Genomic DNA, 115343 nt, shown 5'->3' with positions numbered 1-115343 from the left:
TTTGTCTGATCAGAGAATGCTGGAAAATGAATCCCCCGAGGGCGAAACAGGCCTGGTGTCGACCGGCCGTTTTTATCTATTTGCGGGAATAGAACACACAAATATTGCAGCATGGAAGCGCGACACTGCAAACCAGAAAGCACTCCACCGCACCAAATCGTTTTAGGAGGAATATTTCGCGCTTTTGAAGTCGAACAACCACGAAAGCGATGAACGATAGGTTTGGGATTGCTGATCACAGCCGGCGGGTTTATTCTGCCCCTTCGGGGCTGGAAAACGAGGGTGTGGCGTTCGATCCAGGGCGTTGCCCTTCGCTATCACATTTCGCCCTTGCAGGGCTTAGGCCTCGGTGAGGAACCCCACATCGAGGGATTCCCGAGGGCGTGACTTGCCGAGACCTCTCCGCATTTTGATTTCGTTCAGGCAAGATAGAGGGAATGCGATCCGAACATCCCCACGGGGCGGCAGGTAGGTGCGAAGGGCAACGCCTTGGAAGCGGGATTCACCACAGCGGCAGCGTTGCGGCAGAGAGTCCAGTGCGGGACTGATTCTGCCACAGCCCTCACTGCCCCATGAATTTCGGCAGCCACCAGGCCAGTTGCGGCGCCAAGATCACTAGCAGCAGCATCAGAAGCTGGATGATGATGTACGGCACCACGCCGCGATAGATGTGCATCGTTGTCACTGTGATCGGCGCGACGCCCTTGAGATAGAACAGCGAGAAACCAAACGGCGGGGTGAGAAACGAAGTTTGCAGATTCAGCGCCAGCAGAATGCCCAGCCACAACAAATCCACCTGCATCTTCACGAAGATCGGCGCGACCACCGGCACGATGATGAAGATGATCTCGATGAAGTCGATGAAGAAGCCGGCAATGAACACCACCACCATCACCAGCGCCAGAAAGGCGTGCGGGCTGAGATGGGAGCTCAGAATCAGCTCGGTGAGATAGCGATCGCCGTGCATGCCGCGAAACACCAGCCCGAAAGCCGTGGCGCCGACGAGAATGATGAAGACCATACTGGTGAGATAAGTCGTTTCGCGCATCACCAGGCGCAAGGTGGCAAGGTTCAAACGCTTCTGCAGCAGGGTCAACACCGTGGCGCCCAAGGCGCCGACGGCCGCGGCCTCGGTGGGCGAGGCAATGCCGAAGAAGATCGATCCCAGTACCGCAATCATCAGGAAAACCGGCGGTAGGAAAGCCACCGTCACTTTGCGCGCCATGGCCGCGCCGCGAAAGCGCGCCAGCTCCTCCGCCGGCATGGCGGGCGCCGCCTGCGGTCTGATGCGCGTGACAATCACGATCCACAACAAGTAAAACACGACGAGCAGCAGGCCCGGCACAAACGCGCCGATGAACAAATCGCCGATCGGGACATTGAGAATGCTGCCCAGCAGCACCAGCACGATGCTCGGCGGAATGACCTGACCGAGCGTGCCGGCGGCCGCGATCGTGCCGGTGGTCAGCTCCGGACTGTAGCCGCGCTTGAGCATGGTCGGCAGGCTCAGCAAACCCATGGTGACCACAGTCGCGCCCACGATGCCGGTGGTGGCGGCCAGCAGCGCGCCGACGATGATGACGGAAATCGCCAAGCCGCCGCGCAAACGGCCAAAGAGCAAGGCCATGGTTTCCAGCAGGTCTTCCGCCAATCCGGATTTCTCCAGCATCACGCCCATGTAAACGAACAGCGGCACGGCGAGCAGCACGTAGTTGGTCATCACGCCCCAGATGCGCAGCGGCAGCAGATTGAAGAAGTCCAACCCGAAGGTGAGCACGCCGAAAATCAGCGACACCCCGCCCAGGGTGAACGCCACCGGATATCCGAGCAGCAGCAAGGCAAACAGCACCAGGAAGAGCAGCACCGCGGCGGCTTCATTCATTTCTTCTTCTCCCGCGGCTGAAGGGGCAGTTCCAGGATGACGAGCAGGGCTTCACCGGCCACCGCCAGGGCTTGCAGCAACAGGAGCGCGAAGCCGACCGGGATGGCCGCCTTGATTAAGAAGCGTGCCGGCAGCCCACCGGGATCCGGCGAGGTTTCGCTGATGAGAAAGGCATTCTTGACGAAGGTGAAGGACGTCCAAATGATCAACGCGGCAAACGGGAGGAGAAACAGCAGGCTGCCGAGCAGGTCGATCCAGGCGCGGCCCTTGGGCGTGAGGCGCGCATAGAAGAGATCGACGCGCACGTGACGGTTGTGCTTGAGGGTGAAACCTGCGCCGAGCAGGAAGATGACGGCGAAAAGATGCCATTCCAGCTCCTGCACGGCCACGCTGCTGCGCTTGAGCAGGTAGCGGGTGAACACGTCGAAACAGACCAACAGCATCATCACAGTGGTGAGCCAGGAGATAGCGGCGCCCACTTTCTCGTTCAGGCCGCTGATGAACGTCAGGCTCGTGCGCCACAGCTTCACGCTTGTCCTCCTTCCGGCAGGGTCAATGCCCGGGGCAGTGCGGCGGCCCCGGCTTCATTTGGAAAATTCCCGTAACAGCGCTGCGTTGGTGGGAAACATGGCCAGCAGCTTGAGCAGTTTTTGCAGGGCTTCTTTGGGGGGCAGATCATTGATGGCGCGCCGCAGTTTTTGATGGGCCACGGTGGCCTCGCCAAACAGCAGTTCCTCGCGCCGCGTGCTGCTCGAGCGCAGATTGATGGCGGGATAAAGGCGCTCTTCCGCCAAGCTGCGATCCAACACCAGCTCCATGTTGCCGGTGCCTTTGAATTCTTCGAAGATGAAATCATCCATGCGCGAGCCGGTGTCGGTGAGAATGGTGGCGATGATGGTGAGCGAGCCGCCGTGTTCGATCTTGCGCGCGGCGCCGAAAATCCGCTTGGGGACTTCGAGGGCGCGGGCATCGAGACCGCCGGTCATCAGGCGGCCGCTGCCCTGCTGGCCGGCATTGAAGGCGCGGCCGGTGCGGGTGAGTGAATCGATGAGCAACACCACGTCTTTGCCGGCTTCGGTCCGGCGCTTGACGAATTCCAGCACCAGCTTCGCCAGGCGCAGGTGGTTGCCAAGGTTGTCATCATAGCTGCTGGAGAAAACCTGGCCGCGAATGCTGCGCCGAAACTCGGTGACTTCCTCCGGCCTTTCATCGAGCAACAGCACGTAGAGTTGGTGTTCCGGCTGGTTGGCTGCGATGGCGGCGGCGATGTGTTGCAGCATCATGGTCTTGCCGGAGCGCGGCGGCGCGACGATCAAGGCGCGCTGGCCTTCGCCGAGCGGCGCAAAGAGATCAACCAGGCGCTGGCTGTGCCCCGTGGGTTCACGCTCGAGCCAAATCGGCTTTTGGGGCGAAATCGCAGGCAAGTCTTCCAGCCGCGGCACCGCCTGCCAAGCGGCCGGCGGCATGCCCTGAATAGCCTGCACGCTTTGGGCGCGCACCTTGCCGTCTTTTTCCTGCTGCGCCGTGACTTCCAACTCGACACCGGCCAGCAGGCCATGCTCTTGAATCATTGGCGGCGGAATGAAAACATCATTGGGCAACCGGTTGAGATTGCTCTTGATTTGCCGCAAAAAGCCGAAGCCTTTCGCCTCGATTTCCAAAATTCCAGTGGCGGTCAAAGTCGAACTCGTGGGTTGTAGGAATGAGAAACATGCTGCTGGGGGAATATCCGCCGGCCGCTCGCGCCGGCAGTGAAATGGGCACCCTCCTGCCGCGTGTCCTGCCCGTCTCTTGCGGGGAATAATAGTAAAAACTCCTTTAGACGCCAAGCCTTTTCTTTGCTTGCTTGCCGTTCAGCAGAAATGATTTGCATTTGCGCTGCGGGTTTGCGTTTATCTGCCGTTTTGCGCAGGCGGCTGCCGTCGGTGATTCCGCCTGGCGCGGATGGTCGGCTCGCCAGTGAGGAAGTGTCACGCAGACGGCTTCGCTGCGGGCGGACTGGGAGCTTGTGCTACAGCCTTTTTCGCGATCTCTTTTCAGAAAACGTGGCGCAGGCAGTTTATCTACGAGCAGACTGTCAGCTCAATGCCACTAACTTTTCGGCGAGGCTCTTTCCACGACCGCGCCGTGGAATGCCTCCGGTGAATCCGCGCCACACAAACGATCACAAAACCTTGGCTCAGCCAAGGTTGGAACGGATTCACCCTTGAAAGTTGGTGACATTGGGCTGTGAGCTTGCGCTACGATATCCGCGCGGCTGAATGCTTGCGCTGCAACGTTTTTCACGATCTCGCGTCAATAAGCACGGCGCAGACAGCTTGTCTGCCAGGCAGGCAGACTGGAAGCCGGCGCCCCGCCGTTTTTCGCGACGGTCGATTATCTTTTTGCGGCGGAAGCTCAAAGAAACGGTCGAAAAGATTTAATAGAAGGGCTGAAGTCCCGTGTGGGTGGGAAGAGGTCAACAGTGCGATGATCCACGCCCGCGCGGCAACTCGAGCATGAGACCCCGGCCCGGCGGTCAATTCTCGGAGCAATGACATCCCTCAACACAGTTCCATCAACCATCTCATCCATCAAAGGAGGCAAAACATGGCAGCAGCACCGGTGGTCCATTTCGAAATCATGGGCAAGGACGCCAAGAAGTTGCAGAGCTTCTACGGCAAGCTGTTTGGCTGGGAGATTCAAAACATCGAGGCCATGAACTACGGCCTGGTGCAGGCGATCACCAACGGCACGGAAGTCGGCAAGGGCAGCATCGGCGGCGGCATCGGCCAGACCGAGGGCGGCGCGCCCGGTTACGTTACCGTGTACATGCAAGTCGACGACACCGACGCCTACCTCAAGAAGGCCGAGAGCCTGGGCGCCAAGACCATCATGCCGACCACCGAGATTCCCAACATGGTGACCTTCGCGCTGTTCCAAGATCCCGAGGGCAACATCGTCGGTTTGGTGAAGGGTTGATTCCCGCCTGGGTATAACCTCTGCCTCGCAGCAAAGTGTACACGATGGAGAGCGGCCATCGCCGGGAGTTTGTGATGGCGCCTCTCCATTCTGTCCTCCTGCCGGCAAACCATCGCAGCACCAGGCGATGATTGCGCAGTCGTCTGCGGCACATAATGAAGGGCGCGCGAACGCATGCCATTCTCTGTCAACCAGCCAACCAGGCGCCGGCCCAAACGACCGCCGGCGCTGACCGCAATCCTGCTGCTCCTCGCGATTCTCAATCTTTTTGGCCTTTACCTGGGGCTGAGCAGGCGGGGGGATTTCTTCACGCAATATCCCAAGTTCACGCCTGCGCTCTGGCAGATCTACGCCACGAGTCCGCTGATCAGCCTCGCTGCCCTGATCGCGCTGTGGTTCTGGAGGAAGTGGGGATTTTGGTTGGTCTGCGTCAGCGCCGCGGTGGTGATGGCCATCGAGTTCTACACCGCGGCTTGGTCGGCCCACATTCTGCGCGTGCCGGCGGCGCTGGCATTGCTGGCATTGTTCCTTCGGCCGGTGTGGCCGGAGCTTGACTGACTAAATGGAGATGCCACGCCCACCGGCGGTGATTTCACTTGAACAACGCGCGTAAGGCCCCCTCCAAATCCGGATAGCGAAATTGATAGCCCGCGGCCAGCAGCTTGGCCGGCTCGACGCGCGCGCTGGCGAACAGCAGGCCTTCGGCCATTTCGCCGAGCAGCAGGCGCAGCGCAAACTTCGGCGCCGGCATGACCGTCGGCCGCGAAAGCGCGCGGCCCAACACTTTGGTGAATTCACGATTGGTCACCGGCTGCGGCGCGACGAGATTGAACGGGCCGCTGAGATTCTCGTTGTGCAGGGCATGCAGTAATCCGCCGATCACGTCATCGAAGGCAATCCAGCTCCAGTACTGCCTGCCGCTGCCGAGCACGCCGCCCACGCCCAGGCGAAACGGCAGCAACATTTCCTTCAACGCGCCGCCGGCGGTGGTGAGCAAAACGCCGGTGCGGGGATGGGCCACGCGAATGCCGGCTTGCGCGGCCGGTTGCGCTGCCTGTTCCCAAGCCACGCTGGTTTCCGGGAGGAATCCCGTGCCCGGGCCGCTGTCTTCCCGCAAGACCGTGTCGCCGCGATCGCCGTAGTAGCCGATGGCGGAAGCGCTGATCAGCGTTTTGGGTGGACGCTGCAGGCGGGCGAGCGTTTGCGCCAGCAGTCGCGTGCCCGCCACGCGGCTCTCACGGATGCTTCGCTTTCTCGCCGCGGTCCAGCGCCTGGCGATGGTTTCACCGGCGAGATGCACGACGGCGTCGAGACCTTCCAGGCCGGGCGTGTCAATGGTGCCGGCCGCAGGATCCCATTTTACCACAGGCTCGCTGCTGGCGAGCGGTGCGCGCACCAGCCTCACCACCTGATGCCCTTGCGCATGCAGGGCTTTGATGAACGCCGAGCCGATCAGCCCGGTCGAACCGGTGACCAGAACCTTCATTGACTCACCTCCTCTTTTTCAGCCAGATTGACCACGGCGAGAAAACGCATACTTCGATAAAGCCTGGGTGAGAACAACAGCGCAACCAGACCGGTATTGTTACCTGGCCAGCAGACGTTTGTAGGTCGCCTCATCGAAGCCAACGATGAGGGTGCGGCCCCGGCGCAGCACCGGCGCGCGCAGCTTGCCGGTGGGGCCGAGCAGCAAGCCCAGCAGCGTGGCCTCGTCAGGCTTGTCTTTTTTCAAATCAAGATGAACGACTTGCCGGCCCTTGGTGGCGTAAAGCTCGTCAGCCTGGCGGGCGAGCGCCAATGCTTCCCGACGCTGCAGCGTCACGGTTTTGGTGCTGACTTGCTCGACCGGCGTGAGTTTATGCTGCGCAAGAAACTCTTGCGTTTTGGCACAAGTCTTTCAACTCGGCCGCAAATAAGACCAATCGACTTTCGACATGAGATCATTCCTCCTGCAATTGGACAATTAGCTTTTCAACGTCAGAACAAAAAACCCAAGAGCCTTGACAGGATAAACAGGATCTACAGGATTCGCATGCTGTGAACTGGCGGGATTTGTTCTGTCTCCGCCACTCGATCATCGCGGCGGCAATATAGAATCCCGGCGCTGGAATAGCAAGCCGCCGCTGCGTGAGAGTACGGCAGGATGATTCGCTGCCGGCGCTTGTTTTTGGCCGGTGATTTGATTATCATCCCGGCCATGAGCACGACTTCCGGCTATAACCTCGCTGACCCCCCAACATTCAATCTGCCGGGGGATTCGCCCGCCCAAGCGCTCGCGGAATTGCTCTGGCGCGCCCATCAACACATGCGGGCGGAGGTGCGGCGGGCGCTGGCGCAGGACGCAGCGCATGAGCTTGCCGCAGTGGCAGCGCAAGCCGAAATGGACACTATCTTCGGCGTGGACACCATCGCCGAGCACAGCCTGCTGGCTTATCTCGATTCCCATCAAACTGAAGCGCCGGCCTTTGTGCTCGTCGGCGAGTTTGAATCGGGAGAGGAAATTTCCTTTGGCCGGGGCACGCCGCATTTTCGCGTGCTGTGCGATCCCATCGACGGCACGCGGCTGGTCATGTATGGCAAATCCAGCGGCTGGATTCTCTCCACCATCCTGCCCAACAAGGGCGCGGAATCACGACTGGCGGACGCGCTGTTCTCCCTGCAGACCGAGATTCCCACGCCGAAGTGCTGCTCAGCCGACACGCTCTGGGCCACGCCCGGCAGCGGCGCATTCCAACTGCGTGAAAATCTGCTGACGAAGGATTCTGCCATGGCCCCGCTGCAAGCCCGCCCCGTCTCCGATTTTCAGCATAGTTTTATCTCATTTGTCAATCTCTTTCCCCGCGGCAAAAAACAGGTGGCCGCGCTGGAAGAGGATTTTCTGTTTGCCGTGTTGGGCCGGGGCGCGGAAGCGCAAGCCGGTGCGTTTGAAGATCAGCATCTCTCGACCGGCGGCCAGTTGTATGCACTGATGCACGGCCAGGACCGGTTGGTGGTTGACATCCGGCCGCAGCTCAATCAGAAGTGGCGGGGGCGCGCGGAACCGACGGTGCTCTGCGCCCATCCCTACGACTTGGCGAGCTGGCTGATCGCGCACGAGGCCGGCGTGGTGATTCGCCAACCGAATGGCCAACCTTTCGACGGGCCAACGCATGCCACCGCGGAAATCGGCTGGGTCGGCTTCGCCCACCAAATGCTGGCGCAGCGCTACGATCAGCTTCTGCTCACGATATTGCGCCGGCACGGAATGATTTGACACAAGCCCTGATCGACGAGCACGGGAACAGCACCGCATGTCGAACCTTTCTGCGCCACCCACCCGCTCCTCTTTCACCGCTCTCGGCGGCCTGCTCGCGACCGCGTTGAGCTTCGCCGCCTATTGGCGCACGCTGGCGCCCACGGTTTCGTTTTGGGACTGCGGCGAGTTCATCGCGTGCGCTTATATTTTGGGTGTGCCCCATCCGCCGGGCGCGCCGCTCTACCTGCTGCTCGGCCGGCTGTTCACGCTGCTGCCGCTGGGCGGAGAAATCGCCTGGCGCGTCAATCTCATCTCCGCCCTGGCGAGCGCCGCCACGGTGCTGCTCACCTACTTGATCATCCTTCGCCTCATTCGCGCCGGCTCGCGCAAGGTTTCCGCCGGTCTGGAAGTCGCCGCCGCTCTCATCGGCAGCCTGGCGCTGGCTTTCAGCGACAGCTTTTGGTTCAACGCCGTGGAAGCAGAAGTGTATGCGCTTTCCACCTGCCTGACCGCACTGGTGATCTGGCTGGCGCTGCGCTGGGCCGATGCGCCAACCACTTTGCCCGCGCTGCGCCTGCTCGTGCTTGCCGTTTATCTCATCGCCCTGGCCGTGGGCGTGCATCTGCTCAATGTCTTGACCATGCCGGCGGTGCTGTTGCTGGTGTATTTTGAAACCAGGCCCTGGACCTGGGGCAAGTGGCTCGGCTTGATGCTGCTGCTGGGTGTGGCGATTTGGTTTCTGCTGCCCGGCAGTCTGCAGGGCATGCCGTTGCTCGCGCCCATGGCCAAACTGGGCGGCGCGCTGGCATTGGTGTGCGGCCTGGTCATGGTGCTGGTCGCTGCCGGCCGTCGTGAATTTCCCCTCGCGAAGCTGATTGTGCTCGGCCTGTTTTTGATCACGCTGGGTTATTCCACCTACTTGACCGTCTTCATTCGCTCGAATCTCGATCCGGCGATCGACGAGAACGATCCCCAAAACTGGACGCAGCTCGTGAGCTATCTCAATCGCGAGCAGTACGGCCGCGCAGACTTGTTCACGCAGGTGCTGGTTCGCAAGGCGCCATTGTGGGACTATCAAATCGAAGAGATGTACGTGCGCTACCTGGGCTGGCAGTTCTTTGGACGCAGCGGCAATCCCGCGCAGCAGCACCGCACGCTGCAGTGGCATGGGCTCTGGGGCCTGCCCTTTCTGCTGGGCCTGGCCGGCATGTTCTATCATTTCCGGCGCCACCCGCGCGGCGCCAGTCTGGTGGCCGTGCTGTTTGTGATGACCGGCCTCGCCATCGTCCTTTATCTCAATCAGCCGCTGGGCCAGCCACGCGAGCGCGACTATGCCTACGTCGGTTCCTATCTGGCCTTTGCGATTTGGATTGGAATGGGCGCGCAGGCGCTCTTTGAAAAGGCGGCCTCGGCGCAATACCGCTTGACCATCATTCAACTCGGGCTGGCTTCGTTGCTGGTGCTGGCGGTGCCAATCAATCTCTTTCAACACAATTTTCACCGCCAGGATCGCAAAGGCAACTACACCGCCGCGGACTATGCCCACAACGTGCTGAGCACCTGCGCGCCCAACGCCATTCTCTTCACCAACGGCGACAACGATACGTTTCCGCTGTGGTACCTGCAGCAGGTCGAGCGCTTTCGCCGCGACGTGAGCATCATCAATCTCAGCTTGTTGAACACGCCCTGGTATGTGCGGCAATTGCAGACGCGGCCGCCCCAAGTGCCGCTCCACCTGCGCTCCGGCGAGATCGACTCGCTCCGGCTGTGGCCCTGGCCCGAGCCGCAGATGATCCACATTCCCATCACCAACCTGGCCGCGTTGCGTGAGTTCTCCACAGGTGTTGCCGATGCGGCAGCGTCCGATTCTGCCCGGCAGCCCCACACCATGTCGATCGTGGTGAGTCCAACCTATCAGAGCCGGTTTATCCGGCCGCAAGATCGGCTGATTTTCGAAATCATTTCCGCCAATCAATTCCAACGGCCGGTGTATTTCGGCTTCAACGTTCCCAACAGCAACCTCCCTGGACTGCAGCCGTTTCTGCGCAACGAGGGCATGGCGCGCCGGCTGCTGCCGGTGGCCGGCAACACCGAAGCACCGGAGCTGCTGGCGAAAAATGTGCTCGCGGTCTACCGCTATCGCAATCTCGAAAATCCCAAAGTCTCTCTTGATGAATTGGAGCGCGGGTTGGCGGAGAGCTACCGCATTCACTTCCTCGCCCTGGCGCGGCACGCGCTGCAACGCGGCGAGTTGGAACCGGCGCGCGCGCTGCTGCAGCGACTCGAGCAACTCATGCCGGAATCGAAATTTCCGTTTCCAAACTTCGAGGCGGCGCTGCAAGTTACCCACTATTACTGGCAGGCGGGAGACACCAGCCGTGTCTATGCGCGGCTTGAACAGGCAGAGCGCCAGCGCCGTCTGCAGCCGGAGCAGGGAGTTGAAATTGCCAAATTCTATTGGCATCTTCTGCAAGACGGCCCGCGGGCGCAGGACCTGCTGGCCAGAATTCTGGCGCGGACGCCGCAGTATCAACCCGCGCGGACGCTGCAGGCTGAGATCCAACGCCAACCTTAACACGGTGAGAACAAATCTCTATGGACAAGAAACAAGTCATCGAGATTCTCGAAGAAATCGGTACCCTGCTCGAGCTCAAGGGTGAAAACCCTTTTAAGACGCGCGCCTACGGCAATGCGGCGCGCGCCCTGCGCGGCGTTTCCGAAGATTTGCACGAGCTGATCGCAGGCAACCGCTTGCGCGAAATCAAAGGCATCGGCGAGGCGATTTCCGAGAAGATCACCACACTGGTGACCACAGGCACACTCAAATACTACGAAGACCTGCGCCGCTCCTTTCCCCCGGGAATCATGGAGCTGATGCGCATTCCCGGCCTCGGCCCTAAAAAAGTCAAAAAACTGCTGGACGAACTGGGCGTGGCCTCGATCAACGATTTGGAGAAAGCCTGCCGGGAGAATCGCGTCGCCAAGCTGGAGGGCTTCAGCGCCAAGAGCCAGCAAAACTTGCTGGACGGGATCGAGCAGGTCCGGCGGTATGCGAGCCGGCATCTCTACCATCATGCGGAGCAATCGGCGCGGCCTTTGTTCGAAGCAGTGCAAAAGCACCCGAAAGTCATCCGCGCCGAGCTGGCCGGAAGCTTGCGCCGCCACCGGGAGACAGTGAAGGACATCGACATTGTCGCGAGCTGCAAAGAGGCCGACCGGCCGGCGATCATGGCGTTTTTCACGGCGCTGCCCGGCGTGCAAAGCGTCATTGCCCAGGGCGATACCAAAAGCACGGTGCTGCTGGCAAGCGGCATGCAGGCGGATTTGCGGCTGGCAAGCGACAAGGAATTTCCTTATCTTCTCCATCACTTGACCGGCTCGGCGGAGCACAACATCGCGATGCGGAGTCACGCTCTCAAGCTCGGCATCAAGGTGAGTGAATGGGGCTTGTTCAAGGGCGAGAAGTTGATTCGCTGCGAAGATGAAACCGCGATTTTCGCAGCGCTCGGCATGAGCTATGTGCCGCCCGAGCTGCGGGAAGACATGGGCGAAATCGCAGCGGCGCTGCGGCACGAGATTCCCGCATTGGTGGAGAAAAAAGATCTGCGCGGGGTGCTGCACTGCCATTCCACCTACAGCGACGGCGCGAATTCACTGGCCGAGATGGCGGAGGCGTGCCGGGCGCTGGGCTTCGAGTACCTCGGCATTTGCGATCACAGCATGTCGGTCGCTTATGCCCAGGGACTGTCGCCGGAGCGCGTCAAGCAGCAGCACAAGGAGATCGACCGCCTCAATGCCGAGCTGAAAGGCTTTCACATTTTCAAAGGCACGGAATGTGACATTCTGCCGGACGGCAGGCTGGACTATCCCGACAAAGTGCTGGCGAGTTTCGACTTTGTGGTCGCCTCCATTCACAGCAGCATGAACATGACCGAGGCGCAAGCGACACAGCGGTTGATCAAAGCCATGCAGCATCCCGCGGTGCGAATTCTCGGCCATCCCACCGGCCGGCTGCTGCTCGGGCGTGACGGTTATCCCATCAACCACCACCGCGTGATCGAAGCCGCTGCCGAGCTGGGCGTGAGCATCGAGATCAACGCCAGCCCGCACCGCTTCGATCTGGACTGGCGTCACGTCAAGTACGCGCGCGACCACGGCGTGCTGATCAGCGTCAATCCCGATGCCCATGACCGCGAGGGCATCGCGGACATTTTCTACGGCGTGGGCATTGCCCGCAAGGGCTGGCTGCGCCGGACCGATGTCTTGAACACGAAATCGACCAAAGAGATTGCCAAGTGGTTTCAGGCCAAACGATCATGATGGAATTGCTGTGGAGAGAGAGATGAGCGCAACTGAGAGTGCCGGCAGCCGGTTATTCTGGGGCGGCATGCTGATTTTGTTCGGATCGCTCATGCTGCTCGACCGGCTCGACCTGCTGAGTTTCCGGGAGACGATTCGGAATTTCTGGCCGCTGATTCTGGTGGCCATCGGCGCCAAGATGATTCTGTTTCCCAAAAGCCGGGAGGAGAGTGAGATCACGGTCACACCCACCGCCGAAGCGGAAAGCGCGAGTTTCATCGGGACCTCGGTGGTCAGCGACTACATCAACGAAAACCGCTTCATCGGCGACATTCACCTCAAGGTGCAGAGTGATGATTTCAAGGGCGGCGCCGTCTCCTCCTTCATCGGCGATCAGAAATTCGATCTGTCCGGCATTGCCATCAAGGGCGGCGAGCGCGCCTTCGTCGTGTCCGGTTTCATCGGCGACGCCACGCTGATTTTGCCCAAGACGATTCCCTACCTGGTGCAGGTGAGCGCCGGCATCGGCGACCTGGTGGTTTTCGGCAGGAAGGAAGGCGGGGTGGGCGTCAACAAGGTGTTCAAATCGCCGGATTATGACCATGCCGCCTCGCGCCTGACCGTGCGGATTTCCTTCATGATCGGAGATGTCACCATTCTATGAGCAAAACCACGGCGGCAGCGGAAACGGCGAGGCGGCAGCGGGTGTTGCGCACCTTGCGACGGCTGTATCCCGCGGCAGCTTGCGCGCTGGCGCATCGCAATCCCTACGAGCTGCTGGTCGCCACGATTCTGTCGGCGCAATCCACCGACAAGACCGTCAATGAGGTGACGCCGGCATTGTTTCGCGCCTATCCCACGCCGGCGGCGCTGGCGCAGGCCAAGCCTGCCGAACTGGAAAAGTTGATCCACGCCACCGGCTTCTTTCGCAACAAAGCGCGCAGCCTGCTCGGCTGTGCCCAGCGCCTGGTCAGCGAGCACGGCGGCGAGGTGCCAGCCAGCATGGCGGAACTGATCGCGCTGCCGGGCGTCGGCCGCAAAACCGCCAATGTCGTGCTCGGCAATGCCTTTGGCATCAATGATGGCGTGGTGGTGGATACGCACGTGCAGCGCCTCTCCCGGCGGCTGGGTTTTACCAAGGAAGAGACGCCCGAGAAAATCGAGCGTGATTTGATGGCAATTGTGCCAAGAAAGGAGTGGACTCTTTTTTCTCACCGCCTTATATTGCACGGTCGCCAGATTTGCAACGCCCGCAAACCCAAGTGCGGCACGTGTGCACTGGCGCCGGATTGCCCTGCAAGCGAGATATGAAAGGATTCTGCGATGCTGCTGAAACGACTATTCAAGCCGCCGATCATCCAAGAATGGACCGACCTGCTGCGCGAAAAAGGCCTGCGCGTTTTCATCCGCGAAAAGGGCTGGAAAATCGTGGCCGCGGTGTTCATGTTCTATCTGATTCGCGATTCCATTCTCTACATTCTCGTGCCGGTGTTGATCACGCAGGGATTCATGTGCAGCAATTGAAACAGGAAGTAGCCATGCAGAAGTATCTCAGGACCAACCTCATCCTTGCCTTGCTGGCGGCTGTCAGTTGTGTCGGCTGCGACCAGATCACCAAACGTCTGGCCAAGTCGATTCTCTTGGAAAGCGGGCCGCAATCCTATTTCGCCGATTTCCTGCGCTTTCATTACACCGAGAACCCGGGCGTAGCCTTCAGCCTGGGCTCGAACTGGCCGGAAGAAGTACGACTGGTGCTGTTCATCATCGGTCCGGCCTTGTGCCTGGCGGTTTTGCTGATCTACATGTTGCGCGCCGACAGCCGCGGCGTCGCGCATCTACTGGCCCTGGGGCTGGTGCTGGGCGGCGGCGTGGGCAATCTCCTGGATCGCGTCTTTCACGATGGCCGCGTGATTGACTTCCTCAACCTCGGCATCGGCGCTTTTCGCACCGCCATCTTCAACCTGGCGGACACGGCCATTTCGCTGGGCATGATCATTCTGTTGATCACTTCTTTTCTGCCGGAAGCGCGCCGGGTTGAATCCGCGCCCGATCGCCTCTCCGAGTGAGACGAATCTTGCCGGCGGTGCCATGCCGGGCCGTCTGCACCTAAAGGCTGGTGACCGCCTGCTTTCGTAATCATTAACCAATCCCTCTCCTGCTTGCCGGTGTCTGGCCTGCGCCGAAAATCACGAACTCCTGCCCTCACCCTTCCCGATTATCTTCGCCCGGGGCTGTCGCTGGTTTTTATTGGCCTCAATCCCGGCCGCTATTCCGCACAAATGGGAAAATATTTCGCCCGTTCCACCAATCGCTTCTGGCCGGCACTGTCAGCCTCGGGACTCACCGGCTCGGAAGTGCGCGCCGGAGATGAGCGTCTCTTGTTCGAGCGCGGCATCGGCTTCACCGACGTGGTGAAGCGCGCCACCGGCCAGATTGGGGAATTGACCCAGAATGAGATTGCGGCCGGCGCGCGCCGGTTGCGCCGCAAGCTCGAGAAGTATGCGCCGGCAGTGGCGTGTGTGATCGGAGTGAGCGGCTTGCGCTGGCTGTTTGGCCTGCCGCAAAAGGAGAGAATCGAACCCGGGCCGCAGCAATTGCGCATCGGAACGACGGTTTTCTACCTCTTGCCCTCCACCAGTGCTGCCAATGCGCACTATCGCCGTGAGCAAATCGAGGAAGAGTTCCGGCGCTTCGCAAGCTGGCTGTCCGCGCAAGGCATTCGCTTTTGTTGAATGCCACGGCAAAGCGCCGTTGCGAAAAAAACGGGCGCTCTCACCGCTGCGCGAGAGCGCCCGCCGGCAAGCTTTAACGGGAAGGCCGGCCGATGGAAAAATAGTCGATGCCGATTTTCTTCATGCGCTTGGGATCGTAGAGGTTGCGGCCGTCGAAAACCGCGGGGAACTTGAGGGTTTCTTTGATCAAGTGAAAATCGGGCTCGCGGAAGGCATTCCATTCCGTCATGATGATCAGCGCATCCGCGCCCTCCAGGGCGTCGTAGCGCTTCTCAAACAGAAACAAATCGCGATTGAGGCGGCTCTTGAAAATGCGTTCGGCTTCTTTGAGCGCTTCGGGATCGTGCCCTTGCACGGCCGCGCCTTCGGCGTTGAGCGCGTTGATCATCGCAATCGCCGGCGCCTCGCGCATGTCATCGGTTTTGGGCTTGAATGCCAAGCCCCACATGGCGAAGACTCGGCCGTGCAGATCACCCTCGAAATAGGATTTGATCCTGGCCAGCAGGATCGTTTTCTGGCGTTCATTGACTTCCTCGACCGCCTTCACGATGGCGAGCGGCAGGCCTTGGTCGTTCGCCGTGCGGACCAGCGCTTGCACGTCCTTGGGAAAGCAGGAACCGCCGTAGCCCGTGCCCGGGAAGATGAAGTACGGCCCGATGCGGCTGTCGGTGCCGATGCCCTTGCGCACCATGTCGACATCCGCGCCGACCTGCTCACACAGATTGGCGATTTCATTGATGAAGGAGATCTTGGTGGCGAGCAGCGCATTGGCGGCATACTTGGTCAACTCGGCGCTGCGCTCATCCATGACGATGATGGGATTGCCGGAGCGCACGAACGGTGCGTAGAGCGTACGCATGGTTTCGATGGCGCGCTCATCGGTCGTGCCGATCACCACGCGATCGGGGCGGGTGAAATCATCAATGGCAGCGCCCTCTTTGAGAAACTCGGGATTGGACACCACGGCAAAATCATGCTGGGTATGTTTCCTGATTTCCGCGCGCACCTTGTCGGCGGTGCCGATCGGAACCGTGCTTTTGTTGACGATGATCTTGTAGCCGTTCATGTTCTTGCCGATGTCGCGCGCCACCGCCAACACGTATTTCAAATCGGCCGAGCCGTCTTCATCCGGCGGCGTGCCGACCGCAATGAAGATGATCTGCGCCTGTTCCACCGCCGGTTTGATGTCGGTGGTGAAAAACAGCCGCTCTTCCCGCATGTTCTGTTTGACCATCTCCTCCAGGCCGGGCTCATAGATGGGAATTTCGCCGCGGCGCAGTTTGCCGATCTTTTCTTCATCGACATCAACGCAGACCACCTCATTGCCGGAATCGGCAAAGCATGTACCGGCCACCAGGCCAACGTATCCTGATCCCACGACTGCTACTTTCACGCGCTGCTCCTTTTGCTAACCAAGAGATTCGATTTTTTCCGCTCGCCGAGCGGGATTTCAATAAGCGTGGATTTGAACGACAAACCACGACAGCATCTTGCGAGTGCGTACTTCGTTCTGGCCGGCCTGGCTCGGCCCTGCAAGTCGATCCGGTACCCGACTCGGACGGCGCTTCTAGCCGCCGGCTCATGCCGGGCCGGCACGCTTGCTTCCGGCCAGCGGCGACAAAAATAACAACAATTGCTCCAAAGTCAAATAGCCGGAATCATGAAACTCACTTCTTCCCTGCCGCTTTTCGCATCCGCCGGCCGGCAGCACGAGCGCCTGGCGCTGGTCACCGCTGCAGGCCGCTTTTCCCATGGCGAAATGCTCTCATACTCCGCCGGCACGGCGGCGGTTTTGTTGAACGGCGCGGCTGATCTTGCCGAAGCCCGCGTGGCCTTGCTGGCGCCACCAGGGCTGGATTTTGTCGCGGCGCTGTTGGGCATTTGGCGCGCCGGCGGCATTGCCGTGCCGCTGGCCGTCACGCATCCCGCCGCTGAGTTGGAATATGTGCTGCACGATTGCGGCGCCTCGGTGCTGGTGGTGCATCCGGATTTCGCAGCACGCGTGCAGCCGCTCGATCTCATTTCGCGGCTGCGTCTGGTGCGCACCAATGACCTGCAGCCCGCCGGGGCCGTGGCCTTGCCGGCGATCGCCGACAGCCGGCGCGGCCTGATCATCTACACCAGCGGCACCACCAGCCGGCCCAAAGGCGTGGTGCTGACACACGCCAACATTGCCGCGCAAGTCACCGCATTGCTCACCGCTTGGGAATGGTCGCCGCGCGATTACATCCTCAACGTCCTGCCGTTGCATCACGTTCATGGTTTGATCAACGTCTTGATTTGCGCCTTGTGGGCGGGCGCAGCGTGCGAGCTGATGCCGGCGTTTGAGGCCGGCCAGGTTTGGCAAAGATTCCTGAGCGGCCACACGACTTTGTTCATGGCGGTGCCCACGATCTACAGCAAGCTGATCACTGCTTGGGAGGCGGCGCCACCGGAGTTGCAAGAGGCCATGTCCGCTGCGTGTGCCAGGATGCGGCTGATGGTTTCCGGTTCGGCCGCCCTGCCGGTGGCAGTGCTGGAGAAATGGCAGGCGCTGAGCGGACATGTTTTGCTCGAGCGCTACGGCATGACGGAAATCGGCATGGCGCTCTCCAATCCCCTGCATGGCCGGCGCAGGCCGGGCGGTGTGGGCACGCCGCTGCCCGGCGTGACGGTGCGGCTGGTGGATGAGAACGGCCGCGAAGTTGCGCCAGGCGCACAAGGTGAAATTCAGGTGAAGGGTGCGAGCGTCTTTCAGGAGTATTGGGGCAAGCCCGAGGCCACGCACCAGGCGTTTCGTGATGGCTGGTTTTGCACCGGCGACATTGCGCTGTGCGAGGAGGGCTCCTATCGCATTCTCGGTCGCGCGGCGACGGACATCATCAAAACCGGCGGGTACAAGGTCTCGGCGCTGGAAATTGAAGAGGTGTTGCGGCAGCATCCGGAGGTGACCGATTGCGCGGTCGCGGGCCTGCCGGATGCCGAATGGGGAGAACGAGTCGGTGCGCTGTTGTTGTTGCGGCCGGGCGCTGCCCTCACGGCGGCGGCGCTGCGCGACTGGGCGACTGCGTATTTGGCGCCCTACAAAATTCCCACCCTCCTGCGGTTCGCCGCCGAATTGCCGCGCAACGCAATGGGCAAGGTCATCAAGCCTGAAGTCGCCCGGCTGCTGCACTCTGCACGAAAAGAAGAAAGCCAGTGATTTCTTGCAACAAGTCACTGGCTTTGGTTTCCGCGACTGGCGCACAAGGCCGGCGAAGTGCGGCTACTCGTCGCCGAAGCTGGTGCCGACCGCGCGCGCGGCGGCGATCATGGGGTGATCGTGCGGCACGAGCTTCTGCTTGGCAATGGCCTCTTTGATCGACACACTGACGAAATCGCCGCCGCGCAGCGCCACCATGCGGCTGAATTTGCCCTCAGCGCAGAGTGCCACCGCCATTGCGCCGAAATTGGTGGCGAGAATACGGTCATGCGCCGTGGGGCTGCCGCCGCGCTGCAAATGGCCCAGCACCGTCACCCGCGTTTCCAGTTGCGTGCCCTCGGCAATGCGATCGGCCACGACTTCACCGACGCCGCCCAGGCGTTTGGCATCGGTACGCTTGACATCCATTTCCTTCACGATTTCACCGCCCTCGGGCAGTCTCGTGCCTTCGGCCACGCACACGATGCTGAAGCGTTTGCCCTTGACGCTGCGGTCCATCACCTTGCGAAAAACCACTTCCCAGGAGAAGGGAATCTCCGGGATCAGAATGATGTCGGCGCCGCCGGCCAGCCCGGCGCCGAGCGCAATCCAGCCGGCATAGCGGCCCATCACTTCGATCACCATCACACGATGATGAGAAGAGGCGGTGGTGTGCAGGCGGTCAATGGCTTCCGTGGCCACGGCGAGCGCGGAGTCATAGCCAAACGTCACATCGGTGGCGGAGAGATCGTTGTCGATTGTCTTGGGCACGCCGACGACGTTCAAGCCGTGCTGGCTGAGCTTGTTGCAGATTTGCATGGTGCCGTCGCCGCCGATGGCGATGAGCGCATCCAAGCCCCAGCGTTTGTAGTTCCGCAGCGCGCGCGACGAGGCATCGACAATCTCGATCTTGCCGTTTGCCATTTCGTCGGGATAATGCCAGGGGTCGCCCTTGTTGGAGGTGCCCAAAACGGTGCCGCCGAGATTGATGATACCGGAGACGTCGGCGTTGGAAAGCTCACGCATTCGCCCTTCCACCAAACCTTCGAAGCCGTCCTCGATGCCCAAAACCGTTGCGCCGTGCTCATTCATTGCCGGCTTGGCCACCGCGCGAATCACGGCGTTCAAGCCGGGGCAGTCACCGCCTCCGGTCAATATGCCGACCCGTTGCAGACTCGTAGATGCCATGCGAAAACTCCTCTTTCAAATCGATGATCAAATGGCCAAATGTGCCGCGCAGGGCGGCCAAAAGCAAGCAAAAATATCGCAATTTTCTCTTGGATAATCGCACCTGGCTTGTTACTTTGCGCCGTCGAAAAATGAGAACATGCTGATGCCAAACTGCCCGCGCGCGCTCATGACCAGGAAGAAAAAAAACTTCACCACGCAAGCGATCGAAGATTACCTCAAGACGATCCACGTGTTGCAGGCCAATGACACCAGGGTTTCCACCTCGGCGATTGCCGGGCGCATGGGCGTGGCGCAAGCCTCGGTAACCGGCATGCTGAAGAAACTCGATGAGATGAAGCTGGTCGAGTATTCGCCTTACCAGGGCGTGTCGTTGACGGCCACCGGCGAGAAGATCGCGCTGGAAGTCATTCGCCACCACCGCCTGCTCGAACTTTATCTCGCGCAGGCCATGGGCTATAGCTGGGACAAAGTGCACGACGAAGCCGAGCAGCTCGAACACTACATCTCCGAGGAATTCGAAGACAAGATGGATGAGGTGCTCGGGCAACCCACGGTCGATCCCCACGGTTCGCCCATTCCCTCCAAAGACGGGGTGCTGCCCCGGCTCAACTGTTTTGCCCTCTCGCAAAGCCGGCCCGAGGAGCGCGTGATCGTGCGCATGGTCTCCGACCGCGACCCGGAACGCCTGCGTTATTTGGCGCAAATCGGCATCTTTCCCAAAACCGAAATCCTGATTCTCGAGGTCGCCCCCTTCAATGGCCCGCTGCACATTCAGATCCAGGGCCAGAGCCACCATCTCGGCAAGGAGCTGGCGGACTCGATTCTGGTCGATCATCTCTAGCCCCTCTCCGGCTGCCAGCCCCGTCTCCCTCCTGTTTTGCCCGCCTCACAGATCTGCTTTTCATCGCACGCATTTTCAAACAAGTGTTGGTATTCTAAGCACGGATTCCAAATAACAGGCGTCCGCGTTCATCACTTCGAAACAGATTATCGGTTCATGGAGCGTGTTCGTATGAAAAAAGCGATCAGCTTGATCCTGCTGCCGGCATTAATATTGACAATGGTGTTACAAGATCTGGCGCTGGCCGTGACCGCAGGGGCCGGCGCGGACCTGGAGAATCGCGTTTATTCGCTTGCGGTGCTGGATCTCGAGCCCAGCGGCCGCATCTCCGTGGCGGATGCCGGCAAAATCACCGACCGGCTGCGCCAGGAGATGCAAGCCACCGGCATGTTCGAGATGGTGAGCAAAGACCAGGTGATGGCCGGGCTGGCGGGCACGACCCTGCTGGAAACCGGCTGCAGCACGGTGGAGTGCGCGGTCGAGGCCGGCAAGGCTCTGGGGGTCAAGCTGGTCGCCAATGGCACCATCAATCGCATCGGGCCGCTCTATTTCATTGAAGTGCAGTTAGTGCACGTGAAAAGCGGCCAGGTGGTGCAGAAGGTCAAGGATGAAGTCGATGGTGACTTCAAGAAACTCGAAGCCCGCATCCCGGCATTGACCAAGCGGCTGGTCGGCACCACGACTGCCAGCAGCGCAGCCGCGCGGCCCGCCAAATCAACTGAACCGCCACAAGAGATGACCGCGGTTGAGAACTCGGCGAGCACTGACACCTCCGATACCGAATCCGAGCCGGCCCAAGACACCGGCAAAGGCAAGTCGGGCAAAACGCTGTTGGTGGCTGGACTGGTGGCGATCGGCGTGGGCGCGGGCATTTTCGCGGCCACCGCCATGGGCAAAGAAGACAAGAATGGAAATGGCAACGGCGGCGGTATCGATCCCAGCACTTTGCCTGCCCCTCCAACTTTTCCATAAGCAGTGTTGTCGCCTGCCGGCGCAAACCCGGTGCTTCAGCGCTTGACAGTTGTTTCAAGCGCGCACATGGCAGCGCCGGCGAACAAGCGCACGCAGCGCAAACAAGCACGCTGCGGCAACTGCGCCGCGGCTTGGGCTCCTTGAAATCAAACGATATAGCTTTGCTGATTCCAACTGCCGCTGGGCAAGCGACCGCGCCGGCAGGAGGCGCGCGCCTGCCGGTCTGCCTGGCACCTGGTTTGCCGATTCCGGCCGCAGTCGTTGGGAAGCGACTGCCGTGATGAATCGCATCATCATTGCTCCCGCAGGGAGGCGCAGGCCTCTGACGTAAACAGGAATCAGCAAAATGAAGCGCGGTGCCAACCGGATAATCGTCCTCCTGTGTGCAGCTTGCTTGCTCAGCGCCGCCGGCGCAGTGGCACAGACCCCTGCGGCGCGGCCGCCCCGCCTGGCCGTGCTCGGCTTTGTCGCGGAGAATGACAACGAGGCAGCGGCGATGGCGCGCCTCAATGCGCGTTTGCACGCTGAACTCGAGCAACTCGCCCTGTTTCAATGCCTGCCGCTCGCCGCAGTAGCGGCAGCGAGCAACGCCTTCCCCGGCGACTCGATGGCGGTGGTGGACGAACAGCGCGTGCAAAAAATCGGGCGCGCGCTGGGGGCGCAGGTGATCGCCGTCGGCAGTTTGCAAAAGGTGGGCAACGCTTATGCCCTCGAGGTTCGCCTGGTGCATGCAGCCAGCGGCCGGACCGTGCAGAGTGTGCGCGAAGATTTCTTCGGCACGCTGGCGGAGCTGACGCAGCACCTGCCGGTGTTGGTGCACCGGCTGATTGGTGTCACCATTTCCGCGCCCGGCCCGCTCAATCTTGCCTGCGCCTGCCCAACCGCGCTGATTTGAGTTTTCAATATTCGGACACGCAGCACCGCATCATGCGATTCAACATCACGAACGAGGTCCACAACATGAAGCGATCGGTACTTTATCTCACCCTGGCGATGACGGCCTTGGGGAGCCTTTCCCTTTGGGCGCAAGAGAAGCCCCAGCTCATCCGGATGACGTTTCGCGTCAACAACCAACCGGTGACGTGCACGGGCAACGCCAAGGTCTCCATGACATTGACTTTCGATACGGCGATGGATAAAGCGACCTTCCCGCAGGTGAAGTTCGGCCTGCAGTCGCCCCCCTCACTCGAACTGCCCATGGTGGATCGCGAGTGGGTCGATACCATCACCTTCTTTGCCAGTTTCGATATCAATGAAGACGTGCCCTCTACCGGCGACGGCCGCTATACTTTCCTGATCTCCGGCGCCAAAGCCGCGGGCGAAGGCCCCACGATGGCAGAGACGTCGAGCGACACGATTACCAACGTCCGCGGCGATACCGCCACGCTGTTCATCGATCGTTCCGGCCTGCTCGCCACCACCAGCACCGACTCACTGGTGTTCGGCACGATCAAAGCCGGCGCCTTGCGCGACAGCGTGATCTATGTGGAAAACGAAGGCTGCGCCAACATCACCATCACCGGCTACACGGCGAACAACAGCCTGCGTCCCTTTGCCCTGATCCAGGCGCCGGTGAACGCGGTAGTCCCGGGCGGAGACCGACTCGCCCTCACCGTTCGCTTCAGTCCCGTGAACCGCCGGCTGGCGCAGAATCGTTTGTGGATTTACTTCACCAGTGCCACGCAGAAAAAAGACTCGCTCTCAGTCAAGCTCCGTGGTGAATCGACCGGGCCTCGCCTCGTCGTCCTGCCCGGCGACACTTTGCGTTTTGGCCGCGTGCAAGTGAACACTGCGGTGACGAGTACGGTGCAGGTAGTCAACGACACCGTGGGCGCCAAAAACTTCAGTGAGCCGCTGCAAATCAGCGCCCTGCAGACCAACGATGCCGAGGTTTTCCAACTCGATACCAAATCCCTGAACATTGCGCCGGGCGACACCAAACAAGTCAAAGTCACGTTCAAGCCCACGACTGTCAAACAGTATTTGGGCTTGCTCTTTTTCCAAACCAATGACCTGACCCTGCCGGAAGGCCGGCGCGCCTTGCCGTTGAAGGGTAGCGCCAACCCGACCCCGCAGCCGCCACCGCCGATCACCACGATCGAAGTGAATTGGAGCGCCTATGGCGGTTATCAGGGCTATCTCTCTGCCGATACCTTGCAGATCTGTTTGCCCGCCAACGTGGCCAATGTCGCGTTTGTGCGTTGGAAGATCATTCCCAATTTCATCGCACCGCAAAGTCCCACGGATTTTACCGGCAGCGCCGTCCCGGTGGTCAGTGGCGGCACGCTGTGCTTCAAGATTCCGCTGCGGAACGTCGTGGCCGCCGGCCGCAACTATTGCTGGATCTGGCTGGACGGCACCAACGGCACTTCGGGCTACAACAACAGCCCCTTCTACAGCCCGCTGTACTACTACGTCGGCACGCCGGTGGTGCGCAACCTGTACCTCAGCGGCGGCTACACCTGGCCCGGCGGCTATGCCTACTATACCAACGGCGGCAGCATCCCATTCTGCTGGCAGGTGCAAGACGGCCGCGATATTGCCGAGGTGCGCTGGCGATTCGTGCGCGATCCTAATACGCGCCCCACCTCTGCGGCAGACACGGCCAATGGCGGTTTCTATCGCTTGGCAACCAGTGACACCACCGCCTCGCTGACGTGTGTGAATCTAACGCTGAACAAACTGAGGCAAAAGGGTAAGGACGGGCAGGGCAATTGGTTCGTCTATGTCTGGGTGATCGACAAAGCCGGAAATTCGGGCCATGCCAATGCCTATCGCTGGCCGCCGGAACCGAACCGGACAATCAGGTTTGATACCACCAGCGCCGGACGCCCCACCAGCAATTCCAATGGCCCCTGGAAACGGCATATCAGCAATGGCGTGCTTTCAACTGAGATTCAATCTTCCACCTGGTTTGGTGCCGGCCAACTCATGCGATTCTCCTTCAGGCTGCCGGGCAATGCCCGTGATGCCGCCCGGGTCTTCTGGAAATTCAAAACTCCGCCCAAAAGCCAAATCGAGGCCCAGGGCGAGGCTGAACTGACTCGCGCGGCCGGCGACACGGCAAGGTTTTCCGTGCTGTTCAACTCCGAAGATCTTTGCGGCGATGACAGCCTCTATGTCTGGCTGGCGGATTCCGCCGGCAACATCAACCCGGCAAACTACTCGGCCGCGCACTATCGCTTCGACATGTGCCCGCCGGAGATCCGCCGCGTCAAATCACTCAGCAACAACATCGCACTGAGCGGCCAGGATTTCCTCGACCGGCTGGTGGTCACCGACAGCCTTTCTGGCGTGGACACGGTGTGGGTGCATTACCGCTTGGGCGGGGCCGCCACGGAAGCGCCGCCAGTGCCGGCCTTCCGCGTGAGCCGGACCGACACCTTCCGCTTCACGATTCCGATCGCCGGCGTCACACGCCGCGGCATTGAGTTCCGCGCCATGGCGCGCGACAACGTGCCTGCTGCTTTTAATGGCCCCAATATGGCCTACGGCCCGCTCAACAGTCCCACCTGTTACGGTGATGATGACAACAGCGGCGCGCTGGCGCTGGATCATGACGGCGAGTATTGGTATCCCCTCCGCACGCGCGTCACTGGCGAGGGCGATTTCCGCATCGATTCCGACGGCCGGCCCGTGCCGCTGGTTTCCGGAGATTCCACCACCAGCTATCAATTGATCTCGATTCCCTATGATCTGGATGACAGCAACGCGATCAACGTCTTGAAGGATGATCTCGGCGCGTATGATGCCAAGCAATGGCGCTTGTTCGACTACGTGCCGCAGAATCCGCAGGCCACGCGCTGGCAGGAAGGCACCAAAGCGCGGACGTTCACGCCGGGCCGGGCCTTCTTCGCGATCACGCGCAAGCAGGACACGGTGTTCGACAGCGGCCCGGGACAAACCCGGCGCACCGTATGCCCCGACACCCTGACGGTGCAGGAAGGCTGGAACCTGATTGCCACGCCCTTCAACTTCCCGGTGCACAAGCGCTCGCTGCGTTTGATCAATGCCGACAAGGATACCGTGAGTTTGTGGTCATTCGAGCGGCAATGGACCTTCTCCGACGTGATGGATCCCTGGCGCGGTTATGCCATCTATGTCGTGCGCGGTCAGGGCGTCTCGACCTCTGCGCCCTTGCGCTTGATCGTGCAGCCGGTGGCAGTGCCCGGCCGCATTGGCAAAGTCAATGCGCCGGCAATGGCGTGGCAGGCTGGTGAATGGGCAGTGCAGATCAGTGCGCGCGCCGGCGAGGCCCAGGATCAACTCAACTGGGCAGGCATTCGCCAGTCGGCTAGCGCAGACTACGATGCCACGGAAATGGCGGAGCCGCCGGTGATCGGTGACTATGTTTCAGTCTCCTTCCCACATCCGGAATGGCGGCAGCCGGCTGAGAATTTCTGCACGGATTTCCGCGCCAGCCACGAGGCGGATCAGGTGTGGGATTTCGAAGTGGCAACCAATCAAACCCAGCGTGAGGTGCGCGTGCGCTTCGCTTTGGTCGGCGACTTCCCCGCGAACGTCGAGGTGTATCTGATCGATGAAGCGCTGGGCCTCGCTCAAAACCTGCGCGCGAAAGCCGAATACGCCTTTCGCAGCGGCACACAGCCGGTGCAAAAGCGGCTGAAGCTGCTGGTCGGCAAGCCGGAGTTCGTCTCCAAACAAGCCGGCGCCATCGCGCTGGTGCCGGAGCAGTTCGAGCTGCTGCAGAACTTCCCCAATCCCTTCAATCCGGAAACCAGCATTCGCTACAACCTGCCTGAGGCCGCGGTGGTATCGCTGGTGATTTATGATCAGCTCGGCCGCAAGGTGCGCACGCTGGTGAATCAGGCGGCGCAACCGGCGGGTTATCACAGCGCGGTGTGGGATGGCCGCGATGAGGCCGGCCGGGCCGTGGCAACCGGCATCTATCTGTACAAAGTCACCGCCGGCCAGCACAGGCAGGTGCGCAAGATGGTTTTGCAAAAATAACGGCGGCGCGCTTTTCCCGAGGCCACAGCGTTGCCTCTCTTCATTACTTCTGCACAAGCGAAAGCCGGCACTGCCGGCTTTCGCTTTTCTGCAATGTTTCAGCCACATGAGGGCCGGCCATGCGGGTGATGCGGCAAGCATCCATTACCGCATCGGCGCGTGTGCCGCAAGCATCTTGTGCAACTCGAGCGTGCGCCTCCCGGCAAAAGCGCCACCTTCTTACTGAAGAGCATGCTTTGCAGCATGAGAAGCCAGCAGGCCGTGTTTGTTCCATCAATGACAGAAGCCCTGCGCTTCGGCTAAAGTATCGTTTGACATTCTTCTGCCGGTTAGATAATGTTCCCTCGCGCCGCCGGCAAGAGATTTGACCAAGCCGGAGCAGCGGGCTGAACCTGCTGGCAGGAAGATGGGAAGGGACAAGCGCACCGGCCACGGGCGGCCGGACAATGCCTCAGTCACGGAGGGAGATTGCCATCCTGGAGCGAATCTTCTTTCAACTCAGCATCGCCGTTGATTGTCACAAGATGCTTGCAGCGTGACAGCTCCCGTGACTGCAGGCATGCCGCCGCCGGCCTCATCCCTCTTGCATTTCCACCACCGGTTTTGTATTTTGCCCCCGCTTTTTCGCCTGCGCGCGAGCGCTCTTTCCCCAAAAAATCCGTTGCCTGTTTCGATCTCACCCAAGAGGAGCCGGCCATGCAAGCGACCGTCGTTGCCCCCACTGCTCAGGTCCATGCGCGTGAACCCAACCCCGGCGCCCAACCCGCCGAAACGGTTGCTTCCGAAAACGAATTGAGCCGCGACCAGGTTTTGGCCTTGCGGCGCGAGTATCTGCCGCCGGCGGTGTTCATGTACTATCGCGAGCCGATCAATCTGGTGCGCGGCCACATGCAATACCTCTACGACGACACCGGCCGGCAATATCTCGATGCGCTCGGCGGCATCGTCACCATCAGCGTCGGCCACTGCCATCCCGAGGTGATCGCCAGAACCAAGGCGCAGATCGACAAGCTGCAGCACGCCACCACCATCTATCTGCATCCCGCCATGCCGCTGCTCGCCAAAAAGCTCGCGGAAAAAATGCCCAGCCCGGACCTGAAGGTCACCTTCTTCACCAATTCCGGCAGTGAAACCAACGATCTCGCCCTCACCATGGCGCGGCTGTTCACCGGCAACCTCGACGTGCTGGCGTTGCGCAACTGCTATCACGGCGCCGGCCTCGCCACCATGAGCCTGGTCGGCCACAGCACCTGGAAGTATCCGATTCCGGCTGCCGGCAACATTCATCACGTCGCGCCGGGCTATTGCTACCGCTGTCCGTTCGGCAAGACCTATCCCGCCTGTGATCTGCACTGCGCCCGCGACGTGGAAAACGTGATCAAGCACAACACCAGCGGCAAAGTCGCGGCGTTCATCGGCGAGCCGATTCAGGGGGTGGGCGGCACGGTGACGCCGCCGCCGGAATACTTCAAGATCGTGTATGAGATTGTGAAAAAGTATGGCGGCCTGTTCATCGCCGATGAAGTGCAAACCGGCTTCGGCCGCACCGGCAGCCATTACTGGGGCATTCAAAACTGGGGCGTGACGCCGGATGCCATCGCGATGGCCAAGGGTATCGGCAACGGCATTCCGCTGAGCGCGCTCACTACCCGCCGCGAGATCGCCGCAGTGATGTCACAAAAAATCTGGTTCAACACCTTTGGCGGCAACCCGGTTTCGATGGTGCAGGGACTGGCGACGCTCGAGGTGATCGACAAAGAGGGCACCCAGGCGAACGCCGCGCAAGTCGGAAACTACTTGAAAGAGAAACTCACCGGCTTGATGGACAAACACCGGCTGATCGGCGAGGTGCGCGGCTTGGGCTTGATGCTGGGGGTGGAGCTGGTGAAAGACCGCAGCACCAAGGAACCCGCCACCGCTGAAACCGCCGAGGTGATGGAACGCACCAAGAACAACGGCCTGCTGATCGGCAAAGGCGGTTTGCACGGCAATGTGCTGCGCATCAAGCCGCCGATGTGCCTCACGCAAGGTGATGCGGATTTTCTCACCGACACGCTGGATCGCGTGCTGTCCGAAGTGGAAGCGGCGTAAGCGCGGCGAACGCTGCGACGTTGCCGCGGGAGGTGGTGTATGAACGGAAAATCTGCCCGTGTTTGCATCGCAGCGCTGCTTGCTGCAGCCGGCCTGTTCGAAACGGCGCCGGCACAAAGCAAGCATTGGGCCGGCAGCGCAACGAGCAGGATGATGCGGCCGCTCGAGGTGAGGCAGGAAAAACAGGGCCTGATTCAAAGCGACGGTCAGGGTGATCAGCAGGACGGCAAGACCGGGCCTCATGCTTTCTGGCTCCAGGGCGGGTTGGGCGTGGCTTCCGCGGATATCAGTGGCCGGTATTGGACTTCGTGGGAAGCTTTCCTTCATTTCAACGCCAGTGCACACTTTCGCCGCAAGCACCGCTTGGTGTCGATTGGCCTCGACCATCAGATGATCGAAGCTTGGGAGATCAAGTCATGGTGGGCGAGCTACGGCTTTGTACACTCCCTGCCGTATCTGGAAGCGTCGCTGAGCCTGGGCGCGGGGTTGACGCGCTGGTATTATGACTCGGAAAGCAGTCGCGGGCGGGTTCGTTCCGTCAAGGCGCCGAGCCTGCTGGCCAAAGCGCAAGTGATTACCCATGTGAAACAGATACTCGGTTTGGGTCTGGTATTGTCCGGCAACGTCAATAACGAAGCTGCCTACGTGGCGGGCAGTATCGTTTTGGCGCTGGGGGCGTGGAATCTTTAGGCCGGTTTGAGATTGTATCTTTGCGAGAATGGCAAAGATTCGAACCGCGAGGACGCCAAGCAGGCGAATAGTCCGGTCTCATCTCTGCTCTCTTCGCGCTCCGGTGGTTGATCTCGCCGCGACTAATTCTCGAAACGCGTACGGCTGTTCGGTTTGAAAATGTCATTCCGCCAAATCGGGTGCAGCATTCGGCGCAGCGCCCAAATTCTCACATGATCCTTGACAGGATGGCGGCGGAGAGAGGATAGACTTCCAAAGGCGTCAGTGCACTCGTGTTTTTTCAGAAATGGAGGAAAAAGAGCACAGCCCGTTCCTCCGTTTCCTCAGGCTGCTCACCTCGCAAACAGGTCTTCATGGAAACAGAAATCAAACAACCAGCCATCGACAATCGCTTACGGCGTTATGCCAATTGGGGAATCGTGCTCGGCACCGCCCTGTGGGCCTGCTATTTCGTCGGCTTCCTGGTCTATCATTCCCTGCGGTCCACCACATCGGACAATAGCTGGCTGCTGCAGATCATCGAAAAACACTATGCCGCGTCGGTTGGCGTGCCGTTGTCGGCAATTTCTGCATTTTGCATTGTGTTGTTGCTCCAGGTCGTGGTTTCCGGCCCGATCGAACTCGAGGCCCTGGGATTCAAATTTCGCGGGGCCGCGGGGCCGGTGGTATTATGGATCTTTTGTTTTCTGGCCATGGTCTTCGGCGTGTACTTGTTGTGGGGAAAATAGGGAAGGCATATGGTTTCTTAGAATAGGCAATGGCAAACCCTGCCAGCATCAGCAACGCGCAAACTTGAGCGGCAAAGGAGAACATCATGACAAAACTCCTCATTCGCGGCGGTGAAATCCTCACCGGCACCGACCGTTACCAGGCCGAGGTGTATTGCGAAGGCAGCATCATTCGCGCGATCGGCGCGAAACTCGCGGTGCCGGCGGGCACCGAAGTGATTGATGCCACCGGCTTGCTGGTCATGCCCGGCGGCCTCGATCCCCACGTGCACATGGCGCTGCCTTTCATGGGCACGGTGAGCGCAGATGACTTCGAATCCGGCACCGTGGCGGGCATCTGCGGCGGGGTCACCACCATCATCGACTTTTGCATTCCCAACGCCAATCAGTCGCTACTCGAGGCGCTGCGGCAATGGGATGAGAAGGCCAAAATCGCGGTGGCGGACTACTCCTACCACATGGCCATCACCTGGTGGAGCGAGCAAGTCGCGGAGGAGATGGCGGTCGTGGTGCGCGAGCGCGGCCTCACCAGCTTCAAGCATTTCATGGCCTACAAAGGCGCGCTCATGCTCAATGATGATCAGCTCTATCACAGCTTCTGCCGGGTAAAGGAGCTGAACGGCATTGCCACGGTGCATGCGGAAAACGGCGACTTGGTGTGGAACCTGCAGCGCAAACTCCTGGCCGAGGGCAAAACCGGGCCGCAGTCTCATGCCCTCTCACGGCCGCCGGAAGTCGAAGGCGAGGCCACCAACCGCGTGATTCGCATTGCGGAGGTGGTGGGCGTGCCGGTTTACATTGTGCATCTGTCGTGCAAAGCCGCGCTCGACGCGGTGATCGCCGCCCGCTTGCGCGGCCAGCGCCACGTGTATGCCGAGTCGCTGATCAATCACCTCGTGCTCGACGATGAAGTCTATCGCCAACCCGGCTTCGAAGCCGCGGCTTACGTCATGAGCCCGCCGTTCCGGCCCGCCGGCAATCCCGCCGCCTTGTGGGACGGCATCAAAGCCGGCATGATTCAAGCCACCGGCACCGATCATTGCCCCTTCACCATGCAGCAAAAGGCGATGGGCAAGGACAATTTCACCTTGATTCCCAACGGCTGCCCGGCGATTGAAGACCGCATGAGTCTGCTCTGGCATCATGGCGTGCACGGCGGCCGGCTTTCGCCGCAGGAATTCGTCAATCTCTTCACCACCACGGCCTGCCGCATTTTCGGACTCTACCCGCGCAAGGGCACGATCGCCGTGGGCTCGGATGCCGATCTCGTCGTTTTCGATCCTGAAAAAACGCGCACCATCAGCGCAAAGACGCAGCATCACCGGGTGGACCGCAGCATCTTCGAAGGCATGACGGTGAAAGGCAATCCCACTCACGTGATTGCAAGCGGCAAGCTGGTTTACAAAGAGGGCGATTTGCGGGTCGAGCGCGGTGCCGGGCGCTTCCTGCCGCGCAAGCCCTACGGCCTGTGATTCACTCAACGGCTTTGTCGACGTGATTTCGATCATCCCTTCACCAGACACGGAAAGGCGACTATGAGTCTGCAACCCACGCGCTTGAGCGCGGAACAACTCGCGCAGAACTTTGCCGATCTGGCGCCCCGCTACACTCCCAACGAAGCCCTGCTGGAAGCGGCACGCTGTCTGTTTTGCTACGATGCGCCCTGCATCCGCGCCTGCCCCACCGGCATCGACGTGCCGAAGTTCATTCGTCAAATCCTCGAGCGCGATGTCGCGGGCGCGGGCCGCACGATTTTGTCCGCGAATATCTTCGGCGGCACCTGTGCGCGCGCCTGCCCCACCGAGGTGCTGTGCGAAGGCGCTTGCGTGTTGCACGGCCTCAATGAGAAGCCGATTCAAATCGGGCGGCTGCAGCGCTACGCCACCGATCACGTGCTGGAGCGCAATCTGCAATTTTTCACTACCGGCCAGCCGCTCGGCAAAAAAGCTGCGGTCATTGGCGCGGGGCCGGCCGGCTTGTCCTGCGCGCACGAGCTGATCAAACTCGGCGTCGAGGCCATGGTTTATGAAGCCAAGGAATTTGCCGGCGGACTCAACACCTCCGGCATTGCGGCGTACAAGGTCAACACCGAATTTGCCCGTGCCGAGGTGGCTTACGTGCAGCAGATTGGCATTCCCATCCGTTTCAACACGCCGGTCGGCAAAGACTTGCCGGTGAGTCGGTTGCTGCAGGAGTACGATGCCGTATTTCTGGGCACGGGCTTGGGCAAAACCGCCAGCTTGGGCATCGCGGGCGAAGAGTTGACCGGCGCGTTCGAAGCGTTGGATTTCATCATGCCGACGCGGCTGGGCGCCCTCGCGGAATGTGTCGTGGGTGAAAACGTGGTGGTGATCGGCGCGGGCAACACCGCGATCGACGTGGCCACGGCCGCGCGCCGGTTGGGCGCGGAAAAGGTCACGATCGTCTATCGCCGCGGCGCAGCCGAGATGCCCGCCTTTGCCTACGAATACGCGCTGGCAAAATCCGATGGCGTGCAATTCCTGTGGCATACGCTGCCCAAACGGATCGTGGGCGCGCACGGCAAAGTGGTTGGCTTGGAATGCGTCCAGGTTCAGCCCGGCGCCAAAGGCCAGCGCTTGCAGGAAATCCCCGATTCGTTTCACACCATTGCTTGTGACATGGTCGTGGCGGCGCTCGGCCAGGACGCTCTCTACGAACTCTACCAAACGATTCCCGAACTCAAAATGGAGGGCAAGCGGGTGGTTGTTGATCCCGCCACCGGCGCGACTTCCGTGCCGGGCTTTTTTGCCGGCGGTGACTGCGTCAACGGCGGCAGCGAAGTCGTGGATGCAGTGGAAATGGGCAAAATTGCCGCCCGCGGCATCCTGCAGTATTTGAATTCCAACCGGGCCGCGCGCTGATTGCCGGCGCGGCATCCTTGCATAGCCGGCGCAGACCGCGTTCCGCATGTGCGCCGGCGCTGAGATTTCCATGGCCCTTGAGCAAAAGAGGTGCACTCATGCCTGATCTTTCCATTGATTTCTGCGGCATCAAATCACCCAATCCGTTTTGGCTGGCCTCGGCGCCGCCCACCAACAGCGCCTATCAAGTGGCGCGCGCTTTCGAGGCGGGCTGGGGCGGCGCGGTGTGGAAAACCATCGGCGAGCCGATCGTCAACGTCAGCAGCCGCTATTCCGCGGTGCATTATGCCAACCAGCGGGTGCTGGGACTCAACAACATCGAGTTGATCACCGACCGGCCGCTGGCGGACAATCTGCGCGAGATTGCCGACATCAAAAAGCGCTATCCGAAAAATGCCCTGCTGGTGTCGCTCATGGTCGATTCCACGCGCGCGGCCTGGCATGACATCGTCAAGCGCACGGAGGACACCGGCTGCGACGGGCTGGAACTGAATTTCGGCTGTCCGCACGGCATGAGTGAGCGCGGCATGGGATCGGCGGTGGGGCAGGTGCCGGAGTATGCCTGCCAAATCACCGAATGGGTGAAGGAAGTGGCGACCACGCCGGTGATGATCAAGCTCACGCCCAATGTCACGGACATTCGCTACATCGCGCGCGCGGCAGTGCGCGGCGGCGCCGATGCCCTGTCGATGATCAACACCATCAACTCGATTACCGGCATCGATCTCGACACGTTCGTGCCGCGGCCGGCGGTGCGCGGGCAATCCTCGCACGGCGGCTATTGCGGCCCGGCGGTGAAACCGATCGCGCTCAACATGGTGCAGCAAGTCGCCGCCGATGAACAGGCGCCGCGGCGCGTGCCGCTCAGCGGCATCGGCGGCATCCAAAGCTGGAGTGATGCAGTGGAATTCATGCTGGTGGGCGCGACCAGCGTGCAGGTTTGCACCGCGGTCATGCACTACGGCTTTCGCATCGTCGCGGGCATGATCGAAGGCATGGAAAACTGGATGCGGGAGAAGGGTTTCACCTGCACGCGGGATTTCATCGGCAAGTCGCTCGACCGCGTCACCGACTGGGGCAATCTCGATCTCAACTATGCGATCACGGCGCAAATCGACCAAAAGCTCTGCATTCACTGCGGGCTGTGCTACATCGCTTGCGAAGACGGCTGCCATCAGAGCATTCGCATGGAAAAACGCAACGGCACCAATCACTATGAAGTGATCACAGAAAAATGCGTGGGCTGCAACATGTGCCTGCTGGTTTGCCCGGCGGAGGGCTGCATCACCATGCAGGATCAAAGCGGCGGCAAGCCCGCGATGTCGTGGAATCAATATCAAAAGCTGCTGGCGGAGGGCAAGATCGCGCCGCTGCAGCCGCCGGCGCATGTGTAGAGTCGAGTCAGACTCATGGAAGAGAAAACCAGGAGAGGCAATGAATCGCACGAAAATCGCGATGACACTAGAGGTGCTGCAGGCCTGTGAAAAGCCGGTGTTGCTGGTGCTGCAGGATATTCCGCCCGAACAACTGCGTTGGAAGCCGGCCGCTGAATCGCGCAGCATTGGCGAAATCTGCCGCCATCTCGTGCGGGTGAATGCCTGGTTCCTGCGGCGGCTGGGCGTCGAGCCGCAGGTCGCCGATGTCCCGGCCGGCGGCGCGGAGGAGTTGGCGGCCGGCCTGGAACACAGCCACCGCCAGGTTCGGGAAGTCGTGCAGGCCTGCGAAGACGATGGCGGGCTGCTGGTCGAGCGTGTTGCGCTGGACGGCAAGGATCGCGAGAAGCTGGGCGTGGCCGCGCTCCACATCGCCCAGCATGATTTGTATCATCTCGCGCAAATCGTCTATCTGCGCCGGGCGCAGGATCGCAGTTGGCCGGCGCCGCTGAAAGAATGGGAGGCGGCCACGCATGTGATCGGCGATTATTTGCTGGGCGTGAAATGAGCCTGCGCCTTTCCCGCCGATGAGACTTTGAGTTTGTCATGACGCGAAAGCCGCAGCCGGGAATTCGTGTGATCGCCGATCTTGCATTTACCGGCCGAGATGGCTATTTTTAGCGCGATTGCAACAGTGTGAGGTGAATACCATGTCCGCAACAGGCAGCCCGATTCTTACGCCGGAGCGTTCTTACCCGGAGGAATATCTTCCCGCTTCCGATGGGAGGCCCATGGCAGAGACCGATGTTCATCGCCGCCTCATGCTCGATTTGCTCCATGCCCTCGAGGAGCATTTTCGCGAGCAGCCGCTGGTGTATGTCAGCGGCAACATCTTTCTCTATTATCTCGATGAGCGCGGCGTCCGCCAGAGCATCTCACCCGATGTTCTCGTCGTGTTCGGTGTCCCCAAAAAGCAGCGCCGCATCTACAAACTGGACGCGGAGGGCAAGGCGCCGGACGTCGTGATCGAGTTGACCTCGGATGAAACCAAGGTCAATGATCTCGGCGACAAGCGTTACATTTATGCCACGCTCGGCGTGCGCGAGTATTTTATCTTCGATCCCTTGCAGGAAACCATGCGGCCGCCGTTGCGCGGGTTTCGCCTGGAGAACGGCGATTATGTGCCGTTGAGGGGAAGCCGGCTCAACAGCGAGGTATTGGGATTGGAATTGCGCGTCGAGCAAGATACCTTGCGGCTGTACGATCGCAAAACCGGCAAACGCTTGCTGACCCCCCAGGAGGCCGAAGCCGCACGCCGCGAGGCCGAAGCCAAAGCGGAACGCGAAGCCCGTGAACGTCAAGCGGCGGACGCGGAATTGGCGCGCTTGCGCGATGAATTGAAAAAACTGCGTGGCGAATAGTCCCCTCTGAATCAAAGAAAGGTCAGCCATGGCTCGTATCGTACGCGCCGGTTTGATTCAAGCCTCCCTGCCGCTGGCGGCGGAGGCGCCGCTGGACAAGCTGAAGAAGGCCATGATCGACAAACACGTGGCCTTGATCGCGCAGGCCGCCGGCAAGGGTGTGCAGGTGTTGTGCCTGCAGGAAATCTTCTACGGCCCCTACTTCTGCGCGGAAGAGCAAACGCGCTGGTACCAAATGGCCGAACCGATTCCCGGCGGCCCGACCATCACGCTGATGCGCGAGCTGGCCGCCAAACACAAGCTGATCCTGGTGGTGCCGATCTACGAAGAAGACATGCCCGGCGTGTTCTACAACACCGCCGCCGTGCTCGATGAAACCGGCGCCTATCTCGGCAAATACCGCAAGAATCACATTCCCCATTGCCACCCCGGCTTCTGGGAGAAATTCTATTTCAAGCCCGGTAATCTCGGCTATCCGGTGTTCACCACCAGCGTCGGCAAGATCGGCGTGTACATCTGCTATGACCGCCATTTTCCGGAGGGCGCGCGCGCGCTGGGCTTGAACGGCGCGGAGATTGTGTTCAATCCCTCGGCGACCGTGGCGGGCCTGTCGGAGTATTTGTGGAAGCTGGAGCAGCCCGCGCATGCGGTCGCCAATCAATATTTCGTCGGCGCCATCAATCGCGTTGGGCACGAGAAGCCGTGGGACATCGGCGAGTTCTATGGCTCGAGTTATTTCTGTGATCCGCGCGGCCGCATCATCGCGCAGGGCAGCCGCGATCAGGATGAAGTCATCGTCGCGGATCTCGATCTCGATCAAATCCGGGAAGTGCGCAACGTTTGGCAGTTCTTCCGCGATCGGCGGCCGGAAAGTTACGGCCGGCTGCTGGAGTAGCGCGCGCAAAACCGCCGGCGCGCCGGCAGACCATTCCCCTGCAAAACAAAAAGCCCTGTGCGCTTCACCTGCGCGCACAGGGCTTGTCATTTCCAGGCCCTGCGGTTTTCAAAACAACAGGAAAACCGGCGGCGCCGGCAGCTTTAGAAGCTGTAGGTCAAGCGGCTCAAGATCAAGCGGCCGAGGGCGGGAGCGCCGATGAATTCACGATGCTCCTTGTCGAGCAGGTTCTGCACGTTGACGGAAAAGCGCGTGCCGCGCGCAAAGGGCAGATCATACCCGAAGTTGAAATCCACCACGGTGTAGGTTTGCACTTCACCCACGAACACGCCGGAATCCATCGGGAAGCCTTCGACGTAACGGCCGCGCACTTCCGCATCATAGCCGCGCTGCGCGGAACGATAGTGCACGGAAAGCGCCGCCTTGTTGCCCGGCGCGTTGAGCGCGATGTCCGCCACGCCGTCGAGATTGCGGAAGATGACGCGATTGGGCTTCTTGAACAGGTTGAAGCCATTCTTGGTGACAAAAGAATAATTGCCGGAGAACACCCACTTCGGCGAGGCATAATAGGTCAAATTCACATCCATGCCGTTAAGGGTGACTTCACCGAAATTGCGATAGGTGAGCAGAATCGCGGTCGGATCATTGGCCTCTTGCGGGGTCGCGGTGCCGTAGGGAATCTGCGCCGCGCCGCTGGTGAAGATGGTGGCCAGCTCATCCACCGGCGTGCCGTTGCCGTTGCCGCCCAATCCCAGCGCCGGATTATCGAGCGCCGCTAGCACCGCCGCCAATTGCGCATTGGCGGGATTGGCGAGCGCCGCGCCGAACTGCTGTCCCAAGTTCGCGCCCAAAGTCGCGGGATCGAGAAACACATTCGGCGTTTCGTTGTTCAGCGGGCCGACAAAGTTCTTGATGCGGGAATGGTACACATCCACGCCCACCACCAGTTTCTCATTGATGATGCCTTTGTAGCCCAATTCGTAGGTTTCGGTGGTGGTCTCTTTGATCTGACCAACATCGATCACGTTCTGCACCACGCGCGATTGGCCGGTGGTCGGGTCGATCACACGCATGACGTTGTTGACGCCCGTCACCTGCTGCGGCACGATGCCGAGAAATTGCTGGGTAATGGCATCAATCGCCGGAGCGGGGAGGCCTTGCGAAGCCAACAAGCCGCGGAACTGCGGCACGAGTTGGGCGAGCACGGCGCCTCGTCCCACGCCCCACATCACGTTGGTGAAGGCGGGGTTGTTGAGATCGATGTAGTCGTTGCGGCTCAAGCCTGCCAGTGGCGCAAAAGGCGAGCGATAACGCGGCAAGCCGTTGGCGCTGCGGCTGAAGTTGAAGCCGGTTTCCGGCACGCCTTGGGTGCGCGCGCCGGTGGTGATGTCGAACGGAAAGGCAGATTGCAAACCGACCTGGCGGAAACGGAAAATATCCTGGCCCGCGGAAATGTCGAGGAACAGATTCAAGCTCGACGGCGTGCTGAAGGCGCGGTTGTAGGTGGCGCGGAAATTGTGCGAGGGATCCGGCTTGAACACCAGCGCCGCGCGCGGGGAGAACACCGGGTCTTTGATGCGGTTGTGATCATCGACGCGCGCTGCCAGCAACAGGTCGAGCTGGTTGGTCAGTTGGGTTTCCGATTGCAGGTAGGCGCCAAACTCATTGATGTTGTCGTCGCTCTCATTGCGGCCATTGATGGTGTTGTCGGTGTCGGGCCGCGTGAGAATGCCATCCGCGCCGTAGGTGAAACGCTGGCGCCGTCCCAGCATGGTGCTGTGCTGAATCTGGCCGGCGTAGAGTTTCGAATTATCCACGATCAGGGCGCCGTCACGCAGCAAGTAGGTGTCGCCGGCATCGCTTTGGTTCATGAAGCCCTGGACGAAGAAATTCTTGTAGAGGAAGCGCGCTTGCGCATAGGAGTAGGTCCAGCCTTTGGCAATACCGGCGCCGATGCCGGTGTACTCCAGGTTGCTGGCGCGGTTGTAGCCGCCGCTGAGAATGACGGTGGCCTCATCGCTGAGGCGATAGTCCAACCGGGCCTCGGCGGCGATCTTCTCCACGTCAAAATCACGCTTGTTCTCGATGGGGCCGCTGACCGGCTTGTTGCCGGTGGTGGTCTGGCGATAGGGCGTGATGGTGGCCGGTTCGGCCGGGTCGTAGTTGACCCAATCCTGGCCTTGATAGTATTGCGCGGAGAGCTTGTAGCCCAGCTTGGTGCCCACCACGCCGGCGTGGCGCATCGAAGTCATATAGATGTTGCGGCCGCCCTGGGGTTCGCGCTGTGAAATGTTGAAGAAATCCCGGCCGCCGCCGCCGATGCTGACCGTCGTGCCCTTGGACTCGAACGGCGAGCGGGTGATGATGTGCATCACACCGCTGGCGCTGTTGGGGCCGTACAATGCCGAGCCTGGCCCGGAGACGATTTCAATGCGGGAAATGTCCTCAGTCGAAGTCGGAATGAAATTGTAGGCATTGAGGCGAAGCGAAGGAACATTGGCATAGCGGTTATCCACCAGTGACAGCAGCGAGCCGGAGAAGATGTTGTTGAATCCGCGCACGACCACGTTGCTTTGCGCAATGCCGTTGCTGGAAACATCGACCGCCGGCAGGCCTCTCATGTAATCGGTCGGGCTGGTGGCCGCGCGGCCACGAATCTGCGTGGCTTCCAGAACGGAAACCGCGGCCGGTGCCTCCAGCACTTTTTCCTGGCGTCGTGAGGCCGAGATGATGACGGGGTTCAACGAGATGCCGGAAGGCACAACTTCGAGGTTGAGCGTTCTGGTTTCGCCGGCTGCCAAAGTCACATTCGCAATCACTCTTCTCTCATAACCGATGAACGAAACAGAGACCGTGTAGGTGCCGGCTGGCAGATTCGGCACCTCAAAGTTGCCGGAAGCATCGGCAGCCGCGCCCGTGGGCGACAGCCCCGGTGCCGTCACCACGACGCTGGCACCCGGCAGCTTTTCTTTGCTCTCCGCGTCGGTCACTGTTCCCCGCAAGGTGGCTGACTGCGCCAGCACCAGGGCCGGCACGAGCAGGACCATTCCCGCGAACAGGAACCGCACCAACGTCGAGAGCACTCGTCGTTGTTCCATACCTTTCCTCCCGTGGAAGTTAGTGTTTAACGGACAACGAGCCGCGCGGGCATGATAGAGTTTTTCCGCGACGGCAAATGGAAGATGGATACAGCCGAAGCAAGGTACTGCAGTTTTGAAACGGCAGGGTTCAAGAATGGGCAAAGAGCAGGGCTTTGCCAAATTGCAGAATTGAAAAAATTGGCTCAATTATAGCAAGGGGAATATTCAGCCGCAAGCAAAAAAACCGCAGAAATCAAGGTGGCAGCCCCGATCGCGAGCCGATTCGGGAGGCGCACTTCACTGCGCCGGTGCGGCCATGGCGAATATGATGCAGTGCGTCGCAGCGCCGACGATCGCGCTTGCCGACCCGATCCAAAAAGAATTTGCATTTTTAGGGCTTTCTGGCTATATAGTGCCCTAAAATTACGAGCACCATCAACCAAGCCGACGGCCTCACCGGCGCAGCAACCGCGGATCCAACCAAACGCATCATGGCCTCTCCTGAGAAAATCAAACACCTGCGCGAGTTGAAACAGAAGGCGCTCGCCGGCGGCGGTGAAAAGCGCGTGCAACAACAGCACGACAAGGGCAAACTCACGGCCCGCGAACGCCTGGAGTTGCTGCTCGATGAAGGCAGCTTTCACGAGCTTGGCATGCTGGTGCAACATCGCTCGCGCGATTTCGGCTTGGATAAACAGAAGTTCCTGGGTGATGGTGTGGTCACCGGTTATGGCCGCATCGAGGGCAGGTTGGTTTATCTCTTCTCACAAGATTTCACCGTGCTGGGCGGCTCGCTCTCCGAAGCTTATGGCGCGAAGATTTGCAAGATCATGGACATGGCCATGAAGAACGGCGCGCCGATCATCGGGCTGAACGACTCCGGCGGCGCGCGCATTCAGGAAGGCGTGGTGAGCTTGGGCGCCTATGCCGACATCTTCCTGCGCAACACCCTCGCCAGCGGCGTGGTGCCGCAAATCTCCGCGATTCTGGGGCCGTGTGCCGGCGGCGCGGTTTATTCGCCGGCCATCAGCGATTTCATTTTCATGGTGCCCAACATCAGCTACATGTTCGTCACCGGCCCCAACGTGGTCAAGACCGTGACCCACGAAGACGTCACCTTCGAAGAGCTGGGCGGCGCGGAAACCCATGCCTCCAAAAGCGGCGTGGCCCATTTTCTCGCGCCCGATGAAGTGAGCTGCATGCAGAGCATCCGCCGGCTGTTCGGTTTTTTGCCGCTGAACAATTGCGAAGATCCGCCGCTGCGGCCCTGCCACGACAGCGAGCAGCGCCAGGACGAGACGCTCAATTCTCTCGTGCCCGAAAACCCCAACAAGCCGTACGACATCAAAGCGATCATCTTGAAAGTGGTGGACGACGGTGATTTCATGGAAGTGCACGAACGCTACGCGCAAAACATCGTGGTCGGGTTTGCGCGCCTCGGAGGCAAACCGGTGGGCTTTGTGGCCAACCAGCCCGCGGTGCTCGCCGGCGTGCTCGATATCGATTCCTCCATCAAAGCGGCGCGCTTTGTGCGCTTCTGCGATGCGTTCAACATTCCGCTGATCACGCTGGTGGACGTGCCGGGCTTTCTGCCGGGCACGGATCAGGAATGGCGCGGCATCATCAAGCACGGCGCGAAACTGCTCTACGCCTACTCCGAAGCCACGGTGCCGAAGATCACCGTGATCACGCGCAAGGCCTATGGCGGCGCGTATGACGTCATGAGCTCGAAACACATTCGCGGCGACATCAACTACGCCTGGCCCTCCGCCGAAATCGCAGTGATGGGGCCGCAAGGCGCGGTGGAAATCATTTTCAAACGGGAGATCGAGCAGGCCGCCGATCCTCAAGCCGCCACCGCCGCCAAGGTCGAAGAGTATCGCGAGAAATTTGCCAGCCCCTACATCGCAGCGGAGCGCGGCTACCTCGATGACATCATCGAGCCGGCGCAAACGCGGCCCAAGCTCATCGCGGCGCTGCACATGCTGGCCAACAAGGTTGACAGCAATCCCAAGAAGAAACACGGCAACATTCCCCTGTAATCCGGCGTGCGGCTTGCCCGGCGCCGGCGGCAGAAGACCAACCACCCTTTCGTGGGGCGAAGACGAGAAGCGCATATGCAATTGCAGTCCGAGAAACAACAAGACGTCGTCATCCTGAGATTGGAAGACCAGCGGCTCGATTTCAGCGTCGCGCCTGATCTCAAAACCAAGTTTATCGAACTCACCAACGCCGGCGAGAAGCACGTGTTGCTCGATCTCGCCAACGTCGAATATGCCGACAGCTCGGGACTGGGCGCCATCTTGTTCGGCATCCGGCAACTGCGGCCGGCAAAAGGCGTTTTGAAAATCGTCAACCTCCAGCCGCGCGTGCTCACCCTCATCAAGATCGCCAAGCTCGACAATGTGATCGAGAGCTTCGACGATGAAGCCGAGGCGATTGCCAGCTTTGCGGCGGACTGAGCAGCCGCGATTCCACTCACCGGCAACGCACACCAGTCGGCTGAGACCGGCTGGTCGTGCCCGGCGGGCATTCGATCCCTGACCTGCTGCAGCCTGGAAAACCGCATCGATCCCATGTTCACGAAAATCCTGATTGCCAATCGCGGGGAGATTGCGGTGCGCATCATCCGCACCTGCCGCGAGATGGGCATACGCACCGTCGCCGTGTTCTCGGAAGCGGACCGCCTGGCGTTGCACGTGCGGCTGGCGGACGAGGCGCGGCTGCTGGGCCCGCCGCCGGCGCGCGAATCCTACCTGGTTCCGGAAAAAATCATTGCCGCGGCCCACGCCAGCGGCGCAGAAGCGATTCACCCGGGCTATGGTTTTCTCTCGGAAAACGCTGCTTTCGCCGAGGCCGTGACCGCCGCGGGTCTGGTTTTCATCGGCCCGTCGGGCGAGGCCATGCGCCAGATGGGCGACAAGGTCGCCGCCCGCAAATTGATGATGGCGGCCGGCGTGCCGGTCGTGCCCGGCACGCTCGAGCCGGTGGCAAGTCTCGCCTCAGCCCGCCAGACTGCCGCGGAAATCGGCTATCCGGTGCTGCTCAAAGCCGCGGCCGGCGGCGGCGGCAAGGGCATGCGGCTGGTGCACCGGCCCGAAGATTTGCCGGAGATGTTGCGCACCGCGGCTTCCGAAGCGCAATCGGCTTTCGCCGACGGCCGGGTGTTTCTGGAAAAGTATGTCGAGCAGCCGCGCCACATTGAATTTCAAATCATCGCCGATCGCCATGGCAATGCCATTCACCTGGGAGAGCGCGAATGCTCGATTCAGCGCCGGCATCAAAAGGTGATCGAAGAATCGCCCTCCGCCCTGCTCGATCCCGGCATGCGGCGCGCGATGGGCGAGGCCGCGGTGGCGGCAGCGCGGAGCTGCGGCTACGTTAATGCCGGCACCATCGAGTTCATCGTGGACAAGCACCGGCGCTACTACTTTTTGGAGATGAACACCCGCTTGCAAGTCGAGCATCCCGTCACCGAAATGGTGACCGGCCTGGATTTGGTGAAAATGCAGATCGAAATCGCGGCCGGCCAGAAGCTGCCGCTCACGCAGGCGGAAGTGCAACGCAACGGCCATGCGATCGAATGCCGCATTTATGCCGAAGATCCGGAGAACAACTTCATTCCCGCCATCGGCCGTTTGCGCCATTTGCACAAGCCGGACGGCTTCGGCCTCCGCGAGGACAGCGGCGTGTATGAAGGCGGTGAGATTTCGGTCTATTATGATCCGCTGATCTCCAAGCTCGTTGCCTGGGGCGCCACGCGCGCAGAGGCCATCAATCGCATGCGCCGGGCGCTGGCGGAGTATGAAATCGGCGGCGTCAAAACCACGATTCCCTTTTGCCTGTGGGTGATGCAACACCCCAAGTTTCGCGCCGGCGAATTCGACACCCACTTCGTGCAAAATGAATTCACCCCGGCCCTGCTGGCCGTGCACCGCGACGGTCACCCCGCGGAGCGCGACTTGGCGACGGTGGCTGCGCTGGCCGCGGTGCTGAAACAAGAAACGAGCGCGGCCGTTGCCGTTCCCGCGCCGGGAAACAGCGCCTCGCCCGCGGCCAGCAATTGGAAACGCCGCGGCTGGCGGGAGCGCATGCAGCAGAGTTGAATGATTACGGCAGTGAGGAGGGAGAACCATCATGTCGCGGCGCAGCAGGAGAACGCAAAAAAAAGCCGGCGCCTCGCCCGGCACGTTGGTGTATGTCGGCGAGAAAAAAGTCGACCAGCCGGTGGTCACGCTGTTTGTCTACAACAATGAACGCTATCAGGAGCGGCGAGTCGAGCGTCTCGAGGAGGTTTATCCCTGCCGCACCAATCCCCCCACGAGTTGGATCAACCTCACCGGCCTGCACGAGGTTCGCCTGCTGGAAAAGCTGGGCGGTCATTTCAAAATTCATCCGCTCGCCCTGGAAGACATCGCCAACACCGCGCAACGCCCCAAGCTCGAAGAACACGGCGACCACATCTTCGTCGCGCTCAAACTGCTGAAGTACGATGAGCCTGCCGGCGGCATCACCAGCCAGCAGGTGAGCATTTGGATGACTTCAAACTATCTCCTTTCCTTCGAGGAGAACTTCGAAGACGTCTTCGACCCGCTGCGGGAGCGCATTCGCACCGCCGGCAGCCAGGTGCGGCGCTGCGGCACGGATTACCTGCTCTATCGCCTGCTCGACGCCGTGGTCGACAACTACTTCCTCGCGCTCGACAAGCTCGGCGAGCGCATTGATGCCGTGGAAGACGAGTTGATCGAGCAGCCCACCAGAGACACGCTGCGCGCCATCTACAGCCTCAAGCGTGAGCTGCTCTTCCTACGCAAATCCACCTGGCCGCTGCGCGAAGTCATCAGCGAGCTGACGCGCATCGAGTCCCCGCTGATCAAAGACGCCACCCTCATCTTCCTGCGCGATGTCTATGATCACACCGTGCGCGTGATCGAAACCATCGAAAGCTACCGCGACGTTGCCGCCAGCATGATGGATCTTTACCTCTCCAGCTTGAGCCACAAGATGAATGAAGTCATCAAAGTGCTCACCATCATCTCCACCATCTTCATTCCGCTCACTTTTCTCGCCGGCGTGTACGGCATGAACTTCAATACCGCGACCAGCCCGTGGAACATGCCCGAGCTGAATTGGTACTGGGGCTATCCCGCGGTCTGGCTGGTGATGGCGGCCATCGGCGGCGCGATGTTGTTCTTCTTCAAGAAAAGAGGCTGGTTCTAACGCCACCGCGGCTTCGCCGGCGGCCACCGGGCGACGGAGTCGAAGAATTCACCCGCCTCACGCCTTCGTCGCGGACGTGCCCCGATCCAAGATTGCTTTTTCCTCCGGATAGGGAGGAAACTTCGCCTCCTCCGCCAGCCGCACATCCTCGATGGACAGAAAGGCGCCGGGATTGAACTGGCGGATGATCTCGCTCAACTCCGGCAGGCGTTTGCGTTGAATCACCGTGAAAACCACCTTCACCGGGCCGGTCACGCCCTCGCCGTTCAACACCGTGAGGCCGTAGCCTTCGGCTTTGAGATGGGCAATCAGTGCGGAGGCATCCTTGCGGGTGATGATGCGCACCACTTGCATGCCGAGCGCCAGCTTGCCCTCGATGTAAATGCCCACGAAACTGCCCATGGCATAGCCGCCGCCATAGGCCAGGTAGCACATGACATTGTCGAGATGTTTGAAAATCTGGCTGATGGCGAGCAGCCAGATCATCACTTCGAAAAACCCCAGCAGCGGCGCGAGCAACCGCCGGCTGCGCGCCAGAAACATGATACGCAGCGTGCCAATGGAAACATCCACCACCCGCGCGCTGAAAATCAGCATCGGCAGGATCACCCAGCGAAACAACTCGGATTGATGCACAGCAACAGAATCCATTTTGCCTTTCTCCTTGTTCCATTCCGATCCCACAGGATTTCCCGCGGCTCTCGAATGCGAGTCGCGACGGCAAATATGCTCAAAAAAACATGGCGTGCAAGCGCAAGTTTGCTCTTGCTTGTCGTCGCGCCTTCAGGCGCCGGCTCATGGGACAAACTTCTTGAATTTGAAGCCGCCGTTCAGTATCGTCATGGCCTGATTGGCGGCGCGGCCAACGATTTGCCTCGTTTGTCCTCCCGCCATCAGCACAGCAAGTCATATATTGCTGCCGGCTGATCATGCCGGCCGGTGCAGAATCAATGAAAGATAATCGGCTGAGATGTCACGGACACCTGCGAAACTAAGAGCATCCTTTCACACTCTCGGCTGCCGTCTCAATCAGGCCGAGACCGCGCTGCTGTCCAACCGCTTTCGTTCCCAAGGCTATGAGATCGTCGCCGGCGACGAGCCCAGCGACGTGTGCGTCATCAATTCCTGCACCGTCACCGGGCATGCCGATCGTAAATGCCGCCAGCTCGTCAATCAAGTGCTGCGCCGCAACCCGGACACCTTCGTCGCGGTCGTCGGCTGCTACGCGCAAGTGGGCGCCGAGGCGCTGCAACGCATTCCCGGCATCGATTTGATCGTGGGCACGCAGGACAAACTCAATCTCACGGACTTGCTCGATGATCCGGTGAAGCGCACGGCTCCGCAGGTGGTGCGGCCGCGCCTGACCCGCGAACCCTTCACCATCGCCGGCACCGGCCTGCCCGCGCCCACCACACGCGCCAATTTGAAAATTCAGGACGGCTGCGATTTCATGTGCAGCTTCTGCATCATTCCCTTTGCCCGCGGCCGCGCCCGCTCGCGCGCTTTCGGCGACCTCCGCCGCGAAGCCGCGGAGCTGATTGCCGCGGGCCACAAAGAACTCGTGCTCACCGGCGTCAACCTCGGCACCTACTCTTGCGAGGGCAAGACTTTTCTGGACGCGGTCAAGATGCTGCTGGCGCTCCCCGGCCTCGAGCGCTTGCGCATCAGCAGTATCGAGCCGACCACTATTCCCGCCGAATTGCTGGAGCTGATGGCCGACTCCGAAATCCTGTGCCCGCATTTGCACATTCCGGTGCAAAGCGGCGATGACGGCGTGCTGGCGGCGATGAAACGCCTCTACACCCGCGCCGAGTTCGAGGATTTCATCGCGGCACTGCAACGCCGCCTGCCACACGCCATGATTGCCACGGATCTCATGGTCGGCTTTCCCGGCGAAACCGAGGCCGCGTTTCGCGCGAGCTGCGAGCTGCTGCAAAATTCCGCGCTGGCCTACGCGCATGTGTTCACCTTTTCCAGCCGGACCGGCACAGCCGCCGCACGCCAAGCCGGCCATGTTCCCGCCGCAGTGAAAAAAGAACGCAGCCAGCGCTTGCATGAAATCTCCGAGGCCAAGAAGCTGGAATTCTACCGCCGCTTCGTGGGCCGCGAGGTGAGAGTATTGCTGGAAGAACGCTCCGGCGCCGGCGGTTGGCTCGGCTTCACGGACAATTATATCAAAGTGGAAGTCCACGGTGCGTCGCTGGCGGAAAATCACCTGGTGCGGGCGCGCGTGGACGGCGTGCAGCCGGGAAGCGCGCACGGCACGATCGTATCGTCCGTTTGACGGTGGCAAACCGAAACGCGACAGCCGGACGGCGCATTGGTTCTATCCCACCAAAAATGCAAAACACCTCAGAATGACTGGCAGAGGGAGAGTATGAAGAAAACGCTTGCCTGCCTGATGCTGTGCGGGCTGGTACTGGCAGCGGCGGCGCCCGGCGCTGCGCAGCCGGGCACGGTGGATGCGCTGCGCCAGGCGTCGTTGCGCCAACAACGGCTGGCAACCCCGCGCAAGGCCATCGAGAATTTTCTGGAATGGCAGAATCCGCCGGGCATCGATTATGCGATTGCCGCGGAAGCCTTCACACTGGACTCGACCCGCAGCGCGACCGAGCGCCAAACCCTGGCGCGCCAGCTCAAACGCGTGCTCGACGGCCGCGCCCTGCTCGTGCGCCTGGAGACGATTCCCGACAGCGCCAATCATCGCGACCCGCGCAGCGGCCTGGCCGAATACACCCTCTTTCCCAACAAGCTGCCGCACGTTTATCTCGTCAAAGCCGGCGACGAATGGCTGTTCGCGCTGGCAACCCTGCAGGAAATTCCCCGGCTCTACCGCCAAACCTATTCCGCGTGGCTGGAAGACGTGCAGCGCATGTTGCCCAAGCCGCTCTTCTATTCCTTCCTGGGCATTGCCATTTGGCAGGCTGCCGGCTTCGTTCTGCTGTTGATCACCGGTCTCTTTTTGCGCCGGCTCTTTGCTTTTCTCATCAACCGCCTCGCCAGCCGGCTGATCTCGCAAGAGACCTGGCAGTGGGAGCCGGCACAGTTGCGGAGATTTCTACGGCCGCTCAGCTTTTTGTTGATGATCGGCTTCTTTTCCCTCACCTACTCGAATCTGCAGCTTTCCTTGCGCGCCAATCTTTTCATCAGCGTGCTGCTGCAGTTGCTGGCGGCGGCCGGCGTCATCTGGCAGATGTTCAATCTCGTCGATGCGTTCTCGGCTTACCTGTCCCGCGTCACCAAGAAAACCGCCAGCAAGCTCGATGATCAGTTGATCCCGATTCTCGGCAAAGTGCTCAAGTTTCTGGCGCTGCTGCTCGGCGTCATCACCGTGATCCAGAGCTACGGCTACTCCATCGGTTCGGTCGTGGCCGGCCTCGGCATCGGCGGTTTGGCCATCGCCCTGGCGGCGCAAAACACGCTGGCCAACTTCTTCGGCTCGGTGATGATCTTTCTCGACAAGCCGTTTCAGGTCGGCGATTACATTCGCATCGACGGCTCCGAAGGCACGGTGGAGGAAGTGGGCTTCCGCTCCACCCGGCTGCGCACGCCGGAGGATTCGGTGGTGACCATGCCCAATGCCAAGCTCGCCGACGTGCAGATCAACAATTTGGGATTGCGCAATTTTCGCCGCATCCGCATGCTGCTGGGATTGACCTACAGCACCACGCCGCTGCAGATGCAGGCGTTTGTCGAAGGCATTCGCGCGATCATCGCCGCCAATCCCTTCATGCGCAAGGATGCCTACGAAGTTCATTTCAACGAATTCGGCGCCTATTCGCTCAACGTGCTGGTGGTGTGCTATCTCAAAGTCGGCGGCATCAGCGAAGAGCTGCGCGAGAAGCACAATTTCTTCATGGAGATTCTGCGGCTGGCCGGCCGCGTGGGCGTGGAATTCGCGTTTCCGACCCAAACCCTGCACCTCGACAGTTTCCATGCCCGGCAGCCGCGCGTGGTCGGCAAAGAAATCCCCGAGCCTGAGCTGGCGAAAGTCGTGCAGGGCTTCGGGCCGGCAGGCGAATATTCGCAACCCACGGCGCCGCGGCTGCAAGACAACGGCAAGCCGGTGGATTTCACCGCCCAGGCTTTGCTCGGGCTTCCCAAGCCGCAAACCCTTGCTGACGAGGAATGGCGCTGAGCCGCATCATGACCAATCGCAGCCTTTTTCAACTCTTGCTATTGGCGGGACTGCTACTGCTCTGGTGGCTGAATCCCAGCCTGAAAGCGCGGCCGGCGGCCAAGCTCACGCTCTATCTGTTCGCGCTGCTTGCCTTCGTGATTTTGAGTTTTTTGAATTGGAAGTGTGGCGACTGAACGCCAGCCACGCCGGCGCGGCCATGGTCGCGCGCTATTTCATCGCGAGCATGCTGCGCTAACATTGTCATTTGCTCCGGCGGCTTGCGCGGAGTAGATTCGATCAACGAGGTGAGCAATACCGAACTGGTTCTGGATCGTGGTGGTGATCGTCGGCGTGCTGGCAGCGGGCCTGCTGCGCGAGCGGCGGCGCCTGCGCAGCATGGAACGCGTCGCCAGGCAGCGCGGCTTCGTGCTGCATTCGCCGTTCGCCCCCGGCGAGCGCCCGCCGCTGGCAGCACTGGCGGTGCGGCTCGCGGGACGGCCCGCCACCCGCTGGGGCGCGGGGCTTACGGGTGAAGTCAACGGACTCGAGATCGCCATCGCCGAGCACGAGCTGCCGGCACGCGGCCTCGACGCCGCCGGCTCCCCCAACACCATCGGCATCTGGCATGTGATGGTGGCGTGGCCGGTTGGCCGCGCCGGCGTGCGCACCGATGCCGGCGGCGCGTGGCCGCACGGCGGCCAGCTTGCCTGCGACGGCGGGTGGGCCGCCTGGCGGCTGCGCGGCAACCTCACGCCGGCCAACGTCGAGCTGCTGCTGGCCCATCTGCCCGAGGCCCGCCGCCAGTTCGAATAGCCGGAAGCGGCGGAGCGCGCAGCGCCGCGCGGACGCTGAGCCAGGCGCCACCCAACGACGTGAGAATTCGTACGGCGATGATCGAATTATTTTGTTCCCCATCATTTTGCCCAAGAGCCTGCGCCGGATTTCAGACAAGTTGAAATCCGAAGCCCGCGGGCAGCAATAAGCCCGATTCGGGCATTGTTGCGTCGCACGAGGTATCCACCACCACTGTCATCCAGTAACGATCCTCTGAAGATTGAGGCACACGCCCGTGCCATTCACCTCAATAGCTCACCGCCAAGACGCGAAGAACGCGAAGAAGGACTCTCTTGATTTTGAAACTCCGCGTCGACGCGGTTCGAATGATTGCCTTGTGGTGAAGAATCTTCTGGAATTTTATTCTGATTTTGCGCGCCCCATGGCCTACAACACCAGGTTTCAGACAAACTGAAACCCAAAGCCCGCTGAGGCCGATTCGTACACTGTTGTCTCGCACGAGGTATTCACCACCGCTGTCATCCAGTAAGGATCCTGTGAAGATTGAGGCACACGCCCGTGTCATTCACCTCAAAAGCTCACCGCCAAGACGCGAAGAACGCGAAGAAGGATTCCCTTGATTTTATAACTCCGCGCTCTCCGCGTCGCCGCGGTTCGAATGTCTGCTTTGTGGTGAAGAATCTCTTGGAATTCTATTCTGACTTTGCGCGCCCTATGACCTGGACAAGTTGTTCAAACAAGCTGAAAACTTGGACCTGCGGGCAGCAAAGAGATTTTCCAACGGATTGAAACAACCAACTGATAAAGGGCTTTCATCCGCTGGGTTGTTTCTATCCGCTGGAAAAAAGTTGGCATTCTATTCAAAGTTCGAAAAGCCAGTCACCTAATCCGCTTACCCGTGACCCCTCCCTCTTATGCAAACCAGCCGCATTCTCGTCACCTGTCCCAAAGCCATTCCTCCGATATTGGCGCATGAAATCCGCGCATTGGGCTTGCCGGTCGTGGCGGAAAAAGAAGCCGCGGTCGAAACCATCGGCACGCAGCACGACACCCAGCGCCTGAATCTCTGGCTGCGCACCGGCCACCGCGTTCTGTTCTTGCTGAAAGATTTCCGCTGCCGCACGTCCGCAGAGTTGTACAGCCACCTCGTGCGCTTGCCGTGGGAGAATTACCTCGACAGCCACAGCCCTCTCAGCATCACCTCGGCGGTGCACAACGACACCATCAAAGACACGCGCTTTGCCAATCTCAAATGCAAAGATGCGATTGTCGACCGTCTCAAGCGCAAGACCGGCCGGCGGCCGGATTCCGGACCGGAGCGCACCGGCGCCGTGGTTTTTTTGTATTGGAAAGCAGAGGAGGCGAGCATTTATCTTGACACCTCGGGCGAGTCACTGGCGAAGCGCGGCTACCGCAAGATTCCGCTGCAGGCGCCGATGCAGGAGACTCTGGCCGCGGCCACGATTTTGGCCACGGGCTGGCAGGGCGAGGGCAATTTCATCAATCCGATGTGCGGCAGCGGCACGTTGGCGATCGAAGCGGCGTGGCTCAGTCTCGGCCGGCCGCCGGGTTTGCTGCGCGGCAATTTCGGGTTCATGCACTTGCGCGGATTTGAGCAGGCAAAATGGCGGGCGTTGCTGGCGCAGGCAAAAGCGGGAATGAAAAAGACGCTCGCGGCCAAAATCATCGCGACCGATCACGATCCCGCAGCCGTGGCCGCCGCGCGGCAGAATGCCAAGACCGCGGGCGTCGATCATTTGATTGCATTCGAAGTATGTGATTTTGCCGCGACGCCGGTGCCGGCCGGCGGCGGGGTGATCATGCTCAATCCCGAATACGGCGAGCGGCTGGGGCGAGAAGCGGAGCTGCAGGCGATCTATCCCGGCATTGGTGATTGGTTCAAGCAGAAATGCGCGGGCTACACCGGCTATGTTTTCACCGGCAATCTCGAATTGGCGAAGCGCGTGGGCTTGCGGCCCAAGCGCCGGCTGCCGTTTTTCAACGGCGCGCTTGAATGCCGGTTGTTGGAATTCGAATTGTATGAAGGCAGCAAGCCGCGGTGGCGGGAATGAGAGGTGGCACACCGTTGCTGCGCGGCATTGGCAGTCGCTCCGCAGCCGGTTGTCGTCCAGCAGGTACCCTGTGAAGCACAAGGCACAACCCCACGATCACAAACCGACAGCTCACGTCATCCCGTCGTTTTTCTAGAGTGAAATCGTTGCTCCCAAAACAACAATTTCCTCCAGCGGATAGAAACAACCCAACTGATTTGGAGCTTTTCATCCGCTGGGTGGTTTCCATCTGTTGGCGATTTCCTTTGTTCTGAAAACAACCATTCCCTCCAGCGGATAGAAACAACCCAACTGATTTGAAGCTTTGCATCCGCTGGGTGGTTTCTATCTGTTGGCGATTTCCTTTGAGTTGCGTTTTATCAGGCTAATGGCCCTGTGAAGACCTGAGCACTGCCCCTGATCAGGATGACAGGCCGCTATTCGTTGCTGCGGCGTAGCCCTGCCCCCTTGTGGGGCAATGCCACGTGCACGAATTGCCGGACCGTGACAGCGGCCCGCAAGGGGCCGGGGCTACGAGTGGGGCAATGCCACATGCACGAATTGCCGGACCCTAACAGCGGCCCACAAGGGGCCGGGGCTACGCTTGCCGCGACAGCGCGGTGCCGAGTGCTTCACAAGGTCCCTTCTGGATGACAGCCAGTTGATGGCAACGGCGTAGAGGCGCGGCGCTGGCGCGTCTTTGCGGCGGTGAGATTACCGCAACTTCTCCAGCAGCAGTTGCAATTCTGCCGCAGCTTGATAGTACAAATTTGGATCTGAGGCAAGGGCGGGGTTGCGATCGCCGGAGAGAATGGCCTGCAGTTTGGAGATGAAGAGTCTATCCGAAGCAGAAGTTTCTCTTGCTCCGGCAATTTGCGCCAGCGCCTGTTGAATTGCCACTGCTTGGCCTGCACCAATGGCTTGAGCGACAGCGCCACAAATCTGCGCGGAACGTTCGTGTTCGCCTCCCCCCGCCCTTCGGTAGGCGAGGTATTTGGCAATGGCCTGCTGCCGCGCGCTCGCTGCGGCTTGTGGGTTGCCCGTGGCTTGTTCCAAATTATGCAAAACCATAAACGTCTTCCACGGCTCGGCGGCATGGCCGTAGGGTTTGTCGCACTCAATGGCGCGCAGCAGCTCGCTACGGGCCTCGTCGTAGCGCCGCAATTTGATCAGCGTGTTGGCAATATTGTAGCGCGCTCGGCCTTCATTTGCATTGTCTGGCAAGGCAGCATAAATATCCGCTGCCTGGCGGTAGAAGATTACGGCTTCTTCCAAGCGGCCCATGTCACCATAAAGATTGCCCAGTTCGTTCACGCTGCCCGCTTCACCAGCGCGGTTTTTCCGCGCCACTTTAATCGCCAGGGACTGGCGGTAGGCCTGTTCAGCCCGGTCGTACTGTCCGGCTTCTTTATGCACCATGCCGATTTGATGCCAGGCAGTGGCCACGCTGCCCGGCTCGCCCAGGTTCTCGAAAATGTCACGCGCTTCGGCGTAGATTTTCAGCGCTTCGGCATACTTCTTTTGCAGCATCCGCACCGTGCCGAGTTGGAATTTGCCAGCGGCAATATCTCTCAGATCACCGCGTTTTTTGTCCAACTCGAGAGCCTTTTCATAAGCCGCTGCCGCTTCTTCCAACCGTCCCAAATTCCTCAAACAATCGCCGCTTTCGGTAATGGCTGCAGAAGCCATCCTCGCGGCGTCGGTGTTGCCGGCATCGGCCAGTTGCTGAAAGCGTTTTTGCGCCTCAGCCAAGGGCGACAGCGCTGCTTCAGCGGCACCACCCGTTACGAGCACGCGGCCGAGCAGAAAATGCGCAACTGCGATGTCATAACCTGCGCCCGCATAAGCTTGTTCGCCGGCATTCAAACAGTTCTGCACGAGCTGTTGCGCCGCCGTGTAAGCCGCTTGCACGTCTCCGCTTTCCAGCAGCCGTTCAATGCGAGCGCGTTCCGCTTCAAACCGCGCATGGCTCCAGTCCCCCAATTTCTTTGCCGCCTGCTCGCGCACAGCCACCACCCGCGCCAGAGCCTGCGGCCGGCCGAAGTGGTGAAGCAGGGTTTCCAAGCTGCTGGTTATGTCGACCACTTCTTCCGGCGTCAAATTCTCCGCAGCCCAATCGAGCAGGGCCAGCAGGTTGGGCAATTCCAGCAGTGTGAGCGTCGCCGATAGTTCGGTGTTCTTAAATCTTTCTTTATACAAATAACCCAACAACTGCCGCATGCCTGTTGCCCAGCGCTGGCGGGCTTGGGCTTGTTCCGCCTCATTCATTTGCCCAAGCAAGTAGGGCGCCAAGGCCGGGTCAAGCCGCAGGTGGCCGTAGTTCATCATCTGGCCGAGGCCAACGTCAACAAGGCCATGCGCTATGCGCTTTGCGCTTTGCTGATCAACTTCAAGCGTTTGCATGATCGTGAAAGTATTCGCCCCACCATGAAACAGACCCAGTGGTTTAATCTGCTCGCGCATGTCCGCCGGCAAGCGGCGCAAAGAAAGCTCAACACTGGCATACAAAGAATTCTCGCGCTGGCCCGGGTGTTTTTGTTCCAGCTCCGCCATCAGCCGCTGCAAATTGGCGGTGGTGCTGCGTACGCCCTGGCGCGCCACCTCCCGGCCGAGCAACACCAACGCGCGGGCGTGGCAATTCACTGCCTCCACCAAATCAATAATCTCCTGCGGGGTGCTGCCCGGGTCACTGGCTTTGGGCTCGAGTCCTTCTTGTTTCATCACGCTGCTCACCAGCTCAACGGCCTCGTTGCGGTCGAGCGGGCCGAGCACGCTTTCGCGCGCCTTGTGGTCAAACGGTGCTGGCAGCGCCTCGCGCGTGGTAAACACGATGCGTGTGGCAGGGTGGCTGGCGAGCAGCTTGCGGCAGAGGGCAAACAACTCGTCCACCGGCGCCGCAGCAGCGGGTGCAATGCCGTTGGCATCAGGCAAAATGCTTTCCAAATTGTCCAGCACCATGATCGTCGGGCTGTCCTGCAACGCGCGTTCCACCGGCTGCAGGGCCTCGTCCAAATTTCTGTATTGCGCCACCGAATAGTTCGCGCCCTCAGGCAGAAGCTGGCGTCCCAAGCTGTCGAGCACCGCGCGCACGTCGCTCACGGTTTCCAGACTCACAAACGCGGCGTGGCCAAAACGCTTGCTGCTCACCAGCCAGCGGCCCAATTCCGCTGCCAGCGTGGTTTTGCCGGCCCCGCCGGTGCCGCGCACCACCGCGTAGTTTTGCGTGTGCAGCAGCCGCTCCAGGGCCAGCAATTGCCGGCTGCGGCCATGAAACTTGTGGCTCGGCGTTTCCGGCAAATTGCCAAAGCGCAGTTGCTGGCGGCGTTCCTGCAGGCGCTGCACCGCCTCGGCCGGCAAACTGGTGACGAGCTGCGGGTCTTGTTCTTCTTGATAAAGCACGGGCACGAACCAATCGTGCAGCTTCAGGTCACCCGCGCCCATGACCTTGCCGCGCCACTTGTCGCCTTCCAGCGCGTTCTGGCCGGCGAGCATGGCCTCAGCCACGCGGCTGCCGCCGGCGAGCTTGCCATAGAACGCCTCCACGAAGCGCCGCGCGGTTTCCACCAACACGCTGTGGCTCATGGCCACCACCGCGGCCACGCCGCATTCCAACAACTTAGCGGCCACCGAGGCCGTGGGATCGGTTTCCACCGTGGCGCTTTGGCAGGCTTCCAAAAACACCACGGGAATGCGGTAGTCGCGCAGATCGCTGGCCAGCTCACTCGCATGCACGAGCTGCATGCTGCGGTGGTGCAGCTTGTCCGCGTCTTGGGGATCTTCAAAGCACAGCGCGCCCAGGCCGTGCTCGCGGTCATAAACGCCGTGACCATCGAAATGCACCACATCATAAGGCTGGTTGGCCTCGCTGGCGCGCTTCAGCTCCTGCCGCAACGCCGCGAGCGTGGGCGGAGTGAGCACGGTGAGCGCGGCCAAATCGCCCAAGGCCGCCACGGCTTCCACCAATGGCTTGGCGCTGACGCGATGGTCGATGTAGCCGGTGGTTTTGTCTTCGGGCCGCGGACTGACTAGTAGAATGCGAATCGGCAGGCTGGTGGGGCGCACCTCTTGCGGCGCGCGGTTGGGCAGCCGGCGCCGCACCGCCACGGCATTCTTGCCGCGAAACAGATAGCCGGCCCCGTCGTGCAGCAATTCCCACGGCAGGCTGAGCACATTGCTCGCCGCGGCCAAAGTGGCTTTGCGAGTGTCATCATCCGCGCCGGCCGGCGGGTCGCTGTCAACTAACACCGAGAAGCGGCGTTGCGCGCCGTCGGCTTTTTTCCTCCAGGCTTGCAGCGCCTCGGCGGCAATCGGATCGCGTAACGCGGCGTGGTACAAATCCCGTCCCCACTGCGGCAGTTGCGCTTCGATGCGCTCGGCGCGCTGCTGAAACACGCCAGTGGGCCAGAGGTAGTAGCTTTCCAAATACCAGCGCAGATCCTCGGCTTCGATGGGTCCGAGCGGCGCGGAGAAGGTGTAGCGTTTGCTTTCCACCGCGCGGCTGGCTTTGTCCGCCGGTTCGTACACCAGCGTGGCCGTGGCGGTGGCGCGTTGTTTTCCGTCATGCAATTCAATTTTGGGATCAACGAGCTTGAGCACCAATTCTTCCACCGGCGCTGCGTCGATCTTCTTGGTGGGTTGATAGTCCTCCGGCAGTTTTTCGCCGAGGGCCGCGAGAATCTGCGGCAGGGCTTCGGCAATGCCGCCGGCAGTGAGCTGCACTCTGATGCCCAACGGCTCTTCATCAAACCACAAGGTCAGTGCCGCCGGCTCGATGTCGGGCAACATGAGCGGAATGACGCGGAAGCCTTGGGCCTGACGCGCTTTTTCAATGGCCAGGGCTTTGGAAATTTCCTTGCGCACCCAGGGCGAGTTGACGGTGTTGGGACTGAGCACAACGATGACCTGGCGCGCGTTTTCAATGGCAGAGTTGATCTCGACGGCGAGTTTGTCCCCGCCGCGCAAATTGCGGGAGTCGACCCATACGGGCAGATTCAGGGATTCGAGCGCAACGCGCAGCTCTTTGACGAAGGGATCGTCTTTCGTGGCATGGGAGATGAAGATGTGACCGGGCATGAACCCTCCAGGGTTGCGGTTCGGGGCGAAGGTAGGGAAAACGCGGTCGAATTCCAAGTGGGGATTTGTGGAAAAAATGCGCCCGGCCGGCGGGACTTCTCATTTGAACCACGAAGGCACAAAGGCACCAGGCTCTTTCCATTTGCCTTTGTGTCCTGATGATGAGAGTCTTGTTGCATTTCAGGCAGGCAGGAGCAGAGGCCGGCAAGCTGAGGGCAGGAGCCGCACGCGAGGCGATTTGGCAGGATGAGCGGGATTAACAGGATCTAGCTTTTCAAAAATTGCCTCGCTGCAAAAAAGCGAAGACTCGTGCGGCGGGTGCCATTTTAGCCGGCATTTATGCGGGTTTTATGACAATTCTGAGAGTCTCCAACTCAGGTGAGTTTGGGCAAGAAAACTCACGCCAAGTCGCCAAGCCGCAAAGGTTCGCAGAGAATTCCCAATCGTTTGTTGCCTGCAAATGGAGGACGGAAGTCAAATCTGTTCTTTGCGGGTCTTAGCCTTCCTTCGTTCGGGCTGGTTCGGGTTATGTGGTTTCCCGCGAATGATTCATCTTGTACTCCGACGGTGAGCAACCAAACTGCTTGCGGAAACATTTGGCAAAATAATTGGGCGTGTTGAAGCCAATCATGTAAGCGATTTCGGCGACGGTGCCGGCGTTTTGTTTCAACAAGTCAACCGCGCGCTGCAGGCGCATGGAGAGAATGAATTCGCCCGCGGATTGATTGGTCAACGCTTTAAGCTTGCGGTGAAGCTGGACGCGACTCATCCCCACTTCGCGCCCCAAATCTTCGACGGAAAACTCCTCGTCGCCGAGATTTTTTTCCACGGCTTCTTTTACACGATTGAGAAAACGTTCATCTGTTGAAGTAATGGCTATCTCGCTCGGTTTGAGCACAATTTCGCGGCTGAACCGTTCGCGCAGCTTGCGGCGCTGCACGATGAGATTTTCCACCCGCGCCAGCAGCTCTTTGGAGCTGAACGGCTTGGTCAAGTAATCATCGGCGCCGGTTTGCAAACCTTGCAGCTTGTTTTCCTCGCCGCCCATGGCCGTCAACAGAATAATCGGAATGTGACTGGTTCTTTCGTCGTTCTTTAGAGCATGACACAACTCGTAGCCGTCCAGCTCGGGCATCATGACATCGCAGATAACGAGATCGGGAATAGCGGTCGCGGCCTTTTCAAAACCATCGCGCCCATTCATGGCCTCGGCAACGGCGTAGTCCGGCTCCAGGTATTGCCGAATAAAAGTCCGGACCTCTTGGTTGTCTTCCACGATCAAGATGACGTCTTGCGCTTCGCTTTCACGCTCACTCTCGGTGTCGGCAGCTTGGTCGTTCTCCGGCAAAACACCGGAAAGAATCTTCTCCGGCACGCGCCGCGATAGTCTGTTCTCGCCAGGCTCATCATCTTCAACGATTTGATTTGCCGCCAAATGGTCCTTGCCCAGCGGCAGCGTCACAATGAATTCCGTGCCCCGGCCCTCCTCGCTGTTCATGTCGATTTGCCCGAAATGCAATTCCACAATCTCCTTGGCCAGCGCCAGGCCGATGCCAGTGCCCGGTTGCGAGTTGCGCGGCAAATTCTCGGCGCGATAAAAGCGGTTGAAAATGTGCGGCTGCTGATCCGCCGGAATGCCAATGCCGGTGTCCTTGATGCTGATGCGCACGCATTCCACATTGGGCGGCAGCTTTTTGAGCAGCGATATCTGCGACTGCGTCACGGTCACAGTGATTTTTCCGTCCGTGCCCGGAGGAATGAATTTGATGGCGTTCGAGATCAGGTTATAGAAAACCTGTTCCATCTTCTCGATATCATAGTAAACCGCCAGATTCGTGTAGCTCGAGCGAAAATCCAGCGTAATCTGTCGCGCTTCAGCCGGCGATTCGAAAACAAAAACGATTCCCTTCAAAAAGGGAATCAGATTGTTGCGGCTCGCTTTCAATTCCATGCCGCCGGCCTCGAGTTTGGAAAGATCGAGAATCTGGTTGATCAGCCGCAGCAAGCGCCGGCCATGCTCGAAGGCCATGGCGAGTTGTTTTTTGATCGCCGTGTCGGAAATCTTGGCGGCGACATTTTCCAGCGGCCCGAGAATCAGCGTCAGCGGCGTGCGAAATTCGTGGGAGATATTGGCAAAAAATTTGGATTTCAGATGATCCAGCTCTTTCAGCTTTTCCGCTGCCACGTGTTCGAGCTGCAACTGGTTCTTCAGGCGCAGGCGATTCAACTCGTAGCGGCGAACGCCATACAACAAACTCGCCGCGAATAAAACGTAAAGCGCATAAGCCCACCAGGTTTTCCACGGCGGCGGGGCAATCGCAATTCTTACCGCAACGCCCGCTTCGTTCCAAACGCCGTCATTGTTCGAGCCTTTGACTTTGAACACATATTTTCCCGGATCGAGATTGGTGTAACTCACGAAGCGCCTGTTGCCGGCGTCGATCCAGGTTTTGTCAAAACCTTCCATCATGTAAGCATACCGGTTTTTCTCGGGATTGGTGTAATCGAGCGCGACGAATTCGAAGGTCAGATACTTGTCCTTGTAGGAAAGCGCGATTTCATCCGCCGCCGCAATATCGCGCTTGGCGATTTGATCGAATTTCTTGACCGCCGCAATCACGATGGGAGGAATGTAGGCGTTGTCTTTGATCTCACCGGGATAGAAGGCATTGCAGCCGTTGATGCCGCCAAAGAACATTTCGCCGCTTTTACTTTTGTGATAAGCGCCGCCGTTGAATTCATAGCTTTGCAGCCCATCATGGATGTTGTAGTTCTTGAACGTTTCGGTTTGGAGGTTGAATCGCGCAATACCTTTATTGGTGCTGAGCCAAAGATTGCCGTGATCATCTTCCAAAATTCCATAAATCACGTCATTGGGCAGCCCGTCTTTTTCAGTGTAATTGACAAATTTCCCGGTGGCCGTATGGAATTTGTTCAGCCCGCCGCCCCAGGTGCCGAGCCAAAGTATCCCCGCGTTGCGGGAATCTTCGTGAATGCAGAAAACGTGATTATTGCTCAGGCTCTGCGAGTCATGCGGATCATTTTTGTAATGTTTGAATGTTTCGCTTTTTGCATCGAACTCATTGAGTCCACCACCGGCTGTTCCGATCCATAATGTGCCAGCGTGGTCTTGCAAGATCGACCAGATGCCGTCGTGGCTCAAGCTGGTGGAATCGTTGGCATCATGTTTATAATGTTTGAACGTTTCTTCAGCGCGATCAAACCGGTTGAGTCCACCGCCGTCGGTTCCAACCCAGAGCACACCGCTGCGGTCCTCATAGATCGGCGTGACGTGCTTGTGACTCAGACTGCGGGGGTTGGCCGGATCGTGCCGGTAATGCGTAAAGCGTTCTGTTTTGCGATCGAATTTCTTCAGTCCGTCGCCATAGGTGCCAATCCAAAACTCGCCAGCGCGATCTTCAAAAATCGACCAGACATAATTATGGCTCAAGCCTTTGGGGTCTTCCGCGTAATGCGTAAAAATTTTCTTCTTCCGGTCAAATTTGTCAAGCCCGCCGCCGCGCGTTCCGATCCAGAGCACGCTGTCGCGGCCGGCGTAAATCGCGCGGACATTGTTATGGCCCAGGCTGTTGGGATCATTCGGAATGGTGCGGTAATGCGCGAACATCCCTCTGCGGTGATCGAGCTTGTTGAGGCCGCCGTTCCAGGTGCCGATCCAAAGCATGCCGGAGCGGTCGGCGCCAATCGCGCGGACATAATTATCACTCAGGCTGCTGGGATCATCAGGATCGTGGTGATAGCGCTGGAATTTCTCCGTGACGCGATCGAATTGATTGAGTCCAATGCCGGTGCCGATCCAAAGCCGGCCCGATTCATCTTCGCAGATCGACCAGACTGCATTCGCGCTCAAACTGGCAGGGTCATTCGGATTGTGGTGATAATGCGTGATGGCACCGTTCTGCCGGCTCGATCCTTCCAGGACAAGCTTGTCGAGTCCGCCGCCGGTACCGATCCAAAGGGTGCCCGCGCGGTCTTCATAAATCGTTCTGATCTGATTGTGGCCCAAATCAGCGGGACTCATGGAGGCGAATTGATAGCGATCCCAAATTTCTTTTTCCCGATCAAATTTATTCAAGCCGCCGCCATATGTGCCGATCCAAAGCGTACCGGCCTGATCTTCAGAGATCGAGATGATGTAGTTGTCACTCAGGCTGTTGGCATTGCCGGGATCGTTTTGGTAACGTGTAACTCTTCCCGTTTTCACTTCGAGCTTGTTTAGCCCTCCATATCGAGTGCCGATCCAAAGCACGCCGCCGTGGTCGCGGGAATCTTCATGAATCGCCAAGACATAATTGTCGCTCAAGCTGTTGGGGTTTTGCGGATCATGCTTGAACAGCGTGAAGGTTTCTTCCGCGCGATTCGTTCCCTCCAGGACAAGTTTGTTAAGCCCGCCGCCGTTGGTGCCGATCCAAAGTGTTCCGTCGCGGGATTCATGGATTGCCCGGACGACGTTGTTGCTCAAGCTATTGGGATTCTGCGGATCATGTTTGTACACCTTGAAATCATAGCCGTCGAATTTGTTCAGCCCGTCCTGCGTGCCAAACCACATGAAGCCTTTGCGATCCTGCAGAAGGCAATAAATGGTGTTTTGGGAAAGCCCCTGTTCGAGGGAAATACGCTCGAATTTGAGGTTGTCCCATTGCGCGAGAAGTTTACTTGGCCACGACAGAACGAGGCCGGCTGCCAAGCCAATCACAATAGTCCTGAACCACATGATTCGGGCCGCTGTCCCGTGAGGTAAAGAAGGCAATACTTGAAACATATGCGGTAGCAGTGAGATCAACAATGAGTCAGGTTCGGTGCGCCGCGCACGCCCAAAGCCTATCCGTTACCCGCCAATGCAACCTGATTACCCATGTTTGCAACGTCAGTGTCAGGCACTCGCCGTGGGATTTGCGTATCTTTTCACCGCCTGCGAAAACGGCAAAACGAAAGCATTTTACGGTTTGCAAGCAACAGGTTTCAGGTGAACAGAGGAATAGTCATCCGCAAGCAGCTTTTGCTTGCTGCCCGGGGATTGTCCCACTTGTCGGCATGAAGCTTCCTCCTATTTCGGCGTTGCAATTTTGTTGGAGGAGTAAATTTCATTATGAACAAAAGAGACATACAACTTCTATATGATTACAACCGCTGGGCGAATGCGCGCCTTCTCGCGGCCGCGTCAAGCCTCACGGTCGAGCAGTGCAACCGCGATCTCGCCAGCAGCCATGGTTCGGTGCACGGCACGCTTGTTCATATTTTGTCGGGCGAATGGATTTGGTTGAAGCGTTGGCAGAAAGAATCGCCCAGAGCCATGTTCAGTCCCGCAGATTTTCCCACGCTCGCGTGCGTGCGTGCCAAGTGGGCCGAAGTCGAGCAGGAACAAATGGCATTCGTGCGCGGCGTGACGGAAGTCTCGCTGAAGAAAGTGATTGCCTACGAAAACACGCTGGGCGAAACCTGGCGCTATCCGCTGCAGCGCATGATGCAGCATCTCGTCAATCATTCCACCTATCATCGCGGCCAGGTGATGGCTATGCTGCGGCAGCTCGGCGCCGAGCCGGCAGCAACCGACTTTCTCGTGTTTCTCGATGTGAAGCCGGAATGTCAATTTGAGCCATTGTCAGTATTCGGAGAGTTGTGAAATGGTTGAGAAAATCGTAGTGCTGGTGCTGGACGAGAGCAAGTGGCTCTCCGCCGCCATGCTGCTCTCTCTCATCGCAGTTTTAGTGCTGGCCGTGCGACAGCGACGGCAGAGTTTGTCTACTCGGGCCAAGATCATCGCAGCGATGAATCTCTTCTTTGGAGGCATGATCGGCATCATGTCTTTTGGACATCTTTTGGCTGTGACGTTCAAATTTTTCCAAGGAACTCTCGAAGGCTCGTTAGGACTTCTCTATGCCCTCGGCCTGACGCTCGCCATTCCAGCCTGGTGGCTGACGTTCGAAACATGGCGAATTGTCAGTTTCGAACAACGAGAGCGGAAAAAGCTCGTGGCGCTCAACGTCTGGCTGGGAATCAGCTTGCTTGCGCTCGGATTCCATAACCTGCCGCTGGCCGGGCCGGCGGCCTTGAATATCGCTTACCTGTTCCATTCCAGACGAATCGTGGGATGGGCGATTGTATCCGCGGCCGCCGCCGCAATGCTGGCGCTCTTCATTGCGTCGCTTGTGTTTCTTGCCAGCGGCCAGAGCTTCGAACAATTCAAGGGCATGTAGCTCAATGAGTTTTGCTAAATAACCTTTGTCAAGAGCCTCTACAAAGCGCACTTGCAAGTTGGTGCTCTGGCTCGCGCCGTCAGTTTTGTATCAGAAACAAGGCAGAAGCAGAAGCAGAAGCAGAAACAAAATCAATTCCAAATTCAAGGAGATTTGACCATGTCGAATTATGCCAATCCCGATGTGCTGGTTTCCACCGCTTGGGTGGCGCAGCACAAGTCTGACCCGAAAGTCGTCATCGCCGAAGTTGACGTCGATACCAAAGCGTATGACGAGGGCCACGTGCCCGGCGCCATCGGCTGGAACTGGCAGACGCAGCTCTGCGATACCGTGCAGCGCGACATCATTCCAAAAAGCGAAATGGAAAAACTGATGCGCGACAGCGGCATCTCCAACGACACCACGGTGGTGCTCTACGGCGACAACAACAACTGGTTCGCTGCCTGGGCGTTCTGGCAGATGAAAATCTACGGCCACCCGGATGTTCGCATCATGGATGGCGGCCGCAAGAAATGGGTCGCGGAAGGCCGTGAGCTGAGCAAAGACAAGCCGGCGCCCAAAGCCGCGAGCTACAAGGCCGGCGCGCCGGAGCAGGCGTTGCGCGCATTTTTGCCGCAGGTGCAAGAGGCCATGAAAAACGGCGTGGCGATGGTCGACGTGCGCTCGCTTGATGAATTCACCGGCAAGATTCTTTCCCCTCCCGGTTTGCCGGAAACCTGCCAGCGCGGTGGCCACATTCCCGGCGCGAAGAGTATTCCCTGGGGAAAAGCGTGCAACGAAGACGGCACGTTCAAGAGCCATGATGAGTTAAAGGCGCTCTACGCCAGTCAAGGCGTCACGCCGGATAGAGAAGTGATCACCTACTGCCGCATCGGCGAGCGCTCGAGCCACACGTGGTTCGTGTTGAAGTATTTGCTTGGTTTTGAGAAGGTGAAGAACTATGATGGCTCGTGGACCGAGTGGGGCAATCTCGTCGGCGCGCCGGTGGCAAGAGGGGAATAACCCCAAAGAGCTGAGGGCATGACGCAACTTCGCTGCGTCATGCCTCTGCACTCCGGCTGGCTCCGTCAGAAAAGACTTGGCAGCGATGCTCTAAAACAAATCCCAGCCCGAACCCAAAAAGGCAAAAGCGATCACAAAGACGCAAAGCCACGCAAAGAAAAGATTCGAGCCTTGCCTCTCATGATTGCCGGCAAGAGAGGAATGGGAGATCTTTGCGTCTCTGGGTGAATTCTTTCGCCCACAGTGGAAAAGGCCGGAGATTTACAGAATTGATACAAGATCCGCATCAATACGGGTCGAGAAAGCAGCCGCCGAACAATTCTTTGCTTTTTGGCAACGAGTTTACTCTTCGGTGACTAATCTACCGATTCAACCAGTTTCTGTCGTTCGTTAAGCAAAAAATGATCAACCCAAAACCAGAACCGCAATTCTTCTCCGATCTGGAATTGTCGCGGCGCCTGGAAAGAGCCGAGGCGCACGCCAGCGCGAAGTTCGTCGAAGCGCGAGCCAGGCTTTACCCCGAAAGCGGCGCGCAGTGGATCGACGTGGCGGGGGCCTACGCGATGTTCGACGGCGTTTCGTCGCCCATCACGCAGACGTTTGGCCTCGGCCTGTTCGATCCCATCACGCCTGCCGAATTGGAAAAGATTGAAAACTTCTTCAAAGAACGCGGGGCGCCGGTATTCCATGAAGTCAGCCCGCTCGCCGGCCTCGAACTGGTGGCTTTGCTGAATGAACGCGGCTATCATGCCATGGAGTTCACCAGCGTAATGTACCGCGCGATCAGCCGCGAAGCCGCTCCCGCAGTGCCGCGCAACAAAAGCATTCGCGTGCGCGCCATCGCCGAAAATGAAGGAGAATTATGGGCGCAGGTAACGGCAAAAGGCTGGAGCCACTTGCCGGAGCTTTCCGAATATTTGCTGGAACTGGCGCCGATCAGCACGCAGCGGGAAGACAGCGTTTCGTTTCTGGCGGAGTTGGAGGGCGCGCCTATCGCTTCTGCGGCCCTGAGCCTGAGCGGCGGGGTGGCGCTGCTCGCCGGCGCCTGCACGATTCCCGCGGCACGCAAGCAGGGCGCACAATTGGCCTTGCTTGACTATCGCTTGCGTTATGCCGCAGAACAGGGCTGCGACTTGGCGATGATGTGCGCGCAACCCGGCAGTGCCTCGCAACGCAACGCCGAACGGCATGGTTTCCGCATCGCTTACACGCGCATCAAATGGCAATTAAAGTCGTAGCACTGCGCGCGTTCGAGGCGGTGCAAACGCCTTTCTCATGGTTGTGCTCAGAGGCGCCGCAAGAATTCGATCAGGAAGAAACGAACATGAAAGACATAGACGATCGAGTGGCCGGCGCCTTTCACGCGCTTTTTTGCCCCTTTGCCGGCCGGCTTTATCGCGGGGCTTTGATCGTGACCGGCAATCCCGGCAGCGCGGCACAACTGCAAGTCGATGTGTACCTGAAAGCCTTCGTTGAATACTTGCTTGCGGGACGCATCAATAACTTCGAAAACTGGCTCGCGGAGATCGTCCGCACCTGTTTTGCCGAATATCAACTGCAGCCCAGCGCGACGCGTTTTCAGGGAGACGCCGCGTACGAAGCCTTTCAGGCAAACCTGCGCAAGCTGGCCGCCTGCAAGCAACACGCGCAAAACGAATTTCAAGCACATGCCGTGTTGACGGACTGAACGTTCGCAGCATTCGATCATCACCCATGGCCGGCGATCCGGCCGGCGAATATCATTTGTGCATGCCTATGTTTGACGTGGAACGAGTGGGACCCGACCCGGCGCGCGGGTTTGCCGGCGGAGAAGCGCAGAAGAAGAAGCGTAGACTGCTGTGCGCCGGCTTCGGACTGGTGGTGGTATGGAGCAGCCTGAGTCCGTTGCAAGCGCAGCCGGCAGTGATGCGTGACCTCGAGACGCCGCTTTACGAGATGCCCAGCATCACCAGCCACCGCCTGCTCACTCTGTCTGCCGGTGACACAGTACGCATCCTGCAAAACCGCGGCTTGTGGATGCAGCTTGCAACTCACACGGACCAGAAGGGCTGGATGTTTTTGGGAAAGACCGAAGGCCAGACGAGAAAGCCCAGGCCGCCGGCGTTGCTGACAGCGCCGGCACCGGCTGTTGAAGGCGGAGTTTCTGCGCAGGTGGGCGTATTTGACCGGGGATTCACGGTGGCGGGCCGCTTCTCCTATCGCAGCCTGGCGCGGGTCGAGGTCGAAGCGGCGCTGCAATATGTAAACAGCAAAGCGGCGTCCTTCCATCTGTTGCACACGAACGTCCGGTATCTGCAGCCGCTCGCGTCACGCGTGCAAGCCGCGCTCACGGCGGGTGCAGGTGTGATCCATTCCACGGCGGAGGCCACGGCCGGCAGTGCGCGGTCGGCGTTGATGATCAACTACGGCGTTGGCGTGCAGCGCCGGTTGGGCGACAGCCACTGGCTGCGCGCAGAGGTGCGCCGGGTCACTGCCTTCACCGCGCCCGAGGTGACGAACTACACCGAATTCCTGGCCGGGTTCACGCTCGGCATGGCGTGGTCGCGACTGTGAAAGTCAAGCCGATGACAACCGTTATGGACCACAAGTCGCTCAAAGTCAGAATAAAAGTCTGAAAGATTCTTAACCACAAAGCAAATGTGTGAACCGCGGAGACGCGGAGAGCGCGGAGTTTCAAAATCAAAAGAGTCCTTCTCCGCGTTCTCCGCGTCTCGGCGGTGAGCTTCTGATGTGAATGGCACGGCAGAGTGCCCAAATCTTCACAAGAGCCTTACTGGATGGCGGTGGAGGCACAGTGCGAGGCAACAGTGGACTTATCGGGCTTGCGCTGCCCGCGGGCTTCGGCCTTCAGCTTGTCTGAAATCTGTTGTAAGGCATTTCACCGAAAAACTGGCGCGGCCGTGAAGTCTTTTCCAGCTTACTTCTTGGTTCGTTGGCAGTCCAGCAGACTGCACGGCGGAGTACCTCACAAGATTGCCCGGCCTCAGCCGCGGTGAATGAGAATGCGGCCGGAACCGGCCGGCATTTCCACTTCCACATCTCTCGCCTGCGCCATTAACGGCCGCTGATTCTCCAACAGATCCTCCCACCTGCCGGCGGCGGACACCGGCACGGCGCAACGCTGTTCCCTCCTGTTGTTTTTGATGATCATCAAATGCGCTTCCTCAACAAATGCCGGATTCTGCCACACCCTCGGTTTGCGGCAGCGGGATCGTTGCGCCGGGCGCGGTTGCAAAAACGCGCAGGAAAGATTCGGCATCAAACTGCACGCACTGCCCAGACGGGAAGGGAGAGAAAGTTGCTTTTCACGAGAAGTTCCTTTAATTGCCGGTATTCTGAATTGTGACCGCAGTGGCAGGAGGCATTGGCAGAGACGGAGTCTTTTGGAACCGTGATCTTTCCGGAAAGGAAGCAGTCATGCTCGTTCGAATGATTGTGTGCGGCACCGGCTTGCTGATTTTGCATGCCGCCGGTTCGCTGACCGCGCAAAGCGGAAACACCGGGCCGCACAGCGTGCACCAGGCCGTGACGCAACAAATCATCTCCGCCGCGTTGCGCGAAGGCCAGGCCTACCCAATGCTGGTCGAGCTGACCAATCTCGGGCCGCGCTTGAGTGGCACACCGCAGGCAGCAGCCGCGGTGGAGTTGACCCGTCAAATGATGGAACGGCACGGCTTTGAAAATGTGCGGTTGCAGCCGCTCATGGTGCCGCGCTGGATTCGCGGGCCGATCGAAGAAGCCGCGATCATCAATTCACCGAGCCACGGCACCGTGCCGCTGGCGGTATGCGCGCTGGGCAGCAGCATCGCGACGCCGGCGCTGGGTTTGGTGGCGGAAGTCATCGAGGTCAAATCATTCGAGGAGCTGCGCGCGCTGGGCAAAAAGGCGGCGGGCAAGATCGTCTTCTTCAACCGGCCGATGGATCCGACTCGCCTCGACACGTTTGCCGGTTATGGCGGCGCGGTGGATCAGCGCGGCAGCGGCGCGGTGGAAGCCGCGAAAGTCGGTGGCGTCGCGGCGCTGGTGCGCTCGATGACCACCGCGAACGACGATGTGCCGCACACCGGCAATACCAACTATGAAGCGGGCGTGACGCAAATCCCCGCGGCTGCGCTCAGCACGCGCGCGGCTGATTTTCTCAGCCAACTGCTGGCGCACGAGCGCAGCGTGCGCGTGCGGCTGCGGTTGACCTGCGCAACCCTGCCGGACGTCCCTTCTGCCAATGTGATGGGCGAGCTGCGCGGCGCCGAGAAACCGGAGGAAATCATCGTGCTGGGCGGCCATCTCGACAGTTGGGACAAGGGCACGGGCGCGCACGATGACGGCGCCGGCTGCATGCAGGCCATCGCAGCGGTGCGGCTGCTCAAACAACTCGGCTTCCGGCCGAAGCGCACCATTCGCGCGGTGATGTTCATGAATGAAGAAAACGGCCTGCGCGGCGGTTTGGAATACGCACGCGAGGCCGTTGCGAAACAGATCAAGCATGTTGCCGCCCTCGAATCGGATCGCGGCGGTTTTGCGCCCTGCGGGTTTTCGATCGATGCGGATTCCAGCACCGCGGAGCGCATCCTGTCGTGGCGCGACGTCTTTGCGCCGATGAAAGCCGATCGTCTCGGCCGCGGCGGCAGCGGCGCGGATATCTCACCGCTGGTGAAAACCGGCGTGCCCGGCCTCGGCTTGATTCCGGAATCCCATCGCTATTTCGATTATCATCATTCCGACAACGACACCATCGACAAGGTGAATCCGCGCGAGCTGGAATTGGGCGCGGCCGCACTGGCGATCATGGCTTATCTGCTGTCGGAGGAATTGTAGCGCGGCGGGCAGCCTTGCATCGCTGTGCAAGAGCAAGACCATTTTGGCCACCAAGGCGCGAAGCCACAAAGAAAAACTCAGTGTCTCCGCTTTTTCCTGGCCGCATGCGATTACGCCCCCGGCATTGCGATCACTTCAAGTCAACCTGAAGGAGTTTCTTGATCCGGCTGGCGGGAACCATCTCGCCCTTGCCGATGCCGGGGCATTTCAAACTTTCCCAATCCCAGGCGAGCCGGCTGGCGAGGAGATGCGGCCAGAACGGGTAGGTGCGGCATTGGTTGGGCCGGGCGTCGTACACGGTGCAGCGCAGATCTTCTCCCAAAAAGATGCAGCCGCCGGCGTCGCGATCGCGCAAGCTGTATCTGCCGTGCACGCGCCGCAAATAGCGTTTGCGAAACTGCGCGGCCGTCAGCCGCAAGTGCGTGGCGAGGCGGTGCGCCTCTGCGCCATTCACATACACCTCGCCCGGCTGGCTGCAACAGGCGCCGCAATTGGGCTGGCATTGAAAACGCAAGCCGTCTTGGTAGAAGTCATCGGGCATATTCAGCTCCGGGGCAACCGGCGGTTTCTATTCAAGGCTGGCCGGGTAATACCAGATTTCAACCGCCCGACGAGGCGTGCAGAATGCCCGGAGAAACAGGCAGAAGACTCTGCGCCCTTCGCGACTTCGCGATTCAAATGCTCTCGCCTGGATCCGCTTATTGGTGAGCAACGTTTGCGAGGGGGCCCGCCGACATTGCGTATGCAATTGGAGCGTGTTCGAATCGTCACAGGATTCTTTCCGAATGACACTTGTGAGAGGCCGTCCCCACGTTTTATGGTGATGGTGCCCCCGGCTCCGAGCGCGGACCTTTCTTGACATACACGCGAAAGTTGACTTCGGAATAGGAGGCGAAGATGCCAAATCCGCCCACGACGTTGCTCTTCGGCGTTTCGCGCTGCGAGTTGTCATCGAGCTGGCCCTGCATGTAGCGCGCGTAGGCTTCGTCCATTGCCAGCAGCCGTACTGTGTGCCAGCCGTAGTAGTTGAAGTACAACCAGGAGATGCGGCCGGACATGGGGTCAAAATCGGGCGTGAAGGCAATGTTGAAGCCAAAGGGTTCCTCCCGCTTTTCCAAATCTCCCTTGAAAATGTTGGCCGCGGTGGTGGTGTCGCGAATGATGTTGCTGAAGTCGTTGTTGTCGGCATCCGCGATCACCCGGTAGATGCTCACGCCCGGCAGCGGCGGCCAAAACAGGCTGAACAGCGGCGCGTCCGCGAAGCTCTTGCCGGAAACATACTCGACGGAATCGCCGCTCGCCAGCAGCGGCCGGTCGCCATAGCGCAGGCCGCGATTCGCTTCGAGCAGGCTGATTTGCGGCGGCACCGTGGTCTGCGCCGTTACGGTTTGGCCGAGTGCCGTCACCTGCAGTTCATAGGTCTGGCCGCCTGCCACGCGCAACGATTCCGGCGGCAGGAAATACACGCCGGGAGCTGCAGCGTGGTGACCCGGTGCGGCCGCATTTTCCCGCAGCGTGAGCCACCGGTCATTTAGCCGGCGCAGCCGCACCACGGCGCCGGCAATGCGCGAATTGGCGGCGTCGAACTGCGCTTCAATGGGAACCGTTCGGCTCACCACGATGCTGTCCACGCCGTTGCCCAGCCGGAGAAAGCCATTGACCACCAGCTTCTCTGCAAAGTTCGGCTCGCTCGGCTGCTCGCTGCAGGCGAACAAGAACGCCGCGGTCAACAGCAGGAGCAGAGCGGCAGCCGGAGTAGACTTCATTTGATCGTTCCTCATCAGCAAGAATCAAGCGGTCAACAGTCGAACCAGCGCGGCGCAAAGAACGCAAGGTGAGAATCAGATTGCCTGCGCACTTCGCGCCGTCGTGGCTCAGGTCTTTGCTCTTTGGCAAGGGTCAAGCTCAGGCAGGCGAACCCTCTCCTGCGGCGCGGGCGAGATAATCCAGCAAGTCGATGCGGGTGAGGATGCTCAGCGGCTTGCGCTCGTGATCCACGACCACCACGGCGTTGCTTTGCCGCAGCGACTCCTGCAGTGTGGAAATCGGCGTGTGCAGGCCCACCACCGCCACCTGCCGGTTCATACATTTCGAAACGATGGCATTGGCATCGCCCGCGCCCGAAGCCAGGAATTCCATGAGATCGCTTTCGGAAATCATGCCGACCAGCACGCCGCCGGAGGTGACCGGCAACTGCGAGATGCCCTGCTGGCGCATGACCGCCACCACGTCCCGCAGCGTCTGCACGTCTTCCGCGCAAATCAACGCGGGCCGCAGGGCATGCTGCGCCATGAGGTCACCGACTTTGCCGGTCAGCGCCGGAGATTCAAAGAAGCCGTTGTCGCGCATCCATTTGTTGTCGACGAATTTCGTCATGTAGTTGCGCACGCCATCGGGCAGCACCACCACGCAATTCTGGCCGGCTTTGAGTTTGGGCGCCTTTTGCAGCGCCGCATACATGACCGCGCCGCTCGAGCCGCCCACCAGCAGGCCTTCTTCCCGAATCAAGCGCCGCGCCAGCAGAAACGAATGCTGATCCGTGGTCTTCACCCACTCGTCAACCAGCTCGCGCTCCAACACCGCCGGCACGAAATCATAGCCGATGCCTTCGACTTTGTAAGTGCCGACCTCGCTGCCGCCGCCGAGAATGGAACCCACCGGGTCGGCGCCGACGATGAGGCACTTGGGGCAGACTTCCTTGATGCGTTTGGCCACGCCGGTGATCGAGCCGCCGGTGCCGGCGCCCATCACCACCATGTCGACTTGGCCGTCCAGGTCATCCAGGATTTCCTGGGCGGTTTCTTGATAATGCACGCGCGGGTTGTTGGGGTTGGCGTATTGGTCGAGAATGTGAGCGTTGGGCAATTCGGATTGCAGCCGCCGCGCCACGCTGAGGTGGCTCTCCGGAGAATCGAAGGCGGCCTCGGTGGGCGTGCGAATGATCTCGGCGCCCAGGGCCTCGAGCACGACTTGTTTTTCGCGGCTCATTTTTTCGGGCATGGTGATGATGACGCGGTAGCCGCGCACCGCGCCGGCCAGCGCAATGCCGATGCCGGTGTTGCCGCTGGTCGGCTCGATCAGCGTGTCGCCCGCTTTGATCCGGCCTTCCGCCTCTGCCGCTTCCACCATGCTGCGGCCGATGCGATCTTTGAGTGAGCCGCCGGGATTGAGAAACTCACACTTGGCATAGAGCCGGCACGCCAACTGCGAGCCAATGCGATGCAGTTTCACCATGGGCGTTTTGCCCACGACCTGCAGGATGTTGTCGAATAGCATGCTGTCCTCATGTTGCGGATTCCGGGCGCGCCGGGCGAAGCCGTGCGGGTTGATTTTGCTCGCGTCTGCCGAGTAGGCCGGCGGGCGGGCCCGTCAAAAACGTGCGATGATAGGAAAATCGCCGGCAAGAAGCAAGCGCGTCTTTGTGGCCGCGGGCGCGCCCGTTTCAAAAAACCTTCGGTAACAATATTTATGAGCCACTGCGCGCGCCGGCAAGCGGGAATTAAACGGTTGCATTTCGGGAGGTGATTGGTTATCATAGCGCCTGTTCCGGCGGCGGAGTCTGCGGCCTCCGCTGCGGCGCACAAATTTCGCGATCACCGTTTTTCAATACGAGGAGCTTTACCCGACATGAGCAGAAGTTCGCAGGATCTCGCGGTCATCGAAGAAGTCAAACATGCCCACCAGGCCATCGTCGCCGAAGTCAGCAAGGTCATCGTCGGCCAGCAGGAAGTGATCGAGCAGTTGTTGATTTCGCTGCTGGCCAACGGCCATTGTTTGCTCGTCGGCGTGCCCGGCCTCGCCAAGACCCTTCTCATCAGCACGCTGGCGCGCGTGCTCAAGCTCAAATTCAACCGGATTCAATTCACCCCGGACTTGATGCCCTCCGACATCACCGGCACGGAAATCATCGAAGAGGACGTCAGCACCGGCCGCAAGGCGTTCCGTTTCGTGCACGGGCCGGTGTTTGCGAACATTGTGCTCGCCGACGAGATCAACCGCACGCCGCCCAAAACCCAGGCAGCGCTGCTGCAGGCGATGCAGGAGCATGAAGTCTCCGCCGCCGGCCAGACGCACAAATTGCCGGAGCCGTTTTTCGTTTTGGCGACGCAGAACCCGATCGAGCAGGAAGGTACCTATCCGCTGCCCGAGGCGCAACTCGATCGCTTCATGTTCAACCTGTGGGTGGATTATCCCAGCCACGCAGAAGAAAAGCTGATCGTGAAGACCACCACCGGCGGCCGCGTCGCCGATCTGCATGCAATCCTGGAGGCGGAAAAGATCCTGGCGCTGCAACGGCTGGTGCGCGAAGTGCCGGTGGCCGACAATGTCGTGGATTATGCCGTCAATCTGGCGCGGCAAACGCGGCCGCATCAAAACGGCGCGCCGAAATTCATTCAGGACTGGATCAGTTGGGGCGCCGGCCCGCGCGCCTCGCAATATCTCGTGCTGGGCGCGAAAACGCGCGCGATTCTCGACGGCCGCCCGACGCCGGATATCGATGACATTCGCGCGGTGGCGCGGCCGGTGTTGCGCCATCGCCTGGTCACCAATTTCTCCGCGGAAGCCGAGGGCGTCACCACCGTACAGATCATCAACGACCTGATCAAGAACGGCCGTTGATTGCCCACCGCGCCTGCCGGTGATCGCGCCGGCGGGCATTGGCCCGCGCCACTGCAACCTGCATCGCAACCATGCCGACCGAACCGCTCTACAAAAAATATCTCAAAGCCACCACCATCTCGCGGCTGAAGAACATGCACCTGCGCGCGCGTTTGGTGGTGGAGGGCTTCATCACCGGCCTGCACCGCAGCCCCTACCACGGCTTCAGCGTCGAATTTGCCGAACACCGGCAATACATGCCAGGCGATGAAATCCGCCATCTCGACTGGAAAGTCTACGGCAAAACCGACCGCTTCTACGTCAAGCAATTCGAAGAGGAGACCAACCTCAAGAGCTACGTGGTGGTGGATCAGTCGGCGTCGATGGGACTCGCGCCCAGCGGCGGCGTGAGCAAGTTTCAATACGCCAGCTTTCTCGCCGCCGCCCTGAGCTATCTCATGATTCACCAGCGTGATGCCGTGGGCCTGACGTTGTTCAATCAGAAAATCACGCAGCACCTGCCGCCGCGCTCGGTGATGAGCTACCTCACCCGGCTGCTGAGCACGCTGGAAAATGCCCAGCCGGGCGGCCACGCCGATTGGGCCAGTTCGCTGCATCAAGTCGCCGAACAAATCAAGCGCCGCGGCCTGGTGATTTTGCTCTCGGATTTCCTGCCGCGCGATCTCGACAACGAACCGAAACAGATTCTCACCGGCCTCAAGCATTTTCGCCATCGCCATCACGAAGTGCTGGCGTTTCAGGTGCTCGACCGGCGGGACTATCGCTTCGACTTTCGCGACGACGCCATCTTCGAAGACGTGGAATCCGGTGTGCGCCTGCCGACCCAGCCGCTGCACATCCGCGCCGCGGTGCAAAAGGAAATCGACGAGTACCTCGCCTGGTTCAAGCGCCAATGCCGCGAGAACCGCATCGACTACACGCTGCTCGACACCGCCACCACCTTCGATCAGGGCTTGATGGCGTACCTGTTGAAGCGAAAACACCTGGGGTAGGTGGTGGGGCGTGGGTGGCAGGTGGTAGGTGATAGCTCGTGACGGCAAATACTGCCTGACAACTGGTAGCTGGGAGACAGCCCGTGAACGGAGCGCTAGGTTCAGGAACAAGCGACCAGCATCCTGTATCAAGTATCAAGTATCCAGCATGACAATCTTCCTCCTCTGGCTGGCAGTCATTCTTTTTCTCCTCACGTGTTATCTCGCTTACCTGTGGTGGCATCCCGCCCGGCGCTCACACTTTCAAGTGCGCTTGACCACCCTTTTTCTGCTGTTCGCGATGGTGCCCAGCGTGCCGCTGTTGTTTGCCGTCAGCTCGCTCGCCACCAGCACCATCGACATGCTGCTGGTTCCCGAAGTCGAAGCGACCATGCTCGCCGCGATGCAGGCCATGAAGCAGCAGTCTGAAGAGCGCGCCGCCCGGCTCGTGGCCGCGGCGCAGCAGGAGCCTGCCACCGCCGAAATGCTGGGCCGCTGGCAATTCGACTATTATCTCACCTGGCGCAAAACCGGCGACGAGCTGCAACTCAGCCAGGCCGTGGCCCGCGATGAAGCGGCGCGCGCGCTGGCCATGACCTTCACGCCCGAACGGATCAGCGAAAGCTGGGGCCAGCGCGACAGCGAATTGCTGGCGCAGGCAGGCGCGCGGCCGACGCATTGCCGCGTGTGGCTGCCGGCGAGTGCAGGGGAGATGGCATTGGTGGGTTTTGCCGTGGCCCCGGAGATCACGCTGACCAAGGAACGGTTGACCCAAGCCTTGCGCGTGTACAATTCCCTTGCGATGATCAAAGAGCGCGCGTTGCAGGGTGAGTTGATATGGGGAGGGGCCGCCGCGATGATTCTGGTGTTGTGCCTGCTCTCCGTGCTGGCCGCGCGCGTGCTGTCGCAGCGGTTGAGCCGGCCGCTGGAACAGCTCACGCATGCCAGTTTACAGGTGGCCAGCGGCAATTTGCAGGTGCAAGCCGAAGCTACGGCGAAAGATGAAATCCGCCAGCTTGTCGATTCCTTCAACCACATGATCAACGAACTGCGCACCAGCCGGGAGAAGCTGGTAATCACCGAGCGTCTCGCCGCCTGGCGGGAAGTGGCGCGCCAGGTGGCGCATGAGATCAAAAACCCGCTCACGCCGATTCAGCTCGGACTCTATCGCGTGCGCCAGCGTTTGGATGAAGCGGTTGTCTCGCAAACCGCGGTGCAGGAATCGTTTCAGAGCATTGAAGAAGAATTGGCCAGTTTGCGCCATCTCGCCGAGGCGTTTTCCGAGTTTGCGCGTTTGCCCAAAGCGGAATTGCAGCCGGGCAATTTGAATGAAGTGGTTCAACTGACGGCGCGATTGTTTCAAGGCGCGGGCGGCGAGATTCAGATCAAAACCGATCTGGCGCCGGATATTCCGCCGCGGCCGTTCGACCGCGAGCAAATCAAGCGCTTGTTGAACAATCTGATCAAGAATGCGCTGGAAGCGAGCCTCGCGCCCACCGGCACGATTACGATCAGCACGCGGCGCGCAGACGACAAAGTCCGCTTGACCATTGCAGATCAAGGTCCCGGACTTTCTCCGGAAATGCTGGAGAAAATCTTCGAGCCGAATTTCAGCACCAAACGCGGCGGCGCCGGCTTGGGATTGACGATGGTCAAGAGAATCGTCGAAGAACATGGCGGAACGATCGCGGTGGAAAGCGCGGCGGGGAAGGGGACGGCATTTACCATCATCGTTTAGCCCGCGGTGTAAGCCGCTTGGGCAGGAAATGTGTGATGGGCAGGATTTGAGCTTCGTCATGTCTTCGCAGGCAGAGACGCCAAGCCGGCCGAGTATGACGGCCCGGCTCTCGCCACTCGCGCTGCGGCTCTGCCGTCAAGCAACCGCCCCGGCACAGGGGCGGTGTTGCCGTATTCGATGAAGACTTCCCACAGCGGTTACTTCCCCCTCACCTCGGTTCCGTCATCCTCATCCGGTGGGCCGCCACCATGGCCTCGTCGTTCTCCGAACTCTGCAGCGGCAGCGTGAGACGCAACTGCGTGCCGCCATGGGGCAGGGCCACCACTTCCGCGGCGCCGCCACATTGCTTGATCACCTGATACAGCTTCCACAAACCCAAACCGGAATGCGGCGCGCCCTTGGTCTTGAAGAACGGCAGAAACACCTTGGTAACGTCCTCCAGCGGAATGCCGCGGCCATTGTCGGTCATCAGCATCCGGACTCTGGCAACCGAGGGCAGCGTCTCGACGGCAATGGTGATTTGCGTGGCTTCCGCTTCAATGGAGTTCAACACGGCTTCGTCGAGCGCGTTGCGAAATTTGGAAATCACCGCCACCGGCAGCGGCTGCGGCATGGCCGCCAGGCGGAAGGTGATCTTGTCGCTCCAGCGCTGCTCCAGGCCGCGCAACTCCTGGCGCAAATCCGTGGTGATCACCGGCTGCTTGACGAGATAGGCGCTGCAATCGATCAACTGGCGGATGACTTTGCTCATGTCGTGAATCGCGCCCTGCACCCAGGCGATGGCGCGCGCAGATTCGGCATTGGCAAGCTGGGCCAGCTCGGTTTTCAACACGTCGATGTAGCCCTGGATGCCGGCGAGTTTGTTGTTCAACACGTCGCCCATGCCGGCCATCAAGTCGATCATGGCGAGCTGCTTTTCATTCTCGATGAGCTTGGCCTCCAGCTCTTTGCGCTCATCGATGTTTTCGCAGGTGAGGATGAGGAAATGCAGGCGGCCCGCGCTGTCATTGACATGGTCGGAATGCACCTGGCAAACGAAGCGCTTGCCGCTTTGGTGCAAGCCCATGAGATCGATTTCGGCCTTCTGGCCCGCGAGCGCTTCCCACACCGCGTCACGCTTGAGCAGCGGACTGGAAAGCAGGGCGTGCAGCTCGCGGCCGCGCATCTCCTCGGCGGAAAAGCCGAACAATTCCTGCGCGGCACGATTGACTTCGACGATCAGGCCGCGGGCATCCAACACCAGCAGGCCGATGGGCAGCGATTCCTTGACGGTGGCGAGAAACGAGTGCGTCTCCTGCAAGCGGGTGGTTTTCTCGGCCACCGCCTGTTCCAGCTCGCGTTCGCGCGCGCGCACCTGATGCACGCGGAAACGGAAGCCGCCATAGATCAATCCCGCGAACAACACGGCACAGCCGGCGAAGAAGGCGGTGGTCTCATAGAATTCCGGTTTCACCGCAAAAGCGAAGCGGGCGGTATCGGCGGAGGACAGGCCCAAAGCGTTTTGGCCGCGCACCAGGAGCTGGTATTGTTTCGGCGCCAGGTTGGTGTAGCGAATTTCGCGTTCGGCGCCCAGGTCCTTCCAGTCGCTGTCGAAACCCTGCAGCATCACGAAATTGCGATTGGCGTTTTCGTTGAGAAAAGAGAGTGTGCCCAGCCTGAAATTCAACACGTTCGCATCGCTGGAAGTCATGGCCACGGCATCGAAGCGGTGAAACAGTCTGCCCTGCCATTCCAACGCAAGAATGTCCACGCGCGGCGGCACGGAGCGAAAGGGCACGGCGTGCACGTTCACGCGCGAAGCGCCGGCGATAGTGCCGAACCACATCCAACCCTGCCGGTCGAGCAGGGCGGCGCGGGTGTTGCATTCATTGTCGGCGAGGCCGGCGGCAGCGTTGAGATATGCATACGTGGAATTTTGCTGGTAAGCAACGCCGTCATTCGTGCCGAACCACAGGCGCTGCCGGCCGTCTTCGGCAATGAAGTAAATGGTCCGGCTCGGCAAACCATCGCTGGCATCGATGACTTTGAAGCCATCGTTTTCACAGTGCAAGGCGCCGCCGAAGCGCGTGCCGAACCAGAGCGCGCCAGTGTGATCTTCGCAAATGCAATAGATGGTGGGCGCGACCAGATTTTCGAAATGGTCAAACACATGCGGCTGGCCGTTGGCATCGCGCATGAACAAGCCGGCATCGGTTGCCATCCACAAGCGGCCGCGGCGATCCAGGTGAATCTGCGTGACCGAGTTGTGCGGCAGTCCCTGCGCTGTGGTGAAGGACTCGAAGCGCTCATTGTGATAACGAATCGCGCCACCGCCGGCGCTGCTGAACCATACTTCGCCGTTGGGGGCACAAAGCACGTGGCGTAAACTGCCGTGGGGCAGGCCGTCTTCGCGTTCGGTGAATTTGCGCCAGCTTCCGTTGCGCCAGCGCGCTGCCCCGCCATTGGTGGCCACCCAAATGTCGCCGGAGGGTGATTGCGCCAGACCGTGCACGAAGTTGTCCGGCAGCACGGTGCGGGCATCAAAGACGGTGACCGTATCGCGGGCCACGACCGCCAGTCCGCCGCCGCCTGTGCCGATCCACACCCGGCCGTTGCGATCTTCCAGAAAGCTGTAGACGACATTGACCGGCAGCCCGACCTCGCGCGTGTAGTTCTGGATGTTCCATCCGAATATTTTGCCGGCGCCGGCGCCGATGGTGCCGACCCAGATGTTGTTCTCATAATCGACCAGCAGGGTGCGCACAAAGTTGTTGGGCAGGCCGTGCCGGGTTTCATAATGCACGAAGCTGCGGCCATCGAACTTGCTCAAGCCCGAACGCGTGCCGATCCACAAATTGCCGACGTGATCCGCCGCGAGCGCATAGATATTTTCATCCCGCGGCTGCACCGGCGTGAAAACGGATTCGAGGCGGTGCTGCTGCAGCCGGTAGAGGCCACCGCTGGTGCCGATCCACAGCGTGCTGTCCGGCGTGAACAACAGCTCGCGCACGAAGTCATCTTGCAGCGTTTGTGTTTCCGGCGCCACCACCAGTTGGCCCGCTTGCAACAGGTAGATGCCGTCGCCCGTGCCAGCCCAGAGTTGACGATCGGGCGCGATCACGATCGTGCGCACCACCGTATCGGCGCTGGTGTCAGCGAATGGATACTTGGTGAAAGTCAATGCCGGCCGCTCCTGCCGGGCCGTGGCGATTTTGTCGGGCACGACACCCCGGCACAGTCCGTTGCTGGTGCCGACCCAGAGATTGCCTTGGTCATCCTCCCGCAGGCTGAAAATTTGATTGGACGGCAGGCCCTCACGCGTGGTGAAGTTGAAGATGGTTTCTCCGGGCGTGAGACAGGAGAGGCCATTTTCGGTGCCGATCCACAAATTATTCCATCGATCCTGCACGATCGCGCGCACCGAGGCATGCGCCAGCCCGGCCTCGACTGAGAAATGTTTCATGCGGCTGCCGTCGTAGCGCGCCACGCCGTTTTCATACGTGCCAAACCAAATGTACCCCTGCCGATCCTGATAGATCTCGATGATTTCGCTTTGCGGCAGGCCCTGCGCCGTGCCGTATTTGTGAATCTGCAGCATCTGCGCGGTGCTGTAGCCGGGCAGCAGAGCCGACACCAGCGCAGCCAGCAGCGGGAGAAGCGCGTGGGTTTTCATGAGGGACCTTGCACGATCAGAATGAGAGCATGCGGTGCGCTCAATGCACCGGCAGGCGTTCCGGCACAGCGGGCAGCACGAGCGTCTCGAACAGGTGCCGGGTGACATGGGCAATGGTTTCGTAGGCTTGTTGGTGCGTGGCGATTTTGTGCGTGAGCACGGCCAGCACCACCGGTTTGCGCTGGGCCTGCCCGATGATGGCGCAATCATGATCGATGGCGGTAATCGAGCCGGTTTTGTTGGCCACCCAAAAACCCGGCGGCACACCCGCGGGAATGTTTTGTCTGAATTTTTGCTCCTGCAGAATCGCAATCATCGCCTCACAACCGGCGGGACTGGCGGCGCGGCCTTCGGCAATGGCCTGCAGGCAGAGCATGAGCGCGAGGGCATTGGTGCGATTGTTCATACCCCGCTCGTAGGCTTTGAGATCTTCCACGCCGCGCAGCACGTGCAGCTCATGAATGCCGAGGCGATGCAGCGTTTGCATGACGCTGTCGGCCCGCACCAGTTCGATCAGCAGGTTGGTGGCGAGATTGCTGCTCACCGTGATCATCTGGCGGACAAGCTCGCGGATGGCCATTTTGCCGCCGAGCGCGACGTAGAGGGAATCATCGCTGTCCTCTCCCAAGTCCAGGCGGTAGGGCGAGCCATCGACGATGCTGGTGAACTGATTGCGCACGGCAAGCGAATCGCTGAGTTGGAATTTTCCCGACTCCGCCTGGCGGAAGACTTCGATCATCACCGCGACCTTCATCGTGCTCGCGGCATGCAGCATGGTCTTTTCGTTGAAAAAGTACTCGCGGCCGGTTTCCAAATCGCGCAGGGCCACGCAGATTTCTGCCTGCAGGCTGTCGGTGAGCTGTTGGAAATAACGGTCCAGCTCGGCGCGAGTGTCGGCGTGAAGGGGGCTGGGCATGGGCGTCAGGGCAGCGCCGGGGCCGGCGGCGATTGCGCACGGCCACGCGCACAGGGCGATGAGTGCGGTCAACAGGAATGAGAGCGGCATGGCTTGAAAGAAAGTGTCCCGCCACAGTTCCGGCAGGGAACCAAAAGCGGGACGCGGTTCACTTCAGCTTCATGAGGATTTCACGGCTTTGGGGAAAACGGCCGGTGTCATGCTTCGAATAGAGCAAACGGCCGTCCTGCTTCACGTCAAAAATGCCGTGGCTGCCTTCGATCAACTCGACGGCAGCCTGAGGGAAATGCGATCTAATCTCGCGCTCCAAACTGGAGGCTTGCGGCCAGTAGTTTCACTGCACGCAGTATTCGATGGAAATTCTCATCTCTCCGTCGTTCCCTTACAAAAGATGGTACTTCTGCTCCCGCTACTCCTACTCTTACTCCTACTCTTACTCTTACTCTTACTCTTACTCTTACTCTTACTCTTACTCTTACTCTTACTCTTACTCTTACTCTTACTCCTACTCTTACTCCTACTCTTACTCGAATCTCGACGATCAAAAGCGAGTAGGAGTAGGAGTAAGAGTAGGAGTAAGAGTAGGAGTCGGAGCGACCATCATCTCCCAGAGCAGGGCACGCGTCAGGCGTACACTTCCTCCAGCGGTTCTTCTTCGGTGACACGCGGCCGGACGGCTCTGCCGTTGCCGCTGCCGATCAGGTTTTCGGGATTGAGCGCCAGCAGCTCCGGAATCACGAATTTGCCGTCGCGGCGCACGAGCACATCATCGCAGTAGATCTGGCCGCCGCCGTACTCGGGCGTTTGAATCATCACCAGGTCCCAGTGCACCTGGCTGCGATTGCCGTTGTCGGCGTGCTCGTAGGCGTTGCCGGGAGTGAAATGGAACGAGCCGGCGATCTTCTCATCGAAGAGAATGTCAAGCATCGGCTTGGTGATGTAGGGGTTGAAGCCGAAGGAAAATTCGCCGATGTAACGCGCGCCCTCGTCGGTGTCGAGAATCTCATTGAGGCGGGCGGTTTTGTCGGCCGTGGCTTTGACAATCCTGCCGTTCTCGAAGGTGAACTCGATGTCGGAGAAGGCCACGCCTTGATGGATCGTCGGCGTGTTGAAGTGAATGCGGCCGTTGACCGAATCGCGCACCGGCGCCGTAAAACACTCGCCGTCGGGGATGTTGAACTCACCGCCGCACGGCACGGCGGGAATGCCCTTGATGCTGAATTCCAAATCGGTGCCCGGCCCGACGAGACGCACGCGGTCGGTGCGCTCCATGAATTCCTTGAGCGCCTGCATGGCGTGCGACATGCGGCCGTAGTCCATCGTGCACACGTCGAAGTAGAAATCCTCGAAGGCCTCGCTGCTCATGCCCGCCTGCTGAGCCATGGCGGAATTGGGATAGCGCAACACCACCCATTTGGTCTTCAGGCGAATGTCATGGTGCACCGGCTGAAAGATGTGGCGCTGCAAATGCCGCATGTTGAGCGCCGGCACGTCCGACATTTCGCAAATGTTGTGGCTGCCGCGCACGCCGATGTAGGCGTCCATCTTGGCCATGCGGTATTTTTCGATGTCGCCCAGCAGCTTGAAGGCATCCTCGCCATACTTGCGGTACATCTGGCGCAACACCTGATTGTGCTTGGTCTCGACAATCGGCAGGGCGCCGCATTGCACTGCCGCGGCAATCAGTTCGGTGACGAATATCTCCGGAACATCATAGGCTTCGATCAAAACCCGTTCCCCTTTCTGGAGACGGGTGGAGTGACGCGTGAGAACCTCCGCCAACCGTGCTAGTCTTGGGTCTTTCATAGCATTCCGCCAATGTTGAAGTTCGTGATGCCAGTCGCGCAATGCCGAAATCATTGAATTAGTGGCATCTGGCAGAACGACCGGCAAATATATTAAATGATTGCTAGATTGTCAACAACGGGCCGGGGCGTTGCCTGCTTGCGACTGGTCGAAAAACAGCCGACTATTAGTAGACGCTTGGCAACGATCCTGCGAACATTTTTTCTGCATCCGCATCTTCGCTGGAAATGTTTCTGCAACCGCTTGGCTGTTGCAGCAAAATCACCAGAGTCTCCCAGCCGTTGATTTGGAAACCTGGGCGTAACCGAGGGTGAAACATTCCCGAACGCAGACCTGGTCAAATTGTACACTCAACCTGGCAATCTGCGGAGATGATTTTACGTTTCCGGCAGGCCGGGGGGGTAGACTTCTGTTCTCGATCACGCAACCTGCTTTTCGCCGGCAAATCGTTTATCGGCAGGTGCGACCGGTTGCGGCTAATTAAGTCTGTCTGCAATCGCGAATTCTCGAGAAGCTGCTCCTGCCGCGGGAGCTGTTTGGCCTGCGGGATGGCCATGTTTTGATTGCGGACTGCTCAGAAGATTTTTCGAACCGGCTTACCGGCAGAGGCATGAGGCCTCGGCCAGAACGCTTTATGGATGAAGAGGAGTTCCCATGTTCGTTTCCGGTGCGCTCGTTTCGTTGAACCGGCCGCGGTGCCGCTTTGCCCGGCGGGGCAGGAAGCACACGGCGACAGGCGTGTGGCAGGGAGCGGTGCTTCTCGCTTTCGTATTCCTGCCGCTCGCGCCCGTGGCTGCCCAAAACTTCCCATCGCACGACCCTTTCAACGCGCAATTGTTGGTGGATGATCAACTGCGCTATCGCACCGTCTCCGGGCACAATGTGTTCGGCGAGGCCATGGTCACGATCACGCATGATCGGGCCGCCGGCGTCATTCACGTCACCGAAGCCACAACGGGATTGTTTGCGCGCTCCACCACCTTCACGTTGCGCGCCGATTCGACGCTTGGTCCGGTGAACAGCCACACGATCGTGTTCGATGATGAATTGACGCGGGAAGTCCGGTTGCGCTACGACGGTCGCGCCGTCACCGGCGTGGTGAAACGGCCGGAGGTTCTCGGCGGCGATGTGACCATCAACCGCCGCCTCTCTCCCGGAGCCGCGGATGTGTACGCCGTGCATTATCTCCTGCGCACTGGCCGGCTGGCTGTGGGCCGTACTCTCACTTTCCCGATTTTCGACGCCATGGAAAATGAGGAAACCATCGCACGCGCCTGGGTGGTGCGCACCGAAGAGGTGTCGGTTCCCGCGGGTTCGTTCCACTGCTATCGCGTCGAAGGATTTTCCGGCAAAGCGCGCTGGATTCTGCTGCTGGAGAGCGCAGCACCGCACCGCATCATTAAACAGATTCTGCCCACCGCTCATTTGACTTTCGAATTGGTCGAAGTCGCCGCCACCTTTTGAGCGCGATCGTCTCCTGCTGGTGCGCCACCCGGCCAATCATCCCGGTGGCGCACCGCTTTTCTCTCCACGCACCGTCGCGACGCTGCGCCCGTGCGCCAGGCCGCAGCGCGGCAGCTTCAAACCCCTTGACATCCTGCAGGCGGATGCTTACCTTTCGCAAATTTTTTCGCTCGCGCGGGCGGTTCAGGAATCCCAATGCTATTCACCGATCATCTCCCCAAAAGCACTTTGTTTCGGTTGCGGCCACACAGTTCTCCGGCAGCGGAAACAACCAACCTTCTTTTCGTCTATGGCACACTCATGCGCGGCATGGAGCGCGCTGATTTTTTGGACAATCCGGACAAGGCCAGCTTCGCCGGGCCTGCCACCGCCGCCGGCAGATTGTACGACGTCGGCGCCTTCCCCGGCATGATCGAAAGCAGCGGCGGCGAGCAGGTGCACGGCGAGCTGCATCAGGTGCATGATCCCGAGATTTTTTTCGAGACGCTGGATTTGATTCAGGGTTACTGGCCGGATCAACCGGCGCGCAGCCTCTACATTCGCAAGATCATCCCGGTGACCGCTGCACAAGGAGAGGCGCGGGCCTGGTCGTACATTCTCAACCTGCCAGTGTCCGGCCTCACACTGATTCCGTCCGGAGATTTCCGCCTTTATCAACCCGCTGCCCACTGGCTGGAAGACTGAACCGGCACCGGCGCGATTCGCTCCTCATAACTATTCGCGACAATCCCCGCAGCGGCAAGACCCATCGCGACCGCGGCGTGGGCTGCGCATTTGGCAAACTCGCTCGAACCGGCCATGATGCTTGAATCTCTCACGCCGCACGCGGTGAATCTGACGATGGCCAGCGGCATCGCCGTGTTTCTGGCATTGTTTGCCAGCTTGTTTGCCCTGCAAGTTTATCGCGCGCAAGGCTTCGTGGTGTTCGCGGGCTTGGCCACCGCGGAATTGCTCAAGCTCGCCTACCTGCTCACGCTCGCGGGGCAGGCGGTTCCGGCGCTCGCCTGGACCGGCACGCCCAGCCTGGAATTCGTGGCGCATGGTTTTCTGCTCGGCCTGAGCCTGCATTGGCTGATCTTCTCGTTTCTCGCTTTTCGTCTGCCCTCTCCCAAACCCAAACCTTATCTGCGGTATTGGCTCGCCGGCACTGCCCTCACCTTTGCCCTGCTCTTCAGTCTGGCCTTGTGGCACAATCGCGGCTTGAGCGAATGGGCGCCGGCGCCGCCAACGCTTGCGCTGTTGCAACAAATCGCTGCCGGCATTTGTGCCGGCTGCTTTTTGCTGGCCGCGCTTAGCGCGGCGATGCGCTGGTGGCGCAGCCGCAACGGCCTGTGGCCCGGGCTGGCGGCGGCGGCGCTCAGCCTGACCGGCACCACGGCGCTGCAGTTTCTCCTGCCCTTTGCCGCCTTGCCGCTCACCCTCACGCTCGGTCTGGCCAGCCTGTTCATCATTTTGGGATTGACCGCCGACCGCGGCCGTTTTTTGCGGCTGGAAGCGGAGTTGCGCAAGAGCCTGCTCGAAAACAGCATCAAGCTCGATGAACTGGTGCGCAGCCAGAACGCCACCTTCGCGCTGATGAGCGAGGCCGTGGTGCATCTCGATCTGGAAGGCCGCATTCTGTTTGCCAACGCCGGTTTTCTCCAACTTGCCGGCGTGGCGAATCCGCAGGGCGTGAATGGCGGGCTGCTGCGCGACAGCATCTCGGCGGAGATGTATCAGGCGCTGCAACCGCTGCTGCGCGACTTGCGGCGCGAGCACGGCGGCCAAATCGAAATCCGCCTCCCCTCTGCCACTGACGTCAAAGTATTGCGCGCGGCTTATGCGCCGATTCGCAGCGAAGCGCAGCGCATCATCGGCATGCACGTCGGCTTGCTGGAGATCACGGCTTACCGCGCGGCCGAACACGCGCTGCAAGAAACCGTCAACCGCCAGGCCGCGGAGTTGCAGGTGCTGCAGCAGAGTTTCGCGCAGGCCACGGTCGCCATGGCGCTCACGGACGCCGCGGGCAAAATCATCGAAGTGAATCCCGCATCGGAGCGCGTGTTTGGCCTTTCCCGGACCGAACTTTTGGGCCGCGAGCTGTCTCTGCAATTCGAGCCGGATTCTTTTCCTGCGACTGAAATCAGCCGCCGGCTGTCGCAACAGCAGTCCTGGCACGGCGAGGTGAACAGCGCCGGCACGAACAACCGGAAATTCACCTGCGAGCTTACGGCCGTTCCGCTTGCCGCCGGCGAGCAGCAGTCGCTCCGCCATTTGTGGCTGGTGCATGATCTCACCGAACGCCGGCAAATCGCGGAGGAACTCGAGCGCCGCGCCGCTGCCGTGGCGGCGCTGCAACGGGAATTCGCGGCGCAACGGCATTACTACGATGCTGTGCTGGATGCGCTCGATGACATTCTCATCATCGTCGATGCCGCGGGCCGCTGCCTGCATCTGAATGCCAAAGCGCGGCTGCGTCTGGGCGTCACCGCTGCCGAAATGACGCCGGCCATGCTGCCCGGTTTTTTCCAGGAGATTCAACGCCTGATTCAATACGGACAGTCCGTCAAGATCGAATTTCAACAGTACGAGGCGCCGGTGCAAACTCGCCGCGGTGAAACCCTCACCTGCCTGTGGAACGCGCGGCCGTTGCTCAATCCTCAAAAAGAATATGTCGGCGCGCTGGCATTGGGCCGCGAGCTTGCCGAAATCGAACGGCTGCGCCGCACGGCTGACACGTTCGATTTGGAAACGAAAACGCGCGAGGCGACCGCCGCGTTGCAGCGCCGCATCGATCAACTCGGCAAGGTCGTGGAGATCGGGGAAAGCATCCGGCTGGGCGTGAGCCTGGAGGTGATCATGCCCGCGGTGGCGGCGGCGATTGCGGCGCTCGGCTGGCAGCGCGTGGCGGTTTATCAAGCAGCCGGGGAAGCCGAGGACGGCGATTATGCGTTGGCGGCCAGCGCCGGCTTCGCGGAAAATGGCAGCCGGCTGCCGCGGGCTTTGCGCAAGCTTGCGCATGCCGAGCTTGCGCCGTATCTGCTGGAGCAATGGCGCGTGAGCCAGTCATTCCTGCTCGAGGCCCGGCAAATGCCGGAGGGACGGCCGCGCTTTCTGCCGCCGGAGTTGGATTTTCCTGCCAGCGGCGATTGGCAGAAACATGATTGTTTGCTGGTTCCCATTCGCGGCCGCGAGCGCTGGGCCGGCCTCATTCTCGTCTTCAGTCCGCATGACGGCCGCCGGCCCGGCGCGGAACAAGTTCACGATATCGAAAGGCTCGCCGACGACGCGGGCCTGGCGATTGCGAACAATCGGTTGCTCGCGCTGCACGCCGCCAACGTGCGCCAGGCCAAATTGCTGGCGCAGATCGGCAATGCCTTTCAAGCAGCGGCGACCTTGGAGGGCGTGGTGAGTGAGATTGCCGGGCTGGCCGCGCAAGCTTGGTCACAACCGGTTTTCCTGGCCGTTCGGGTGGAGGCGGAGGCCAAGCCGGCCGAGGGCCACAATGGCGCCGAGCCAAGCGCGAGCTGGGTGATGGCGCTCGGCCAGCCGAGCCGCGGAGAAAAAGGCCGCGGCAGAAATCTCTCGCTGAGCGAGGTGCCGCCGGCCAGTTTTGCGCAGCTTTTCGAGCAGGCGGCCCGCGAGCGCGCGCTGCAGGTGGAGTTGCCGGAGGCGCCCTGGCCGAGTTTGGTGGGCGCGAACGCCGGTACGCCACCCACGGCCAAGCTCATGGCATTGCGCTCGCGCGGCCGCAGTTTCGGATTTCTGCTGGCCTTTGCCGGCGAACCGGCTGCCGCCACAGCCGCCGACGCGGAATCGTTCGATCAGGATTTGCTGGCGCAGGCCACGCTCACACTCGACAACGCCCGTTTGTTTCATCAAGCCGAGGCCAAGGCGCATGAATTGGCGCACGCCAACCAGCATATCTCGGATTTTCTCGCCAGCGTGTCGCATGAGCTGCGCACGCCGCTGCACGCGATTCTGCAGTTCTCCGAAATCCTGCGGGATCAAACCGCGAAAAAGCTCGCGCCCGAGCAGCATCGCCAGCTCGAAATCGTGCATCGCAGCGGCCGCAACCTGCTGCGGCTCATCGACGACATTCTTGATCTCAGCAAAATCACCGCCGGCAAGATGGAGGCGTTGCGCGAGGATTTTGATCCGAGCCTGCTGATTCGCGAGGCCGTCGAAACCGTGCGCCCGCTGTGTGAGCAGAAAAAACTGGCGCTGCGTCTCGATCTGCCCGCCTCGCTGCCGCCGCTCATTCACAGCGACCGCAACATTCTCGAGCGCGGCCTCACCAATCTGCTGGGCAACGCCGTCAAATTCACCACGCAGGGAGAAATTGCCGTGACGGCGCAATTCCATCCGCCATTGCTGCGCCTGGCCGTGCGCGACACCGGCATCGGCATTCCCGCCAACCGTCTCAAGGAAATCTTCGAGCCGTTTCGGCAATTGGAGACCAGTGAATCCCGGCGCCAGGGCGGCACCGGCCTGGGCCTGGCGATCTCACAGCGGCTGCTCGCAATTCTGGGCGGCACGATCACGGTGGCGAGCACACCGGGCGAGGGCTCCACTTTTACGCTCGAGGTGCCGGTCGAAGTGCCGCGCACAAAAGCCGGCAGGAAGGCGCGCGCCGGCAGGCCGCAAACCAGCGCCAAAGCGCCCGCTGCGCCGCCCAAATGGCGCCGCCACCGCCGTCACATTCTGGTAGTCGAAGACGATGAGAACACCCGCTACGCGATGCAGTACATTCTGGAAGATCAAGGCTATCAGGTGAGCTTTGCCGAGGGCGGAGAGCAGGCGCTGTTGAAAGCGCAGCATGAGCGGCCGCATCTGATTTTGATGGATATCATGATGCCGCAGATGGACGGCTATCGCGTGGCGCGCACGCTCAAAACCCAAAAACAGCTCGCGCACATTCCGGTGGTGGCGCTCACCGCGGCCGCGATGAAAGGCGACCGCGAAAAGGCGCTGGCCGCCGGCTGCGATGACTATCTCACCAAGCCCTTCGCCAAAAAGGACATTCTGGCGATGATCGAAAAATGGCTGGAAAGCGATAAACGCTGAGCCGCTGCGCACGCATGATGACGCCACTCCGGCCAATTGCATTCTTTGACGGGATCTACAGGATTGACGGAATCGTTGAGTTTGTTTGATTCATGCCTGCGCAAGCCGCAGCTCGTGTGACTTTACCCCAATTCGTGTCTGTCCAGAAATGAATTAACCGCCCGGGCGCTTGGTCCCGAAGCATGCATGAATCGAAACAGGCTTTTTGTTGTTCCTGACGCAGTGCCCGGGCAGGCGTGTTTATGGAGCGAATCGACCAATGGCGGCACAAAACGATGCCCGTAAAGTTCTCGCCAAGCTGGCGCATGATCTGCGCAACCGGGTGAACACCGCTCAACTCAATCTCGAAGCCGCGGAGTTGATTGCCGGCAGACTCACCGGCACCGAGGCCGAGCGGCTGCTCCGGCATTTGCGCATTGTAGCGGGCGAGTTGTCCAAATTGCAGGCAGCGGTGGTGCAAGCAACGGAGAAACTGTGAATCCCGAACGCGACAAGATCCTGCTGGCGGATGACGAACCCGAGGCGCTCTTCGGGCTGGAGACGCTGCTGCAGGATTCGTATCAAATCTTCACGGCCACCAGCGGCGAGCAGGCTTGGCGCCTGCTGCAGGCGGAAGACATTGCCGTGGCGCTGGTCGATCTCACCCTGTCGGATCTCGACGGCTTGCAGGTGTTGCAGCGCGTGCAGAAAAACCGGCTGGCAAGCGAGCTGATTGTGGTCACCGGTTACGGCAGCATCGATACCGCGGTGGAGGCCATGCGCCAGGGCGCGTATGACTATCTCGCCAAGCCGGTGGAGAGCAAACGGCTGCGCCAGGTCGTGGCCAAAGCCGCGGAGAAATATCGCCTGCAGGTATCGCACCGCGCGCTGGCGCAGCAACTGCGCGCGCTCACCAGCTACGAGGATCTGCTCGGGCAAAGCGAGGCCATGCGCGAGGTTTACCGGCTGATCGAAACCGTTGCCAAAACCGATGCCACGGTGTTGATCACCGGCGAAAGCGGCACCGGTAAGGAATTGGTGGCACGCGCCATTCATCGCCGCAGCGACCGCAGTGCGGCCCGCTTTGTCGCGTTGAATTGCTCGGCCCTGCCCAGTGAAATTCTCGAGAACGAATTGTTCGGCCACGAGAAAGGCGCCTTCACCGGCGCGCTCGGCGAGAAACCCGGCTGCTTCGAGTTGGCCGATGGCGGCACGCTGTTCTTCGATGAAATCGGCGAGATGCCGTTTGAGCTGCAAGCCAAGCTGCTGCGCGCGCTGGAGGAACGCAGTTTCCGCCGGCTGGGCGGCCGCGAGGAAATCCGCGTCGACGTGCGCCTGATTTCCGCCACCAACCGCGAGGTGCGCGCGGCGGTGCGCGACAAGGCCCTGCGCGAAGATTTGTTCTACCGCCTGGCGGTGGTGGAGATCGAGCTGCCGCCTTTGCGCGAACGCCTGACCGATCTGCCGCTGCTGGTGAATGAATTCATTCAGCGGTTTGCCGAGAAAAACGCCAAAAAAGTGGACGGCATCGCGCGCGCAGCGCTCGACCTGCTGCTGCGCCATGCCTGGCCCGGCAACGTGCGCGAGTTGCGCAATGTCATCGAGCGCGCCGTGATTCTCTGCCCGGGCCGTGAAATTACGGCAGCGGACTTGCCCAAACACCTCACCAACGCGGAAAACACCACTGCCCTCACCATCCCGCTCGGCACAACCGTGGCAGAGGCCGAGCGCCTGTTGATTCTCAGAACGCTGGCTGTGCATCAAAACAACAAAACCAAAGCCGCCGAAGTTTTGGGCATCAGCTTGAAAACGCTGCACAACAAACTCGTGCGCTTTCGCGACGAGGTTTCCTGATCGCCGCCGGTAAAATCTGCCCGCTTCCCGCTTCCAACCAAGTAGCCTTTACACACCTGTTTTCAATTCCCGCTCGAGAAAAATCGCAGCGCCGGCTGCTGGTCTTGCCCTAACCGGCTGATTCTTCGGCCCGTCTGCCGGCCAAGACGCGAGGGGCATCCTGTCCTCGCCGGCTTGGCAATCCTTTTGCTTTGACGATGAGTCATGCAACGCCGGCGCACGGCAGTGATGCGCCGCCAAGCAGGGAGAGCAACGATGCTGGAAGAGAAAGATTACCCGTCTTCTGGAAAGGTCGCCCCATGACGCTGCTACCGATATTGTGCGCGAGCATTTTCGGCTGGATCATCGGCCACGTGTTTGCCCTGTGCGATCACGCGCCGGAACGCCGGCGCAGTTTGAATTACGCGCTGGGCATGGCGGGCGCGGCCGCCGGCGCGGTGTTGAGCAGTCTCGCACCGGTCCTGTACAACAAGCTCCTGGCGGTCAGCCTGCTCTCCGCGGTCGTCACGCTAACGCTGTTTCACGGCGTGCGCCGTCTGTGGGGAATGCGCCTGGGCTGAGCCGGCCCGCGATTTTCGGGCGCATTTTCGAATCTCAAACAAATAGGAGGTCGCGATGAAGAAAATTCTGCTGGCCGGTTTTTGCGGCCTGGTCATGCTGCTGGTGATGGTGCATGACAGCACGCTGCTGAGCCGGCTGCGTTGGCTGGAAGCGCCGCAACTGCACAAAGTGCAAAAGGGCGAATCCCTCAGCAAGCTGGCCAGGGCGCATTACGGCGAGGCCGACTATTGGCGCGAGCTGGCACTGGTCAATCGCGCGCCCAATCCCAACCACATCGAGCCGGATGAAGAAATTCTGCTGCCCGCTGCCAGCGTGATCACGAATCTGCGCAAAGCCCGCACGATCACCAACGTCAACACGCTGGTCGAGCAACAGCATCTTCTGGCGAAGAATGCGGGCCGGGACGGCAGCACTTCGCCCACGCCGGCAGTCACCGCCACGCCAACGCGCGGGCCGGCGCCGGAAGCGAATCAAACGCCCGCGCCGGAGCCGGCACCGGTGGCGGCACAGGAGCAGCCCCAGCCTGAGCCGGTCGCCGCCCAACCGCAGCCGGAGTCTTCCGGTGGGCTTTCCTGGTTTTGGTTGATCCTCGGCTTGGTGCTGCTGGGTGGTGTGGTGGCGTTCGTGCTCTATCGTCGCCGCCAGGATGAACAGGCCGCCAAAGAGCAAGAGGAGCAGGAGGGCGTTTACCGCCGCCGGCCAACGCCCGACCATGAAACGGCCGACTCCGGAGAGAAACGGCAAAATTTTCCCAACGATCGCCGGTCCATCATTCTCAGAAAAAACTCCGCGGTGGACACCACCGCCTGAAGTCCGGGCCGCGCCTGCGCGCCTGGGTCTCCGCCCGGCGCCGCGACTGGCGATCGACGATCGACAATGCTGCGGTGAAATGGGGCTGGCGGTACCGCCGCCAGCCTCGCTCGCAAACCTACTCCTGAGAGTCGCCCGGTTGGAGTTTTGACACAGACCCCCATTCCCTTCCCCCTAAACCTCGTGTCGGCTTTCGTCAATGCCCCTGGTGGCGGGAGCCGATTTCCTCCGAAGAGCACGACAAAGAACGTGTCGTGCTCTTCTTATTTTCCCACTTTCATTTTGAATCAGTCTGCGCTGCGCGCGAACGCCCACAACTGCGTGAGCCGGCAGTGATGCACAGCATTGTCCTCAATTCGACGCAGCGCAGGCTACCAGCCGGCAAACGAAGGCAAGCAGGAAGTCTGCACGACAACTTCTTTGCGGTCGTGACGGCTCTTCCACGGAAAAAAACAATGTCGGAAAAAGGAAACGGGTGGCGTGAGGAACGGTTTGCTGAATTGCGAGGAAGGGAACCCGGGAGCGAGAATGCTGATCGTTTTCGACGGCCGGCGGCTACACGCTGGCTTCACGCACGCCGTGCCGGAAGGGCGGGGCCAAATCCAGCGCCTCGTAGATAAGCTGGCGCAGGTAGCGGATTTCGAAGGGCTTTTCGAGATAGAATGCCGTGCCGCGCGCTTCGATCTCCTGGCGGAGATCGTGCGAGCTGTGCGCCGTCATGATGATCACCTTGGTGGCAGGATGATCGCGCCGGATGTCGGCCAGCAGTTGCAGGCCGTCGCGGCCCGGCATGCGAATGTCTGACACCACCACGTCCACGCGCTGCTGCGCCAACACCTCGAGCGCGGCGTTGCCATCTGCCACGCAGATGACCTGAAAATGCCGGTCGTTCTTTGCCAGCGTCTTGGCGATGCTCCAGGTCAGATCATCTTCATCGTCGACGATCAAGATGCACTTGTTGTTGAGATTCTCGTTCATGGTGAAGCGAAAGCCTTCTGCAGCCGCAGCGGCTTCTTGTCTGGTCGGTTCCGGTCGGTTGACGGCGGAATACATATGCTGACGTGATCTCTCTGATTCGTGAAAACCGGGTATTGCAGTCCTGTGGCTGGCATGGCATCCCGCTCGACACTTTTGGCTCTGGCAAATCAAGATAGTAATCGCGCAACAGAGCCGGTTTAGAGGTTATAAGCAAACCGGGTGCCACCAACCGTCAGGCTTGGGCGATATGCGGAAGGGAAACGCGAACAAATTTTGCGGGCATAACAATTCTAAAAACAAGCGGAAGTGGCGAGGGGGAGTCGTGAAATCTTTGTAACAAATCTTGCCGCGAGCGGGAGGCGCTCAGCAGGGCGCGCCAGCGGCGGAAAAACGTGCATGCGCTGGTCAATTTTCGAACGCTACTCAACCGGGGATTTGATAGAGACGCATCTTCTCACGCAGCGTCGAACGCGAGATATTGAGCGCACGCGCGGTGCGGGACTTGTTGCCCTTGTTCTGCGCCAGCACGTTTTGAATGTGGATTTTTTCCATCTGTTCGAGCGACATGGAGGCATTCAGCCCGCCGCTGGCGGAGAGCGGGGCCGCGAAGAAAACCGAGTTGCGGCTCTTTTCGTCGCGCAGCTCCATGGGCAGATGCTCGGGCTTGAGCACGGCATCCTGGCACAGAATCACGGCGCGCTCGATGACGTTTTTCAGCTCGCGCACATTGCCCGGCCATTGGTAGAGGCGCAGCAACTCCTCCGCCTCCGGCGCGAGGCCGGTGACGTTTTTGTTGAACTCATGGTTGTTGCGCTCGATGAACAAGGAAGCCAGCGGAATGATGTCTTCAGTGCGCTCGCGCAACGGCGGCAACACGATCACCATGACCTTGAGGCGGTAGTACAAATCCTCACGAAAGGAGCCTTCCCGTACCATTTCCTGCAAATCGCGGTTGGTGGCTGCCACCAGCCGCACGTCGATCTGAATGTCGGCGGTACCGCCGATGCGGCGAAACGTTTGCGTCTCCAGCACGCGCAGCAGCTTGGGCTGCAGCGCCTGGCGCATGCTGGAAATTTCGTCGAGAAAGATGGTGCCGTTGTCAGCCAGCTCGAAGATGCCCTTCTTCAGCGCCTTGGCGTCGGTAAAGGCGCCCTTCTCGTGGCCGAACAGCTCGGATTCGAGCAGGCTTTCGGGAATCGCGCTGCAGTTGATCGGCACGAACGGCTTATCGCGGCGGCTGCTCCACTGGTGCACGGTGTTGGCCACCAGCTCCTTGCCGGTTCCGCTTTCGCCTTGAATCAGCACCGAGGTGCGCGGCGTCTCGCTCACGATGCGGATCATATTCTTGATCTCTTGCATCACGCTGCTGTTGCCGAATAGTTCGGTGCCGGGGAATTTGTCGCGCTGCTGCTGTTTCAGGCGCGAGACTTCCCGCTTGAGCCCCACGGTTTCCAGCGCCTTGGCCACCACCAGCTTGACTTCATCGAGTTCGAAAGGCTTGGTGAGATAATCGAAGGCGCCGACTTTCATGGCTTCGACCGCAGGCTTGGGATCATTGGCGAGCGCGGTCATCATGATCACCATAATGTCGGGATCGACTTCCTTGGCAAACTCCAGCACTTTGATGCCGAGGATGTCGGGCAGGCGCAAATCCAGCAGCGCGAGATCGATGATTTCACTCTTGAGAATGCGCTTGGCGTCAGTGCCGGTGAGCGCGGTCAACACTTTGTGCCCGCTCTTGCGGAACACCTCCGCCAGGGTTTGGCAGAGATCGGCGTTGTCTTCCACGATCAGAATTTTGGCTTGTTCGAGCACAGCGTTTCACTCCTCTTCAGCATAGCGACCTGTGTCTGTCATCTCGTCGCCGGGGTGAGGCGCAGCCGGCCATCACACCGCCGGCAGCAACAGGTTGAAGGTGGTGCCCCGGCCAAATGCGCTGCTCACCTGGATGTCGCCGTGATGCTCTTCAATGATGCGGTAAACAATCGACAATCCCAGTCCCGACCCCTGCGGCTTGGTGGTGAAAAACGGGTCGAAGATGGCCGGTAGATTCTCCTGGGCGATGCCTTCGCCGGTGTCGCTGACCAGCACCTCGGCATACAGGCCCTTGCTGCCGGGCGGCGCATGATTGCCGCGACCATCGCGGCGGTGCAAGGCGGTGAGACGCGGCCGCGACTGCAGCACCAGGCTGCCGCCGTTCGGCATGGCATCGATGGCATTGAGAAAGAGATTCAAAAATACCTGCTGGATTTGATGAAAATCAACGTACACCAGCGGCAAATCCTCGGCATAGTGTTCTTCGAAGCTAATGTCGGTGCGCTCGAAGCGCTGCTGCATCAAGCCCTTGACCTCGTTGACGATGTCCTGCAGCCGGCATTGCTGGCGCATGGGCGATTTGGGCCGGGCGTAGGAGAACAGCGTGCGCAGCAGCTCGTCCATGCGGTTGACCTGGCGGATGATGCGCGCCACGTATTCGCGCTTGCTGTCGCCGGGGTCGAGATCCTCCTCCAGCGTCTGCGCCACGGTTTTGATGCCGGCAAGCGGATTGCGAATTTCGTGCGCAATGCCGCTGGCGAGCACGCCCAGCGAGGCCAGGCGGTCCATGCGCAACACTTCGGCCTGCATCTGCTTGATCTGGGAGATGTCGCGAAAGGAAACGAGGAGGCCGACCCGGCGGTTGCGGTTGTCGCGTCGCGAGGTGAGCGTGAAGCCGATGGGGATGCGTTTGCGATCCTTGCGCGTCAGTTCCATTTCGCGATGCAGCAGCGGCGAGCCGCCCTCGCCGGCGTCCGGGTCGGACAAAATCTGCTGCACTTCCTCCGCGGGAAAAAGCTCTTCCACGTAACGCCCAATCGCCTCATTCGCGCGCCAGCCCAGGGCCTCCTCCGCGGCAAGATTGAAGGAGGTGATCCTGCGATCGAGATCGAGGGTGATCAACCCCGAGCCGATGCTCTGCACGATGCTTTCGTTGAAATTCTTCAGTTCGGTGATTTCCTGTTCGAGTTTCTTGCGCTGGGTGACGTCGCGCGCGATGCCGACGCAGCCCACCACCTCGCCGCGCTCGAACATGGGGTTGATGTTGGTGGAGAGATGAAGCAAGCGGCCGGCCTGCGAGCGCACGCGCATTTCGAAGATGCGCGACTTGCCGCTCAGCGTGTTGCGGAAGTTGGTTTCCACCGTCGCGCGATCTTCGGGAATCACCATCTCCATCAGCGGCCGGTCTTTCCAGGCTTCGCGCAAGTGGCCGGTGAGCGCCGAAATCCGGCGGTTGATGAAGACGAATTCCCCGCGGGCATTGAGGGTGAAAATGAGATCGCTGGCGTTTTCGATGAGATCCTGATACTTGTACTCGGTGCGCTTGATGCGCTGCTCGAGCTCGCGGCTGCGCTGGCGCAGATCATGCAGGATGAAGACGTTGGCGATGACGTTCATCAATTCATGGCTGGCAAACGGCTTCTCCAAAAACATGCGCAGCCCCATTTGAAACAGCCGCGCTTGATTCACCTCCGCCATCTTTTTGCCCGCCAGCATGATGACGGGGGTGTCGCTCACCGGCTTGTAATAGGGATTGCCGGTCAGCTCCTGCAACACCTCGGCGCCGTTCATGCCGGGCATGTCGTAGTCGAGCAGCACCAAATCCGGCCGCCGGGTGAGAATGAGGTTCAAGCCTTCCTCCCCGGAGGCCGCCTCGGCAAAAGCATAACTGTGGCTGCGCACGATTCTGCCGGTCAGGTCGCGCTCGTCGGGGTCGGCATCGATCAGCAGGAGCAGGCGCTGCGCGGGTGGCGCCGCGCCGCCACCTTCCTCACGCACGCCGGCAGCAGCGAGATTGTCGATCATTCCCGTCTCAAATGGCAGCATGATTTTGGGGCATGCGGTTTTGCACCTTCAGCGGCACGGGGCCTGGCTGGGCCGCCAGAAGGCACAGGGTTAGGTCAGGTGTGCAAGCGCTCCGGCTGGCGTATTGGGATGCAGCGCAAGAGATGTGGTGAGCACAGGGTAACGAAGTCCACAAGCGAAAAAGCAGCGGCGGGCAGGCAGGCCCGGCGCGCAAACGGCGCGCCGCTCAGGAATAGTGCGAGCTCATCTCCAGTTCGACCTCGTCATCGAAGCCGGCTTCGTGCAGCTTGCCGTTGTACTTCGGGAGATTGAAGGAAAAGGTCGAGCCTTCGCCGACCTTGCTCTTCACCTGAATGGAGCCGTTGTGCAGTTCGATGATCTCCTTCACCAGCGACAGGCCGAGTCCCGTTCCCGTCACTTCCCGCACCTTGTCGTTATCGGTGACGCGATAGAATTTCTCGAAGATGCGCGGCAGCGACTTCTCGGAAATGCCGTAGCCATTGTCCTCGATCTCGAACAGGACGTCGGTCTCACGCTCTTTCAGGCGAATCTCGATGGCGGTGTTTTCCGGGCTGTATTTTACCGCATTATTGAACAGGTTGAGGATGACCTGCTCCATCATGTCCTTGTCGCCATAGACCAGCGGAATGTCGGGCGCGACCTTGACGCTGACCACGATGCCCTTCTTTTCCGCCTGATGCAGATTGACGTCCAGGACCTTGTCCAGCACGTCGGTGATCTGCATCGGCACCTTCTTCACCTGAATCTTGCCCGCTTCGATCTTCGAAATGTCGAGAAACTTGTTGATCAACTCGCTCAGACGGTTGGATTCCTTCAGGATGATGCCGGCGTATTCTTCGGACTGCTCGCGGTTGACGGTGGGATCGAGCAGCAGCTCGCTGAAGCCCGAAATCGAGGTGAGCGGAGAGCGCAGTTCATGCGCGACCATGGAGACCAGCTCGGTCTTCATGCGGTCGATCTCCTTCTCGCGCGTGACATCCCGCAAGATGGCGACGATGCCGATCATTTCGTTCTTCTCATTCACCACTTTGGCGGCGCGCGCCTGCAGGAAGATGTTGCGCCAGGTCTTGGTCGATTTGATGACGATCTCGCTCTCGGACACCCACAGGCCGGGTTTATCCTCGTCGCGCACCTTGCGCAGAAACTGCAGCAGGGTCTGATTGCTGATGCAACTCGCGATCGGCTTTTCCAGACATTGGCGCTCGCGGATTCCGAACCAGCCTTCCATCACCGAATTGAGCATCATGATTTTATTGTCGACGTCGATGCCAATGACGCCATCGGCGAGATTTTTGAGGATGGATTCGTTTTTGATCTTCTCGTTGATCAGGCGGTTGAGATCCATGTCGCGCAGGCGGCGCAGCTCGGTGGTCATGTAGTTGAAGATCTGCGCCAGGCGGCCGATTTCATCGTTGGATTCGATGGCGACCCGCTCGCTGAAGTTGCCGCGCGCAATCGCGGTGGCGGTTTTGATGAAATGGGTGATCGGCCGGCTGATGCGTTTGGAAAGATAGTAGGAGCCCCCGAGTGCCAGCAGAATCGCAAAGCCGGTCGCCGCGTAAAATCCGGTGACCACCGCGTGGGTCGAGTCAAAGCCGTGCTCGGCAGCCACGCGCAGCAAGTACACCCACGACACCAGCAACGGCAACAAGGATACGATCAACGTAATGAAGAAGACTTTACGGAAGATCGTCTTTTTCTTGAAGAACAGCCAGTCCACTTTGCTTTCCCTTGGCATGAGATAAGGGCGCCGGGTGTCCGCTCCGGATTGTCATCTTCGCCACGGCCGGAGTGTCGCGGGCGTGCCCGCGGCCGGTGCACCGCACCTGCCGCCGTTCGCCTCGCACCGCCCTAGCCGAATCTAGCCTAATCCATGACCACCTGATTGCGCCCGCCCTGCTTGGCGTTGTACAGCCGCTTGTCGGCAATCGCGATGAGATCGTTCATCGCGGTGGCGTCATCCGGAAACGTCGCCACCCCCAGGCTGATGGTGACCCTGCCGTTGGCGCGCAATTCCAGCGGCTCAAACTGCGAAAGTTCGACCAGCCGCCGCATTTTCTCCGCCACCACCGCGGCCGCGGTCTTGCCCGTCTCCCCCAACACCAGACAAAATTCCTCGCCGCCGTAACGCGCGGCAATGTCGATCTTGCGGATGTTCTCTTTGAGCAAGCGCGCCACCGTGCTCAACAAGACGTCGCCGGCAGGATGGCCATAGGTGTCGTTGAACTTCTTGAAATGGTCGATGTCGATCATGATCACCGACACTTCCGAACGGTGCCGCGTGGCGCGGTAAAGTTCCTGTTCGAGATGCTCTTTCAAATAGCGATGGTTGTACAAACCCGTCAGGCCGTCGGTGATCGCCAGTTGCCGCAAGCGCTCCTTGGCCTGCTCCAATTCCTTCACCTTGGCGTTGAGCTGATCGTGCAGCTCCTTGATGCGCAGCAACGATTTCACCCGCGTGAGCAGCTCGAGCTTGTTGAACGGCTTGCTGACGAAATCATCGGCGCCGGCTTCGGTGGCGCGAATCTTGTCTTCGATTTCATTGAGCGCGGTGACCATGATCACCGGAATGATGCGCGTCGCCTCGTCGTTTTTCAGGCGCTCGCACACTTCGAAGCCGTTGAATTTCGGCATCATCACGTCGAGCAGCACCAGGTCCGGATTGCATGCCGTCACCTTCTCCAGCGCCTCCTGGCCGTCACGGGCCGCAATCACACTGTAACCCACCGACGAAAGATAAGTCGTCAGCAACTGCACATTGACGGCGACGTCGTCGACCACCAAAATCTTGCTCTTGCTTGTATCCTTGTTGGAAAGTCCTGTAATCATGACAGAGAACCAGTTCGTGCCGCGATCCGCAGCCAGGCCTGGATGAAAATTGATCATCGGCCGGTCGCGAAAGTACAATCACCCTTCTTATTAGTCAAGCAGTTTCTTTGCAGCCATGCCGTTGCTCAAAGATCAACCGAAAATTTACCACTTTGAGTCGGTAGCTACGATTGACAATTCAGAGTTATATACGGGCAGCGGCAATCAGTGCAGAACGATCTCGAAAATTTCAAGGCGCCCCCCACACCTGCATCGCCGTCGAACAGGTGTTCACATGAATCGCCACAGTGTCATCAGTATTGTAGGCATAACCTCCGCCCAGCGTCACCGCCAGCGGTATGCTCCTCGCTTTGGCCAAGGTGAAGACGATCTCATCGCGGCGGCGCAGCCCCGCAATGGTCAGACTCAAATCGCCGAGTTGATCGTCGCGATAAGGATCGGCGCCGGCCTGGTAAAGAATCAGCTCCGGCCGGAACTCATCGAGGGCGCGCGGAATGTGCGTGCGCAAAAGGCCGAGATACTCCTCATCCTGCACGTGATTGGGCAGGGCAATATCGAGATCGCTCTGCTGCTTGACCGGATAAAGATCATCTTGATGAATGGAGAAGGTGAAGACAGCCTCGTCGCCCACAAAGATCTTGGCGGTGCCGTTGCCCTGATGCAGGTCGCAATCGATCACCATCGCGCGCTTGATCTTGCCCAGCGCCTGGCACTCCCGCACCCCCAGCGCGAGATCATTAATGTAGCAAAAGCCTTCGGCCTTGTCCGCAAAAGCGTGATGAAAGCCGCCGCCGATATGCACCGCGGCGCCCTCTTCCAGCGCCAGGGCCGCCGCGCGGATCGTGCCGCCCGCCGCCAGTCTGAACATCGCGACCACCTCGTGGGTCAACGGCAGTTCGGAATAGGCGGTGCGTTCCGTGAATTTGAGTTGTTCCAAATCGGCAAGATATTCCGGCGTGTGCACGCGCAGCAATTGCTCGCGTGTCGCCGGTTGCGGATTCTCGAACTCTGCTTCGGGCACGCGGTATTGCTGCCGCAGCCGCTCGTAGATCATGCGGTATTTTGCGATCGGGAACACATGCGGCCCGAGATTGACGAGGTAGGCAGGAGAGTAAATGAATTTCATAAGTGCGGAATCATTGAATCCGTTGCGCCCTGCCGGCCGGCACAGGAGAATCCCGCCAGCCGGAGGACGTGCTCAAATGATCACAGCTCGGGTCGGCCCGAAATCGTTTCACCCTCGGCTGAGCCGCGGGTGGTGAAACTTCGAGTGTCGCCACAACGCTGAGGATTTTGGTGCAATGGCCGCGCCGTTGCAGGAACGCGTTCTCAGAAGTTCACGATTTCAGACGGACACAAGCTCCTGCAGTTTGTTCATGCCATGCCGCCTTCCTGGCGCAGGCCGGTGCATGCGCGCGGCCTCAAAGCCGCAAGCGTGCGGCGGCAGCGTGATCCAAAAACCAAGTGACGGCCCCGCGCGCGGGCTGCACCCGCCGTGCGGGAATCTCCGGCGAATCCGGTCCGGGTTGCAGGGCATGCGCGGCCATCTCCGCTTTGTCCGCCCCGGTGACGAGAAACCAAACATTCGCGGCCGCATTGATCACCGGCAAGGTCAGGGTCAATCTCGACGTTTGCAAATGCGGCACCGGATTCTCGGCCACCAGCCGCGCGGTTTCCGCCAGTGCCGGCGTTCCGGGAAACAGCGAGGCCACGTGGCCGTCCGTGCCCAGCCCCAGCAGGATCAAATCAAAAACCGGCACGTCGCCGCGGCGCAGTTGGAAAAACGCGCGCAGTTCATTGGCATAGCTGCCCGCTGCCGCCGCCCCATCGGGATATTCTGCGGGCATGCGATGCACGTTCGCTGCCGGCATCGCGATCCGATCGAGCCAGGCTTCCCGCGCCATGCGGTAATTGCTGTCGGCATGATCAGGCGCGACGCAGCGTTCATCACCCCAGAAGAGATGCACCCGGCGCCAGTCGATTGCCGCGGCCAACGGCAGCGCAGCGAGGCGGCGATACATCCCGGCCGGGGTCGCGCCGCCCGACAAAGCCACAGCCAGCCGGCCACGACGGCCGATCACTGCCGCGGCCAGCGCTGCGAACGCTTCCGCGCTGCGCTGCGCCACGGCGGCCGTATCTTCAAGAAGGATGATTTTCTGTTCGAGGCTCATCGGCTGGACTCGGCATCAACCTCCATTCCACTCACACCAACTGCGTGGCCTTGCGCAACGCCTTCTCATAGACTTCATCTCTTTGATGGCGATCGAGCGCGCGCGCCATCAACGCCGCCAACGAAGCCTGCTCCAATCGAATCAGGCCCGGCGGTGTTTCTGCAGGCCGCTCGGCAAAGCCGGTGACTTGGGCCTGCAAGGTGAAACCGGTGTCGCTGAGCATGCGCAGGATCGACAGCTCCGCCGGCTGGCCGGCGTGGTTGAGATGAAGATGAAGCCCGGCCAATTCCGCCTCGTTCCCGCTCTCGGCGCTGACGATCTCCGTGACAATCTCGCGGCCGGAAGAATCCCAGAGGGCGCGCCACCCGTTTTCGATTGCCGCAAATGGCTCGGAGAGCCGCCACTGCAATTGCGCCGCCAGCCAGCCCAGCAGCAGCGCCGGCTGTGCCATTTCGAGTTCGGCAGTGCGGTGGATCATCCTCACTGTGACTCTTTCGATGCTCTGCAGGCATGCCGCCACGCCCGCCAACTCGAAGAAATGCGCCAGCAGGTCGCGCCAATGCGAAAGGCGCAGCCAGTTGAGATCGATCACCGAGCCGTTCTGCCAATTCACATTGAGCGCATTGGCAGCGGCAAAGGTGAGGCCCAGATCCAGCGCGGCCGCTGAATCAAAGATCAGACAATCGCTGGCGCCGAGCAACTGCTCGAACATCTCCGACTCTTGCGGCAAGCCGGACAACCACCACAGCGCAACGGGCAAATCACCGACCAGCAGCGGCAACACCGTGCCTGGCACTTGCGCGACTGCCGGGCCGCGCGCAATCACGGAAATCTGCTCGCAACACACCTGCCGGGCGCCCGGCACCGGCAGATGGCAATGCGCCGACACGTAAGCAGAAAGCTCCGCGGTTTCCGACTCGGCCTCCGCGATCACCACAATGGCGCGGCAGGGATGGCGGCTGGTGAATTCCGCGATCGCCGCGGCGGCCTGCTCCGCGGTCTTGTCGTCGGGTGCAATCGCCAGCAGGTTCAGCGTGCAGGCTCGCATCACGGGCCGATCACCCGCCGGCGCGGCGGCCGCCGTGTCTTCAGCCTCCTGCTCCACCGCGACCTCCTGCCACAGCAGGGTCAGCTCTTGCTCAATGGCGGCCACATCAACCGAAAGCTTTTCACCTTGAATGAAGGTTGCAGCAGGATGTGAAGACATGGGCTTGGCCTCATTTGAATTTACCGGATTCACTGCACTTTTGTCCCGCTTGCATGATGGGAATGTTTGAATCACCGATGCAAACATTGAATGAAACACTGAAAGGGACTTTGCCAAGAACCAGATAATCAAACCGCCGCGACGCTGAGAGCGCAGAGTTCCATGGCATTATTCATCTGTCTGGCAATCATTTTGAGCAAGAATCTCGTCAAGCTGCTGTCGAAGACGAAATTGTCACGGGATTTTTTCGAATAACACCGGCACTCAACCGCAATAAGCTGCAACATGAACCAAGCCCTTCTCCGCGTTCTCTACGACTCTGCGGTTCAACAATTCCCGCGGAGAAGCAAAGCCGAAAGATTCACAAAGACCTTCAATTTTTTTGCCTTCATTCATGGAAGACTGAATCAAGCTTGTCTCCTTGTCTCCTTGCCTCCTTGCCCCCTTGTCCCCTTGCCTAAACCCGGCGCCAGCGCCGGCCTTCGGGTGCGATAAACGCCTCTGCTTCGGGCGGGCCCCAGGTGCCGGCCGGATACTGCGGCAGCGGCTGGTCGTTGCGCTGTTGCCAGCCCGCCAGAATCGGTGTCACGAATTGCCAGGAGGCTTCCACCTCATCGCGGCGGGTGAACAGCGTCGAATCGCCCAGCATGCAATCCCAAATCAAACGCTCGTAGGCCTCCGGCGAGGGTTTGCCGAAGGAGGTGCCGTAGCGAAAATCCATGTTGACGGTGCGGACTTGAATCGCGGCGCCGGGCAATTTGGCGGCAAACCTGAGCGTGATGCCTTCATCCGGCTGGATGCGCAGCGCGAGCACGTTGGCTTCCAAGCCCGCGGTGTGCGCGCCGAACAGCAAATGCGGCGCGGATTTGAAGTGAATCGCGATCTCCGTGGCGCGTTTCGGCAGCCGCTTGCCACTGCGCAAGAAAAACGGTACGCCGGCCCAGCGCCAGTTGTCGAGATAAAGCTTGAGTGCGACATAGGTCTCCGTGCGCGAATCCGGAACGACGCCTGGTTCCTGCAAATAGCCCGGCACCTGCTGGCCGCCGAACGATCCGAAACTGTACTGGGCGCGCACCACGAACTTCTCAACTTCCTCCGGCAGAATCGGGCGGATAGCCTGCAGGACCTTCACTTTTTCATTGCGGACTTCCTGCGCGGCAAAGGCAATCGGTGGTTCCATCGCCACCAGCGCCAGCAGTTGCAGCATGTGGTTCTGAATCATATCGCGCATCACGCCCGCGGTTTCGTAATAACCGCCGCGGCCTTCCACGCCCAAATCTTCCGCCACCGTGATTTGCACATGATCGACATAGTGGCGATTCCAAATCGGCTCGAAGATGCCGTTGGCCAGGCGGAACACCAGAATGTTTTGCACCGTCTCCTTGCCGAGGTAATGATCGATGCGAAAGACCTGGCTTTCTTCAAACACGCTCAACACCTGCCGGTTCAATTCACGAGCCGTGTCCAGATCGCGGCCAAACGGCTTTTCGATAATCACGCGCGTCCAACCGCGCCCGTTGCGGGCCATGCCGGCCTGGCCCAGGCGCTGCACGATCTCAGGATAGTATTCCGGCGGGGTGGCAAGATAGAACAGGCGATTGCCGGCAGTCTGATGGCTGGTTTCGAGTTCTTCGAGCAAGCGCTGCAAACCGGCATAGCCGCCCTCGTCTTCAAAGGTGGAGGAATGGTAAAAGATGCGCTCGCTGAAGTTTTGCAGCAAGTTGGCATCGAACTGCCGTCTGCGCGAGAACTGTTTGATGGCCTGCATCATTTCTTCACGGAAGTCGGCGTGGCTCTTCGTGCGCCGCGCAAAGCCGACCACGGCAAATTCCTGCGGCAGCAGATTGTCGCAGGCGAGATTGAACAACGCGGGCAGCAGTTTGCGTTTGGTGAGATCACCGGAGGCGCCAAAGATGATCATGGTGTTGGGCGCCGGGATGCGCTCGAGGCGCAGGCCTTCGCGCAGCGGATTCTCGGCGGCAGCAAAGTCGGGCATAGAGTCGATTCCAATTGACCCAACGGCAAATGCCATTTGCGGAGTTTATTTCGTCTTCGCTCAAGATCGCGAACTTCTGAGAAAATGTTCCCGCAACGGCTTGGCCGTTGCCTCATGATCCTCTGTGTTCCACAATACTCGAAGTTCTTGAAACCTCGGCTCAGCCGAGGTTGGAACATCTTTGGGCAGACACGAAACTTGACGATGCTTAATTTGTCCTCCGTCCACAAACACCACCGCCCAGGCACTTCGTCATGAGCAAGATTGAACTTTATTCGAGCCGTGCACGCTTCGGGGCCAAGCGCCCGGGCGGTTTCTTCCTTTCTGGGCAGAACCTATTTCGGACTGAGCGTGGCCTGCCGGTCCAGCGGCAGTTCCCGCTGCAGCAGATAGCGGTCATGAAAGGCCTTGGCTTTCGCGCGATTGAGATTGGCATAGCAGTAAAGGCAGCCGTGCGGGCAACTGTCGTAGTAGCCTATGTCGCGGCTTTCAGAGCAGCCGCAGTCTTCCCGCGTAGGCGCAGCGGCCAGCCGGCGCCAGCGCTCCGGCGCGAACCGGCGCAAGGCTTCCGCATCAACGCAACGCGCCTTGGCCACTGGCGGCAGCGCGCACAAGGCATCCTGGCAGCAGGAATAGAGCTGAATGCCCTGCGGCGCGGCCCGTTCCGCGAGGGCCTGCACCAGCGCCAGGCGCTCCGGCAAACCGGGATCGTGAAACTGCACGCCGTGTTTGTGCGCCGCTTCGGCAAAGTTGCGCCGGACCTTTTGATACCATGCAACAAAAGAAAAGTAGCAACGCGTGGTGGCGCCGCTCAGCCGGCCGGCCAGCTCGCTGAATTTTTCCAGATGATACTCGGCCGGCGTGCGATCGGACAGGACGATGGGATCATAGCGCCAGTAAACCTGGCCGGGATAGCGTTGCGCCAGACGCTGGAAGGTGGCAATGGCAAAATCCAGCGGCGGGTTGTTGGTCTCCAGCGTCTTCGGCAGGCCGTTGATGGTGAAGTGAAAATAGAAGGCGCGGCCGTAATGCGCTTCCAGCCGGTCGAGATGGCGCTCCAGCGGATGCGGGTTGCGCGTCCAAAATACGAGAAACAACACCTGCTCGGGCCGCAGCGACAGCCGCACCGGTTGAAAGCTGATCGGATTGGGATAGAAAGCCTCCCCCCGTTCCACCTGGCGCATGAACCAGTCGGCATAGTAGGCGGGAATGTCGGTGCGCCGCGACACCGAAACGATGCGGGGCGCGCTGTCGGCGTGAGCTGCCATGCTGCAATATGCTTCCCGAGAAATGCCCCTGCGTCCTGTCGATCTCGCAGGAATTCACCGCGGCACTCGCAGCGCCTTGCGAGGGCGCTGGATTCCGCGTGCAGAAAGAGATTCCGGCAAACGACAGACAAGAGATGCTGTTCGCCCGGCGGAGAAACGCCGCACTGCCCGCCGGGCAACAGCCTGCATCGAACTTGCGGCGGCAAGGCCAGCGGGTGGAGGCCAGGGTGAGCCGCTAATTTTTGTCGCCGCCGAAATCGACTCTCGGCGCTTGTTGCGCTTCAGCAGTGGCTTCGAAATACGGCCGCTGCTGGAAGCCGAACATGCCGGCGATGAGGTTTACCGGAAACGTGCGTGCCGTGCTGTTGTAGCCCTGCACTGATTCATTGAAACGCCGGCGCGCCGTGGTAATGCGATTCTCCGTGCCTTCGAGCTGGGTTTGCAGATCGAGATAGTTCTGATTGGCCTTCAGCTCGGGATAGCGCTCGACCACGACCAGCAGCCGGCTCAGCGCCGAGCCGAGATTGTCCTGCGCTTGCTGAAACCGCTGAAACGCTTGCGGGTCGTTGAGCACGTTCTCGGCATTGATTTCCGGGCGCGTGGCATTGGCGCGCGCTTCGATCACCTTCTGCAGCGTTTCCTGCTCGAAGTTGGCGGCGCCTTTGACGGTCTCCACCAAATTCGGAATCAAATCGGCGCGGCGCTGATAGTTGTTTTGCACCTCCGCCCAGGCCTGCTTCACGCCTTCGTCCAAACCCACCAGCTTGTTGTAATTTCCGGAGAAAAAGCTGTAGGCAAAAATCGCCAGCAGCACGACGACGCCCAAGCCGATGAGAAACTTTTTACTCATGATCCATTCCTCCTTCAGGCAGTTGACAGACAGCTCACAGGTGGTCGATGTAATCGGTTAGTTTGGCGATTTGCGCAATGTAATCTTCGGTGATCTGCCACAGCTCTTCGCGATAGGGCCGCGCCGATCCGGTCTGCAGCCGGAAGAGCGGAGCAATGAAGCCCGGATCCAAATTCGCGGCGGCGGCCACTTTGCGAAAACTCTCCTGCCGGGTGGCGGGAATCGGTTCGCCCTTGAGAAACAGAAACGCCTCGAACAGCGCGTAGAAATCGTTGATCGAAACCAGCAGCAATTCGAGCAGCGCCGCGCGATCCTGGCCCTTGCCGAGCAATCCCTTCCAAAGATGGACGAGCTTGCCCTTGATTTCGCGCTCGAGTTGCAGGCGCAAATGCGCGGGCGCGATTTCCAGCGCGTGCAGCACGTCTTCGCCGAAGAGCACGCGGTGGTGGCATTGCATACTGAGAAACTCGATGGGAAAACTGTCGCGCGAGGCCTGCAAAAAATCGCGGGTGAGCACCAGCGGCGTGACCACGGCATGCTTTTGCCACTTGGCGGTGAGCGGGATGGCCTGGCGCAGCCGCGCCAGGCCGGCAGGCGTGAGCACCACCAGCAAATTGATATCCGATTTGTCGGCGGCATATTCGCCGCGCGCGGCGCTGCCGTAGAGAATGATCGCTTCCACCTCCGCGCCCAGCGCGGCCTGCCAGTCTTTGACATACTCCGCAAAGATCGTTTCCGGAGCTTCCGTCAGCTTTTTCATCTTCGCCTCAACCGTGTTTTCGATCAGAAGCTGCCGCCGGCACCGCCACCGCCGCTGCGGCCGCCGCCAAAGCCACCGAACCCGCCGCCGCCAAAACCACCGCCAAAGCCGCCGCCCCAACTGCCGCCGCGGCGGTGCCCGCCCAATCCACCGGAAAGCAGCAGCGGTCCGAGCAAGCCCGTGCGCGCGAGTACGAACAAAATCACCAAGAATATGATCAGTCCCGGCAGCGACAGGCCTTCGTCGCCGCCCTCCCGCCGGGGCCTGGGTTTGATCGCGCCGGTCAGCTCGACGCCGGCATCTTCGGCGATCACACCGGCAATGGCCGCCGTGCCCGCCAGCATGCCGGTGCCATAATCATTGCGCCGCAGCTCGGGCGCCATGTACTCGCGGAAAATGCGGCCCGCGGTGATGTCGGGCAGGATGCCTTCCAAACCATAGCCGACTTCAATGCGGGCTTTGCGCTCGCGCACCGTGACGAAAATCAAAACGCCGTTGTCACGCCCGCGTTTGCCGATGCCCCAGTTCTCGAATAGGCGCACGGCATAATCGACGTAGTCGTAGTCGCCAATCGAATCGACGGTGACGATCGCCAGCTCGGCGCCGGTCTTCTGCTCGAGCTCAGTGCACAGTGTATTGATTTGCGCCGCGATGCCGGCGGGTATGACCCGGGCAAAATCATTCACATAGCCGACGGGCCGCGGGAACTGCTGGCCGTGCGCCGGCGCCGCCAACCAGAGAAGCGGCAACAGCGCGAGGCCGTTCAAACGGAAACGCCTGCAGGCGTGCTTCACTTTCACATTCCTTCCCGTGCTGAAGACCTCACCGCCGCGCCGAGGCCTCGGCTGGCCGTCGCGTTCAGCCGAAGCATTGCACCCGGCGCAAGACGGGGTGTGCGGTTCATATCGTCGATTTCCAGGAAAGCAATTCGGTCATGGAAGGGCGCCATGCGAGAGCGACACGGCAAGTGTTTTGGACGAACAACAAGGAATGATGCATGCGTGTGCCGGAAGAATTCATCAAATGTGCGCCGCAGGTTACCATATCATCTCCAAAAAATCAAGCGGAAAAATGGCCGGAGCGAACCGCCTCAGTGAGAGGAAGCAGCGCAGAACTCTTGTCTGCTGCAGGCGGGACACCTGTGCGATCTTGCCCCATGATGGCACAACACCCTGACGCAGCCTGGCTGCGCCGCCGGTTGCGGCGGTTTGGCGTCGGCGTCATTTTGCTTGCATCTTTGCCTCTCGCGGGTTATCTACTGCGTCGTCACGCGGTCCTGCAACTCGATTACGGTACACGGCTATCATGAAATGGTCATTCAAACTCGCCACGATTTTCGGCATTGAAGTCAAGGTGCACGCCATCTTCCTGCTGCTGCTGTTCTTCGTCGGCTGGACGAATGCGGCGGCGGGCGGCCCGGCGGCCGGCCTGGCAGCCGTGATTTTCTTTCTGACGATCTTCCTGTTCGTGCTGCTGCATGAACTCGGACACAGCCTGGCAGCGCTGCGCTATGGCGTGGTAGTGCGCGACATCGTGCTGTTGCCGATCGGCGGCGTGGCGCGCATGGAAAATCTCCCCAAAAATCCCCGCCAGGAAATCGTCATCGCGCTGGCCGGGCCGGCGGTGAACTTTGCCGCGGTGATCGTGCTCTACCTGATCCTGCAAACCCTCGGTCTGCCGGTGGATCATTTGAGCTTTGACCTCAGCGGCAAAGACTTTTGGAACGGCATGCTCAGCCTGAACGCTTTCATGGGGCTGTTCAATCTCATTCCCGCCTTCCCGATGGACGGCGGCCGCGTGCTGCGCGCCTTGCTCGCACTGCGCTATCCCTACGGCCGCGCCACGCGCTATGCCAGCAGCGTCGGCCAAATCTTTGCCGTGCTCTTTAGCCTGGCGGGCATCTTCTTTCTCAATAATTGGTGGCTGGTGGTGATTGCGGTGTTCATCTTCACCGGCGCCGGCAGCGAAGAGAGCATGGTGCGCCTGCGCGAGGCGATTGAAGGCGTGTCGGTCGAGCGCGTCATGTCCACGCGCTTGTACACGCTCGCGCCCGGCGATCCGCTGCGCAAAGCGCTCGAACATTCCTATCAGGGCTGCCAGGATGATTTTCCGGTGCTGGAGAACCAGCGCTTGATCGGCATCCTGCCCAAGAGCAAGGTCATGGCGGCCATCTATGAACGCGGCGTGGAAGCGCCGGTGCGCGACTTCATGGAGACGCGCTTCACCGCGGTGCGGCCCTTTGCCAGCCTGGCGCGCGTGTACGAAGAGATGTTGGAAAAGAAGCTGGATTCCGTGCCGGTGGTGGACGACAACCGCATTCTCGGCATGCTGACCCTGGAAAACATCGGCCGCTACTTCATGGTGGCCTCCAGCCTGGAGAAAAAGGCGGGGTAGCGCGGTGTCGCCTGGGAAATGCCTCTCCCACCACTGTCCTCCAGGCAGGATCTTGTGAAGATTCAAGTGCAGTGCCGGCCAAATTTGCATGTTTCCAGAGGCGGGAAGCGCAGAGCAGGCAAACCTGTTTTCCCGTGAAAGTGGGCCGTTTCGTTCTTGATTGAGTCCGCGCGGGACAGATACTCAGCATCCGGTTGAAATCATTCATGAAGGAGGAGGAATGCAAAACGAGCTTTTGAATTGGATCAACACGGCCAGTAGCTACGTTTGGGGGCCACCGATGTTGGTGTTGCTGGTGGGCACCGGCATTTATCTCACCTTCCTGTTGCGTGGTCTGCAGTTTCGCACGCTCAAGCATTCACTCTATCTGGCACTCATCAAACGCAAAGAGGACAGCCATGCGGCCGGCGACATCAGCCATTTCCAGGCGCTGATGACGGCGCTGGCGGCCACCGTGGGCACCGGCAATATTGCCGGCGTGGCAACGGCAATCGCCTCCGGCGGGCCGGGCGCGCTGTTTTGGATGTGGATCACCGGCTTGTTCGGCATGGCCACCAAGTATGCCGAAGCCGTGCTGGCGGTGAAGTATCGCGTGGTGGACGAGAACGGCATGATGAGCGGCGGTCCGATGTACTACCTGTCGCGTGGCCTGAAGAATCAGCGCCTGGGCAAATTCCTCGGCATGCTGTTCGCGCTGTTCGCCGCGATTGCCGCGTTTGGCATCGGCAACATGGTGCAATCCAATTCCGTGGCTGATGCCATGCACGGCTCCTTCGGCGTGCCGCACGCCGCCACCGGCATCGTGCTGGCGGCCGCCACCGCCCTGGTCATTCTCGGCGGCATTCGCAGCATTGCCCGCACCGCCAGCGTGCTCGTGCCGGTCATGATCGTGCTGTACATGCTCGGCGGGCTGCTCGTGCTGCTGATCAACTGGCGCGGCATTCCCAATATCGTGCTCTATGTGCTGAGTGATGCCTTCACCCCGAGTGCGGCCCTCGGCGGATTTGCCGGCGCCACGGTGATGCAGGGCATTCGCTACGGCGTGGCGCGCGGCGTATTCTCCAATGAATCCGGCTTGGGTAGCTCACCGATCGCCGCGGCCGCCGCGCAAACGAAAAATCCCGTGACCCAGGCGCTCGTTTCGATGACGCAGACCTTCATCGACACCATCGTGGTGTGCAGCATCACCGGCTTCACGATCATCGCCACCGGCGTGTGGACCACGGGCAAAACCGGCGCCCAGCTCACCACTGCCGCCTTCAGCACGGGTTTGCCGGGCGAGAGCGGCGGTTTGATCGTTGCCATCGGCCTGATTCTGTTCGCCTACTCCACCCTGCTGGGATGGAGCTACTATGGCGAGAAATCCGTCGAGTACTTGTTCGGCGTCAAGTCGATCAAACCGTATCGCGTGGTGTTTTCCATCTTTGTCGCGATCGGCGCCGTGGCGCAGTTGCAGTTGGTGTGGTCACTGGCGGATTTGATGAACGGCCTCATGGCGATCCCCAATCTCATTGGACTGTTGGCGCTGTCGGGCGTGATTGTGGCGGAAACCAAGAAGCATTTCTCCAACGAGAAAACGTGAACGCGTCAGACCGCAAAGCTTAAAGCCACCGTGTTCGCGGAGAGCATGTGTGGCATGTTCGTTTGCGCGAGCATGATTCTGTCATTCGGTGCGTCATCACCTTCGTTTTTGCACCGTCCGGATCTCGGGAAGATCCGGACGGTGTGGCACAGCCAATGCTCTGCTGCTGAAAAATCCGGCAATCTTCACCATCTCAAATCCCACCCGCGCGCGAGGCGCAGCAGCAGCCGGGCCATTCCCTCCTGGAACAACTCTGGCCGCGTCAACAAACTCACCACCAGGAAACCCTCCTGCGCAAAATCGAAGAAATAGCCCGGATGCACCAAAACGTGATCCTGCTCGAGCAGCGCGAGAGTGAATTCTTCTTCGCGCACGGCCGGCGGCAGTGCGAGCGCGGCATACCAGCCGCCCTCGCGCCGCAGCAGCTTCACTCCGGGAAAACTGCGGCATTGTGTGCGCAAATGATTCTCATTCGCGGCCAGGCGCTGGTGAATTTGCTGCTGCATTTCCTGCCGCAACGCCAGCAAGCGCGGCGTGGCATGCTGCACCGGCGTGCCAACGGAGAGATAGGTGTCGGCGATGAAATCAAGGCGTTCACGGGCTGCGGCAACCTGGCCGGCGGGGCCGCTCACGTGAATCCATGCCAGCTTCATCTGCGGCAGGCCGAGCATTTTGGAGAGTCCGCCCAGCACGAAAGTCAACGCGGCATGGTTGCCGATCAGCGTTGCCACGCGTTCCGGATTCTCGCCGTGGCCGTAGTCCGCAAAAACTTCATCACTGATCAAGGCAAGATCGTACTCGCGGCAGAGAGCGTTCAACGCCTGCAATTCGTCCGGGGTGAGAAAAGAACCGGTGGGATTGTTGGGATTGACGACAATCAGCGCACGCGTTTTGGTGCTGATGGTGGCTGCCAGCCGTTCCAGATCGATGCGCCAGCCCGATTGCTCGTCATAACGCAGCGGATAGTGCAACAACGTCACGGACTCGAGTGCGGTCAGGAAATCAAACAGCGGATAACTCGGCTGCGGCGCCAACACTTCGTCGCCGGGATCAGCGAGCAGTTTGAAGAGAAAGGCATAACCCTCGCTGGTGCTGGCGGTGAGATGAAAAGATTCGGCGTTGACGGAGTGACCCAGGCTGGCATAGTAGCCGGCAATCGCCGCGCGCGCCAGTGGCAGTCCAGACGGCGAAGGTTCATAACGCAATGACTGTAGTTGCGCCAGCGCTTGCAAAATCATTTCGGCCGGATAGGCAAACCCGGCCTGCGTGGGATTCGATTCAGTGAGATCGAGAATCACGCGGCCGGCGGCTTGCTGTGCTTCCAACAAACGGGACAATTGATTGGTGTTGAGACTCCACGTGAACCGGGAAGAGAACATGATTCTTGCTCTGTGGGTGTCATTCGGCCAGAAATCTTTGGGTGCATTGCAATCGTGCTTTTGCCGGGAAAATGTTTCCGGCAGGACTGGACGACTATAACGGCTGCGTTCACAGATTACCGAGGGACTGCACGGCGCGCCAGTTTTCCCTTGCGGTTTTCGCAGGCAAAAGGCAAATTGCGCCGTCGCTTTGGTCAAATCGAACGCCGCGCCGGCTCTCACGCCAACGCACGCCGGCGGGCGTCACGCGCAACAACTTTTTTGGAGAGAGGGAATCTATGATCGCCACCATTCGCACCGCCCTGCTGTTTTTGTGCCTGACCCTCCTGGTTGCCGGCTGCGCCGCCGGCCGCATGAAAATCAGCGAGCTGACCGCCAACCCCGGCAAGTACAACGAAAAACCGGTGACCGTGAAGGGCAAAGTGACTTCGACCTTTGCGATTCCCATCATCGGGCAAAGCCTGGTAAAGATCACGGATGACACCGGCGAAATTTGGGTGAAGCCCTACGAGCGCGTACCGTTCGAGGGCCAGGAAATCACGGTGCGCGGCAAACTCAAGATCGGCATCACCCTCGCCAACCGAAATTTCGGCGTGATGGTTTACGAGGACGCGCCCAAGAAGTAAGCGCGCGGCGCGGACCTTTCCGGCGTTGAATCCAGCGCAACCTGCCAGGAGCAAGCGCAGATGACGGCTTCTTCCATTCGAGTGATCGGCGTGCCCATGGATCTCGGGCAGTCGCGGCGCGGGGTAGACATGGGTCCGAGTGCCCTGCGTTACGCCGGCTTGTATGATCATCTGTTGAAACTCGGCCACGAAATCGAAGATTACGGCAACGTGCCGGTGGAGGATCGCGCCATCCTGCCGAAAGAAGGCGGGATCCGTTTTCTCCCAACCGTGATCAAGACCTGCGCAGCGGTTTATCAACTCGGCCGCGCGGCGATTGCCGCCGGCAAGATCCCGCTGTTTCTCGGCGGCGACCATTCGATCGCCGCCGGCACCATCGGCGGCGTGACGCATGATTCGCCCGCGGGCGTGTTGTGGATCGATGCCCACGGCGATTTCAACACACCGGAAAGCTCCCCCAGCGGCAACATTCACGGCATGCCGCTCGCGGCCTTGATGGGGCAGGGCGCGCCGGAGTTGGTCAATCTCGGCCGGCCGGGTCCCAAACTCCAGCCCCCGGATCTCGTGCTCATTGCCGTGCGCGACCTCGACCCGCTGGAAAAAATTCTGCTGAAAAAAAGCGGCATCACCGTCTACACCATGCGTGAAATCGACGAACGCGGCATCTCAGTGGTGATGAAAGAGGCGCTGCGGCGTTTGAGCCATTTGTCGCGGCTGCACGTGAGCCTGGATATGGACAGCCTCGACCCGCTGGATGCGCCGGGCGTCGGCACGCCGGTGCCGGGCGGCCTGACCTATCGCGAAGCCCATCTCATCATGGAAATGCTGGCCGACTCGAAGCTGGTGCGGTCGATCGACGTCGTGGAAGTCAATCCCATTCTCGATCATCGTAATCACACCGCGGGCATTGCCGTCGCGCTGCTGGCCTCGCTCTTCGGCCAATCCATCCTGTGAGCCGCGGCGCAGGGCCGTTGGCCATTGCCGATCCGGTGCGCGGCGCTCGTGAAAACTTCTGCGCACCAACGGCCGGCGCTCAAAATCTCACCATCGCTCCCACCTTCACGCCGTGCCGCTCGAACCAGCCGGCGTTGACTTCCAACACATACAGCGCTGGGGCGGCGGAAATATAGCTCTTGCTTTCATCCAGCGGCGCCATGTGTTGAATGTCGACGATTTTGCCGTCGCTGGCGATGAACGCAATGTCGAGCGGGATGAAGGTGTTGCGCATCCAAAACGATTGAATGCGCGACATCTCGAACACGAACAGCATCCCCTGATCTTCCGGCAGTTGCTCGCGAAACATCAGACCGCGCATGCGCTCTGCGTC

The 115343-nt window shown here is 60.1% G+C and carries 88 protein-coding genes and 1 pseudogene (1 of these 89 running past the window's edge); 55 read left to right on the top strand and 34 right to left on the bottom strand.

The features are described 5' to 3' along the window. Positions 1-562: 562 nt before the first annotated feature. Genes L6R21_02015 through rho form a run of 3 tightly spaced genes read right to left on the bottom strand, consistent with a single transcriptional unit; the run spans position 563 to position 3561 of the window. Positions 563-1882 carry a TRAP transporter large permease subunit gene (locus L6R21_02015; protein ID MCK6557948.1) on the bottom strand — a complete coding sequence of 440 codons (1320 nt, stop codon included), beginning with the start codon at positions 1880-1882 and terminating at the stop codon, positions 563-565. Further along, positions 1879-2406 (bottom strand): TRAP transporter small permease subunit, encoded by a 528-nt coding sequence (locus L6R21_02010; GenBank protein MCK6557947.1) that lies wholly within the window; start codon positions 2404-2406, stop codon positions 1879-1881. The genes L6R21_02015 and L6R21_02010 overlap by 4 nt, the downstream gene beginning before the upstream one ends. Positions 2407-2466: 60 nt before the next feature. Next, a complete protein-coding gene (rho, locus tag L6R21_02005; protein ID MCK6557946.1) occupies positions 2467-3561 on the bottom strand; it encodes a transcription termination factor Rho in 1095 nt (364 codons plus the stop codon). Positions 3562-4471: 910 nt separating this feature from the next. Here rho and L6R21_02000 point away from each other — a divergent pair. Beyond that, a complete protein-coding gene (locus tag L6R21_02000) occupies positions 4472-4843 on the top strand; it encodes a VOC family protein (protein MCK6557945.1) in 372 nt (123 codons plus the stop codon). Positions 4844-5017: 174 nt separating this feature from the next. Further along, entirely contained in the window at positions 5018-5401 is a 384-nt protein-coding gene (locus L6R21_01995) for a hypothetical protein (GenBank protein MCK6557944.1), read from the top strand. A gap of 34 nt (positions 5402-5435) precedes the next feature. On the opposite strand, the gene L6R21_01990 is transcribed toward L6R21_01995, so the two are convergent. Beyond that, entirely contained in the window at positions 5436-6329 is an 894-nt protein-coding gene (locus L6R21_01990) for a TIGR01777 family oxidoreductase (protein MCK6557943.1), read from the bottom strand. Between the two features lie 99 nt (positions 6330-6428). Further along, positions 6429-6665: a hypothetical protein gene (locus tag L6R21_01985; GenBank protein MCK6557942.1), complete on the bottom strand. Its 237-nt coding sequence runs from the start codon at positions 6663-6665 to the stop codon at positions 6429-6431. A gap of 321 nt (positions 6666-6986) precedes the next feature. Here L6R21_01985 and L6R21_01980 point away from each other — a divergent pair, with 321 nt between their 5' ends. The 8 genes from L6R21_01980 to L6R21_01945 all read left to right on the top strand — a co-directional run bounded on the left by L6R21_01980 (position 6987) and on the right by L6R21_01945 (position 15109). Then, positions 6987-8096, top strand: coding sequence for a hypothetical protein (locus L6R21_01980; protein MCK6557941.1), 1110 nt, complete (start codon positions 6987-6989; stop codon positions 8094-8096). A gap of 37 nt (positions 8097-8133) precedes the next feature. Beyond that, a complete protein-coding gene (locus L6R21_01975) occupies positions 8134-10653 on the top strand; it encodes a DUF2723 domain-containing protein (GenBank protein ID MCK6557940.1) in 2520 nt (839 codons plus the stop codon). Between the two features lie 20 nt (positions 10654-10673). Continuing rightward, a complete protein-coding gene (gene polX, locus L6R21_01970) occupies positions 10674-12398 on the top strand; it encodes a DNA polymerase/3'-5' exonuclease PolX (protein ID MCK6557939.1) in 1725 nt (574 codons plus the stop codon). 22 nt (positions 12399-12420) lie between these two features. Further along, positions 12421-13041, top strand: coding sequence for a cell wall-active antibiotics response protein LiaF (gene liaF / locus L6R21_01965; GenBank protein ID MCK6557938.1), 621 nt, complete (start codon positions 12421-12423; stop codon positions 13039-13041). Then, positions 13038-13688 (top strand): endonuclease III, encoded by a 651-nt coding sequence (gene nth, locus L6R21_01960; protein MCK6557937.1) that lies wholly within the window; start codon positions 13038-13040, stop codon positions 13686-13688. Before liaF ends, nth begins: the two co-directional genes overlap by 4 nt. A 12-nt stretch (positions 13689-13700) precedes the next feature. Next, the gene (locus L6R21_01955; protein MCK6557936.1) at positions 13701-13901 is read left to right on the top strand and encodes a hypothetical protein; all 201 of its coding nucleotides are present in this window, start codon (positions 13701-13703) and stop codon (positions 13899-13901) included. Between the two features lie 14 nt (positions 13902-13915). Next, positions 13916-14443 (top strand): signal peptidase II, encoded by a 528-nt coding sequence (lspA, locus tag L6R21_01950; protein ID MCK6557935.1) that lies wholly within the window; start codon positions 13916-13918, stop codon positions 14441-14443. Between the two features lie 99 nt (positions 14444-14542). Then, positions 14543-15109: a mismatch-specific DNA-glycosylase gene (locus L6R21_01945; GenBank protein MCK6557934.1), complete on the top strand. Its 567-nt coding sequence runs from the start codon at positions 14543-14545 to the stop codon at positions 15107-15109. Positions 15110-15182: 73 nt separating this feature from the next. On the opposite strand, the gene L6R21_01940 is transcribed toward L6R21_01945, so the two are convergent. Continuing rightward, positions 15183-16502 (bottom strand): UDP-glucose/GDP-mannose dehydrogenase family protein, encoded by a 1320-nt coding sequence (locus L6R21_01940; GenBank protein MCK6557933.1) that lies wholly within the window; start codon positions 16500-16502, stop codon positions 15183-15185. A gap of 267 nt (positions 16503-16769) precedes the next feature. Here L6R21_01940 and L6R21_01935 point away from each other — a divergent pair, with 267 nt between their 5' ends. Further along, positions 16770-18290 carry an acyl-CoA synthetase gene (locus L6R21_01935; protein ID MCK6557932.1) on the top strand — a complete coding sequence of 507 codons (1521 nt, stop codon included), beginning with the start codon at positions 16770-16772 and terminating at the stop codon, positions 18288-18290. 63 nt (positions 18291-18353) lie between these two features. Here the strand turns inward: L6R21_01935 and L6R21_01930 are convergent, their stop codons facing one another. After that, complete coding sequence (locus tag L6R21_01930; GenBank protein ID MCK6557931.1) at positions 18354-19457, bottom strand: ATP-dependent 6-phosphofructokinase; 1104 nt, start codon at positions 19455-19457, stop codon at positions 18354-18356. Positions 19458-19602: 145 nt separating this feature from the next. On the opposite strand from L6R21_01930, the gene L6R21_01925 reads away from it, so the two are divergent. The 13 genes from L6R21_01925 (at position 19603) to L6R21_01865 (ending at position 36324) form a co-directional block, all read left to right on the top strand. Beyond that, positions 19603-20301: a metal-dependent transcriptional regulator gene (locus L6R21_01925; GenBank protein MCK6557930.1), complete on the top strand. Its 699-nt coding sequence runs from the start codon at positions 19603-19605 to the stop codon at positions 20299-20301. A gap of 171 nt (positions 20302-20472) precedes the next feature. Further along, positions 20473-21273, top strand: coding sequence for a hypothetical protein (locus L6R21_01920; GenBank protein ID MCK6557929.1), 801 nt, complete (start codon positions 20473-20475; stop codon positions 21271-21273). A gap of 346 nt (positions 21274-21619) precedes the next feature. Then, positions 21620-22168 carry a DUF3280 domain-containing protein gene (locus L6R21_01915; GenBank protein MCK6557928.1) on the top strand — a complete coding sequence of 183 codons (549 nt, stop codon included), beginning with the start codon at positions 21620-21622 and terminating at the stop codon, positions 22166-22168. A gap of 65 nt (positions 22169-22233) precedes the next feature. Next, positions 22234-26244, top strand: a complete 4011-nt coding sequence (locus L6R21_01910) for a choice-of-anchor D domain-containing protein (protein ID MCK6557927.1) — start codon at positions 22234-22236, stop codon at positions 26242-26244. A gap of 696 nt (positions 26245-26940) precedes the next feature. Then, on the top strand, positions 26941-28335 hold the full coding sequence (locus L6R21_01905) for an aspartate aminotransferase family protein (protein MCK6557926.1): 1395 nt from the start codon (positions 26941-26943) through the stop codon (positions 28333-28335). A gap of 39 nt (positions 28336-28374) precedes the next feature. Then, the gene (locus L6R21_01900) at positions 28375-29025 is read left to right on the top strand and encodes a hypothetical protein (protein ID MCK6557925.1); all 651 of its coding nucleotides are present in this window, start codon (positions 28375-28377) and stop codon (positions 29023-29025) included. Positions 29026-29378: 353 nt separating this feature from the next. Continuing rightward, positions 29379-29753, top strand: coding sequence for a hypothetical protein (locus tag L6R21_01895; GenBank protein MCK6557924.1), 375 nt, complete (start codon positions 29379-29381; stop codon positions 29751-29753). Between the two features lie 86 nt (positions 29754-29839). Next, the gene (hydA, locus tag L6R21_01890; GenBank protein MCK6557923.1) at positions 29840-31225 is read left to right on the top strand and encodes a dihydropyrimidinase; all 1386 of its coding nucleotides are present in this window, start codon (positions 29840-29842) and stop codon (positions 31223-31225) included. Between the two features lie 63 nt (positions 31226-31288). Further along, positions 31289-32635 carry an NAD(P)-dependent oxidoreductase gene (locus tag L6R21_01885; GenBank protein MCK6557922.1) on the top strand — a complete coding sequence of 449 codons (1347 nt, stop codon included), beginning with the start codon at positions 31289-31291 and terminating at the stop codon, positions 32633-32635. Positions 32636-32733: 98 nt separating this feature from the next. After that, positions 32734-34029, top strand: a complete 1296-nt coding sequence (gene preA / locus L6R21_01880; GenBank protein ID MCK6557921.1) for an NAD-dependent dihydropyrimidine dehydrogenase subunit PreA — start codon at positions 32734-32736, stop codon at positions 34027-34029. Between the two features lie 40 nt (positions 34030-34069). Next, positions 34070-34576, top strand: a complete 507-nt coding sequence (locus tag L6R21_01875) for a DinB family protein (GenBank protein MCK6557920.1) — start codon at positions 34070-34072, stop codon at positions 34574-34576. Between the two features lie 142 nt (positions 34577-34718). Beyond that, positions 34719-35429 (top strand): Uma2 family endonuclease, encoded by a 711-nt coding sequence (locus L6R21_01870; protein ID MCK6557919.1) that lies wholly within the window; start codon positions 34719-34721, stop codon positions 35427-35429. 28 nt (positions 35430-35457) lie between these two features. Then, entirely contained in the window at positions 35458-36324 is an 867-nt protein-coding gene (locus L6R21_01865; protein ID MCK6557918.1) for an acyltransferase, read from the top strand. A 143-nt stretch (positions 36325-36467) separates the two neighbouring features. On the opposite strand, the gene L6R21_01860 is transcribed toward L6R21_01865, so the two are convergent. Then, positions 36468-39422 carry a TonB-dependent receptor gene (locus L6R21_01860; protein ID MCK6557917.1) on the bottom strand — a complete coding sequence of 985 codons (2955 nt, stop codon included), beginning with the start codon at positions 39420-39422 and terminating at the stop codon, positions 36468-36470. Between the two features lie 473 nt (positions 39423-39895). Here L6R21_01860 and L6R21_01855 point away from each other — a divergent pair, with 473 nt between their 5' ends. The 4 genes from L6R21_01855 to corA all read left to right on the top strand — a co-directional run bounded on the left by L6R21_01855 (position 39896) and on the right by corA (position 44624). Then, positions 39896-41446 (top strand): acyl-CoA carboxylase subunit beta, encoded by a 1551-nt coding sequence (locus tag L6R21_01855; GenBank protein MCK6557916.1) that lies wholly within the window; start codon positions 39896-39898, stop codon positions 41444-41446. 75 nt (positions 41447-41521) lie between these two features. Next, a complete protein-coding gene (locus L6R21_01850; protein ID MCK6557915.1) occupies positions 41522-41866 on the top strand; it encodes an STAS domain-containing protein in 345 nt (114 codons plus the stop codon). Positions 41867-41980: 114 nt separating this feature from the next. Further along, positions 41981-43510, top strand: a complete 1530-nt coding sequence (gene accC, locus L6R21_01845; protein MCK6557914.1) for an acetyl-CoA carboxylase biotin carboxylase subunit — start codon at positions 41981-41983, stop codon at positions 43508-43510. A 31-nt stretch (positions 43511-43541) separates the two neighbouring features. Next, entirely contained in the window at positions 43542-44624 is a 1083-nt protein-coding gene (gene corA, locus L6R21_01840) for a magnesium/cobalt transporter CorA (protein ID MCK6557913.1), read from the top strand. Between the two features lie 57 nt (positions 44625-44681). On the opposite strand, the gene L6R21_01835 is transcribed toward corA, so the two are convergent. Continuing rightward, entirely contained in the window at positions 44682-45275 is a 594-nt protein-coding gene (locus L6R21_01835) for a DUF2179 domain-containing protein (GenBank protein MCK6557912.1), read from the bottom strand. Positions 45276-45350: 75 nt separating this feature from the next. Between L6R21_01835 and L6R21_01830 the strand changes: the two genes are divergently transcribed. The 6 genes from L6R21_01830 to L6R21_01805 all read left to right on the top strand — a co-directional run bounded on the left by L6R21_01830 (position 45351) and on the right by L6R21_01805 (position 51611). Next, a complete protein-coding gene (locus L6R21_01830; GenBank protein ID MCK6557911.1) occupies positions 45351-45551 on the top strand; it encodes a hypothetical protein in 201 nt (66 codons plus the stop codon). A gap of 43 nt (positions 45552-45594) precedes the next feature. Then, positions 45595-46908, top strand: a complete 1314-nt coding sequence (mtaB, locus tag L6R21_01825; protein ID MCK6557910.1) for a tRNA (N(6)-L-threonylcarbamoyladenosine(37)-C(2))-methylthiotransferase MtaB — start codon at positions 45595-45597, stop codon at positions 46906-46908. Between the two features lie 93 nt (positions 46909-47001). Beyond that, positions 47002-48762 carry a mechanosensitive ion channel family protein gene (locus tag L6R21_01820; GenBank protein MCK6557909.1) on the top strand — a complete coding sequence of 587 codons (1761 nt, stop codon included), beginning with the start codon at positions 47002-47004 and terminating at the stop codon, positions 48760-48762. An 8-nt stretch (positions 48763-48770) separates the two neighbouring features. Continuing rightward, a complete protein-coding gene (locus L6R21_01815) occupies positions 48771-48938 on the top strand; it encodes a hypothetical protein (GenBank protein MCK6557908.1) in 168 nt (55 codons plus the stop codon). A gap of 139 nt (positions 48939-49077) precedes the next feature. Next, positions 49078-49557 (top strand): hypothetical protein, encoded by a 480-nt coding sequence (locus L6R21_01810; protein ID MCK6557907.1) that lies wholly within the window; start codon positions 49078-49080, stop codon positions 49555-49557. Positions 49558-50453: 896 nt separating this feature from the next. Continuing rightward, a complete protein-coding gene (locus L6R21_01805; GenBank protein ID MCK6557906.1) occupies positions 50454-51611 on the top strand; it encodes a class I SAM-dependent RNA methyltransferase in 1158 nt (385 codons plus the stop codon). A 693-nt stretch (positions 51612-52304) separates the two neighbouring features. Here L6R21_01805 and L6R21_01800 read toward each other — a convergent pair. Then, a complete protein-coding gene (locus tag L6R21_01800) occupies positions 52305-56663 on the bottom strand; it encodes a tetratricopeptide repeat protein (protein ID MCK6557905.1) in 4359 nt (1452 codons plus the stop codon). Between the two features lie 526 nt (positions 56664-57189). Beyond that, positions 57190-61398: an ATP-binding protein gene (locus L6R21_01795; protein ID MCK6557904.1), complete on the bottom strand. Its 4209-nt coding sequence runs from the start codon at positions 61396-61398 to the stop codon at positions 57190-57192. 375 nt (positions 61399-61773) lie between these two features. On the opposite strand from L6R21_01795, the gene L6R21_01790 reads away from it, so the two are divergent. The 6 genes from L6R21_01790 to L6R21_01765 all read left to right on the top strand — a co-directional run bounded on the left by L6R21_01790 (position 61774) and on the right by L6R21_01765 (position 66436). After that, complete coding sequence (locus L6R21_01790) at positions 61774-62307, top strand: DinB family protein (GenBank protein MCK6557903.1); 534 nt, start codon at positions 61774-61776, stop codon at positions 62305-62307. A gap of 1 nt (position 62308) precedes the next feature. Next, positions 62309-62881: a hypothetical protein gene (locus L6R21_01785; GenBank protein MCK6557902.1), complete on the top strand. Its 573-nt coding sequence runs from the start codon at positions 62309-62311 to the stop codon at positions 62879-62881. 159 nt (positions 62882-63040) lie between these two features. After that, the gene (locus L6R21_01780) at positions 63041-63883 is read left to right on the top strand and encodes a sulfurtransferase (GenBank protein MCK6557901.1); all 843 of its coding nucleotides are present in this window, start codon (positions 63041-63043) and stop codon (positions 63881-63883) included. A 401-nt stretch (positions 63884-64284) separates the two neighbouring features. Further along, on the top strand, positions 64285-65121 hold the full coding sequence (locus tag L6R21_01775; GenBank protein ID MCK6557900.1) for a GNAT family N-acetyltransferase: 837 nt from the start codon (positions 64285-64287) through the stop codon (positions 65119-65121). Positions 65122-65207: 86 nt separating this feature from the next. Further along, the gene (locus L6R21_01770; protein MCK6557899.1) at positions 65208-65570 is read left to right on the top strand and encodes a hypothetical protein; all 363 of its coding nucleotides are present in this window, start codon (positions 65208-65210) and stop codon (positions 65568-65570) included. Positions 65571-65632: 62 nt separating this feature from the next. Then, the gene (locus L6R21_01765) at positions 65633-66436 is read left to right on the top strand and encodes a hypothetical protein (protein ID MCK6557898.1); all 804 of its coding nucleotides are present in this window, start codon (positions 65633-65635) and stop codon (positions 66434-66436) included. A 430-nt stretch (positions 66437-66866) separates the two neighbouring features. Here L6R21_01765 and L6R21_01760 read toward each other — a convergent pair whose 3' ends face one another. Next, the gene (locus tag L6R21_01760; GenBank protein ID MCK6557897.1) at positions 66867-67037 is read right to left on the bottom strand and encodes a hypothetical protein; all 171 of its coding nucleotides are present in this window, start codon (positions 67035-67037) and stop codon (positions 66867-66869) included. A gap of 263 nt (positions 67038-67300) precedes the next feature. On the opposite strand from L6R21_01760, the gene L6R21_01755 reads away from it, so the two are divergent. Next, positions 67301-68698: a M20/M25/M40 family metallo-hydrolase gene (locus L6R21_01755; GenBank protein ID MCK6557896.1), complete on the top strand. Its 1398-nt coding sequence runs from the start codon at positions 67301-67303 to the stop codon at positions 68696-68698. A 130-nt stretch (positions 68699-68828) separates the two neighbouring features. On the opposite strand, the gene L6R21_01750 is transcribed toward L6R21_01755, so the two are convergent. The 3 genes from L6R21_01750 to L6R21_01740 all read right to left on the bottom strand — a co-directional run bounded on the left by L6R21_01750 (position 68829) and on the right by L6R21_01740 (position 71974). After that, on the bottom strand, positions 68829-69239 hold the full coding sequence (locus tag L6R21_01750; protein MCK6557895.1) for a YkgJ family cysteine cluster protein: 411 nt from the start codon (positions 69237-69239) through the stop codon (positions 68829-68831). A gap of 274 nt (positions 69240-69513) precedes the next feature. Continuing rightward, positions 69514-70464 carry a DUF4249 domain-containing protein gene (locus tag L6R21_01745; protein ID MCK6557894.1) on the bottom strand — a complete coding sequence of 317 codons (951 nt, stop codon included), beginning with the start codon at positions 70462-70464 and terminating at the stop codon, positions 69514-69516. Between the two features lie 139 nt (positions 70465-70603). Further along, positions 70604-71974 (bottom strand): cystathionine beta-synthase, encoded by a 1371-nt coding sequence (locus L6R21_01740; protein MCK6557893.1) that lies wholly within the window; start codon positions 71972-71974, stop codon positions 70604-70606. Positions 71975-72325: 351 nt separating this feature from the next. Here L6R21_01740 and L6R21_01735 point away from each other — a divergent pair, with 351 nt between their 5' ends. From L6R21_01735 to L6R21_01725, 3 genes are all read left to right on the top strand, one after another. Beyond that, positions 72326-73318 (top strand): MoxR family ATPase, encoded by a 993-nt coding sequence (locus L6R21_01735; GenBank protein MCK6557892.1) that lies wholly within the window; start codon positions 72326-72328, stop codon positions 73316-73318. Positions 73319-73389: 71 nt separating this feature from the next. Beyond that, positions 73390-74310 (top strand): DUF58 domain-containing protein, encoded by a 921-nt coding sequence (locus L6R21_01730; protein ID MCK6557891.1) that lies wholly within the window; start codon positions 73390-73392, stop codon positions 74308-74310. A 148-nt stretch (positions 74311-74458) separates the two neighbouring features. Next, positions 74459-76027, top strand: a complete 1569-nt coding sequence (locus L6R21_01725; protein MCK6557890.1) for an ATP-binding protein — start codon at positions 74459-74461, stop codon at positions 76025-76027. A gap of 208 nt (positions 76028-76235) precedes the next feature. On the opposite strand, the gene L6R21_01720 is transcribed toward L6R21_01725, so the two are convergent. The 4 genes and pseudogenes from L6R21_01720 to L6R21_01705 all read right to left on the bottom strand — a co-directional run bounded on the left by L6R21_01720 (position 76236) and on the right by L6R21_01705 (position 82401). Continuing rightward, positions 76236-79679 (bottom strand): PAS domain S-box protein, encoded by a 3444-nt coding sequence (locus L6R21_01720; protein ID MCK6557889.1) that lies wholly within the window; start codon positions 79677-79679, stop codon positions 76236-76238. A 40-nt stretch (positions 79680-79719) separates the two neighbouring features. Continuing rightward, entirely contained in the window at positions 79720-80595 is an 876-nt protein-coding gene (locus L6R21_01715) for a class A beta-lactamase-related serine hydrolase (GenBank protein ID MCK6557888.1), read from the bottom strand. A 148-nt stretch (positions 80596-80743) separates the two neighbouring features. After that, the gene (locus L6R21_01710) at positions 80744-80905 is read right to left on the bottom strand and encodes an Rdx family protein (protein MCK6557887.1); all 162 of its coding nucleotides are present in this window, start codon (positions 80903-80905) and stop codon (positions 80744-80746) included. A gap of 386 nt (positions 80906-81291) precedes the next feature. Continuing rightward, positions 81292-82401: pseudogene (locus L6R21_01705) on the bottom strand (aminopeptidase). A 654-nt stretch (positions 82402-83055) separates the two neighbouring features. Between L6R21_01705 and L6R21_01700 the strand changes: the two are divergent. The 7 genes from L6R21_01700 to L6R21_01670 all read left to right on the top strand — a co-directional run bounded on the left by L6R21_01700 (position 83056) and on the right by L6R21_01670 (position 92115). Then, the gene (locus tag L6R21_01700) at positions 83056-83865 is read left to right on the top strand and encodes a DUF3108 domain-containing protein (GenBank protein MCK6557886.1); all 810 of its coding nucleotides are present in this window, start codon (positions 83056-83058) and stop codon (positions 83863-83865) included. Positions 83866-84060: 195 nt separating this feature from the next. Then, the gene (locus tag L6R21_01695; GenBank protein ID MCK6557885.1) at positions 84061-84549 is read left to right on the top strand and encodes a gamma-glutamylcyclotransferase; all 489 of its coding nucleotides are present in this window, start codon (positions 84061-84063) and stop codon (positions 84547-84549) included. Positions 84550-84663: 114 nt separating this feature from the next. After that, on the top strand, positions 84664-88911 hold the full coding sequence (locus L6R21_01690; protein MCK6557884.1) for a PAS domain-containing protein: 4248 nt from the start codon (positions 84664-84666) through the stop codon (positions 88909-88911). A gap of 259 nt (positions 88912-89170) precedes the next feature. Then, complete coding sequence (locus tag L6R21_01685) at positions 89171-89389, top strand: hypothetical protein (GenBank protein ID MCK6557883.1); 219 nt, start codon at positions 89171-89173, stop codon at positions 89387-89389. After that, positions 89386-90744, top strand: a complete 1359-nt coding sequence (locus L6R21_01680; GenBank protein ID MCK6557882.1) for a sigma-54 dependent transcriptional regulator — start codon at positions 89386-89388, stop codon at positions 90742-90744. The genes L6R21_01685 and L6R21_01680 overlap by 4 nt, the downstream gene beginning before the upstream one ends. A gap of 299 nt (positions 90745-91043) precedes the next feature. After that, positions 91044-91304 (top strand): hypothetical protein, encoded by a 261-nt coding sequence (locus L6R21_01675; protein ID MCK6557881.1) that lies wholly within the window; start codon positions 91044-91046, stop codon positions 91302-91304. Between the two features lie 55 nt (positions 91305-91359). Next, positions 91360-92115: a LysM domain-containing protein gene (locus tag L6R21_01670; GenBank protein ID MCK6557880.1), complete on the top strand. Its 756-nt coding sequence runs from the start codon at positions 91360-91362 to the stop codon at positions 92113-92115. Positions 92116-92670: 555 nt separating this feature from the next. Here L6R21_01670 and L6R21_01665 read toward each other — a convergent pair. The 13 genes from L6R21_01665 to L6R21_01605 form a co-directional block, all read right to left on the bottom strand. Beyond that, on the bottom strand, positions 92671-93093 hold the full coding sequence (locus L6R21_01665; protein ID MCK6557879.1) for a response regulator: 423 nt from the start codon (positions 93091-93093) through the stop codon (positions 92671-92673). 423 nt (positions 93094-93516) lie between these two features. Then, on the bottom strand, positions 93517-94908 hold the full coding sequence (locus L6R21_01660) for a sigma-54 dependent transcriptional regulator (GenBank protein ID MCK6557878.1): 1392 nt from the start codon (positions 94906-94908) through the stop codon (positions 93517-93519). A 72-nt stretch (positions 94909-94980) separates the two neighbouring features. Then, complete coding sequence (locus L6R21_01655; protein ID MCK6557877.1) at positions 94981-96933, bottom strand: PAS domain S-box protein; 1953 nt, start codon at positions 96931-96933, stop codon at positions 94981-94983. A gap of 226 nt (positions 96934-97159) precedes the next feature. Beyond that, entirely contained in the window at positions 97160-98692 is a 1533-nt protein-coding gene (locus L6R21_01650; protein ID MCK6557876.1) for a cell wall metabolism sensor histidine kinase WalK, read from the bottom strand. Positions 98693-98820: 128 nt separating this feature from the next. Next, on the bottom strand, positions 98821-99783 hold the full coding sequence (locus L6R21_01645; protein ID MCK6557875.1) for a diguanylate cyclase: 963 nt from the start codon (positions 99781-99783) through the stop codon (positions 98821-98823). Positions 99784-100012: 229 nt separating this feature from the next. Next, complete coding sequence (locus tag L6R21_01640) at positions 100013-100909, bottom strand: histone deacetylase (GenBank protein MCK6557874.1); 897 nt, start codon at positions 100907-100909, stop codon at positions 100013-100015. Between the two features lie 295 nt (positions 100910-101204). Continuing rightward, positions 101205-101954 (bottom strand): 6-phosphogluconolactonase, encoded by a 750-nt coding sequence (gene pgl / locus L6R21_01635; GenBank protein ID MCK6557873.1) that lies wholly within the window; start codon positions 101952-101954, stop codon positions 101205-101207. Between the two features lie 31 nt (positions 101955-101985). Further along, positions 101986-103161 (bottom strand): glucose-6-phosphate dehydrogenase assembly protein OpcA, encoded by a 1176-nt coding sequence (locus L6R21_01630; GenBank protein ID MCK6557872.1) that lies wholly within the window; start codon positions 103159-103161, stop codon positions 101986-101988. A 457-nt stretch (positions 103162-103618) separates the two neighbouring features. Beyond that, positions 103619-105157 carry a glucose-6-phosphate dehydrogenase gene (zwf, locus tag L6R21_01625; GenBank protein MCK6557871.1) on the bottom strand — a complete coding sequence of 513 codons (1539 nt, stop codon included), beginning with the start codon at positions 105155-105157 and terminating at the stop codon, positions 103619-103621. Between the two features lie 335 nt (positions 105158-105492). Further along, the gene (locus tag L6R21_01620) at positions 105493-106425 is read right to left on the bottom strand and encodes a DUF1848 domain-containing protein (GenBank protein MCK6557870.1); all 933 of its coding nucleotides are present in this window, start codon (positions 106423-106425) and stop codon (positions 105493-105495) included. A 235-nt stretch (positions 106426-106660) separates the two neighbouring features. Continuing rightward, entirely contained in the window at positions 106661-107275 is a 615-nt protein-coding gene (locus L6R21_01615) for a LemA family protein (GenBank protein MCK6557869.1), read from the bottom strand. Between the two features lie 34 nt (positions 107276-107309). Then, the gene (locus tag L6R21_01610) at positions 107310-108035 is read right to left on the bottom strand and encodes a nucleotidyltransferase domain-containing protein (protein ID MCK6557868.1); all 726 of its coding nucleotides are present in this window, start codon (positions 108033-108035) and stop codon (positions 107310-107312) included. A 23-nt stretch (positions 108036-108058) separates the two neighbouring features. Further along, a complete protein-coding gene (locus tag L6R21_01605; GenBank protein ID MCK6557867.1) occupies positions 108059-108829 on the bottom strand; it encodes a TPM domain-containing protein in 771 nt (256 codons plus the stop codon). 511 nt (positions 108830-109340) lie between these two features. Between L6R21_01605 and L6R21_01600 the strand changes: the two genes are divergently transcribed. Together L6R21_01600 and L6R21_01595 are read left to right on the top strand one after the other, a co-directional pair. Beyond that, on the top strand, positions 109341-110429 hold the full coding sequence (locus tag L6R21_01600) for a site-2 protease family protein (protein MCK6557866.1): 1089 nt from the start codon (positions 109341-109343) through the stop codon (positions 110427-110429). 220 nt (positions 110430-110649) lie between these two features. Next, positions 110650-112011 (top strand): sodium:alanine symporter family protein, encoded by a 1362-nt coding sequence (locus L6R21_01595; GenBank protein MCK6557865.1) that lies wholly within the window; start codon positions 110650-110652, stop codon positions 112009-112011. 185 nt (positions 112012-112196) lie between these two features. Here L6R21_01595 and L6R21_01590 read toward each other — a convergent pair whose 3' ends face one another. Beyond that, positions 112197-113390, bottom strand: a complete 1194-nt coding sequence (locus L6R21_01590; protein MCK6557864.1) for a pyridoxal phosphate-dependent aminotransferase — start codon at positions 113388-113390, stop codon at positions 112197-112199. A gap of 278 nt (positions 113391-113668) precedes the next feature. On the opposite strand from L6R21_01590, the gene L6R21_01585 reads away from it, so the two are divergent. Together L6R21_01585 and rocF are read left to right on the top strand one after the other, a co-directional pair. Next, positions 113669-114016, top strand: a complete 348-nt coding sequence (locus L6R21_01585) for a hypothetical protein (protein ID MCK6557863.1) — start codon at positions 113669-113671, stop codon at positions 114014-114016. Positions 114017-114076: 60 nt separating this feature from the next. Continuing rightward, positions 114077-114970 (top strand): arginase, encoded by an 894-nt coding sequence (gene rocF / locus L6R21_01580; GenBank protein MCK6557862.1) that lies wholly within the window; start codon positions 114077-114079, stop codon positions 114968-114970. 79 nt (positions 114971-115049) lie between these two features. Here rocF and L6R21_01575 read toward each other — a convergent pair whose 3' ends face one another. Beyond that, positions 115050-115343, bottom strand: partial view of a DUF192 domain-containing protein gene (locus L6R21_01575; GenBank protein MCK6557861.1) — the 3' portion only. The gene runs 189 nt beyond the window's last position; 294 of the gene's 483 nt are visible here — the last part of the coding sequence; its start codon lies off the right edge, out of view; the stop codon is at positions 115050-115052.

The sequence above is a fragment of the bacterium genome, assembly GCA_023150945.1.
Taxonomy (GTDB): Bacteria; Zhuqueibacterota; Zhuqueibacteria; order Zhuqueibacterales; family Zhuqueibacteraceae; genus Coneutiohabitans.
Note: the sequence above shows the minus strand (reverse complement) of the source record. Positions and strands in the feature narration are given on the sequence as shown.

Excerpts from the sequence above, each read along its gene's own strand:
- L6R21_01885 (MCK6557922.1), top strand. The coding sequence starts at position 31,289 with ATGAGTCTGCAACCCACGCGCTTGAGCGCGGAACAACTCGCGCAGAAC.
- L6R21_01815 (MCK6557908.1), top strand. The coding sequence starts at position 48,771 with ATGACCAATCGCAGCCTTTTTCAACTCTTGCTATTGGCGGGACTGCTA.
- L6R21_01595 (MCK6557865.1), top strand. The coding sequence starts at position 110,650 with ATGCAAAACGAGCTTTTGAATTGGATCAACACGGCCAGTAGCTACGTT.
- L6R21_01915 (MCK6557928.1), top strand. The coding sequence starts at position 21,620 with ATGAAGCGCGGTGCCAACCGGATAATCGTCCTCCTGTGTGCAGCTTGC.
- L6R21_01600 (MCK6557866.1), top strand. The coding sequence starts at position 109,341 with ATGAAATGGTCATTCAAACTCGCCACGATTTTCGGCATTGAAGTCAAG.
- L6R21_01590 (MCK6557864.1), bottom strand. The coding sequence starts at position 113,390 with ATGTTCTCTTCCCGGTTCACGTGGAGTCTCAACACCAATCAATTGTCC.
- L6R21_01690 (MCK6557884.1), top strand. The coding sequence starts at position 84,664 with ATGATGCTTGAATCTCTCACGCCGCACGCGGTGAATCTGACGATGGCC.
- L6R21_01820 (MCK6557909.1), top strand. The coding sequence starts at position 47,002 with ATGAAGAAAACGCTTGCCTGCCTGATGCTGTGCGGGCTGGTACTGGCA.
- accC (MCK6557914.1), top strand. The coding sequence starts at position 41,981 with ATGTTCACGAAAATCCTGATTGCCAATCGCGGGGAGATTGCGGTGCGC.
- L6R21_01640 (MCK6557874.1), bottom strand. The coding sequence starts at position 100,909 with ATGAAATTCATTTACTCTCCTGCCTACCTCGTCAATCTCGGGCCGCAT.
- L6R21_01785 (MCK6557902.1), top strand. The coding sequence starts at position 62,309 with ATGGTTGAGAAAATCGTAGTGCTGGTGCTGGACGAGAGCAAGTGGCTC.
- L6R21_01725 (MCK6557890.1), top strand. The coding sequence starts at position 74,459 with ATGACAATCTTCCTCCTCTGGCTGGCAGTCATTCTTTTTCTCCTCACG.
- rocF (MCK6557862.1), top strand. The coding sequence starts at position 114,077 with ATGACGGCTTCTTCCATTCGAGTGATCGGCGTGCCCATGGATCTCGGG.
- L6R21_01895 (MCK6557924.1), top strand. The coding sequence starts at position 29,379 with ATGGAAACAGAAATCAAACAACCAGCCATCGACAATCGCTTACGGCGT.
- L6R21_01995 (MCK6557944.1), top strand. The coding sequence starts at position 5,018 with ATGCCATTCTCTGTCAACCAGCCAACCAGGCGCCGGCCCAAACGACCG.
- L6R21_01755 (MCK6557896.1), top strand. The coding sequence starts at position 67,301 with ATGCTCGTTCGAATGATTGTGTGCGGCACCGGCTTGCTGATTTTGCAT.
- L6R21_01860 (MCK6557917.1), bottom strand. The coding sequence starts at position 39,422 with ATGGAACAACGACGAGTGCTCTCGACGTTGGTGCGGTTCCTGTTCGCG.
- mtaB (MCK6557910.1), top strand. The coding sequence starts at position 45,595 with ATGTCACGGACACCTGCGAAACTAAGAGCATCCTTTCACACTCTCGGC.
- L6R21_01900 (MCK6557925.1), top strand. The coding sequence starts at position 28,375 with ATGAACGGAAAATCTGCCCGTGTTTGCATCGCAGCGCTGCTTGCTGCA.
- L6R21_01975 (MCK6557940.1), top strand. The coding sequence starts at position 8,134 with ATGTCGAACCTTTCTGCGCCACCCACCCGCTCCTCTTTCACCGCTCTC.
- L6R21_01865 (MCK6557918.1), top strand. The coding sequence starts at position 35,458 with ATGGCTCGTATCGTACGCGCCGGTTTGATTCAAGCCTCCCTGCCGCTG.
- L6R21_01630 (MCK6557872.1), bottom strand. The coding sequence starts at position 103,161 with ATGTCTTCACATCCTGCTGCAACCTTCATTCAAGGTGAAAAGCTTTCG.
- L6R21_01670 (MCK6557880.1), top strand. The coding sequence starts at position 91,360 with ATGAAGAAAATTCTGCTGGCCGGTTTTTGCGGCCTGGTCATGCTGCTG.
- L6R21_01740 (MCK6557893.1), bottom strand. The coding sequence starts at position 71,974 with ATGCTATTCGACAACATCCTGCAGGTCGTGGGCAAAACGCCCATGGTG.
- L6R21_01750 (MCK6557895.1), bottom strand. The coding sequence starts at position 69,239 with ATGCCCGATGACTTCTACCAAGACGGCTTGCGTTTTCAATGCCAGCCC.
- L6R21_01930 (MCK6557931.1), bottom strand. The coding sequence starts at position 19,457 with ATGGCATCTACGAGTCTGCAACGGGTCGGCATATTGACCGGAGGCGGT.
- L6R21_02000 (MCK6557945.1), top strand. The coding sequence starts at position 4,472 with ATGGCAGCAGCACCGGTGGTCCATTTCGAAATCATGGGCAAGGACGCC.
- L6R21_02015 (MCK6557948.1), bottom strand. The coding sequence starts at position 1,882 with ATGAATGAAGCCGCCGCGGTGCTGCTCTTCCTGGTGCTGTTTGCCTTG.
- L6R21_01665 (MCK6557879.1), bottom strand. The coding sequence starts at position 93,093 with ATGAACGAGAATCTCAACAACAAGTGCATCTTGATCGTCGACGATGAA.
- L6R21_01715 (MCK6557888.1), bottom strand. The coding sequence starts at position 80,595 with ATGCCCAGCCCCCTTCACGCCGACACTCGCGCCGAGCTGGACCGTTAT.
- nth (MCK6557937.1), top strand. The coding sequence starts at position 13,038 with ATGAGCAAAACCACGGCGGCAGCGGAAACGGCGAGGCGGCAGCGGGTG.
- L6R21_01730 (MCK6557891.1), top strand. The coding sequence starts at position 73,390 with ATGCCGACCGAACCGCTCTACAAAAAATATCTCAAAGCCACCACCATC.
- L6R21_01770 (MCK6557899.1), top strand. The coding sequence starts at position 65,208 with ATGAAAGACATAGACGATCGAGTGGCCGGCGCCTTTCACGCGCTTTTT.
- L6R21_01850 (MCK6557915.1), top strand. The coding sequence starts at position 41,522 with ATGCAATTGCAGTCCGAGAAACAACAAGACGTCGTCATCCTGAGATTG.
- L6R21_01920 (MCK6557929.1), top strand. The coding sequence starts at position 20,473 with ATGAAAAAAGCGATCAGCTTGATCCTGCTGCCGGCATTAATATTGACA.
- L6R21_01610 (MCK6557868.1), bottom strand. The coding sequence starts at position 108,035 with ATGAAAAAGCTGACGGAAGCTCCGGAAACGATCTTTGCGGAGTATGTC.
- L6R21_01620 (MCK6557870.1), bottom strand. The coding sequence starts at position 106,425 with ATGGCAGCTCACGCCGACAGCGCGCCCCGCATCGTTTCGGTGTCGCGG.
- L6R21_01795 (MCK6557904.1), bottom strand. The coding sequence starts at position 61,398 with ATGTGGTTCAGGACTATTGTGATTGGCTTGGCAGCCGGCCTCGTTCTG.
- pgl (MCK6557873.1), bottom strand. The coding sequence starts at position 101,954 with ATGAGCCTCGAACAGAAAATCATCCTTCTTGAAGATACGGCCGCCGTG.
- L6R21_01585 (MCK6557863.1), top strand. The coding sequence starts at position 113,669 with ATGATCGCCACCATTCGCACCGCCCTGCTGTTTTTGTGCCTGACCCTC.
- L6R21_01935 (MCK6557932.1), top strand. The coding sequence starts at position 16,770 with ATGAAACTCACTTCTTCCCTGCCGCTTTTCGCATCCGCCGGCCGGCAG.
- L6R21_01990 (MCK6557943.1), bottom strand. The coding sequence starts at position 6,329 with ATGAAGGTTCTGGTCACCGGTTCGACCGGGCTGATCGGCTCGGCGTTC.
- L6R21_01655 (MCK6557877.1), bottom strand. The coding sequence starts at position 96,933 with ATGATCGACAATCTCGCTGCTGCCGGCGTGCGTGAGGAAGGTGGCGGC.
- L6R21_01700 (MCK6557886.1), top strand. The coding sequence starts at position 83,056 with ATGTTCGTTTCCGGTGCGCTCGTTTCGTTGAACCGGCCGCGGTGCCGC.
- hydA (MCK6557923.1), top strand. The coding sequence starts at position 29,840 with ATGACAAAACTCCTCATTCGCGGCGGTGAAATCCTCACCGGCACCGAC.
- L6R21_01675 (MCK6557881.1), top strand. The coding sequence starts at position 91,044 with ATGACGCTGCTACCGATATTGTGCGCGAGCATTTTCGGCTGGATCATC.
- L6R21_01695 (MCK6557885.1), top strand. The coding sequence starts at position 84,061 with ATGCTATTCACCGATCATCTCCCCAAAAGCACTTTGTTTCGGTTGCGG.
- L6R21_01735 (MCK6557892.1), top strand. The coding sequence starts at position 72,326 with ATGAGCAGAAGTTCGCAGGATCTCGCGGTCATCGAAGAAGTCAAACAT.
- L6R21_01650 (MCK6557876.1), bottom strand. The coding sequence starts at position 98,692 with ATGCCAAGGGAAAGCAAAGTGGACTGGCTGTTCTTCAAGAAAAAGACG.
- L6R21_01780 (MCK6557901.1), top strand. The coding sequence starts at position 63,041 with ATGTCGAATTATGCCAATCCCGATGTGCTGGTTTCCACCGCTTGGGTG.
- polX (MCK6557939.1), top strand. The coding sequence starts at position 10,674 with ATGGACAAGAAACAAGTCATCGAGATTCTCGAAGAAATCGGTACCCTG.
- L6R21_01790 (MCK6557903.1), top strand. The coding sequence starts at position 61,774 with ATGAACAAAAGAGACATACAACTTCTATATGATTACAACCGCTGGGCG.
- L6R21_01870 (MCK6557919.1), top strand. The coding sequence starts at position 34,719 with ATGTCCGCAACAGGCAGCCCGATTCTTACGCCGGAGCGTTCTTACCCG.
- L6R21_01615 (MCK6557869.1), bottom strand. The coding sequence starts at position 107,275 with ATGAGTAAAAAGTTTCTCATCGGCTTGGGCGTCGTCGTGCTGCTGGCG.
- L6R21_01955 (MCK6557936.1), top strand. The coding sequence starts at position 13,701 with ATGCTGCTGAAACGACTATTCAAGCCGCCGATCATCCAAGAATGGACC.
- preA (MCK6557921.1), top strand. The coding sequence starts at position 32,734 with ATGCCTGATCTTTCCATTGATTTCTGCGGCATCAAATCACCCAATCCG.
- L6R21_01980 (MCK6557941.1), top strand. The coding sequence starts at position 6,987 with ATGATTCGCTGCCGGCGCTTGTTTTTGGCCGGTGATTTGATTATCATC.
- corA (MCK6557913.1), top strand. The coding sequence starts at position 43,542 with ATGTCGCGGCGCAGCAGGAGAACGCAAAAAAAAGCCGGCGCCTCGCCC.
- L6R21_01925 (MCK6557930.1), top strand. The coding sequence starts at position 19,603 with ATGCCAAACTGCCCGCGCGCGCTCATGACCAGGAAGAAAAAAAACTTC.
- L6R21_01745 (MCK6557894.1), bottom strand. The coding sequence starts at position 70,464 with ATGAAGTCTACTCCGGCTGCCGCTCTGCTCCTGCTGTTGACCGCGGCG.
- L6R21_01800 (MCK6557905.1), bottom strand. The coding sequence starts at position 56,663 with ATGCCCGGTCACATCTTCATCTCCCATGCCACGAAAGACGATCCCTTC.
- L6R21_01805 (MCK6557906.1), top strand. The coding sequence starts at position 50,454 with ATGCAAACCAGCCGCATTCTCGTCACCTGTCCCAAAGCCATTCCTCCG.
- zwf (MCK6557871.1), bottom strand. The coding sequence starts at position 105,157 with ATGCCCGACTTTGCTGCCGCCGAGAATCCGCTGCGCGAAGGCCTGCGC.
- L6R21_01645 (MCK6557875.1), bottom strand. The coding sequence starts at position 99,783 with ATGATTACAGGACTTTCCAACAAGGATACAAGCAAGAGCAAGATTTTG.
- L6R21_01835 (MCK6557912.1), bottom strand. The coding sequence starts at position 45,275 with ATGGATTCTGTTGCTGTGCATCAATCCGAGTTGTTTCGCTGGGTGATC.
- liaF (MCK6557938.1), top strand. The coding sequence starts at position 12,421 with ATGAGCGCAACTGAGAGTGCCGGCAGCCGGTTATTCTGGGGCGGCATG.
- lspA (MCK6557935.1), top strand. The coding sequence starts at position 13,916 with ATGCAGAAGTATCTCAGGACCAACCTCATCCTTGCCTTGCTGGCGGCT.
- L6R21_01855 (MCK6557916.1), top strand. The coding sequence starts at position 39,896 with ATGGCCTCTCCTGAGAAAATCAAACACCTGCGCGAGTTGAAACAGAAG.
- L6R21_01720 (MCK6557889.1), bottom strand. The coding sequence starts at position 79,679 with ATGAAAACCCACGCGCTTCTCCCGCTGCTGGCTGCGCTGGTGTCGGCT.
- L6R21_01765 (MCK6557898.1), top strand. The coding sequence starts at position 65,633 with ATGCCTATGTTTGACGTGGAACGAGTGGGACCCGACCCGGCGCGCGGG.
- L6R21_01910 (MCK6557927.1), top strand. The coding sequence starts at position 22,234 with ATGAAGCGATCGGTACTTTATCTCACCCTGGCGATGACGGCCTTGGGG.
- L6R21_01830 (MCK6557911.1), top strand. The coding sequence starts at position 45,351 with ATGCTCAAAAAAACATGGCGTGCAAGCGCAAGTTTGCTCTTGCTTGTC.
- L6R21_01875 (MCK6557920.1), top strand. The coding sequence starts at position 34,070 with ATGAATCGCACGAAAATCGCGATGACACTAGAGGTGCTGCAGGCCTGT.
- L6R21_01905 (MCK6557926.1), top strand. The coding sequence starts at position 26,941 with ATGCAAGCGACCGTCGTTGCCCCCACTGCTCAGGTCCATGCGCGTGAA.
- L6R21_01685 (MCK6557883.1), top strand. The coding sequence starts at position 89,171 with ATGGCGGCACAAAACGATGCCCGTAAAGTTCTCGCCAAGCTGGCGCAT.
- L6R21_01775 (MCK6557900.1), top strand. The coding sequence starts at position 64,285 with ATGATCAACCCAAAACCAGAACCGCAATTCTTCTCCGATCTGGAATTG.